The organism is Zestomonas carbonaria, from assembly GCF_904061905.1.
In the GTDB taxonomy this organism is placed as follows: domain Bacteria; phylum Pseudomonadota; class Gammaproteobacteria; order Pseudomonadales; family Pseudomonadaceae; genus Aquipseudomonas; species Aquipseudomonas carbonaria.
The window spans coordinates 1-98,985 of record NZ_CAJFCI010000026.1 but is presented as its reverse complement, the minus strand read 5'-3'; the positions used below and the strand labels follow the sequence as shown (position 1 = coordinate 98,985).

Below are 98,985 nucleotides of genomic sequence, written 5' to 3'. Positions count from 1 at the left end.
GGACGGAAAGCCCGTGCCAGACCGGAAGCCCGCTCCCTCGCCCCAACCCTCTCCCGGAGGGAGAGGGAGCTATTCGCGGCTGGGCTCAAATCATGAGAAGAAGGCCAGCTCCGTCAGCTCCCCTTCTCCCTCCGGAGCGGGGCGCGTAGCCAGGGGCTGGGAGTGAGGGGCGGAGCCGGATACGGACGGAAAGCCCGTGCCAGACCGGAAGCCCGCTCCCCCATCAACGCAACTGCGTAAACGCCAGCTTCACGCCCAACGCCACCAGCACCGCGCCCATCGCCCGGTCGAACCAATGTCCCATGCGCGAGAAACCGGCACGCACGCGGCGCTGGCTGAACAGTAGCGCCACTAGGCAGAACCACAGCGCGGTGGCCACCGCCAGGTACGCGCCGTAGCCGGCCTGCACCCAATGCGGGGTATGCGGGTCGATGACCACGGTGAACAGCGAGAGGAAGAACAGCGTCGCCTTGGGATTCAGCCCGTTGGTGACGAAGCCGGTGACGAAAGCCGCGCGGGCGTTGCGCTCCAGTGCGCCGGACGGCGTTTCCAGGTTGCTCGGCGCGGCGGGACGGGCGCGTAGCGCCTTGATGCCGATGTACAGCAGGTAGGCGGCCGCCAGCCATTTCAGCATGTTGAACAGCAGGATCGACTGCGAAACGATCAGCCCGATGCCGAGCAGCGAATAGGCGACGTGCACGAAGATCCCGGTGCCGACGCCCAGCGCCGTCCAGGTGCCGGCCCGCCGGCCGTTGGCCACGCTCTCGCGCACCACGATGGCGAAGTCCGGGCCGGGACTGGCCACCGCCAGCAGGTGGATCAAGGCAACGGTGAGGAATTCCGCCCAGTTCATAGCACTCTCCAGAATCGTCCGCCGCACACATTACCCCGCCGCCAGGCGCCGCGACAGATACAGTTGTGCGCAATCCCGGACCGCGGACAATGGCACGAAGGAGCCCTGGCCAAACGGCCCGCGTCGGGTATCGTGACAGCCTGCGTGTACACCAGCGAACCGGAAATCCATGCCATGAACACCCGTGCCGTATTCCTCGACCATGCCTCCCTCGACCTCGGCGACCTCGACCTGGGCCCGCTGCGCCAGGTGCTCGGCGAGTTGGTCCTGCACGATGCGACCCAGCCGGAGCAGGTCGCCGAACGCCTGCAAGGCGCCCAGGTGGCGATCAGCAACAAGGTGCCGATCAGCGCCGAAACCCTCGCCGCCTGCCCCGAACTCAAGCTGGTGCTGATCACCGCCACCGGCACCAACAACGTCGACCTCGGCGCCGCCCGCGCCCATGGCGTCGCCGTGTGCAACTGCCAGGGCTACGGCACGCCCTCGGTGGCCCAGCACACCCTGATGCTGCTGCTTGCCCTGGCCACCCGCCTGCCCGACTACCAGGCCGCGGTACGCGCCGGGCGCTGGCAGCAGGCCAGCCAGTTCTGCCTCCTGGACTTCCCCATCGTCGAGCTGGAAGGCAAGACCCTCGGCCTGCTCGGCCACGGAGAGCTGGGTGGCGCCGTCGCCCGCCTGGCCGAGGCGTTCGGCATGCGCGTGCTGACCGGCCAGTTGCCCGGCAGGCCGCTGCGCGCCGACCGGCTGGCCCTGGACGAACTGCTGCCGCAGGTGGACGCGCTGACCCTGCATTGCCCGCTTACCGAGCACACCCGCAACCTGATCGGCGCCGACGAACTACGCCTGATGCGGCCCGGCGCCTTCCTGGTCAACACCGCGCGCGGCGGCCTGGTCAACGAACAGGCCCTGGCCGACGCCCTGCGCAGCGGCCACCTGGGTGGCGCCGCCACCGACGTGCTGACCCAGGAGCCGCCCAGGGATGGCAACCCGCTGCTGGCCGACGACATCCCGCGCCTGATCGTCACCCCGCACAGCGCCTGGGGCAGCCGCGAGGCGCGGCAGCGCATCGTGGTGCAGGTGACCGAGAATGCCGAAGCCTTCTTCGCCGGTGCGCCGCGCCGCCTGGTGAGCTAAGCTGCGCGGCTTTTTCGCCAACGACCTTATTCCCGGTCTTTTCTGGACTCCCGCCTGCGCGGGAGTGACGGGAGCCCTGCCTGTGCGGGACGGCGGGCGGAAGACCGGCCATTCCCCTTGCACGACTTCACCACAAGGAGCCCAGCCACCATGGACCCACGAAGCGAAGTGCTGCTGCGCCAGGCTGAACTGTTCGGCGGCCAGCTCCTGCTCGCCGGCCTGCCGGCCGACGACCTGCTCGGCCAGTTGCCGGAAGCCCGTGGCTGGAGCTGGCATGCCGGCGACCAGGCCCGTCTCGAGGCACGCTTCGCCGGGCGTTGCCGGTTCGGCGTCGCGCCGCCGGAAGAGGCGTTCCGCGCCGCCGTGCTGTTCCTGCCGAAATCCCGCGAACTCACCGGCTACCTGCTGACCGCCCTGGCCGCGCGCCTGCCCGGCGGCGAGCTGTTCCTGGTCGGCGAGAAGCGCGCCGGCATCGAGCGTGCCGCCAAGCAACTGCAACCCTTCGGCCAGCCGCGCAAGCTGGATAGCGCGCGCCATTGCCAGCTCTGGCAGGTGCGCATCGACCAGGCGCCGGCAACGCCGGACCTCGAAGCCCTGGCCCGGACCTACGAACTGCCGCTGGAGGACGGCCCACTACAGGTGGTCAGCCTGCCCGGGGTGTTCGCCCATGGCCGCCTGGACCGTGGCACCGCCCTGCTGCTCGAACACCTGGAGCACCTGCCGGCCGGCCATCTGCTCGACTTCGGCTGCGGCGCCGGGGTGCTCGGCGCAGTGCTCAAGCGTCGCTATCCGGACAGCCAGGTGACCCTGCTGGACGTCGATGCCTTCGCGGTGGCCAGCAGCCGCCTGACCCTCGCCGCCAACGGCCTGGACGCCGAGGTACTGGGCGGCGACGGGATCGCCGCCGCGCCCGGCGGGCTCGCCGCGATCCTCAGCAACCCGCCGTTCCACGAAGGCGTGCACACCCACTACCAGGCCAGCGAAGACCTGCTGCGCCAGGCCGCCAGCCACCTGCGGGCCGGCGGCGAACTGCGCCTGGTGGCCAACAGCTTCCTCAAGTACCCACCGCTGATCGAACAGCACCTCGGCCCCTGCCAGACCCTCGCCGAGGGCAACGGCTTCCGCATCTACCGCGCCCGAAAGGCGTAGCTCCGCTTCAGCCCATCCGGGCTGGAGCCCCCTGCCTGCGTCAACTTGCGTTTGCCCGGCCAGCGCGCACACTCCTTGAAGCTCATGGACAGCGAGAAACCCCGTGAAAACCACCGCCAAAGAGGCTGAACTGACCTTCGCCATGTCGCCGGAAAAGACACCGCCGAAGCTCAAGCGCACGCTGAAGACCCGCCACCTGAACATGATCGCCATCGGCGGCTCGATCGGCACCGGCCTGTTCGTCGCCTCCGGCAGCACCATCGCCACCGCCGGCCCCGGCGGCGCGCTACTGGCCTATGCGCTGATCGGCATGATGGTGTTCTTCCTGATGACCAGCCTCGGCGAGCTGGCCGCGCACATGCCGGACTCCGGCTCGTTCTGCACCTACGGCAGCCGCTTCATCGACGAAGGCTTCGGCTTCGCCATGGGCTGGAACTACTGGTACAACTGGGCGGTGACCATCGCCGCCGAGCTGGTGGCCGCGCAACTGGTGATGAGCTTCTGGTTCCCCGACGTGCCGGGCATCTACTGGAGCTTCGGGTTCCTCTCCCTGATGTTCCTGCTCAACTTCTTCTCGGTGAAAGGATTCGGCGAAAGCGAATTCTGGTTCGCGATGATCAAGGTGATCGCCGTGATCGTGTTCATCGGCCTCGGCCTGGCAAGCATCTTCGGCATCATGACCGGCATCGACTCGCCCGGCTTCAGCAACTTCACCCTCGGCGAGGCGCCCTTCGTCGGCGGCCTCCAGGCGATGATCGGGGTGGCGATGATCGCCGGCTTCTCCTTCCAGGGCACCGAACTGATCGGCATCGCCGCCGGCGAGTCGGAGAACCCGCGCAAATCCATTCCCATCGCCATTCGCCAGGTGTTCTGGCGCATCCTGATGTTCTACATCCTGTCGATCTTCGTGATCGGCATGCTGATCCCCTACACCGATCCCAACCTGCTGAAGACCGGCACCGACGACATCAGTACCTCGCCCTTCACCCTGCTGTTCGAGCGTGCCGGCCTGGCCGCCGCGGCCGGGGTGATGAACGCGGTGATCCTCTCGGCGATCCTCTCGGCCGGCAACTCCGGCATGTACGCCTCGACCCGCATGCTCTACACCATGGCCCTGCAGGGCAAGGCGCCGAAGCTGTTCGCCTACTTGTCTCAAGGTGGCGTGCCTCGCTATGCGCTGTATGCCACCACGGCGGTCGGCGCGCTATGCTTCCTGACCAGCTTCATCGGCGACAAGACGGTCTACACCTGGCTGCTCAACACCTCGGGAATGTGCGGCTTCATCGTCTGGCTGGGCATCGCCATTTCCCACTACCGCTTCCGCAAGGGCTTCATCGCCCAGGGCGGGCGGCTCGACCAGTTGCCCTACCGCGCCATGCTGTTCCCGTTCGGCCCGCTGTTCGCCTTCTGCCTGTGCCTGGCGATCACCCTCGGGCAGAACTACCAGGCGTTCTTCGGCGAGCGCATCGACTGGGCCGGGCTGATCGCCACCTACATCAGCCTGCCGCTGTTCCTGGTCATCTGGTGGAGCTACCGACTGAAGAACGGCACCCGCTTCGTGCGCTACGAGGAGATGAACATCCGCTCGACGCGCGACGATTGAGACTCGGAGTGACGTTCGCCTAACGCCAGCTTTGGTAGGGTGCGCCGCGCGCACCGTTTACCGGGAAATACCTCCGCATCGCACCGGGAACTCCGGGGCTGCCGTCCTGTCGGTGCGCGCGGCGTACCCTACAAGAGCATCGACCGACAGGCATTACCCACCCTTGCCCACCACTCCCACTTTCGGCACAATGCGCCCCGTCCTAGGGGAGTAGTCTCCCACGAGCGCCCTGCTCGTCCGGCGTGCGTCAACACACTTGGTCCGCAGACCATGGCGCTCGCGACCCAAGCCTGCCCAGACAGGCTCGCGGTTTGACAAGACCTATGACACACATGACCTGACCCGGGGTGGGCAGGCATGCGTGTCATACGTGATTGGTCGACCCGCCCCTTAGGAAGTCCTGATGTTGGAATCCCTGCTGGTCCCCACTGGCATCGTCGCCCTCGCCGAGATCGGCGACAAGACGCAGCTCCTCGCCCTGCTCCTCGCCGCCCGCTTCCGCAAACCCTGGCCGATCATCGCCGGAATCGTCGCCGCCACCCTGGCCAACCACTTCGCCGCCGGCGCCGTCGGCACCTGGGTCTCCACCTTCTTCTCCGCCGCGACGCTGAGCTGGATCCTCGCCGCCAGCTTCGCCGCCGTGGCGCTCTGGACGCTGGTCCCGGACAAGATCGACGAAGAAGAGGAAGCCTCGCACTTCAAGCGCTTCGGACCGTTCCTCACCACCCTGATCGCCTTCTTCCTCGCCGAAATGGGCGACAAGACCCAGATCGCCACGGTGATGCTGGCGGCGCAGTACCCGCACTTCCTGATGGTGGTCATCGGCACCACCCTGGGCATGCTGCTGGCCAACGTACCGGTGGTGCTGGCCGGCAACTTCGCCGCCGAACGCCTGCCGCTGGCGCTGATCCGCCGCATCGCCGCCTTCGCCTTCGGTCTCCTGGCGCTGTACGCCGGCTATGAGGCGCTGAAGCTCAGTGGCCTGATCTGACGCCCCTGGCCGGCGTTTCGGCCAATGCCTCCCGGAGGCGCCTTGCTAGAGTGCGATCCACCTGCACCCGGCGGTGCCTTCAGGAGCGAAGCGATGACCTTGGATGACATGAAAAGGCTGGTCCGCCAGCACATCGACCTGAGCTGGAACAAGGGCCGCCTGGCGCTGGCCGAGCAGTTGCACAGCAAGGCCTTCCTGTACAAGAGCTCCTTCGCCGGCAAGCCGCTGGGCAGTGCCGGTTATGTGCAGATGGTGCAGGAAATCCGCCAGGCCATGCCGGGGCTGGAAGTGGTGATAGAGGAATGCCTGGCCGAGGGCAACAAGGTGTTCACCTGGAGCACCCTGATCGGCACCATCGAGAAACCGGCGCTCGGCTACCCGGCCAGCGACAAGGTGGTGAGCATCTCCGCCATGGCCTGCTGGACCCTCAGCAGCAGCGGCGAGATCGAGGAGCTCTGCACCATGTTCGACATGGAAAGTTTCCGCGCCCAGCTCAGCCTGGAGACCCGTCCCTTCGCGGAAATCGCCCTGCCCTGACGCCCCGGTTCGTAGCCCGGATGCAATCCGGGAAGCCTGCCCGCCTCGTCATCCCCGGCCATCCAGATAGCCGTTCGCCCGAAACCACTGGATGCTGCGCCGCAGCGTGGTATCCAGATCGGTTTCAGCGACGAAGCCCAGCTCCTCGTGTGCCTTCTGCCCGTCGAGGAACTGTCCGCCGGCCATCACCGCGATGGCGGTGTCGTCCAGTTTCGGCGGCCTGCCGGTCAGCCGATAGCGCAAGCGGCCCAGCCCGGCGATCAGCTTGGCGACCTCCAGCGGCACCGGCTTCGGCGCGGGGACGCCGAGCCACCCCGCCACCTGACGGGTCAGCTCGCCCATCTCGACGTTGTGGCCGGTGAGCAGGTAGCGCTCGCCGACCCGGCCCTTCTCCAGCGCCAGCAGCAGGCCTCGGCCGGCGTCGGCGGCATCGATCAGGTTGCGCCGGCCCGGCACGTAATGGCTCATCTCGCCGCTGGCGATGGCGGTGATCAGCCGTCCGGTGCTCGGCCCGGCGTCGTATTCGCCGAGACACATGCCGGGAATCCCGATCACCACCGGCAGGCCGCTGCGCGCCTGCTCGCGGGCCTGCTCGTCGAGCGCCCACTTGCACAGCAGGTAGGGGTTCTTCCAGCGCGGCATGCCCTCGTAGAACAGCCCCTCGTGCCCCGGCTGCCCCTGCGGATGGCGCGGCAGGGCGATGGCCGCGCCGACATAGAGGATGCGCGGCACCCGCGCTGCCAGGCAGGCGGCGTAGAAGTGATTGCTGAGGTTCAGCGCGCGGGCCACCTCGTCCTGCCAGCGGCGCGGTCGCGTGGGGTAGTAGCCGGCACAGAAGATGACCCCGTCGAGCCCGCGCAGGGCCTCGGTCAGGGCCGCGTGATCGAGCAGTTCGGCGGAGCGGTATTCCGGCTCCAGGTAGGCCAGCCGCTCGATCCGCGATGAGGGTCGATGGATCGATATCAGTTGGTGACCGGCTGCCCGCACGGCGCGAGCAGCGTGATGGCCGAGCAGGCCGGTGGCTCCGAGGACGGCGATCTTCACTACGGCTCCTTGTCCATGGCCATGAACGGGACTTGCGCCCGTCCACGGCCTTCTGTCGGCGAAAAGGCGCCGCTCAGTCTAGGGGCTGTACTGCGACCTGGCTACCGGCCGCCGGCCTGCTGGTAGAACGGCATGACCTTCGGAATCGCCGCCTGCAGGTTGGACATGCGGGTGCTCGACGACGGGTGGGTGCTGAGGAATTCCGGCGGGGCGCCGCCACCGGCCTGGGCCATCTTTTCCCACAGGCTGATCGCGGCGTTCGGGTTGTAGCCCGCGCGGGCCGCCAGTTCCAGGCCGATCAGGTCGGCCTCGTTCTCGTTGCCACGGCTGTTGGGCAGGGTCATCAGGTATTCCACGCCCATGTTGGCCATCTGCAGGCCGCCCTGCCCGACGCCGAGCGCGGCGCCGACCTGGTTGGCCATCTGCACGCCATAGGCCTTGGACATCGCCTCGCGGCCGTGCTCGCGCAGGGCGTGGGCGATCTCGTGGCCCATCACCGCGGCCAGTTCGTCATCGGTCAGCTTGAGCTGCTCGATCAGGCCGCTGTAGACGATGATCTTGCCGCCAGGTCCGCAGTTGGCATTGAGATCCTTGCTCTTGATCAGGTTGACCTGCCAGTCCCACTGCGCGGCATCGGGGCGGAACACCGGCGCCTGGGCGATCAGCCGCCGCGCGATCGCGTCCACCCGCTTGGCGTTGGCGCTGCTCTTGTCCAGCACGCCCTTGCTCGACGCCTCGGAGAGGGTCTGCTGGTAGGACTGCGCATACATCTGGTTGACCTCCTGGGTCGACAGCATGCTGAACATGTACTGCTTGCGCTCGACGCCGACGGCGCCGCCGCTGGTGGTGTTGACGGCCTGGCATCCTGCGAGCAGCAGGGCCGCCGTCAGGCCACCCAGGCGAAACAACGGGATCATGGTGCCTCTCTCCCTGTGAATGAAAACGACTACCGCCCGGCGACCGGTCCGCACAGGCATTCCTTAGACAAACGGCAGGCTTGTTTTGCACCCACCGGCTCATGATTCTCCCCCCTCGCGCCGATAACGGAAAGAGTCCAACAGCCTGCTCGGGTGCCCGCCCATGAAACTCCGATCCATCCAGCTTTCCGTGGCCCTCCTCGCTGGCGCCAGCGTGCTCGCGGTGGTCGCCGCCCTGGTGCTCTACGCGCTGTTTTCCGGCGCGCGCACCCAGAACCTGGTGCAGGAGCGCACCCAGAACCTGCTCGGCCAGGTGATCGAGGAGCGCCTGGCCTCGCTGGCACGCGCCCAGGTCGGGCAGATCCAGCGCGAACTGGACTACCCGATGACCGTCGCCGCGACCCTGGCACAGACCATTGCGCTGCTCGGCGAGGCCGATGCCAGCGGCGCCGCGCGGCTGGCCGCCACCCGCGAAGAGATCATCAACCTGGCGGAACGGGCCCTGGCCGCCAACCCCAAGCTGCTGGACGTCTACGTGGGCTGGGAAGCCAACGCCTTCGACGACAGCGACGACCTCTACGCCAACCAGCCCGGCCACGACGCCAACGGCCGCTTCATGCCCTGGTGGTACCGCGTCGACGGCCAGCTCAAGATGGAACTGCTCGGCGACACCATCGAAAGCGAGAAACTGCTCCCCACTGGCGTGCGCGAGGGCGAGTACTACCTCTGCCCGCGCCAGCAAAAGCGCAACTGCGTGATCGACCCGGCGCCCTACGAGGTGAACGGCAAGATGACCATGCTCGCTTCGTTCAACGCACCGATCCTGGCCGACGGCCAGTTCAAGGGCGTCGTCGGCGCCGACCTGACCCTGGAGTTCATCCAGCAACTGCTGGTCGACGCCGACCGGCAGCTCTACGACGGCGCCGGCGAGATGGCACTGATTTCCGGCAACGGCCGCCTGGTCGCCTACACCAAGGACGCCGGCAAGCTGGGCGCACCGGCCGGCGAAGTGCTCGACGAGAACGAGGTGAACAACCTGAAGAGCCTGCGTCTCGACGAGGTCACCTACGACATCGACCGCGACCACGGCCACATCGAGCTGTACCTGCCGTTCAGCGTCGCCGGCAGCGACACCCGCTGGACCCTGCTGCTGCAACTGCCCGAGCAGGCGGTGTTCGGCCAGTTGCAGCAGTTGCAGGACGAACTGGCCGGGCAGCGCGACCGGGACATCCTCGGCATGACCCTGGTCGGCCTGCTGGTCGCCGCCCTGGGCCTCGGCGTGGTCTGGCTGGTCGGCCACGGCATCGCTCGGCCGCTCCGCCAGATGGTCGCCATGCTCGACGACATCGTCCAGGGCGAAGGCGACCTGACCCGCCGTCTGCACAGCGACCGCGCCGACGAACTGGGCTCGATCGCCAAGGGCTTCAACGGCTTCCTCGGCCAGTTGCAGAACATGATCGGCCAGGTGGTCGCCTCGGTGCAGAAGGTCAGCGACTCCTCCGCGCATACCGCCGACATCGCCGTGCGCACCAACGAAGGCGTGCAGAGGCAGTTGTCGGAGATCGAACTGGTCGCCACCGCCGTGCAGGAAATGACCGCCACCGCCCAGGACGTGGCGCGCAACGCCGGCATGGCCGCCGAGGCCGCCAGCCACGCCGACCAGGCGGCCAACCACGGCAAGCTCACCGTGCAAGGCACCGCCCAGGCGATCGGCGCGCTGGCCAGCGAGATCGGCCGCGCCGTCGGCGTGGTGCAAACCCTGGCCAAGGACAGCGAGAACATCAACGCCATCCTGATCGCCATCCGCGGCATCGCCGAGCAGACCAACCTGCTGGCTCTCAACGCCGCCATCGAGGCCGCCCGCGCCGGCGAGCAGGGACGCGGCTTCGCGGTGGTCGCCGACGAGGTGCGCAACCTGGCGCAGAAGACCCAGCAGGCCACCGAGGAAATCCAGACCATGATCCAGCAGTTGCAGAACGGCACCCGCGAAGTGGTCAGGGTCATGGAGGACAGCCAGGCGAAGACCGACGACAGCGTGCAGCAGGCCACCGAGGCCGCCCAGGCGCTGGAATCGATCACCCAGGCGGTGTCGGTGATCAACGACATGAACATCCAGATCGCCAGCGCCGCCGAGCAGCAGAGCGCGGTGGCCGAGGACCTCAACCGCAACGTCACCACCATCGGCCAGGTCGCCCACCAGGTGGCCAGCGGTGCCAGCGAGGCCAGTGGCGCCAGCGCCGAACTGACCCGGCTGGCCGAGCAGCAGCGGCAACTGGTCAATCAGTTCAAGGTCTGAACCGGGCGTTGCGTAGGAGCCAGCTCGCTGGCGATCAGCGAGATTTCGAGGGTACGGATCGCCAGCAAGCTGGCTCCTACAGGGAAAGGCCTTCGCGGACCGCTACGCCGGTGTCAGGCACTCCGGCGCATCCAGCTTGGGATCGTTGACCAGGGTGGCCAGCGCCCGCTCGCGCAATGGCGGCTGCGGCCGAGCGAGCAGCGCCAGCAACTCGTCGGCCGGGGTGTCCGCCGCCAGCCAGGCGTCCTGGTCGGCGGCATCGAGGATCAGCGGGCGGCGCTGATTGGCCGCCGCCTGGGTGACCACGGCGACGCTCAGGTAGCAGCGATCGCCGACCGGGTAGGCCTCCCACAACGCGGCGAAGTGCAGCAGCGAAGCATCGCCGGTCATCCAGTACGGCCGCTTGCGCACGGCGCCGCGCCATTCGTAGAAGCCGTTGGCCGGCAGCAGTCCACGACGCAGGCGGAACGCCTCGCGGAACATCGGCTGCCCGGCGAGGGTTTCCGCGCGGGCCTGGGCCGGAGTTTTCGACAGGTCGTTCAGCCAGGCCGGTGTCAGTCCCCAGCGCGCGCGTTCGGCGCACAATGTCCCGTCGACCTGGCGCAGCAGCAGCACCTGGGCTTGCGGCGCGATATTCCAGGACGGCTGCTGGTCGGCGGGAAACCCCGGCAGCGCGGCGAAGGCCGGGGACCAGCGGAACAGGGCGTAGCGTCCACACATGGAGATGAAAAACCTGTTGGGGAAAGGGGTGGCTGCGCGATCGCGAGCGCCGGGGTACTCAGCAGAGCAGCACGCCGGGCCAGCTTTCCGGCTCCTCGCCCGGCAGCGGCTGCGCGGCATTGTACGCGGCGATCAACTGGCGCGCCTGCTCGGCCTGGTGATTTTCCACCAACAGGCCGAGCAGGCCGTGCACCGGCACCTCGCCGATGGCCCCGAGCAGGTGGCCGCCGGTGAGATGCGCCTCGATGCCCTCGCTGGCCAGCATGTTGCGCAGCATTTCGGCTTCGAGCAGGTCCTGCGGATCGTAGATTCGCTGCATCAGTCGTTCTCCGTGCGCACATCCAGGCTCCAGTCCACGCCATCGCTGCGCAGGTCGAAGACGATCGGCCGGCAGCACACCGGACAGTCTTCGATGTACTGCTGGTCGCCGGCCGACAGGTCGAGCGAAGCCTCGACCCACTCGCCACAATATGGACACTGGTAATCCTGCGCTTCCAGCATCGCCATCTCCCGTTGTGACTTTGGCGTATACTCGCCGGTCTATTTTCGACCCCGTTCCACGGGGTTCGCTCCCTTACACGGCATACACGACAAGAGAACATGATGGGCGAATTCGACGCCATCCGACCCTACGCCGACGCCGAAGTCTCGGCTGTCCTCAGACGCCTGGCGGCGGACGAGAGCTTTCTCGATATCCTCACCCGTTTTCGCTACCCGCGCCTGAGCAAACCGTTCTCCAGGCTGCTCAAACCACTTATAGCCCATCGGCTGCGCAGCGAGTTCCGTGGAATCGATTCGGTGGCCAAGCTGCAGGACCGGATCGAGCCCTACGTCGACCGCACCATCGAACGCGCCACCGACGGGGTGACCTATTCCGGCGTCGAGCGGCTGAAGGCCGGCAGCGCCTACCTGTTCCTCGCCAACCACCGCGACATCGTCATGGACCCGGCGTTCGTCAACTACGCGGTCTACCACGCGGGCCTGCCGACGCCACGCATCGCCATCGGCGACAACCTGTTGCAGCGGCCCTTCGTCAGCGACCTGATGCGCCTGAACAAGAGCTTCATCGTGCACCGCTCGCTGAGCAACCGGCGCGAGAAACTGGCCGCCTTCCAGTTGCTGTCGGCCTACATCAACCACTCGATCCGCTCGGACGGCGAGTCGGTGTGGATCGCCCAGGCCGAAGGCCGCGCCAAGGACGGCGACGACCGCACCGACTCGGCGATCCTCAAGATGTTCCACATGAGCCGCAAGGACGAGCCCTTCGCCGAGGTGATCCGCGACCTGCGCCTGACCCCGGTGTCGATCAGCTACGAGTACGACCCCTGCGACCAGGCCAAGGCGCGCGAGCTGTACACCCGCGCCACCACCGGCGGCTACAGCAAGGCGCCGGGCGAGGACGACCAGAGCATCGCCCTCGGCATCACCGGCTACAAGGGCCGGGTGCACGTCAGCTTCTGCCCGCCGCTCACCGAGCCGGCGGAAGACGCCAAGCAACTGGCCCAGGAGATCGACCGGCATATCCTCGGCAGCTACCGGCTGTTCCCGGTCAACTACCTGGCCTATGCGCAGTGGGAAGAACGCGACCCGGCGCTGGCGGTGCCGGACGCCACCGCGCTGTTCTCCGCCGAGGAACTGGCCGGCGCCCGCCGCGAGTGGCAGCGTCGCCTGGACGCCTGCCCGGTCGAGCAGCGGCCCTACCTGATCCTGCAATACGCCAACCCGGTGCGGAACCAGTACCGCCTGAAAACCGGGCTGGAGCTGTAACGAAAAACGGCGACCTCAGGGTCGCCGTTCTTTCATACGAGTTGGGTACTCAACCAGGACACCACCAGCGCCAGCCCCAGGCTGGCGGCGCCGAAGCGGGTGAAGAAACGGTTGATGCGCAGGGTGCGCTCGTCCAGCGGCAGGGCCTCTTCCTCATCCAGTTCAGCCAGTTCGGTCTGGGCGGTCAGTCGCGCCAGGGCGCGACGCTCGCGCGTCCGGGTGGCGACCAGCAACCAGCCGCCGGCGACGGCGAAGAACAGCGCCAGGCCGTTGACCAGTTGGGCGGGATGGGCCTGGAACAGGCCCCAGAGTAGCTGCAGCGACATCATCGAACTCCGCCCGGAGGAGAACGGGGACACCGCGCTACCACACAAGCAAGGAAAGAAAAAACGAAAGGGATATGGCGGCGCAGTCTACCCGACTGGGAGCTCTGGCGCGGTGCTTTCCGACGGAACGCCGGGCCGCTGTCACCGGATTGTCAGAAGCGCCGGGCATCCTCCCTGCCCGTTATCCGAGGAGCCCGCCATGCTGCATGCACACAACCAGGACCCGCTTTACCGGGTCGCCCACAACGATGAACAAACCGCGCTGGTCGATGCCCTGGCGTTCAACGTCCAGGACCGGGGCTGGCTGGTCTACTGCGCGCTCGGCGGCCATCAGCACCACGACTGGCCGGAGGCCGACCCGCACACCGGCCTGGCCCTCCTGCCGATGTACGGCGAAACCTCGTAGGCGGGGCTGATGGGTTGCCACCCATCCTACGGCAGCCCTGTAGGATGGGTGACAACCCATCACACGGACTCGCCCGTCCCGCGCGCCCCTACTCCGCCGTCTCCTGGATCATCCGCACCACCCGCTGCGGAAACGGGATGTCGATCCCGGCCTCCCCCAACGCGTCGCGGGCCTTCTCGTTGAACATGAACACCACGGACCAGTAGTCGGCGCTCTTCACCCAGACGCGCAGGGACATGGTGATGGCGCTGTCGCCCAGGCTGGCGACCACCGCCTCCGGCGCCGGCTCGCGCAGCACCCGTGGGTCCTGGGCCAGGCGCAGCAGCACCTCGCGGGCGCGTTGCAGGTCGGCGTCGTAGTTCACCCCGATGTCGAACACCACCTTGCGGGTGGGCTGGCGGTTGAAGTTGGTGATGATGCCGTTGGACAGGTTGCCGTTGGGCACGATCACCGTCTTGTTGTCGCCGGTGCGCAGCACGGTATGGAAGATCTGGATGCTGTCGACGGTGCCGCTCACCCCCTGCGCCTCGATGAAGTCACCGATGCGGAACGGACGGAACAGCAGGATCAGTACCCCGCCGGCGAAGTTCGCCAGGCTGCCCTGCAGGGCCAGGCCGATGGCCAGGCCGGCGGCACCGATGGCGGCGATGAAGGACGTGGTCTCGATGCCGATCATCGAGGCCACGCTGACCACCAGCAGCACCTTCAGGATGATGTTGGCCAGGCTTGAAACGAAGTTCTGCAAGGCCTGGTCGGCGCTGCGCCGCGCCAGCAGCCTGCTCAGCCGGGCGGTCAGCGAGTTGATCAACCACCAGCCGATCAGCAGGGTGACCAGCGCCAGGGCCACCCTGCTGCCGTATTCCAGGACCATCGGCCACCAGGCCTCCGAGGCCCTGACCAGGCGATCGACTTCCGAACCTACATCCATTGCAACCTCCTTCACGTCGACGGCCGACCACCCGGCCACGAAAAGCGTCGTCCAGGAAGCTGCGACGCCAGCCGGCCGGGAAGGTTCCCCGCGGAGCTGGCGCAATGCGATCAATCGCGGAAGTTGTTGTACTGCAGCGGCATGCCGAAATCCTTGCCGCGCAGGCTGGCGATGGCGTCCTGCAGGTCGTCGCGCTTCTTGCCGGTGATGCGCACCTGCTCGCCCTGGATGGCGGCCTGGACCTTGAGCTTGGTGTCCTTGACGTGGGCGACGATCTTCTTCGCCAGCTCCTTGTCGATCCCTTCGCGGAAATCCACTTCCTGCTTGACCACCTTGCCAGAGGCATAGGAGTCCTTGATCTCCATGCACTGGATGTCGATCTTGCGCTTGATCAGGCAGGAGCGAAGGATATCGAGCATCTGGTCGAGCATGAAATCCGCTTCGGCAGTCAGGGTGACGCTCTTTTCCTTGCTTTCGAAGCTGCATTTGCCGCGCAGGTCGAAGCGGCGCTCCAGTTCCTTCGCCGCGTTATCCAGGGCGTTGGTGAGTTCGTGTTTGTCCAGTTCGGACACCACGTCGAACGAAGGCATGGTGATTCTCCAGATAGACGGCGCGACCGGCATCACGGTCGGAGCGCGCCGAGGCTTGACGATAAAAATGCGCGGTCATTATATAGCCGCACAGCGCATAATCGGCCCGTTTCAGGCTTTTCCCGCTGTGACTGCCGGCATATCCACTCTTCTTGCGAGCCTACTCAATGCCCAACCCCCATCTCAGCATCCTGGTGGTGGACGATGCCAAGTTTTCCAGTGCGATGATCGGCCGCGCGCTCAGCCAGGCCGGATACCAGGACGTGCGTTTCGCCAGCAGCGCCGAGGAAGCGCTCGGGCAACTGGAGCAGCGCCCCGCCAGCGTGCTGCTGGCCGACTGGCTGATGCCGGAGATCGACGGCCTGGAGCTGACCGCCCGGGTGCGCCAGCTCGACGAGATGGCCGACCACTACACCTACGTGATCCTGCTCACCGGCAAGGAAGGCGAGAACGCCCTGAGCGAAGCCTTCGACCGTGGCGTCGACGACTTCATCAGCAAGGCGGTGATGAACGAGCAGTTGCTGCCACGGGTATACGCCGCCGACCGCCTGTGCAACACCTTGCAGCGCCTGCTGAACGAGAACCGCCTGCTGGCCCATAACATCGCCCATCTCGAGGAGCGCAACCTGGTCGACCCGCTGACCGGGCTCGGCAACCCACGCTACCTGCGCCAGAAGCTGGCCGACAGCCTGCGCCAGATCGAGTCGCGCGGCGGTGCCGCCTGCTACCTGCTGATCGGCCTGCAGAACGCCCCGCAACTACGCCAGCGCTTCGGCGCCGCGTTCCACAACGAACTGCTGCACGGCATCGCCCGCCGCCTGCAACAACTGGTGCGACCGCTGGACGTGCTGGTGCGCCTGGACGACGACCACTTCGGCCTGATCACCCTGCTCGACGACCTCCAGGAGTGCTCGCCGAGCAGCTTCCGCCGCCTGCACGAAGGGCTCAACGTCAAGGCGTTCAAGACCAGCGAAGGCTTCATCAACCTGCAGGCCGGCATCGCCCTGGTCGGCCTCGACGCCCAGGCCCTGCCGACCACCCCGGAAACGCTGATGGAACAGGCCTCCGAACTGCTCCTCGAAGCCTACGCCAGCGGCCGGGTAGCGGCCCTGCGCCTGCCACAACGGGTATGACCTGGCACATCCTCGGCGCCGGCAGCCTCGGCGGACTCTGGGCCGCGCGCCTGGCCCGCACCGGGCTGCCGGTCCGGCTGATCCTCCGTGACCGCGCGCGCCTGGCCGGTTACCGGCGGCTCGGCGGCCTGACCCTGGTGGAACCGGAACAGACCAGCCTCTACCCGATCCCGGCGCAGACCCCGGACGACCCGGAACCGATCGACCGCCTGCTGCTCGCCTGCAAGGCCTACGACGCCGAGGAAGCCGTCGCCAGCGTGGCCGCCCGGCTCACCCCGGGCGCGGAGCTGATCCTCCTGCAGAACGGCCTCGGCAGCCAGGACGCGGTTGCCGCGCGGCTGCCACGGGCGCGCTGCATCCTCGCCTCCAGCACCGAAGGCGCGTTTCGCGACGACAACTTCCGCGTGGTATTCGCCGGCCAGGGCTTCACCTGGCTGGGCGATCCGCGCGAGCCAACCGCGCCCGCCTGGCTCGCCGAGCTGCACGCCGCCGGCATCCCCCACCAGTGGACGCCGGACATCCTCGCCCGGCTGTGGCGCAAACTGGCGCTCAACTGTGCGATCAACCCGCTCACCGTGCTGCACACCTGCCGCAATGGCGGCCTCGCCGAACACGCGGCGGAAGTCGCCGGACTGTGTGACGAGCTGGTCGAACTGCTCCGCGCCTGCGGCCAGGACAGCGCCGCCGAGGACCTGCAGGCGGAAGTCGAACGCGTGATCCAGGCCACCGCCGCCAACTATTCCTCGATGTACCAGGATGTCGCCCACGGCCGGCGCACCGAGATCGGCTACCTGCTCGGCCATGCCCTGGCCGAAGCGCAGCGCCACGACCTGTCGCTGCCGCGCCTGGACGAGCTGCACCGGCGCCTGTCGGCACATCTCACCCGGCTTGGATTGCCCACCCGCTAGCGGCGCGCTACCCTGCCGGCACTCCCCGTCAGTCGCGACAGTCCGCCCATGCCCCTGCGCCAGCGCCTCGAAAACCTGCCGGTCGGGCAGAAACTTCTGACCGCCGTGCTGGTACTGCTCGCCACCGTGCTGCTGGTGGCCAACTTCAGCTTCATCAGCGCCGCCTACTGGATTTCCCAGGAAAACATGGCGCCCCAGGCGCTGCAGATCCTCGGCCGGCTGATCGCCAGCCCGTCGCTGAGCAGCACCGCGCTGAGCTCGCCAACCGCCGCCAACGAGTTGCTGCGCCGCCTGGATGGCTATACGCCGCTGCGCGCGGCGGCGATCTACGACAGCCAGGGCGCGCTACTCGCCGAACTGCAGCAAGGCGAGTCCCTGAACCTGCCCAAGCGCGTCGAAAAGGTCGCAACCTGGCGCATCGGCGAGTTCCGCGCCAACCAGTTGATCGAACTGCCCCAGCAAGGCCAGCCCCCCGGTCACCTGCTGCTGGTCGCCTCCAGCGAACTGCCCGGCGCCTTCTACACCGGCACCCTGACCGCCAGCCTGGTGATCCTCGCCCTCAGCGTGCTGCTCTGGCTGCTGGTCGCCCAGCAGATCCGCCGCCTGGTGACCCGGCCGATCCTGCAACTGGAAGCGCTGTCGCGCCAGGTCACCCGCGACGAGGACTATTCGCTGCGCGCCGCACGCGGCAACCACGACGAGATCGGCAACCTGGCCGACGCCTTCAACACCATGCTGACCCGCATCGAAGCGCGCGAACAGCAGCTCAAGCGCGCCCGCGACGAAGCCCAGGCCGCCTTCGACCAGGCCCGCAACCTGGCCGAGGAAACCCGCCACTCCAACCGCAAGCTGGAGCTGGAAGTGCAGGTGCGCAGCAAGATCGAGAAGAAGCTCACCGGCTTCCAGAACTACCTGAACAGCATCATCGACTCCATGCCCTCGGCGCTGATCGCCCTCGACCAGGAGCTCTACGTCACCCAGTGGAACCAGGAGGCCAGCGCCCTCTCCGGCACCGCCCAGGAGGACGCCCTCAACCAGCCGGTGTTCCTCGCCTTCCCCTCGCTGAAGTTCTACCTCACCCAGCTCAAGCGCACCGCCGAGCGACACACGGTGGAGAAGATCGAGCGGGTCACCTGGATCCAGGACGGCGAGCCGCGCCACTACGCGCTGACCTTCTACCCACTGATGGGCGGCACCCTGCAGGGCGTGGTGATCCGCATCGACGACATCACCCAGCGGCTGTCGCTGGAGGAAATGATGGTGCAGTCGGAGAAGATGCTCTCGGTCGGTGGCCTGGCCGCCGGCATGGCCCACGAGATCAACAACCCGCTGGGCGCCATCCTGCACAACGTGCAGAACATCCGCCGGCGCCTGTCGCCCGAGCTGCCGAAGAACATCGAGCAGGCCGAAGCCGCCAACATCGACCTCGGCGCGGTGAACCGCTACCTGGAGAGCCGCGAGGTGCCGCAACTGCTCGACGGCATCCAGCAGGCCGGCTCGCGGGCGGCGAAGATCGTCACCCACATGCTCAGCTTCAGCCGGCGCAGCGACCGCCAACTGGCGCCTTGCGACCTGCCGTCGCTGATCGACCAGGCAGTGGAGATCGCCGGCAACGACTTCGACCTCACCGAAGGCTTCGACTTCAAGGGCCTGACCATCGTCCGCGACTTCGATCCCCGGCTCGGCGCGGTGCCGGCCACCGCCAACGAGCTGGAGCAGGTGCTGCTCAACCTGCTGAAGAACGCCGCCCAGGCCATCCACCTGCGCGAGGACGACCAGCCCGGCCGCATCACCCTGCGTACCCGGCTGAGCCCGCCGTGGGCGGAAATCCAGGTAGAGGACAACGGCATCGGCATGCCCGAGCAGGTGCGCAAGCGCATCTTCGAACCGTTCTTCACCACCAAGGAGATCGGCCAGGGCACGGGGCTGGGCCTGTCGGTGTCCTACTTCATCATCACCAACAACCACAAGGGGCAGATGGAAGTGCAGTCGCAGCTCGGCCAGGGCACCTGCTTCACCCTGCGTCTGCCACTGGCCTCCCCCGGCGAAACCACGAGCCACTGAACATGGGTTATCGACTGAGCAAGATCTACACGAAGACCGGCGACAAGGGCGAGACCGGCCTCGGCGACGGCCGCCGGGTGCCCAAGGACCACCCGCGCGTGGAAGCCATCGGCGAAGTGGACGCGCTGAACAGCCAGCTCGGCCTGCTGCTCGCCCAGCTCGCCGAACAGGAAGCCATGTGGCCGGGCCTGAGCGAACTGATCGAAGTCCTCTCCCCCTGCCAGCACCGCCTGTTCGACCTCGGCGGCGAACTGGCGATGCCGGCCTACCAGGCCCTGGGCGAAGCGGAAGTACAGCGCCTGGAAGCGGCCATCGACCGCTGGAACGAAGAAGTCGGCCCGCTGGAGAACTTCATCCTGCCCGGCGGCTCGACCCTGGTCGCCCAGACCCACATCTGCCGCAGCCAGGCACGCAGCGCCGAACGCCGCTGCCAGGCGCTCAACGCCATGGAACCGCTGGGCGCCGTCTCCCTGGCCTACATCAACCGCCTCTCCGACCTGCTGTTCGTCGCCGCCCGCCTGATCGCCAAGCGCATGCAGATCAACGAAGTGCTCTGGCAGGCCGCACCAAAGCCCTAGGCTGGAGGCTGGAGGCTGGAGGCTGGAGGCTGGAGGCTGGAGGCTGGAGGCTGGAGGCTGGACAGCGTTCTGGCCATGCACCTTCTACGTCAAACCCTTCTTCGCGGCCATGGAACTGGGCGTCCCCGCCGCTCCTACGGTCTCGACCTGTAGGAGCGCACCATGCGCGCGATACCCGGCAACGCAAAAGCATCGCCAGCAAGCTGGCTCCTACAACAGCGAACGAGTAGCCCGGATGCAATCCGGGGAAACCCTCCCGGATTTCATCCGGGCTACGTGGCGGTTTACTGGGTCCCCGCGTTAGTGGCGGCCCACGTAGGGTGCGCCGCACGCACCGATCCGAGTCCAACACCTACGTTTCCGGCGAACCACCCTGCCCGCGCAAGGTAAACGGTGCGCACGGCACACCCTCCAAAAGCCGGATCGCTTTTCCGTCCAGCCCTCCAGCGCTCTTCTCGTCTTTCATGCCGGCCAGAACGCGCGGATACCGGCCACACCCTGTGCGCCAACCCGTCCGGCGCGTTCGGCATCGTCGGGGCCGACGCCGCCGAGCAGGAACACCGGCTGGTTGAAACCGGCGATCAGCTCGCGCGCCGCGTCCCAGCCCAGGGGGCTCGCTTCGGGGTGGGTCCGGGTCGCCTGCACCGGCGACAGGGTGACGAAATCCACGCCCATCCGGTCGGCCAGTTCCAGCTCCTCGGCGCTGTGGCAGGAAGCGGCCAGCCAGCGCTCCTTGGGAAACGGCCGGCCATGGGCCGCATACTTGCGCAACTGTTCGGCGGTCAGGTGCCAGCCGGCGGCGGGAAAGTCGCCCAGCCACTCCAGCGGCCCCTTGAGCATGAGCTGCGCCTTGCCGGCGCACAGTCCCACGGCGTCCACCGCCAGGTCGCGGTATTCCGGGCTGTAGAGGTTCGGCGCGCGCAACTGGACCAGCCGGACACCGGACGCCAGCGCCGCCCGCAGCCCCTTGAGCAGAGCCGCCGGCTCGAGATCGTCAGGCGTGATCAGGTACTGGCGCGGCAACCGCGCGGCATGCACGATCGGCCGGTTGGCCGCCGGGAACTCGTAGTCGCCCAGCTCTCGCGGCGTCACCCAGGCCAGCGGCTGGCCTTCGGCGCCGTGCGGCTCGCCGGCGAACGCCGTGACGTCCCAGACATCCAGCAGGACATGCTTGTCCGGATAGTCGTGGTTCACCTGGATCAACGGGCTGGCCCGCTCGACGCGGATGCCCAGCTCTTCCTCCAGCTCGCGGGCCAGGGCCACCTCGACGGGCTCGCCCTCCTCGACCTTGCCACCGGGAAACTCCCACAGCCCGCCCTGGTGCTTGTCTTCCGGGCGACGGGCCAGCAGGATGCGGCCGGCGGCATCATGGATAACCGCCGCCGCCACATGGATTCGTTTCACGCTTCGCTTTCCTCCTGGGCGGCCTGCAACCAGCGCTGGAACGCCGGCCAATGGTAAATGGTATCGACATAGGCCGCGGCCACCGGCGGCAGGTCGATGCGGTAACTGCGCAGGCGGCTGGCCACCGGCGCATAGAAGGCATCCGCCAGGCTGGCGTGGCCGAACAGGAACGGGCCGTCCTGGCCGAAGCTGGAACGGCACTCGGCCCACAGCATGCAGATGCGCTGAATATCGGTCTTCGCCTCGTCCGGCACCCGTTCCAGCGCCTGGTCGCGCTTGAGGTCCATCGGCAGATGGGTACGCAAGGCGGCGAACCCGCTGTGCATTTCCGCGCAGATCGAGCGCGCCACCGCCCGGGCGTACTCGCCACGGGGCCACAGGTGGGCTTCCGGGAAACGTTCGGCCAGGTACTCGGCGATCGCCAGGGAATCCCAGACCAGCCCCTCCTCGGTCACCAGCAGCGGCACCTTGCCGCTCGGCGAGTATTCGAGGATGCGCAGGCGGGTGTCCGGGCGATTGAGACGGATCAACCGCTCGCGATAGGGCACGCCGGCCAGTTCGAGGGCCAGCGCGCCACGCAACGACCAGGACGAATAGCGTTTATCGCCGATTACCAGTTCCATCGCTCGCTCCTCGCTCGAACCGCGCCTTCGCAGTCATGGACCGCTTCTACGAACGCCGCACCGCCTTTTCCGCGCTCATGGCTCGGGGCTTGCCGTTACGTCCGGTATTCCGCATTGATCTTCACGTAATCATGGGACAGGTCGGTCGTCCAGATCGTTTCGCCGCAGGCGCCACGGCCCAGCTCGATACGGATGCCGATCTCGGCTTCGGCCATCACCCTGGCGCCCTGGTCCTCGGTGTAGCTGGCCGCGCGGCAGCCCTTGCTGGCGATGCACACGTCGCCGAGGAACACGTCGATCTTGCTGACGTCCAGTTGCGCCACACCGGCATAGCCCACGGCGGCGAGGATGCGTCCCCAGTTCGGGTCGGAGGCGAACAGCGCGGTCTTGATCAGCGGCGAATGGGCTACCGCGTAGGCCACGTCGAGGCATTCCTGGTGAGTGGCGCCGCCGTTGACCTGCACGGTGACGAACTTGGTGGCGCCCTCGCCGTCGCGGACGATGGCCTGGGCCAGCTCCATGGAGACTTCCAGCACCGCCTGCTTCAGGGCGGCGAACAGCGCCCCGCTGGCCTGGGCGATTTCCGGCAGCTCGGACTGGCCGGTGGCGATCAGCACGCAACTGTCGTTGGTGGAGGTATCGCCATCGATGGTGATGCGGTTGAAGGACTTGTTCGCCGCGTCGCGCAGCAGGTCCTGCAGCACGCCCTGGGCCACCTTGGCGTCGGTGGCGATGTAGCCGAGCATGGTCGCCATGTTCGGCTTGATCATCCCCGCGCCCTTGCTGATGCCGGTGACGGTGACGGTGACGCCCTCGTGGACGAACTGGCGGCTGGCCCCCTTCGGCAGGGTATCGGTGGTCATGATGCCTTCGGCCGCGGCAGCCCAGTTGTCCGCCTTGAGGTCGGCCAGGGCAGCCGGCAGGGCGGCCTCGATCTTCTCCACCGGCAGCGGCTCGCCGATCACCCCGGTGGAAAACGGCAGCACCGCATTGGCCGGCACGCCGGCCAGCTCGGCCAGCTTGACACAGGTGCGCGTGGCATTGGCCAGGCCCGGCTCGCCGGTGCCGGCGTTGGCGTTGCCGGTGTTGGTCAGCAGGTAGCGGACCGGTCCGAGGAAACGCTGCTTGCAGAGGATCACCGGCGCCGCGCAGAAGGCGTTGAGGGTGAACACCCCGGCCACGCTGGAACCCTCGGCGCAGCGCATCACCACCACATCCTTGCGCCCGGGGCGCTTGATGCCGGCCGAAGCGATGCCGAGTTCGAAACCGGGGACCGGGTGCAGGGTAGGCAGGGGACCAAGACCGACAGCCATGGAGAGCGCTCCTTGTTGGATACAGTTATCGAAGACCGGGAAGACGGTCCGAATCTAGGCAAAAACGCCGCGAGCGGCTAAGCCGGTCGCGGCGTCGATGGTGCAGGCAGCGGAGCCGCAGAACCCTCTCGTGATCTCGCGGGTCGGGACCGCTTTAACGCAGTATGGCCGACGCGCGACGAATCATGAGCAGGTTCTCAGTTCACCTGCCCGTGGCAATGCTTGTACTTCTTGCCGGAACCGCAGGGGCAGGGCTCGTTGCGACCGATCTTCGGCTCCGCGCGCACCGGTGCGGCGGCCACGGCGACATCGCCTTCCTCGGCCGCCTCAGGCTGCGCCAGGGCGGACACCTCGGCATGCTGGAACTGCATGCGCTTGGCCAACTCCTCTGCTTCGCGGCGCAGGCGCGCCTCTTCCTCGGCCGGGTCCTCGCGACGCACCTGGACGTGGGAAAGCACGCGGATGGTGTCGCGCTTGACGGACTCGAGCAGCTCCTGGAACAGGTTGAAGGACTCGCGCTTGTACTCCTGCTTGGGGTTCTTCTGCGCGTAACCGCGCAGGTGGATGCCGTGGCGCAGGTGGTCCATGGTCGACAGGTGGTCCTTCCACAGATCGTCGAGCACGCGCAGCAGGATCTGCTTCTCGAAGGTGCGCAGCGCCTCGGCGCTGGCCAGATCTTCCTTCTCCTGGTAGGCCGCGACTAGGTGCTCGAGGATGCGCGCATGCAGCGGCTCCTCGTGCAGGTGGTCGTCCTCGTCCAGCCACTGCTGGACCGGCAGCTTGATACCGAAGTCGCTGTACAACGTGGCTTCCAGGCCGGCCACGTCCCACTGCTCGGGCAGCGATTGCGGCGGGATGTACTGGTGGAAGGTGCTGTTCAGCACTTCCTCGCGGAACTCGGCGATGGTGTCGCCGATGTCCTGGGCGGCCAGCAGGCTGTTGCGCATGTGGTAGATCACCTTGCGCTGCTCGTTGGCCACGTCGTCGTATTCGAGCAATTGCTTGCGGATGTCGAAGTTGCGGCCTTCGACCTTGCGCTGCGCCTTCTCGATGGCATTGGTCACCATGCGGTGCTCGATGGCCTCGCCCGGCTGCATGCCCAGGGCCTTCATGAAGTTCTTCACCCGGTCGGAGGCGAAGATGCGCATCAGGTTGTCTTCCAGCGACAGGTAGAAGCGGCTGGAACCCGGGTCGCCCTGACGGCCGGCACGGCCGCGCAACTGGTTGTCGATACGGCGGGATTCATGACGCTCGGAAGCGATCACGTGCAGGCCGCCGGCCTCGATCACCTGCTGGTGGCGCTTCTGCCAGTCGGCCTTGATCTGTGCGACCTGCTCGTCGGTGGGATTCTCCAGGGCCGCCACTTCGGCTTCCCAGTTACCGCCCAGCAGGATGTCCGTACCACGGCCGGCCATGTTGGTGGCGATGGTCACCGCGCCCGGACGACCGGCCTGGGCGATGATCTCGGCTTCCTTCTCGTGATACTTGGCGTTGAGCACCTTGTGCTCGATGCCGGCCTCTTCCAACAACTTGGAGACGTACTCGGAGGCTTCGATCGTCGCGGTGCCGACCAGTACCGGACGGCCGTTGGCCTGGCAGTCCTTGATGTCGGCGATGACCGCCTGGTACTTCTCGTCCTGGGTCAGGTACACCAGGTCGTTGAAGTCCTTGCGCGCGACCGGCCGATGGGTGGGGATCACCATCACATCGAGGCCGTAGATCTGGCGGAACTCGAAGGCCTCGGTGTCGGCGGTGCCGGTCATGCCGGAGAGCTTCTTGTACAGGCGGAAGTAGTTCTGGAAGGTGGTCGAGGCCAGGGTCTGGCTCTCGGCCTGGATGTTCACGCCTTCCTTCGCCTCGATGGCCTGGTGCAGGCCCTCGGACAGGCGACGGCCCTGCATGGTGCGGCCGGTGTGCTCGTCGATCAGGATGACCTGGCCGTTCTGCACGATGTATTCGACGTTGCGGTGGAACAGGGTATGCGCGCGCAACGCGGCGTAGACGTGGGTCAGCAGGCTGAGGTTGTGCGCCGAGTAGAGGCTCTCGCCTTCGGCCAGCAGGCCGTTCTGGGCGAGCAGCTCCTCGATGAACTGGTGCCCGGCCTCGTTCAGCTCCACCTGGCGGGTCTTCTCGTCGATGCTGTAGTGGCCTTCCTGGGTCACCTGCCCTTCGACTTCCTCGATGTGCCGCTTGAGGCGCGGGATCAGGCGGTTCATCTCGATGTACAGCTTGGAGCTGTCCTCGGCCTGGCCGGAGATGATCAGCGGGGTACGCGCTTCGTCGATGAGGATCGAGTCCACTTCGTCGACCACGGCGAAGTTCAGCTCGCGCTGGAACTTGTCGTCCAGGCTGAAGGCCATGTTGTCGCGCAGGTAGTCGAAACCGAATTCGTTGTTGGTGCCGTAGGTAATGTCGGCGGCGTAGGCGGCACGCTTCTCTTCCGGCGGCTGGAACGGGCTGACGATGCCGAGCGACAGGCCGAGGAACTCGTACAGCGGGCGCATCCAATTGGCGTCGCGGCGGGCCAGGTAGTCGTTCACCGTGACCACGTGCACGCCCTTGCCGGACAGCGCGTTGAGGTACACCGCCAGGGTCGCCACCAGGGTCTTGCCCTCACCGGTGCGCATTTCGGCGATCTTGCCTTCGTGCAAGGTCATGCCACCGATCAACTGGACATCGAAGTGACGCATGCCCATCACCCGCTTGCCGGCCTCGCGTGCCACGGCGAAGGCTTCCGGCAGGAGTTGATCGAGGGTCTCACCTTTTGCCAGACGCGCCTTGAACTCCTCTGTCTTGGCCCGTAACTGCTCGTCGGACAGGGCCACCATCTGCTCTTCGAGCGCATTCACGGCCTGTACGGCCTTGAGCATGCGTTTGACTTCACGCTCGTTCTTGCTTCCAAAGAGTTTCTTCAACAAAGGCGCAAACATATCGGCAGGGTCTTCCACACTATGGATGGAGGGCGGCCTCGCGAGTCGCCCGCGCAGCCTTATGGGCTGCATGCGAAGCGGGCATTCTACTCGGAATCGATGGAGAGGAAAGTAGCCCCGTTCGCGACTGGTACGCGTTTTCGGGCGACCGGGCGGTCGCCTGGAATGGCTCGGGCGGCCTCAGCAGGCGCACTAAAGCGGGCGCACCGGGCTCGTCCGGCGCCCGGCACAGGACGGCTTTCTGCTAACATCGCACCTCATCCACCGCAGGCACCCACCATGACCTTCCGCCCGTTGCCGGCCCGCTCTCCCGCCGCCCTGTTGCGCGAAGCCAAGCCGCTGCAAGGCCTGATAGACCAGGCCGAACGCCTGGCCCATCTGCAGAACCTGCTGCACAGCCAACTGCAACCAGCGGCCCGCGAGCACTGCCACGTCGCCGCCTGGCGTGACGGCAGCCTGCTGCTGGTGGTCACCGATGGCCACTGGGCCACCCGGCTGCGCTACCAGCAACGCCGCCTGCTGCGCCAGTTGCAGGGCTTCGACGAGTTCGCCGGGCTGACCCGCCTCCTGTTCAAGGTGCAACCACCGCAGACCCAGAGCCAGGGGCGCGGTCGCTGTGCCAGCCTGTCGGCCAACGCCGCCGACAGCATCCGCGCTACCGCCGAACACATCGGCGACCCACGCCTGCGCGCCGCCCTCGAACGCCTGGCCAGCCATGGCGACAAGCCGTAGGAAGGATCGGGCGACGTTCCGTTTCAGCCCGCCAGTCCAAGGCCCTGTTCGGCTCATTGGATTCCCGCGTGCGCGGGAATGACGGGGCCTGAAGCACGCTGGTTGTTCCCCGTCGTCCTCGCGAACGCGGGGACCCAGTAAAAGAAAAAAGGCCACCCGAAGGTGGCCTCAATAAAAAGCAAAAGGGAGAGATTGTCTCGTCGGCCGCGCTTAACCGGCAGCTACCGGACGCATGTAGGAGATGGGAGCGCTCTTCACATCATCGAAGGTCACCACTTCCCACGCATCCTTTTCCGCGATCAGTGCGCGCAACAGACGGTTGTTCAGCGCATGCCCCGACTTGAAGCCGCGGAATTCGCCGATCAGGCTGTTGCCCAGCAGGTAGAGGTCGCCGATGGCGTCGAGGATCTTGTGCTTGACGAACTCGTCCTCGTAACGCAGGCCGTCTTCGTTGAGCACGCTGTCCTCGTCCACCACGATGGCATTTTCCACACTGCCGCCGAGTGCCAGGTTCTGCGAACGCAGGAACTCGATATCGCTCATGAAGCCGAAGGTCCGCGCGCGGCTGACCTCCTTGACGAACGAGGTGCTGGAGAAGTCCACGCTGGCCCGTTGGGTACGCCCACGGAATACCGGATGGTCGAAGTCGATCTCGAAGCTCACCTTGAAGCCGTCGAACGGTACGAAGGTGGCGCGCTTGTCGCCCTCTTCCACCGTCACCTCGCGCTTGATGCGGATGAACTGCTTGGCCTTCTCCTGCTCCTGCAGGCCTGCGGATTGAATCAGGAATACGAAGGGACCGGCGCTGCCATCCATGATCGGCACTTCGGACGCGGAGAGCTCGACGTAGGCGTTATCGATGCCCAGGCCAGCCATGGCCGAAAGCAGGTGCTCCACGGTGTCCACCTTGACATCACCATTGACCAGGGTGGTCGACATGGTGGTTTCCCCGACGTTCTCGGCCCGGGCGCGGATTTCCACGACAGGATCGAGGTCGGTACGACGGAACACGATTCCGGTATCCACCGGGGCCGGCTTCAGGGTCAGGTAAACCTTTTCCCCGGAATGCAAGCCGACGCCCGTGGCCCGGATGATGTTCTTCAGGGTGCGTTGTCTGATCATGGCTTTGGCCGCTATAGCACTAGTTGCGAATTGTTTTCAACAATGGCCGGCGATGATAGCAGAACCGGCCTTTGCTGAAAAACGCCAATCACCTTAATACTCCTGATAAATCAGATTAATCGGCCTGGCGACGCAGGAACGCCGGGATGTCCAGGTAGTCCAGATCATCCTGGGCATTCAGCTTGGCTGCGGCCGAGCCACCATGGCTCTGACGCTGCACGGTCGGGCGATCGTAGTCCTTGTAGTTGACCGACGGTTGTTCCGGACGAGCGGCGGCAGGTGCGCTGATGGTCGCGGCCGGCACGGTGTTGTCGACCACCTTGACCGGCTTCTCGATCTTCGCACCCAGGCCGGTGGCGACCACGGTGACATGCAGTTCGTCGCGCATTTCCGGATCGATCACCGCGCCGACCTTGACGGTGGCGTGCTCGGAGGCGAAGGCCTCGATGATCTCGCCGACCGCGGCGTACTCGCCGAGGGACAGGTCCAGACCGGCTGTGATGTTCACCAGGATACCGCGCGCGCCCTGCAGGTTGACGTCTTCCAGCAGCGGGTTGCGGATCGCCGCCTCGGTGGCCTCGCGGGCACGATTCGGACCGCTGGCGCAGCCGGTACCCATCATCGCCATGCCCATCTCGCCCATCACCGTCTTCACGTCGGCGAAGTCGACGTTCATCAGGCCCGGACGCTGCATGATGTCGGAGATGCCACGCACCGCACCGGCCAGCACGTCGTCGGCCTTGGCGAAGGCGGACAGCAGGCTGGCATCCTTGCCGAGGATGGTCAGCAGCTTCTCGTTGGGGATGGTGATCAGAGAGTCGACGCTCTCGGCCAGCGCACGGATGCCGTCATCGGCGACCTGCATGCGCTTGCGGCCCTCGAACGGGAACGGACGGGTCACCACCGCAACGGTGAGGATACCCATCTCCTTGGCCACTTCGGCGATGATCGGCGCCGCACCGGTGCCGGTGCCGCCGCCCATGCCGGTGGTGATGAACACCATGTCGGCGCCTTGCAGCACCTCGTTGATGCGCTCACGGTCCTCCAGGGCGGCCTGACGGCCGATCTCCGGGTTGGTACCGGCACCCAGGCCCTTGGTCACGCCGCAGCCAAGCTGCAGCACGGTACGCGCGCTGACGTTCTTCAACGCCTGCGCATCGGTGTTGGCGCAGATGAATTCCACGCCTTCGATGTTGTTCTTGATCATGTGGTTGACGGCATTACCGCCGCCGCCGCCCACGCCGATCACCTTGATCACTGCACTTTGCGGGACATTGTCTACGAGCTCGAACATTTTCCCCTCTCCTTTGCTTTCTAGTTGTAACGCCTACTGCGGTGGAACATCAGAAATTGCCCTGGACCCAGCGTTTCAGCCGCTCCAGTACCGGTGTCTTGGGTTCGTCGGCATACAAGCCGCCGGGAGACATGCCGATGCCGTCGGCCTGCTTCTGCAGTCCGTACAGCAACAGGCCCACGCCCGTTGAATAGATGGGATTGCGAACCACGTCGGCCATCCCCTTGACGCCATGCGGCACGCCCAGGCGCACCGGCATGTGGAAGATCTCTTCGGCGAGTTCGACCGCGCCTTCCATTTTCGCGGTGCCGCCGGTGAGGACGATCCCGCCCGGGATCAGGTCCTCGTAACCGCTACGGCGCAACTCGGCCTGGATCAACGTGAACAGTTCGTCGTAGCGCGGCTCGACGACCTCCGCCAGGGCCTGGCGGGACAGCTCGCGCGGCGGCCGCTCACCGACGCTGGGCACCTTGATGGTCTCGCCCGCACCGGCCAGCTTGGCCAGTGCGCAGGCGTAACGGATCTTGATTTCCTCGGCGTACTGGGTCGGCGTGCGCAGCGCCATGGCGATGTCGTTGGTGACCTGGTCGCCGGCGATCGGGATCACTGCGGTGTGGCGGATCGCCCCTTCGGTGAAGATCGCCATGTCGGTGGTGCCGCCGCCGATGTCGACCAGGCACACGCCCAGTTCCTTCTCGTCCTCGGTGAGCACCGAATAGGTCGAGGCCAGTTGCTCGAGGATGATGTCGTCGACTTCCAGGCCACAGCGGCGCACGCACTTCTCGATGTTCTGCGCAGCGTTCACCGCGCAGGTCACCACGTGCACCTTGGCTTCCAGGCGCACGCCGGACATGCCCAGCGGCTCGCGCACGCCTTCCTGGTTATCGATCACGTAGTCCTGCGGCAAGGTGTGCAGCACCCTCTGGTCGGAGGGAATGGCCACCGCCTGGGCGGCGTCCAGCACACGGTCGATGTCGGCGACGCTGACCTCGCGGTCGCGGATGGCGACGATGCCGTGGGAGTTCAGGCTGCGGATATGGCTGCCGGCCACGCCGACGAAGGCCGAGTGGATACGGCACCCGGCCATCATCTGCGCTTCCTCGACGGCGCGCTGGATCGACTGCACGGTCGACTCGATGTTGACCACCACGCCCTTTTTCAGGCCACGCGATGGGTGCGTGCCGATACCGACGATTTCCAACTGACCGTCAGCCGCCACCTCGCCCACCAGCGCCACCACCTTGGAGGTGCCGATATCGAGGCCGACGATCATCTTGCCGCTCTGCACGTTTGCCATTCTGTTGCCTCTCCTAACTCACTGGACGGCGACGGCTTCCGCCGCCGTCGGCGCCACCGGCTCGCGCCACGCCACGGCCAGGCCGTTGGAGTAGCGGAGGTCGATGCGCGCGATATTCGCGATCTGTTCTTTCAGGGTCTTGTCGTACACGGCGATGAAACGGCGCATCTTCTCCACCAGATGGTCGCGGCCGATCGCCAGTTCGATGCTCTGCCCGCTGCTGCTTTCGTTGGCGCTGAGGAACCAACTGCCACGATCGCGCATCTCCAGGCGGGTGATGGCGAACCCCAACGGGCGCAGCATCTGACTGAGCATCTGGTACTGCTGCATCACCTTTTCCTGGGCCCGCTGCGGCCCGACCAACTGCGGCAGGTTCTCGTAGTTGGCCAACTCGCGCGGAGTGAACGCCTGGCCCTGGTTGTTGAGCAGCGCCTCGTCGCCCCAGCGGGCCACCGGCAATTGCTCTTCCAGGCGAATCGACACCTGGTCCGGCCACACCCGGCGCACTTCGGCGCGCGCGATCCAGGGCATGCTCTCCAGCTCCGTGCGCATGCCGTTCAGGTCGACGCTGAGGAAGCGCGCGCCGCCCACGAAGGGAGCCAGACGCTGCTGCACCGCCTGCTGGCTGATGTAGCTGAGCTCGCCACTGACGCTGACCCGGCTGATCGGCTGGTCGGCATAGGGCAGCAGGTACTGCGCGCCCTCGTAGGTCGCGAAGCCCAGCGCACCCAGCAGCGTCGGCCAGAGCAGGTGCTTGAGGAACGCGAAGTTCGGCTTCGGCAGGCGAGCCGCCAGCGGTTCCTTGGCCACCATCCGGCTGGCACCACGCGGCGCCGCCTTTCGCGACGGGGCGCGAAGCGGTGCGGGCTGCTGGTGACGGAGAGTGGCGCCGTGCATGGACTTAACCTCGGCTCTCGACGCTGTCGGCGAGAATCGCCAGGACCAGTTGCTGGAAATCCAGGCCGGCGGCACGGGCGGCCATCGGCACCAGACTGTGATCGGTCATGCCCGGAACGGTATTCACCTCGAGCAGCCAGAAGCGGCCGTCGGCGTCCTGCATCACGTCGGCGCGGGCCCAGCCCTGCACGCCGACCGCCTCGCAGGCGCGCCGGGTCAGCTCCTTGAGTTCCTCTTCCTTGGCGGCATCCAGGCCGCAGGGGATCAGGTACTGGGTGTCATCGGCCAGGTACTTGGCGTCGTAGTCGTAGAAAATGTGCGGCGTCCCCAGGCGGATCGGCGGCAGCACCTCGCCACGCAGCATGGCGATGGTGAACTCCGGGCCGTGGATCCACTGCTCGACCAGCACCTGCGAGTCGTAGCGGGCGGCGTCCTGCCAGGCGGCGATCAATTCGTCGACGCCGTTCACCTTGGCCATGCCGATGCTGGAACCTTCATGGGCCGGTTTGACGATCAGCGGGAAGCCCAGTTCCGTGGCCGCGGCGCGACAGTCGTCGACGCTCGCCAATACCGCATGGCGCGGAGTCGGCAGGCCGAGGCTGTGCCACACCTGCTTGGTGCGCAGCTTGTCCATGGCCAGCGCCGAGGCGAGGATGCCGCTGCCGGTGTAGGGAATCCCCGCGCATTCGAGCAGGCCCTGCATGCTGCCGTCCTCGCCGCCACGGCCGTGCAGGACGATGAAGGCACGATCGATGCGCTCGCTGGCCAGGCGCGACAGGAAGTCATCGCCGACGTCGATGCCGAATGCATCGACTCCGGCGCTCTTCAACGCTTCCAGCACGGCATTGCCGGACTTCAGCGAAACCTCGCGCTCGGCGCTCTTGCCGCCGAGCAGCACGGCGACGCGGCCGAATGCCCGGGGATCGAGAGTGGACTTCAGGCTGCTCATGGGGTCTTCCTCGCGGCCGCCGCGGGCACGGCGCCGGCAAACAATGGGCTTTGCAACAGTTGCGGAGCCACCCCGCCGATATCGCCGGCGCCCTGGCAGAGCAGGATGTCGCCGTCACGCAGCAGCGGCTTGAGTAGCGGTGCCAGTTCGGTGCCGCGCTCGACGTAGATCGGATCGAGCTGGCCGCGCTGGCGGATGCTGTGGCACAACTGGCGGCTGTCGGCGCCGGGAATCGGCTCCTCGCCGGCCGGGTAGACCTCCAGCAACAGCAGTACATTGGCGTCGCCGAGCACCTGCACGAAGTCGTCGTACAGGTCGCGGGTGCGGCTGTAGCGGTGCGGCTGGTAGACCATCACCAGGCGCCGGCCCGGCCATCCGCCGCGCACCGCCTTGATCACCGCGGCGACTTCGCGCGGGTGGTGGCCGTAGTCGTCGACCAGCATCACCTGGCCGCCTTCGACCGGCAGTTCGCCGTACACCTGGAAGCGCCGGCCGACGCCCTGGAAGCCGGACAGGCCCTGGACGATGGACGCGTCCTTGATGCCTTCGTCGGTGGCGATGGCAATGGTCGCCAGGGAGTTCAGCACGTTGTGGATGCCCGGCATGTTGACCGACACGTCGAGCGGCGCGTGGCCGCTGCGCAGCACGGTGAAATGGGTCTGCATGCCTTCCTGGCGGATGTTGATGGCGCGCACGTCGGCATCTTCGCTGAGGCCGTAGGTGACGGTCGGCCGCGCCACCTGCGGAAGGATCTCGCGCACCACCGGGTCGTCCACGCAGAGCACCGCCAGCCCGTAGAACGGCAGGTTGTGGAGGAACTCGACGAAGGTCTTCTTCAGGCGATTGAAGTCGCCCTCGTAGGTGCCCATGTGGTCCATGTCGATGTTGGTGACCACCGCGACCATCGGCTGCAAGTGCAGGAAGCTGGCGTCGCTCTCGTCGGCCTCGGCCACCAGGTAGCGGCTGGTGCCGAGCTGGGCGTTGGTGCCGGCGGCGTTGAGGCGGCCGCCGATCACGAAGGTCGGGTCCAGGCCGCCGGCGGCGAACACCGAGGCGATCAGGCTGGTGGTGGTGGTCTTGCCATGGGTGCCGGCCACCGCGATACCGTGGCGGTAGCGCATCAGCTCAGCAAGCATCTCGGCACGCGGCACCACCGGGATGCGCCGCTCCAGGGCGGTGGCGACTTCCGGGTTGGTGGTATTGATGGCGCTGGAAACCACCAGCACGTCGGCCTGCTCGGCATTCTCCGCGCGGTGGCCGATGAAGATCTGCGCGCCGAAGCTTTCCAGGCGCTCGGTCACCGCCGAGGCCTTGAGGTCGGAGCCGGACACCTGGTAGCCGAGGTTGAGCAGCACCTCGGCGATACCGCACATGCCGGCGCCGCCGATGCCGACGAAGTGGATGCGGCGGATGCGGCGCATTTCCGGCTGCGGCATGGCTTTGCGGCTCTCAACCATGGGCCACCTCCAGGCAGACATCGACCACCGTGCGGGTAGCATCGGGCTTGGCCAGGCGCCGCGCATGGCGGCCCATCTGAATCAGTCGTTCGGGTTGCATCAGAACCTCGGTCAGGTACGCGGCCAGATCGTCGGGATCGGTGGTCGCTTGTGGCAGCAGGAGAGCGGCGCCCTCCTCGGCCAGGTATTTGGCGTTCTGGGTCTGGTGATCGTCGATCGCATGGGGCAGAGGCACCAGGAAGGACGCCAGGCCGGCGGCGGCCAACTCGCTGACGGTCAGCGCGCCGGCACGACAGACCACCAGGTCGGCCCAGGCGTAGGCGCCGGCCATATCCTGGATGAACGGCACCACATGGGCTTTGACGCCGGCATCGGCGTAGCGTTCGACGGTCAGCGCATCGTGTTGCCTGCCGGCCTGGTGCACCACTTCCGGGCGCAGCTCGGCGGCCACTTCGGCCAGCGCCGCCGGCAACAATTTGTTCAGGGGTTCGGCGCCCAGGCTGCCGCCGAGCACCAGCAGGCGCGGACGCCGGCCGGCCAACGGCTCGCGCGGGGTTTCCAGGAACAGCTCCTCGCGCACCGGGTTGCCGGTGGTGCGGCGGCGCTGGCCACCCCGACGGAAGGTATTCGGGAAAGCCTCGCAGACGCGCTTGGCGAACAGCGCCAGGCTGCGGTTGGCGGTACCGGCCACGGCGTTCTGCTCGTGGATGACCAGCGGCACGCCGGCCAGCCTGGCCGCCAGCCCGCCCGGGCCGGTCACGTAGCCGCCCATGCCGAGCACGCAGATCGGCTGCAATTGCTTGACGATCCTACGCGCCTGCAACAGTGCCTTGACCAACTGGAACGGCGCCTTGAGCAGGGCCAGCTTGCCCTTGCCGCGCAGTCCGCTGACCTCGATCAGGTGCAGCGGCAGGCCGGCCTGGGGCACCAGCTCGTTCTCGATGCCGCGCGGCGTGCCCAGCCAGTGGACGCGGTAGCCGCGCGCCTGGAACTCGCGGGCACAGGCCAGCGCCGGGAACACATGCCCCCCGGTGCCGCCGGCCATGATCAGGACATTCGCACTCATCGGCTCAACTCCCGTAACGGCGGTTGGTCTTCGGCGAAGTCCTCTTCGCTGAACTCGGTTTCCTCGTTGCCCAACTGCGTCCGCCGCTCCCATTCGATGCGCAGGAGCAGCCCCAGGCAGATGCAGCAGACCACCAGCGAGCTGCCGCCGTAGCTGAGGAACGGCAGGGTCAGGCCCTTGGTCGGCAGCAGGCCGACGTTCACGCCGATGTTGATCAGGAACTGGCCGATCCACAGGAAAGCCAGCCCGTAGGCGACATAGGCGGAGAAGAACTGCCCGGCCTTCTCCGCCCACAGGCCGATGTACAGGGCACGCACGGTGACGAAAACGAACAGCCCCAGGGTGAGCAGCGCGCCGATCAGGCCAAGCTCCTCGGCGAGCACCGAGAACACGAAGTCGGTGTGCGCTTCCGGCAGGTAGAACTGTTTCTGCACGCTGTTGCCGAGGCCCACGCCGAACCACTCGCCACGGCCGAAGGCGATCAGCGCCTGGGACAACTGGTAGCCGGAACCGAACTGGTCGGCCCAGGGATCGGTGAAGCTGGTCAGGCGCGCCATCCGGTACGGCTGCGCCTGGACCAGGATGAACACCGCAGCGACCGCCAGGGCCACCAGCAAGCCGAAACGGAACAGGCCGACGCCGCCGAGGAACAGCATGGCCGCCGCCGCGCCCATCATCACCACGGTGGCGCCGAAGTCCGGCTCCATCAGCAGCAGGAAGGCCATCGGCATCAGCACGATGAACGGCTTGAAGAAGCCCATCCAGCTCTCGCGCACCTCTTCCTGGCGGCGCACCAGGTAACCCGCGAGGAAGATCACCGCGAACACCTTGGCCAGCTCGGAGGGCTGCACGTTGAACATGCCGAAGCCGATCCAGCGCATCGAACCGTTCACCTCACGGCCGATTCCCGGCACCAGCACCAGCACCAGCAGGGCGAAACCGACGAGCAGCAGCTTCCAGCTCATGTTCTGCCAGAAGGCCATGGGGATCATCAGGGTCAGGCCGCCGGCGACCAGGCCGATGGCCACGTAGATCAGGTGGCGGATCATGTGGTAGAGCGGGTTGCCCGTCTGCGCCGCGGCGACTTCCGAGGACGCCGAGGTGATCATCACCAGGCCCAGGCCGAGCAATGCCAGGCAGCCGGCGAGCATCGGGAAGTCCACGTCGATGCCGCGCCGGCTCAACAGCGGCGAGGGATAGGGACGGAACATGCCGGGCAGCGTAGGCAGCATCAGTCGAGCGCCTCCACCGCTTGGGCGAACAGGCGTCCGCGCTCTTCGAAGTTCTTGAACATGTCCAGGCTGGCACAGGCCGGCGACAGCAGCACCGCATCGCCCGCCCCGGCCAGCTCGGCGGAGCGCGCCACTGCTTCGTCGAGGCTCGACACCCGCACCAGCGGCACGGCATCGCCCAGCGCGGCGGCGATCAGTTCGGCGTCGCGGCCGAGCAGCACCACGGCGCGGCAGTATTTCGCCACCGGCGCGCGCAGGGCGGAGAAGTCCGCGCCCTTGCCGTCGCCGCCGGCGACCAGCACCAGCCTGCCGTCGATGTCGGCGCCCAGGCCCTCGATGGCGGCCAGCGCGGCACCGACGTTGGTGGCCTTGGAATCGTCGTAGTAGTTCACCCCGCGCAACTCGCGCAGCCACTGGCAACGGTGCGGCAAGCCGGCGAAGCCCTTCAGCGCCGCGAGCATCGGCTCGAACGGCAGGCCGACGGCATGACCGAGCGCCAGCGCCGCCAGGGCGTTGGACTGGTTGTGGGCGCCACGAATCTTCAGCTCGGATACCGGCATCAATTTGTCGAACTGGAAGGCCAGGTACTTCACCCCGTCCTCTTCGACTAGGCCGAAGCGCTTGAAGTCGGGCTTGCCCAGGCCGAAGCTCCACATCGGCACGTCGTCGCCGACCAGCGGGCGGGACAGCGCATCGTCGCGGTTCACCACCACCTGGCGGGCACCACGGAAGATCCGGTGCTTGGCCAGGTGATAGGCCGGCAGGCCGCTGTAGCGATCCATGTGGTCTTCGCTGACGTTCAGGCAGGTAGCCACTTCGGCATTCAGTTGCTCGGTGGTTTCCAACTGGAAGCTGGACAGCTCCAGTACGTACAGCTCGACGTCGTCGGCCAGCAGGTCGAGGGCCGGCGTGCCCAGGTTGCCGCCCACCGCCACGCGCTTGCCGGCCGCCCGGGCCATCTCGCCGACCAGGGTGGTGACGGTGCTCTTGGCGTTGGAACCGGTGATCGCCACGATCGGCGCCTTGGCATGGCGGGCGAACAGGTCGATGTCGCCGGACAGCTTCACGCCGCGCCGCGCGGCTTCCTGCAGCGCCGGGGTGGCGACGGCCAGGCCGGGGCTCACGTAGAGCTCCGAGGCGCGGCCGAGGAAGTCCGCATCCAGTTCGCCGCAACGCACTTCCACGCCCGGGTAGTCGCGTTGCAGGGTCGCCAGCTCCGGCGGGTTCGCGCGCGTGTCAGCCACGGCGAAGCGCACGCCCTGACGCGCCAGGAAGCGCACCAGGGACATGCCGCTCTTGCCGAGGCCGACAACGATGCGGAACTGGTCGGAAGCGATCAACGACACTCTCTGTTACCTCAGTTTCAACGTGGCCAGGCCGATCAGCACCAGGATCACGGTGATGATCCAGAAACGCACGATGACGCGCGGCTCGGGCCAGCCTTTCAGTTCGAAGTGGTGGTGGATCGGCGCCATGCGGAACACCCGCTTGCCGGTGAGCTTGAAGGAAGCGACCTGGATCACCACCGACAGGGTTTCCATGACGAACACGCCGCCCATGATCGCCAGCACGATTTCCTGGCGGACGATCACCGCGATGGTGCCCAGCGCGGCGCCCAGCGCCAGCGCACCGACGTCGCCCATGAAGACCTGCGCCGGGTAGGTGTTGAACCACAGGAAGCCCAGGCCCGCGCCGACCAGCGCGGCGCAGAATACGATCAGCTCGCCGGCGCCCGGCACGTACGGGATCAGCAGGTATTCGGCAAACTTCACGTTGCCCGACAGGTAGCAGAAGATGCCCAGTGCGCCGCCGACCATCACCGTGGGCATGATCGCCAGCCCGTCGAGGCCGTCGGTGAGATTCACCGCGTTGCTCGAACCGACGATCACGAAATAGCTGAGCACCACGAAGCCGATGCCGAGCGGGATGCTCACATCCTTGAGCATCGGCACGATCAGGGTGGTCTCCACCGGGCTCTGCGCGGTCATATAAAGGAAGATCGCCGCGCACAGGCCGAACACCGACTGCCAGAAATACTTCCAGCGGCTCGGCAGGCCGCGGGAGTTCTTCTCGATCACCTTGCGATAGTCGTCGACCCAGCCGATGCCGCCGAACAGCAGGGTGACCAGCAGCACCACCCACACGTAGCGGTTGGACAGGTCGGCCCACAGCAGGGTGCTGACACCGATGGCGGACAGGATCAGCGCGCCGCCCATGGTCGGCGTGCCCTTCTTCGACAGGTGCGACTGTGGACCGTCGTCACGCACCGCCTGGCCGATCTGGCGGGTCTGCAGGGTGCGGATCATCCACGGCCCGAGCCACAGCGCCAGCGCCAGGGCGGTGAGCACGCCGAGGATGCCGCGCAGGGTCAGGTACTGGAAGACCGCGAAGCCCTTGTGGAACTGTTGCAGATACTCGGCCAACAGCAGCAGCATTTAGTGAGTCTCCTCGCTGGTACCGCACAACGCCGCGACGACCTTGTCCATCGCCGCGCTGCGCGATCCCTTAATCAGAATGGTGGTGTCGCCCCGCTCGTGGCGGAGTGCTTCGATCAGGCTGGCTTGATCCGGGAAATGGCGGCCATCGGCGCCGAACGCATCGATCGCGTGAGCCGTCAGCGGGCCCACGGCATACAGGCTGTCGACCTTGCCGGCGGCATAGGCGCCGACCTCGCGGTGGCCCTGCTCGGCCCACTCGCCCAGCTCGCCGATATCGCCCAGCACCAGCACGGTGCGCCCGGAAAAGGCGGCGAGTATATCAATGGCCGCACACACGGAAGTCGGGTTGGCGTTGTAGCTGTCGTCGATCACTCGCACGCCGTTCGTCGCCAACTGCGCTACCGCGCGGCCCTTGACCGGCTGCACGGTTTCCAGCCCCTGGACGATGCCGACCAACGGCACGCCGAGGGCATGGGCCGCGGCGGCGGCGGCCAAGGCATTGGCGACGTTGTGGGTGCCAAGCAGGTTGAGCTGGATGCGCGCCTGCCCGGCCGGACCGTTCAGGGTGAAGCCCTGGCAGCCACGGGCATCGCGGCCCAGGTCGCTGGCGTGGAAGTCGGCGGTGCTGTCGGTGAGCGCGAAGCTCAGCACTTGGCGGCCGGCGGCACGCGCCTGCCAGACGGAAAACGCCATGTCGTCGCGATTGAGCACCGCCACGCCATCGGTGGGCAGCCCTTCGAGAATCTCGCCCTTGGCCTCGACGATCTTCTCCGGGCCGCCGAACTCGCCCACGTGTGCGGTACCGGCGTTGTTGATGATCGCCACCTGCGGGCGGGTCAGGCCGACGGTGTAGGCGATCTCGCCGACATGGTTGGCGCCCAGCTCGATCACCGCGCCAACGTGTTGCGGCGCCAGTTCGAGCAGGGTCAACGGCACGCCGAGGTCGTTATTGAGGTTGCCGCGCGTGGCCAGCACCGCGCCGGAAAAACCGGCCTTGAGGATGCTGGCGAGCATTTCCTTGACCGTGGTCTTGCCGCTGGAACCGGTGACGGCGGCCAGCGGCCCCGCGTAGGCGTCGCGGTTCAGGGCACCAAGCTGGCCAAGGGCCTGGCGGGTATCGGCCACCACCAGTTGCGGCAGCGGCGCATCGAGCACCGCACGCTCGACCAGGGCGGCCACCGCACCCTTGGCGGCGACTTCCTGCAGATAGGCGTGGCCGTCGAAGCGCGGGCCGGTCAGGGCGATGAACAGTTGGCCAGGCTGGATGGTCCGGCTGTCGGTACTGACCGCCGAAAAGGTCACGTCGGCACCGTGCAGGGTGCCGTTCAGCGGCGCGGCGATTTCGGAGAGCAGCCATGGCTTAAGCATGTGCCGCCTCCCAGGCCGCCAGGGCCTTCACGGTCTCGTCCAGGTCGGAGAACGGCTGGCGCTGCCCGTTGATCTCCTGGTAGTCCTCGTGCCCCTTGCCGGCCAGCACCACCACGTCCTCCGGCGTTGCCAAAGCGATCAGTTGGGCGATGGCCTGGCCACGTCCGGCCACGAAGGAGACCTTTTCCGGCGCCGCGAAGCCGGCACGGATATCGGCGAATATCTGCTGCGGGTCCTCGCTGCGCGGGTTGTCGTCGGTGACCAGCACGCCGTCGGCCAGCCGCTCGACCACCTCGGCCATCAGCGGACGCTTGCCACGGTCGCGATCGCCGCCACAGCCGAACAGGCACAGCAGGCGGCCACGGGCATGCGGGCGCAGCGCGGTGAGGACTTTCTCCAGGGCATCCGGGGTGTGTGCGTAGTCGACCACCACCAGCGGTTGCGCGCCGCCACCGAAGCGCTGCATGCGCCCGGCCGGCCCTTGCAGGGTCGGCAGCACCTTGAGGATCTCGTCCAGCGGGTAATCCAGGCCGAGCAACGCACCGACCACCGCCAGCAGGTTGCTCAGGTTGAAACGGCCGAGCAGCGAACTGCGCAGGCTGCCCTCGCCACGCGGGGTGATCAGCCGGGCACGCACGCCATCGTCGTCGAACTGCACATCCTGGCAATAGAGGTAGGCGCTGCTGTCTTCCAGGCTGTAGCCGATCAGCCGCGATTCGTGCCTGGCGGCGGCCAGTTGGCGGCCGAACGCGTCGTCCAGATTGAGCACCCGGCAGCGCAAACCGGGGCAGGAAAACAGTTCGGCCTTGGCGGCCGCATAGGCCTCCATGGAACCGTGGTAGTCGAGGTGGTCGCGCGACAGGTTGGTGAACACCGCGACGTCGAAGGCGAGCGCAGCGACCCGTCCCTGGTCGAGACCGTGGGACGAAACCTCCATGGCCACGGCCTTGGCGCCGGCCTTCTTCAGGTTGGCCAGGGTGGCCTGCACGCCGACCGGGTCGGGCGTGGTATGGCGGCCCTGCTCGAGGGCATTGTGGAAGCCGCTGCCGAGCGTGCCGATGATCCCGCAGCGCTCGCCGAGGCTGTCCAGTGCCTGGGCGACCAGTTGGCTGACGCTGGTCTTGCCGTTGGTGCCGGTCACCCCGACCAGGTGCAAGCCGCGGCTCGGCTCGCCATAGAAGCGTCCGGCGATGGTCGACAGTTGCCCGACCAGGCCTTTCAGCGGCACCAGCACGGCATCCTTGGCATCGATCGCCGGGGCACCTTCGGCCTCGTAGGCCACCGCCGCCGCGCCACGGGAAATGGCGTCGGCAATGTGCGCACGGCCATCCTGCTGCCCGCCGGGCACGGCGAGGAACAGGTCGCCAGGGCGCACCTTGCGGCTGTCCAGGCTCAGCTCGCGGATCAGCACGGCGCTTTCCGCCTGGGGCAGCAATTGATTCAGGGGCATGGGCATCAGCGCTGCCCTCCATTGTTCGTGGCGACGGTCGGTTGCGGCGGTTCGGCCGGCAGGTTGTCCGGCGGAACGTTCATCAGGCGCAACGTGCCGGACATCACCTTGCTGAACACCGGCGCCGAGACCAGGCCGCCGAAGTAGCCGGCCTTGCTCGGCTCGTCGATCACCACGACGACGGCGAAACGGGGATTGCTCATCGGCCCGAAGCCGGCGAACAGCGAGCGGTAGGCGTTGGCCGTGTAGCCCTTGGTGCCCACCGAGGCCTTGCGCGCGGTACCGCTCTTGCCGGCCACATGGTAGCCCGGCACCAGCGCGCGGTGAGCACCGCGCGGCGCCTCGATCACCTGTTGCAGCATGCCTTGCATGGTCTTGGCCACCGACTCGGGAATCACCTGGGTGGCTACCGCTTCGCGGTCGGCGCGCACCAGGGTCAGCGGCACCAGGCGACCGTTGTTGGCCAGCGCAGAATAGGCGTGCACCAGTTGCACGGCGGTCACCGACAGGCCGTAGCCATAGGACAGCGTGGCGGTCTCGGCCTTCGGCCACTTGCGGTGGTTGGGCAGGTTGCCGACCCGCTCGCCGGGGAAGCCGAGGCCGGTGTCCTGGCCCAGGCCGACCTGCTGCATCAGGTTGTAGATAGCCTCGCCGCCGATATCGAAGGCGATCTTGCTCATGCCGACGTTGCTGGAGTTGATCAGGATGCCGGTCAGGTCGAGCACCGGCCCGCCGCCGGTGGACACGTCCCTGATGGTGTAGCGACCGATCTGCAACCGTCCCGGATGGACCTCGACGTTGTCGGAGGGCTTCCAGCGCCCGCTCTGCAGCGCCGCGACCATGGACAGCGGCTTGACCGTCGAGCCGGGCTCGAACACGTCGATCATCGCCCGGTTGCGCATCATCGCCGGCTGCATGTTGCGCCGGTTGTTCGGGTTGTAGCTGGGCTGGTTGGCCATGGCCAGCACTTCGCCGGTCTTCACGTCCATGATCACCAGGCTGCCGGCCTTGGCGCCGTTCTCCACCAGGGCGTTGCGCAGTTCGCGATTGGCCAGATACTGCAGACGCAGGTCGATGGACAGCGCCAGGGCCTTGCCGGGCTTGGCGTTCTCCACCACCTGGACGTCCTTGATCAGGCGGCCGCGACGATCCTTGAGCACCTGGCGCTTGCCCGGCACGCCGGCCAGCCAGTTGTCGAAGGACAGCTCGATGCCTTCGCGGCCCCGGTCGTCCACATCGGTGAAACCGACCAGTTGCGCGGTGACTTCTCCGGCAGGATAGAAGCGGCGGAATTCCTCGAGGCCGTACACCCCGGGGATCTTCAGGTCGAGGATCGACTGGCCGCGCTCCGGCGTCAGGCCACGCACCAGATACATGAATTCTCGCCCGGCGTTCTGCTCCAGGCGCTGGGCGAAGGTTTTCGGATCCTGGCCGAGCACGCTGGCCAACTCGCTCCAACGGGCACGCGCGCCCTGCAATTCCTTGCCATTGGCCCAGAGGGTGGTGACCGGCGTACTCACCGCCAGCGGCTCGCCGTTGCGATCGGTGATCAGCCCGCGATGGGCGGGAATCGGCACATGGCGCACGCTGCGTGCATCGCCCTGTTCCTTGAGGAAGGCGCGGTCGATCACCTGCAGGTCGAGGATCCGCCAGGCGATGGCGCCGACCATCAGTGCGAGCAGGGCCAGCACCAGGCGAAAACGCCAGGGATAGCGCGCCCCTTCGAGCCACATCATGGCGCCACCATCCGCACTTCGCCGGGTTCGGGAATGCGCATCTTCAACTGGCCGGTGGCCAGGTTCTCGATGCGGCTGTGCGCGGTCCAGGTGCTCTGCTCGAGCACCAGGCGCCCCCACTCGGCCTGCGCCTTGTCGCGCACACTGAGCTCGGCGTACAGGGAATTGAGCAACTGGCGGTTCCAGTGGGCGCAGTAGGACACCGCGATCGCCGACAGCAGCACGGAAACGAACAAAGCCAGCAGCAACATGCTGCCGGCCGGCAATGGCTTGGCGAATACCCGGCTCATCGCAGTTTCTCCGCGACGCGCATCACCGCGCTGCGCGACCGGGGGTTGGCCCTGACTTCCTCGTCGGAAGCGTATTGCGGCTTGCCCAGCAGCTTCAGGCGCGGCTCGAAGGCCTTGACCGCGACCGGCAGGTGGCGCGGCAGCTTGTCCGGCTCGCCCTTGGCGTGCTTGCGCATGAACTGCTTGACGATGCGGTCTTCCAGCGAGTGGAAGCTGATCACCACCAGCCGACCGCCCACCTCCAGCGCTTCCAGCGCCGCGTCCAGGCCACGCTCGAGATCGCCCAGCTCGTTGTTGATATGGATGCGCAGCCCCTGGAAGGCCCGGGTGGCCGGGTGCTTGTTCTTCTCCCAGGCGGGATTGGCTGCCTTGAGCACTTCGGCCAGATCGGCGGTACGTTCGAAAGGCCGCTCGGCGCGGCGCTGCACCACCGCGCGGGCCATGCGCTTGGCGAAGCGCTCCTCGCCGTAGTCCTTGAATACCCGGGCGATCTCTTCCTCGTCGGCCGACGCCAGCCACTCGGCCGCGCTCTGCCCGACATGCGGGTTCATGCGCATGTCCAGAGGGCCGTCGTTGAGGAAACTGAAGCCGCGCTCGGCGTCGTCCAGTTGCGGCGAGGACACGCCGAGGTCGAGAAGAATGCCGGAAACCTGGCCGACCAGCCCGCGGACAGCAACCTCCTCGCCAAGTTCCGCAAAGCTGCGCTGTACAACGACAAAGCGGCCGTCTTCGGCCGCCAGCTCCAGTCCCGTGGTGATTGCCAGGGGATCTTTGTCGAACCCTATCAGCCGCCCACCGGGCCCGAGCCTCTCCAAGATCAGCCGACTGTGCCCCCCTCTACCGAAGGTACCGTCCAGGTAGCAGCCATCGACGCGCACGGCGAGGGCCTCGACGGCCTCCTCGAGCAGCACGGTGACATGGCGGAACTGGCTGGTAGTGGTCACAGGATCAAATCACGCAGTTCATCCGGCAGACCGCCGGGCTCTTTAATGGCAGCCAGGTCCGCCTCGGCAAGGGCGTTCCAGGCATCTTCATCCCACAGTTGAAACTTGTTGAGCTGACCGACCAGCATCGCGCGCTTGTCCAGCTTGGCGTACTCACGCAGGCGTGGCGGCACCAGGAAGCGACCGCTGCCATCCAGCTCCAGATCGACGGCATTGCCGATCAACAGGCGTTGCAGGCGACGGGTTTCCTCGCGCAGGGACGGCAGTTCACGCAGCTTGGTTTCGATCAGTTCCCATTCGGGCAGCGGGTAGACACACAGGCAGGGGTCGACGGCATCGATGGTGACGATGAGCTGGCCGCCCGAACGCGCGACGATCTCGTCCCGATACCGGCTTGGCATCGCGAGTCGACCCTTGGCGTCGAGTGATATGGCGTTAGCTCCGCGAAACACGGCTGCGTTTCCCCACCTTGATTAGCTTTCCATGCCTTATTGACCCACTTTGTGCCACTTTGTGCCACTTGCGCACACTATAGAAATGCGCAAAGCCCAGCGTCAAGGCGCGTCAGGATGGAAAAATCCTTACAGGACGGAGATTTAGCGAGCTTTCGAACGGAAATGACGAACGGCAGGCGGGATTTTGGAGGGTAAAAAGAAGCCAGTCCGGGGCGTTAAGCCACGAACTTAAAGTAACTTCTCAAGAGTAAGATTTTTTCGGTATTAGAAACGCGGAGGAGAAGCAGAAGAGAAAGAAGGGAGAGTCGATCTGTAAGCCGGGTTCTGTCGAGGACAGTCATTCCTCTACGACGCCCATCACTGAACGCCTCTAGCAACCTACCCGGTTCCAGCGCGGGCCACGCCAATGGAACCCTATTTGGTCTTGCTCCGAGTGGGGTTTACCTAGCCACGGACTGTTACCAGCCGTGCGGTGCGCTCTTACCGCACCTTTTCACCCTTACCGGCGCCGAAGCGCTTAGGCGGTTGTTTTCTGTGGCACTTTCCGTAGGCTCACGCCTCCCAGGCATTACCTGGCACTCCGCCCTATGGAGCCCGGACTTTCCTCCCCCTTCACGAATGAAGGCAGCGACTGTCCGATCGACTCTCCGCTGGCAAGGGTAACGAGGCAAGCTGCAAGCTGCAAGCTGCAAGCTGCAAGCTGGAAGCTGGAAGCTGGAAGCTGGAAGCTGGAAGCTGGAAGCTGGATAGGGTTCTGGTCTGGCCTCTTCGCTGTCAAACCTTTTTTCGCGGCCACGGAACTGGGCGTCCCCGCCGATCCTACGACGAAGTCCGGTTGTAGGAGCGCGCCATGCGCGCGATCACCGGCAACGCCCAAAGCATCGCCAGCAAGCCGGCTCCTCCAACGAACGGACGAGTAGCCCGGATGCAATCCGGGGAAGCCCTCCCGGATTGCATCCGGGCTACGTGGTGGTTTGCTGGGGCCCCGCGTTAGTGGCGGCCCGCGTAGGGGGATGACGGTTCGGCTGGGAGCCCAACACGTAGGGTGCGCCGTGCGCACCGATCCGGGGCCAACATCCATGTTTCCGGCGAAGCACCCTGCCGGCGCCAGGGTAAACGGTGCGCACGGCACACCCTACAAAAGCCGAACCGTCTTTTCGCCCAGTCTTCCAGCCTCCAGCGCTTTTTTTCGGCTCCTGCCCCTCGCCTACGCCTTCCTTTCCAACGCCACCTGATACAGCAGGTTCTTGCGCACCCCGGTGATCTCCGCCGCCAGCGCCGCCGCGCGTTTGAGCGGCAATTCCGCGAGCAACAGGTCGAGCACCCTCAAGGCCTCCGCACTCACCGCCGCCTCGCCCTCCGGCGCCTGCCAGCCGGCCACCAGCAGCACGCACTCGCCGCGCTGCTGGTTGCTGTCCGCCGCCACCCAGGCACGCAGCTCGGCGAGCGGCGCGCCCTTCAAGGTCTCGAAGGTCTTGGTCAGTTCACGCGCCAGCAACACCTGGCGGTCTCCGCCGAATACCGCCTCCATGTCCTCCAGGCAGTCCAGGATCCGGTGCGGCGCCTCATAGAAGATCAGCGTGCGCGGCTCCTCCCTGACCAGTTCCAGGCGCGCACGCCGGCCAACCGCCTTGGCCGGCAGGAAGCCTTCGAAGATGAAGCGGTCGGACGGCAGCCCGGCGGCCGACAGCGCCGCGACCAGCGCGCAGGGCCCCGGCACCGGCACCACCCTGATCCCGGCGGCACGCGCCCGGCGCACCAGATGAAAGCCCGGATCGGAAATCAGCGGCGTGCCCGCATCGGAGATCAGCGCCACGTCGTCGCCGGCCTGCAAGCGAGCGAGGAAGCGCCCGCCTTCGTCGCGCTCGTTGTGTTCGTGGCAGGCAGCCAGTGGCGTCTCGATGCCGAAATGTTGCAACAGGCGCAACGAATGACGAGTGTCCTCGGCGGCGATCAGCGCCACTTCGCGCAGCACCTTGAGCGCCCGCGCCCCGATATCGTCGAGATTGCCGATCGGCGTGGCCACCACGTAGAGCGTGCCAGCCGGGGAATTCGGAGCTTCGGGAAGGGTCACAGCACACACCTCGGTATCGCATGGAACGCGCATTGTAGCCTCATCGCCATCCATCCTCGCTTCCGGGAACGGATTCACGCATCGAGATCGCACCCCCAGTGGGGCTTGGGTACAATTCGCCCTCTTTTGTTCCAGTACGGGAAGGCCTACATGACCGTTTGCCTGCGCCAGCTCTCACTTCTCTGCCTCATTGGCTTCCTGGCGGCCTGCTCCAGCTCGCCCACATCCACCCTGGGCGAACTGCCGCGCACGCCGCAGGCGAGCATCGAGCAGTTGCTGCAACAGGCGGAAAACAGCAAACCCGAGCAGGCCGCCCTGCTGCGCCTGTCCGCCGCCGACCTGGCACTTGGACAGGACGACCAGGGCCGCGCCGCGCGCATCCTCGAACAGGTGCCGCTGGACGACCTCAAGCCGGCGCAGCAGATTTTCGCCAGCACCCTGGCTGCCGAACTGGCCCTGGCCCGCAGCCAGCCCAAGACCGCCCTGCAGGCACTCCAGCATCCGAGCCTGGATCGCCTCGGCGAGCTGCCTGTCGAGCAGCAGACCCGCACTCAACTGGTCCGCGCCCGCGCCCTCCAGGCAGATGGACAGAAACTGGCCGCAGCCCGCGAACGCGTGTTCATCGCCCCGCTGCTCAGCGGCGAAGCGGCCAGCGCCAACCAGGAAGCCATCTGGGCCCTGGTATCGAGCCTGCCCCGAGATCAACTGCAAAGCAGCGGCGGCGGCGACTTCGACGGCTGGCTGGCACTGGTCCGCGCGGTCAACGGCGCCGGCACCGTCCAGCAGCAAAAGGAGGCGATCGAGGCCTGGCAGCAACAGAACCCGCAGCATCCTGCGGCAACGCAACTGCCGGAGCCGCTGCACCAGCTCCTGGCACTGAGCGACCAGCCGCTGGGCAAGATCGCCTTGCTGCTGCCCCAGGAAGGCCAGTTGGCCTCGGTGGCCCGCGCCCTGCGCGACGGCTTCCTCGCCGCCCACTACCAGGCCCGGCAGGCCGGCCAGAATCCCCCGGCCATCGAGCTGTACGACAGCTCCCGACTGGGCTCGCTGGACGACTTCTACCGCCAGGCCCAGGCGGCCGGCGTACAACTGGTGGTCGGCCCCCTGGAGAAGCCGCTGGTCAAGCAGCTTGGCGATCGCGAACAACTGCCCATCACCACCCTCGCCCTCAACTACAGCGACGCCGGCCAGGAAGGACCGCCACAACTGTTCCAGTTCGGCCTGGCCGCCGAAGACGAAGCCCGCGAAGCCGCCCGCCGCGCCTGGGCCGACGGCATGCGGCGAGCCGTGGCCCTGGTGCCGCGCGGCGAGTGGGGCGACCGCGTGCTCGCCGCCTTCCGGCAGAGCTGGGAAGCCGCTGGCGGCTCGCTGATCGCCGCCGAGCACGTCGACCAGCCGGTGCAACTGGCCCAGCAGATCGCCGACCTGTTCCAACTGCGCCAGAGCGAGGCCCGTGCCAAGCGCCTGCAGAGCACCCTGGGCACCCAGCTTGCCGCGCAGCCGGCGCGCCGCCAGGACGTCGACTTCATCTTCCTCGCCGCCACCCCGCAGCAGGCGCAACAGATCAAGCCGACCCTGGCCTTCCAGTACGCCGGCGACGTACCGGTCTACGCCACCTCGCACCTGTATAGCGGCACCAGCAACCAGACCCAGAACCTCGACCTGGAAGGCATCCGCTTCTGCGAAACGCCCTGGCTGCTGAACGCCAACGAACCCTTGCAGCAACAGATCGCCAACCAGTGGCCGCAGGCCGGCGGCAGCCTCGGCCGCCTGTACGCCATGGGCGTCGACGCCTACCGCCTGGCGCCGCGCCTGAGCCAGCTCAAGGCGCTGCCCGGCAGCCAGGTCGACGGCCTCACCGGCAGCCTGAGCCTGAGCCCCGCGCAGCGCGTCCAGCGCCAGTTGCCCTGGGCGGAGTTCCGCGGCGGCCAGGTCCAGAGATTGCCAGACAGCATCTAGGCATGACCGCCAACCAGCAGCGCGGGCGCGAGGCGGAAAACCTCGCCCGCCGCTTCCTCGAGGAACAGGGCCTGCGCCTGCTGGCGCAGAACTGGCTGTGCCGGCGCGGGGAGCTCGATCTGGTCATGCTCGATGGCGATACAGTAGTATTCGTCGAGGTTCGCTACCGGCGTCACGCTGCCTGGGGCGGCGCGCTGGAAAGCGTGGATGCGCGCAAGCAAGCGCGGATCGCCCTGGCGGCGGAATACTTTCTCCAGCAAGAGAAACGCTGGGGCAAGCATCCCTGCCGCTTCGATGTCATAGCTCTGGGCGCGACAAGCGGACCGACCGATCGCCCCGAATGGATCAAGAATGCTTTCGACGCCTGAATCCATGCTCAATCATTCGGGATATCCCGATAGAAAATACCAATCCCACCGCGTCTGGCGACTCCGGCATCATCCGCGCCGAGCGGTTTCCGAATGCGCCCCGGCCGCAGCCACCCATGCACCGGCTCGTCCCTGAAATGCTTTCCGGGCCACCCTTGCAGCCGACACCACTGAAGGTCATTCACCATGGACATGCAATCCCGAATCCGCCGGCACTTCCAGGCCAGCATCGACACCAAGCAGCAAGCCATGGAAGTGCTCGCCCCCTTCGTCGAGCAGGGCAGCCTGGTGATGGTCAATGCATTGCTCAACGAGGGCAAGATTCTGTCCTGCGGCAACGGCGGCTCGGCCGGCGACTCGCAGCACTTTTCCTCCGAGCTGCTCAACCGCTTCGAGCGCGAGCGCCCCAGCCTGCCGGCCATCGCCCTGACCACCGACAGCTCGACCATTACCTCGATCGCCAACGACTACAGCTACAACGAGGTATTCTCCAAGCAGATCCGCGCGCTCGGCCAGCCGGGCGACGTACTGCTGGCGATCTCCACCAGCGGCAATTCCGCCAACGTGATCCAGGCCATCCAGGCCGCCCACGACCGCGAAATGACCGTGGTCGCCCTGACCGGCCGCGACGGCGGCGGCATGGCCTCGCTGCTGCTGCCGGAAGACGTGGAGATCCGCGTTCCGGCCAAGGTCACCGCACGCATCCAGGAGGTGCACCTGCTGGTGATCCATTGCCTATGCGACCTTATCGACAGTCAACTGTTTGGGAGTGAAGAATGACCCGCAGCCTACCGATCCTCGTCGCCTTGACGCTGAGCCTGCTACTGGGCGGATGCGGCAACCGCAGCATCGGCAACAAGATCGATGACCAGTTCCTCGCCCCGGAGGTCAGCTCCAGCATCTCCAAGGCCCACGCCGACCTGACCAGCCCGACCTCGCATATCGTGGTGACCAGCTACAACGGCGTGATCCTGCTGGCCGGCCAGACTCCGCGCGGCGAACTGAAGGAGCGGGCCGAACAGGCCGCCCGCTCGGTGCAGGGAGTGAAGAAGGTGCACAACGAGCTGCAGGTGCTGCAGCCGACCTCCGCGCTGGCGCGCAGCAACGACTCGCTGATCACCGCCAAGATCAAGGCCCAGATGCTGACCGACAGCAATGTGCCGAGCTCGCGAATCAAGGTCGTGACCGAGAACGGCATCGTCTACCTGCTCGGCCTGGTTACCCGCCAGGAGGCCGCGGCCGCCACCAACGTGATCCAGACCGTGTCGGGCGTCCAGAAGATCGTCAAGCTCTTCCAGTACACGAACTGAAAGCCGGATGACCCACAAACAGAAAGGGCGCCTTGGGCGCCCTTTCTGTTTCCTGCTTCGAACCTGCGGCGGTCCTACTTGACCACCTTCAGGCTGGGTCGGCCGCTTGGCCGTGGCGGCTCGCCACCGGACGGTCCGTCGTCGTCCGGCCCGCCTTCATCCTCCTCGTCGAGCACGGGCGGCTCCAGGTCGAAGACCATGCCCTGCCCGTTCTCCCGCGCGTAGATCGCCAGCACGGCGGCCGAGGGAATGTACAACTGGTGGGCGACTCCACCGAAGCGCCCTTCGAAGCTCAGCGCCTCGTTGCCCATTTGCAGGTGGCGCACCGCACTGGGCGACACGTTCAGCACGATCTGCCCGTCCTTGGCGAAGCCCTGGGGCACCTGGACCTGGGCATGCTCGGCATTGACCAGGATATGCGGCGTGCAGTTGTTGTCGACGATCCATTCGTACAGGGCGCGGATCAGATAGGGACGACTGGAGGTCATCGCATCCTCCTTAGCGTTGGCGCATATCGCGCTCGGCGACGGAAAGGCTGGCCTGGAAGCCCTGCCGGGCAAACAGGCGATCCATGTAATCAAGCAGTGGCTTGGCCTGCCGTGGCAGCTCGATGCCGAGTACCGGCAGGCGCCAGAGGATCGGCAACAGGCAACAATCCACCAGGCTCAGCTCCTCGCTGAGGAAAAACGGCTTCTCGGCAAACAGCGGGGAAACCCCGGTCAGGCTCTCGCGCAATTCCTTGCGGGCCTGGGTTCGCTCGGTTTCCTTGCTGCGCGGATCGAGCACCAGATCCACCAGTCGGCACCAGTCGCGCTGGATACGATGGATCAGCAGACGGCTGTTGGCCCGCGCCACCGGATACACCGGCATCAGCGGCGGATGCGGATAGCGCTCGTCGAGATATTCCATCACCACGGTCGACTCGTACAAGGCCAAATCACGATCGACAAGGGTCGGCAGGCTGGCGTACGGGTTCACTTCGGCCAGTTTCGGCGGGCATTGGCCGGGCTCGACATAGATGACTTCGGCGCTGACGCCCTTCTCGGCGAGCACGATACGGACACGATGCGAATAGTGATCGACGGGGTCGGAGTAGCAGGCCAACTTGTTGGTCACCGCCATGGCGATCCTCCTCGCGTATTGCAGTTATCAGAAAGCGGAACAGCGACCTTTAGTGCACGTCCTTCCAGTATTCGCGCTTGAGCAGGTAGGCGAAGACGAAGAAGAAGGCCAGGTACAGCAGCACATAGGTACCGATGCGCTGGCTTTCCAGCTTCACCGGGTTGGCCGAGTAAGCCAGGAAGGTCACCAGGTTCTTGACCGTCTCGTCGAACTGCTCTTCGGTCTGAGTGCCAGTGTTGGGCTCGATGGTCAACTGGTCGCACGCCTCATGGGTGATCGGCGTACCGGTCAGCGGGTCGAACTGCTTCTTGCCATCCTCAACCACCTGCACCTGCTTGCAACCGATGTACTGGCGACCCTGCAGGCCGACCAGCACGTTGGGCATGCCGACGTTCGGGAAGACCTTGTTGTTGGCGCCCAGCGGGCGGCTCGGGTCTTCGTAGAAGGTCCGCAGGTAGGTGTACAGCCAGTCGGTGCCGCGTACGCGGGCGACCAGGGTCAGGTCGGGCGGCGTGGCGCCGAACCAGGCCTTGGCGTGATCCGGCTGCATGCCGATGTTCATGTGGTCGCCGATCTTGGCACCGGTGAAGACCAGATTTTCCATCATGATCTCTTCGGGAATGCCCAGGTCGTTGGCCACGCGCTCGTAGCGCTGGAACTTGGCGGCATGGCAACCCATGCAGTAGTTGACGAAGGTACGCGCGCCGTCTTGCAGCGCGGCCTTGTCGGCCAGGTCGATATCCACCTTGTCCAGCGGATAGTTGCCCGCGGCGCCGAAGGAAAAGGCCGGCAGCAGCGCGAGGATCAATGCAGCGAATTGCTTTTTCATCAGCCTGTCACCCTTTCCGGAACCGGTTTGGTTTTTTCCATCCTGGTGTAGAACGGCATCAGGATGAAGTACGCGAAGTACAGGAAGGTACATACCTGCGACAGCAACGTACGGCCCGGGGTCGGCGACAGGACGCCCAGCACGCCGAGGATGATGAAGGAGATGCAGAAGATCACCAGCCAGATCTTGCTCAGCCAGCCCTTGTAGCGCATCGACTTGACCGGGCTGCGATCCAGCCAGGGCAGGACGAACAGCACGGCGATGGCGGCACCCATGGCGATGACGCCCAGCAGCTTGTCCGGAACCGCGCGGAGGATCGCGTAGAAGGGGGTGAAGTACCACACCGGCGCGATGTGCTCAGGGGTCTTGAACGGGTTGGCCTGTTCGAAGTTCGGCTTCTCGAGGAAGTAGCCGCCCATTTCCGGGAAGAAGAACACCACGGCACAGAAGACGAACAGGAACACCACGACACCGACGATGTCTTTCACGGTGTAGTACGGGTGGAAGGCGATGCCGTCCAGCGGCACACCGTTCTCGTCCTTCTTCTTCTTGATGTCGACGCCGTCCGGGTTGTTCGAACCGACTTCGTGCAGCGCCAGGATGTGCAGCACCACTAGGCCGAGCAGGACGATCGGCAGGGCGATCACGTGCAGGGCGAAGAAGCGGTTCAGGGTGATCCCGGAAATCAGGTAGTCACCGCGGATCCACTGGGTCAGGTCTTCGCCGATCACCGGGATGGCGCCGAACAGCGAGATGATCACCTGGGCGCCCCAGTAGGACATCTGGCCCCAGGGCAGCAGGTAGCCCATGAAGGCTTCGGCCATCAGGCACAGGTAGATCAGCATGCCGAAGATCCACACCAGCTCGCGCGGCTTCTGGTAGGAGCCGTAGAGCAGGCCGCGGAACATGTGCAGGTAGACCACCACGAAGAACGCCGAAGCGCCGGTGGAGTGCAGGTAGCGGATGATCCAGCCGTACTCCACGTCGCGCATGATGTACTCGACGGAAGCGAAGGCTTCCTCGGCGGACGGGGTGAAGCTCATGGTCAGCCAGATGCCGGTGAGGATCTGGTTGACCAGCACCAGCAGCGCCAGGGAGCCGAAGAAGTAGAAGAAGTTGAAGTTCTTCGGTGCGTAGTACTTGGAGAGATGGTCTTCCCACATCTTGGTGGCCGGGAAGCGCGCATCGACCCATTCCATGAATTTGCTCATCAGGCGTTCTCCTGGTCCACACCGATGACGATGACATCATCCGACTCGTAGGAGTACGGCGGCACCGGCAGGTTCAAGGGGGCGGGCTGCGCCTTGTAGACGCGTCCGGCCAAGTCGTAGCGGGAGCCGTGGCAAGGGCAGAAATAGCCACCGACCCAATCCGGACCGAGGTCGGCCGGAGCCACTTCCGGGCGGAAGGACGGCGCGCAACCCAGGTGGGTGCACAGGCCGACCAGCACCAGCAGTTCGGGCTTGATCGAGCGGGTCTTGGGGTCCACGTACGTCGGCTGTACCGACGACTTGGACTCGGGATCGGCCACCTGGCCGGCAATCTTCTCCAGATTGCCGAGGATCTCCTCGGTACGGCGGACGATGAACACCGGCTGACCGCGCCACTCAGCAACCATCTGCTGACCCGCCTCGATCTTGCCGACATTCACTTTCACCGGTGCACCTGCGGCTTTGGCCTTGGCGCTAGGGAACCATGACCCCACGAACGGGACCGCGGCACCCACCGCTCCTGCGGCACCCACTACGGAAGTGGCTGCCACAAGGAAGCGACGCCGGCCTGCATTCACGCCGTCATTGCTCATTCAGTCGTCTCCCATCAGCTTTGTGGCCTGTTGTTCAGGCATCTACTAAGTAAAATTCGAGCCGCAAAAAAATTTGGCAAATGGTAAAGAAAAGCCACATTTCTGACAAGGTAACTAATGGACACAAAAACGCTGGAGGCCTTGTCGGACGCGGGGTGCAAAGGTGCGACAAGTTGTCGCGACAATAATTAAGATAGGCAAAAAAAAGCGCCCGATTTCCTTGGGAAACCGGGCGCTCTTTTTGAATACAGAAACGAATTAACGCTTCGAGTATTGCGGACGCTTACGCGCTTTACGCAGACCAACCTTCTTACGCTCGACTTCGCGGGCGTCGCGGGTCACGTAACCGGCTTTGCGCAGGGCGCTGCGCAGGCCTTCGTCGTAGCTCATCAGGGCACGGGTGATGCCGTGACGGATCGCACCGGCCTGACCGCTGACACCACCACCGCTGACGGTGACGTAGATGTCGAACTTCTCGACGGTCTCGGTCAGTTCGAGCGGCTGACGAACCACCATGCGGGCGGTTTCGCGACCGAAGAAGCTGTCCAGGGTGCGGTTGTTGATCGAGATGTTACCAGTACCCGGACGCAGGAAAACGCGAGCGGTTGCGGTCTTGCGACGGCCAGTGCCGTAATTTTGAGTCGCCGACATAATGAACTATTCCGTCAAATCTTCAGTTCTTGGGGCTGCTGAGCGGTATGCGGATGCACGGCACCCTTGTACACCTTCAGCTTGCGATACATGTCACGACCCAGCGGGTTCTTCGGCAGCATGCCCTTGACCGCGGTTTCGATCACACGCTCAGGCGCCTTGGCGATCAGCTTCTCGAAGTTGATCTCCTTGATGCCACCCGGGAAGCCGGAGTGCGAGTAGTACATCTTGTCGCTGGCTTTGGCGCCGGTCACACGAACCTGTTCGGCGTTGATAACGACGATGTAGTCGCCGGTATCGACGTGCGGAGTGTACTCGGGTTTGTGCTTGCCACGCAGACGGGAGGCGATTTCGGTGGCCAGACGACCCAGAGTCTGACCAGCGGCGTCGACGACATACCAGTCGCGCTTAACGGTTTCCGGTTTAGCAGTAAAAGTTTTCATTCTTTATAGCCTCAGGGGCCGCCCTGAAAATAAGACGGCGGATCTTACTGAAAGGTGCTGGCTTTTACAAGCCAAAAGCGGCCACCACGCGCGTTCATCGGGGCTCGGGTCTTCACGCTCGCAGGGCCTGGGTTCGACGGGCTAGGCATCCCCCGGCGAAAACGGCTGCCGAATTATGCCGATTGCGAGAAAAATTTCAACCTGCTTTCATGATCCCTTTGCCGCAGAAACCGCATGCAGGAGCCGTAGATGGAATACCGTCAGTTGGGCCGCACCGACCTCGAGGCCAGCGCACTCTGCCTGGGCACCATGACCTGGGGCGAGCAGAACAGCCGGGAAGAAGCCTTCGCGCAGATCGACATGGCGCGCGCGGCCGGGGTCAACTTCATCGACACCGCCGAGATGTACCCGGTGCCGCCACGCGCGGAGACCTACAGCCGGACCGAACAGATCATCGGCGACTATTTCCAGGCGCGTGGCAACCGCGCCGACTGGATTCTGGCCAGCAAGGTCGCCGGCCCGGGCAACGGTATCGCCCATATCCGCGGCGGCCAGCTCAGGCATGACCGCCGGAACATCATCTCCGCCCTCGACGCCAGCCTGCAGCGCCTGCGGACCGACTGGATCGATCTCTACCAGTTGCACTGGCCGGAGCGCAGCACCAACTTCTTCGGCCAGCTCGGCTATCGCCACGTGGAGGAAAGCTTCACTCCGCTGACGGAAACCTTGCAGGTACTGGCCGAACAGGTGCAGGCCGGCAAGATCCGCCATATCGGCCTGTCCAACGAAACGCCCTGGGGCGCGATGAAGTTCCTGCAACTCGCCGACGAACTCGGCCTGCCTCGCATGGTGTCGATCCAGAACCCCTACAACCTGCTCAACCGCAGCTTCGAGGTCGGCCTGGCGGAAGTCGCCATTCGCGAGCAGTGCGGCCTGCTGGCCTACTCGCCGCTGGCCTTCGGCATGCTCTCCGGCAAGTACGAGAACGGCGCCCGCCCGGCCAATGCGCGGATCACGCTGTTCAGCCGTTTCAGCCGCTACACCAACCCGCAGGCCCAGGCCGCCTGCTCGCGCTACGTGGCATTGGCCCGCGAACACGGCCTTGACCCGGCACAGATGGCCCTGGCCTTCGTGACGGCGCAACCCTTCGTGACCAGCAACATCCTCGGCGCCACCAGCCTCGAGCAGCTCGAAAGCAACCTGGTGAGCTTCGAGCTGCGTTTGTCCGAAGAAGTGTTGGCCGGGATCGAAGCGATCCACCGCGAGCAGCCGAATCCGGCGCCTTGATGGCTGGAGGCTGGAGGCTGGAGGCTGGAGGCTGGAGGCTGGAGGCTGGAGGCTGGAGGCTGGAGGCTGGAGGCTGGAGGCTGGAGGACAGGATTCCGGCCATACCTCTTCGCTGTCAAACCTTTTTTCGCGGCCATAGGACTGGGCGTCCCCGCCGATCCTACGAACGCGGCCTAGATGCCGACCTGTAGGAGCGCGCCATGCGCGCGATTCGTGGGGACGGAACTGGCACGCACTATTTACTGGATCACTGGATTCCCGCGAACGCGGGAATCCAATGAACACGGCGTCAATAAACAAGTAGAAGCCGCGATCCCCGGCACCGCCCAAGGCATCGCCAGCAAGCTGGCTCCTACAACCGCGAGCGAGTAGCCCGGATGCAATCCGAGAAGTTCATCCGGGCTACAGCCCACCCTCCCCGAATGACACAAGAGCACGGGAACCACCGAACCCGCTGTTCCGTTCAGCCCTCCAGCCTCCAGCGCCCCTAACCGGCTTTCCCCTACAAAGCGCGGGAGATGATCTCCTTCATGATTTCGTTGGTGCCGGCGTAGATGCGCTGCACGCGGGCGTCGGCCCAGGCGCGGGCGATCGGGTATTCCCACATGTAGCCGTAGCCGCCGTGCAACTGCACGCATTCGTCGATCACCTGGCACTGCAGGTCGGTGCTCCAGTACTTGAGCATCGCCGCGGTCGGCACATCCAGCTTGCCTTGCAGGTGCAGCTCCAGGCAGCGGTCGACGAACACCCGGCCGACCTGCACCTGGGTGGCCAGTTCGGCCAGCTTGTGGCGAGTGGTCTGGAACTCGGCGATGGCCTTGCCGAAGGCCTTGCGGTCGCGGGTGTAGTCCAGGGTCCACTGCAGCGCGGCCTCGGCCGAGGCCAGGCCACCGATGGCAACGGTCAGGCGCTCCTGCGGCAGTTCCTGCATCAGGTAGGCGAAGCCCATGCCGGCCTGGCCGAGCAGGTTTTCCTTGGGAATGCGCACGTTCTGGAAGAACAGCTCGGAGGTGTCCTGGGCCTTCATGCCGACCTTCTTCAGGCGCTGGCCCTTGTCGAAGCCCGGCGTGCCGGCCTCCACCAGGAACAGGCTGGTACCCTTGGCGCCGGCCTTGGGATCGGTCTTGGCGACCACGATCACCAGGTCGGCCAGGTAGCCGTTGGTGATGAAGGTCTTCGAGCCGTTGATCACGTATTCGTCGCCGTCCAGCACGGCGGTGGTCTTCACGCCCTGCAGGTCGGAACCGGCGCCCGGCTCGGTCATGGCGATGGCGCTGACGATCTCGCCGCTGACCATCTTCGGCAGGTACTTCTGCTTCAGGTGCTCGCTGCCGTAATGCAGGATGTAGGGCGCGACGATGTCCGAGTGCAGCGAGAAGCCGATGCCGGACAGCCCCAGGCGACTGATCTCCTCGATCACCACGCTGCTGTAGAGGAAGTCCGCGCCCATGCCGCCGTACTCCTCGGGCAGGTGCGAGCAGAGCATCCCGGCCTCGCCGGCCTTGTTCCACAACTGGCGATCGACGTGGCCGTCCTCCTCCCACTGCGCGTGGAAAGGCACGGCTTCCTGTTCGAGGAATTTGCGCACGCTGTCGCGGAAGAGTTCGTGGTCGGAGCTGAATAGCGTTCTTGGAATCATTTTGGCTACCTGAAACACACGGGATGGATGAAGGATTGGACTGTAAGACTGACCATACAGTCTAGAACTGGACACAAGCGCCAAAAAATAAGACGATCCCGCCAGAGCTTGGCCACTTTCCCCTACAAAAAGAACAGTACCCGATCATGCCTTCCCCGAGCACCAAACCGCTGCAACGTGTCTGCATCCTCGCCATCGAGGGCGTGTTCGCCTCCACCCTGATGCAGGCCAAGGATTTCTTCCACATGGCCGCCCTGCGCCATGGCCGCCAGCAAGGCCTGGGGCTCACCTCTTCCTTCGACACCCGCCTGGTCAGCCCCGACGGCAAGCCGGTGCGCAGCTTCAGCGAGGTGGTGCTGCCGGTGGACGGCGCCCTGGAGGATGCCGAGATCATCATCCTGCCGCCCTACTGGGGCGACTTCCAGCAGCTCTGCCGGCGCTACCCGCAGATTCTCGACTGGCTGCGCACCCAGCACGCCAACGGCAGCGTGATCTGCGGCGAGGCCATGGGCGTGTTCTGGATGGCCCAGGCCGGCCTGCTCGACGGCAAGGAGGCAGCCACCTACTGGCGCTTCCATCGCGAGTTCGCCGAGCGCTTCCCCAAGGTACTGCTCAACCAGGAGAAGCACCTGTCCGATGCCGACAACCTGTACTGCGCCAGCGGCAGCACCTCGTCCCGCGACCTGTACATCCACCTGATCGAGCAATTCTGCGGCGCCAGCGTCGCCCAGGCGGTGGCCCGCGACATCTTCTACGAGGTGCGCCGCACCTATACGCCCGGGCGCATCGGCTTCGGCGGGCAGAAACTGCACCAGGACCTGGCCATCCTGCAGATCCAGGAGTGGCTGGAAGAGCATTTCGCCGACAAGTTCCGCTTCGAGGACGTGGCCCGCGACCACGGCATGAGCATCCGCAACTTCATGCGGCGCTTCCAGACCGCCACCGGCGACAAGCCGCTGCACTACCTGCAACGACTGCGCATCGAGACCGCCAAGGGCCTGCTCAGCACCACCCGCAAGAGTATCAAGACCATCAGTTACGAGGTCGGCTACGACGACGCCAGCTTCTTCGCCCGCCTGTTCCGCCAGCACACCGACCTGTCGCCGAACCAGTACCGCCGGCAGTTCCAGCACAAGGGAGAGTGAGCGGCCATCCCTAGGGCCCGCTGCCGTTTCGGCACGCCGCGACGAAACGACAACCGACCCTAGGATAGGTTAGGCGGAGCCGACGAGCAGCCTAAGATCGAGCCTCACAACAAGAACCCGAAGGTCCCTCGTGATGCGTCGCTATCTGCTCGCCCTGCTTGCCGCCGTCAGCCTGAATACCGTGGCCGATGACCACTGGAAACCCTTCCCCTACGACCAGAGCGCCTACGACTACTCCGGCGACAAGTTGCGCGAAGCCTGGCCACGCCTGACCCGCGGCTTCGGCCACGATTACCCGTTCCCGGACACCGACTGGGTGGTGACCACGGCCACCCGCTATCCGAAGGCCCTGGAGCTGACCGTGACCGGCAATACCGGCTTCACCGGCAAGCCCGAGGAGGCCGAGCACTATGCCGAGCAGTTGCAGGGCGTCTGGCGCCTGGTGTTCCGTGGCGACTTCGCCGAGGCGAAGAAACGTGGCCTGGCCCTCGGGGTCGGCGGCCAGGTGCCGGCGATGTTCGCCCAGGTGGTCTACGCCATGTTCCTCGCCCCCGACCAGGCCGAGAAGCACCGCCTGCTCGAGGAAGTCATCAGTTATACCGACCAGGCCGGCGAGCTGATGCAGGCCGACATCGCCGCCCAGTTCGGCCGCGTCTATGCCAAGGCCCGGCTGGCCGAGGAGCTGTCGGTGCCGGTGGTGCTCAAGCGCGGCTACACCAGCCAGATTCCCGCCGAACTGGATGCCCTGCTGGCCAAGCAACCACGCCAGCCGTTCGCCCTGGCGCTGTATGGCGGTTATGAGGCGGGGGTGATCCGCAAGGTCGGCAAACTGGTCGGCAAGATGACCTACGGGGTCAGCGCCGACCAGATGGAACAGTACTTCGCCCGCTCGTTCCGCGCCGCCGACGACCTGCCGATCGGCCACTACGAATACGCCAACGCCCTCGCCTACGTATACGGCGACGACGGGCAGGCGAAGGTCGTCGAGCAGCTACAGCGCGCGGTGGCGATCAAGCCGATCAACGCCATGGAAGCGCTGGAAGTGGCCCATGCGCGGAAGCTGCTGAAACGGCAGGAGCAGGTTGCCCAGCGCTGAGGGGCTGGAGGCTGGAGGCTGGAGGCTGGAGGCTGGAGGCTGGAGGCTGGAGGCTGGAGGCTGGAGGCTGGAGGCTGGAGGCTGGAGGCTGGAGGCTGGAGGCTGGACAGCATTCTGGCCATGCACCCTCTACGTCAAACCTTTTTTCGCGGCCATGGAACTGGGCGTCCCCGCCACTCCTACGGTCTCGACCTGTAGGAGCGCGCCATGCGCGCGATCCTCGGCAACATCAAAGCATCGCCAGCAAGCTGGCTCCTACAACAGCGAACGAGTAGCCCGGATGAAATCCGGGGAAGCCCTCCCGGATTGCATCCGGGCTACATGGCTGGCCATGCGCCTTCTGCGTCAAGCCTTTTTTCGCGGCCATGGACCGCTCCTACGAACACGGCTTCGATGCCGACCTGTAGGAGCGCGCCATGCGCGCGATCACCGGCAACGCCAAAGCATCGCCAGCAAGCTGGCTCCTACAACAGCGAACGAATAGCCCGGATGCAATCCGGGGGGAGGCCCTCCCGGATTGCATCCGGGCTACGTGGCTGGACGAATATCCCCTGGCACCGAAGCCAAACCGTAGGGTGGGCTTTAGCCCACCGGGCAGAGGTCCGGAGACTCCCTGAAGCTCGTATCCGCTCCAAAGTCCGCCCCTCACCCCAGCCCTCTCCCGGAGGGAGAGGGAGCCCTACGGCGCGGGCCCGAACTCTTCGCCCGAACTCTCCCGCAGGATGGGCTTCGTGCTGGGGAGCTTTTTCGTCCAGCCTTAAGCCTCCAGCGCTCTTCTCGGCTTCCCGCCCTTAAGGCTTGTGCGGCCGCGACAGGAATTCGTGGGACTGCATCTCCAGCAACCGGCTCAGGGTGCGCTGGAATTCGAAGGTCAGCCGCCCGCCGGTGTACAGGTCCTTCAGCTCCACTTCGGAGGAGATGATCAGTTTGACGTTGCGGTCGTAGAACTCGTCCACCAGGTTGATGAAGCGCCGCGCCATGTCGTCCTTGGCCACGCCCATCTGCTCGACGTTGGCGAGGATCACCGCGTGGAAGATCTTGCCCAGTTCGATGTAGTCGTTCTGGCTGCGCGGGCCGTCGCACAGCTCGCGGAATTCGAACCAGGCGACGTCCTCGCAGACCCGCACGGCGCGAAGCTCGCGATTCTCGATGATCAGCGGCTCATCTTCGGCGGCGTGGCTGCAGTCCGGCAGCAGGCTGTCGAAGCTCCTGCGCAGGCTTTCCTCTGCCTCGGCGTCGAGCGGCCAGTGGAACAGTTCGGCCTGTTCCAGGGCGCGCAGGCGGTAGTCCACGCCGCTGTCGACGTTGACCACCTCGGTGTGTTCCTTGAGCAGGGCGATCGCCGGCAGGAAGCGGGCGCGTTGCAGGCCGTCCTTGTACAGGCCATCCGGCACGATGTTGGAGGTGGCGACCAGGCTCACGCCGTTCTTGAACAGTTCGTCCAGCAGCGTCGCCAGGATCATCGCGTCGGTGATGTCGGAGACGAAGAACTCGTCGAAGCAGATCACCCGCGCCTCGTCGGCGAAGCGCTTGCCGATGATGGTCAGCGGGTTCTTCTCGCCCTTGAGGGTCTTCATCTCCTCGTGGACGCGCTTCATGAAGCGGTGGAAGTGGGTGCGCATCTTCTGCTTGAAGGGCAGCGCATCGAAAAAGGTATCGACCAGGTAGGTCTTGCCGCGCCCCACCCCGCCCCAGAAGTACAGGCCCTTGACCGGCCCCTGCGGCTTCTTGCTGAACAGCTTGCCGAACAATCCGGCCTTGCCCTGTTCGCTGGCCACCAGATCGTCGTAGAGCCGCTGCAGGTGGCGCACGGCGTTTTCCTGTGCGGCGTCGTGGAAGAAGTCCGGCCGCTTCAGATCGGCCTGATAGCGCTCAAGAGGGGTCATGGTGGGAAATTCGGTAACAAAACGGGGCCGTCACTTTAGCGATGGCCCCGCGGATTGGCAATTGGCGGTTTGGGGAAGAGCGGAGATAGGCAGGCTCGTAGCCCGGATGCAATCCGGGGAAGCTGGCTGAGAAACTTCCCCGGATTGCATCCGGGCTACCAAAAGTGCCGGTTACTCGCTTGGCGCCAGGGCCTCGCGCAGGCGAGCGATGGCCGCCTCGCGCGCGGCGGCATCGGCGAACGCCGGGCTATCGGCCACCGCCTCGCCATCCAGCCAGACGCTGAAGCCTTCGCCCTGCTCGCGCACATCCAGCGCTTCGCCAGACTGCAGGCGCTTGCTGGCCTGGCCGGCCGACTTGCCGTCGGCGAAGCGCTTCGACAGCAGCAGTTGCTCGCCGTCGGCGTCCAGCAGGCGGAAACGGAAGCTACCGTCGTCGTCGCGGAAACTGACGAAACGCGCGCTCCGGGCCGCCTTCTTCTTGCTCCCGCCGGCCACCTGTACCTGCTCGCGGAACGAACGCAGGCCGACCGATTCGCGCAGTTCGGCGAGGAACGGCGTCGCGATCCTGCGCGCCTTGGCGGCACCAGCGAGAAGGATATCCTCCAGGTCGGCAGGCCTGGCGATCAGTGCGTGGTAGCGCTCGCGCGCCTCGCCCAGTTCGCTGTCGAGCAGTTGGAACAGGCGCTGCTTGGCCTCGCCCCAGGCCAGGCCGGCGAGCAGCTCGGCGCGGAATTCGGCGAGCTGCGCGGGAGTGGCGAAAGCCTGGTAGAGGGTGAACAGGTGCGAGCTGTCCGGGTCCTTGGGCTCACCGGGCGCGCGCGAATCGGTGACGATACGGGCGATGGCGTCCTTGAGCTGCTTGGCGCTGCCGAACAGCGGGATGGTGTTGTCGTAGCTCTTGCTCATCTTGCGGCCGTCGAGGCCGGGCAGGGTCGCCACGTCCTCCTCGATCACCGCCTCGGGCAGGGTGAACAGTTCCTTGCCGGCGCCGAACAGGTGGTTGAAGCGCTGACCGATGTCGCGGGCCATTTCCACGTGCTGGATCTGGTCGCGGCCGACCGGCACCTTGTGCGCGTTGAACATCAGGATGTCGGCGGCCATCAGTACCGGGTAGCTGTACAGGCCCATGGTCACCCCGGCGTCGGGGTCTTCGCCGGAGTCGATGTTCTTGTCCACCGAGGCCTTGTAGGCGTGCGCGCGGTTGAGCAGGCCCTTGGCGGTCACGCAGGTGAGCAGCCAGGTCAACTCGGGAATCTCGGGAATGTCCGACTGCCGGTAGAAGGTCGCCTTGTCGGTATCCAGGCCGCAGGCCAGCCAGGTGGCGGCGATTTCCAGGCGCGAGCGCTGGATGCGCACCGGGTCGTCGCACTTGATCAGCGCGTGGTAGTCGGCGAGGAAGTAGAAGGAATCGGCGTTCGGGTCGCGGCTGGCAACGATCGCCGGGCGAATGGCGCCGGCGTAGTTGCCGAGGTGCGGGGTGCCGGTGGTGGTGATGCCGGTGAGGATACGGGTGGTCATGGATTATCGCTTGTCGGACTGCATCGAATCAGAGGCGCGGCAGCACCAGCTCCTTGAGCTCGGTGAGCTTGCCGTGGAAGAAGTGACCGCATTCTGCCACTTTCAGTAGCTCATGGGGACGATCGAGGGCGGCGGACCAGTCGTAGACCGTCTGCGGGTCGATCACTTCGTCCTGCTCCGGTTGGATGACTGTCAGCGGGGTGCGTCGAGGCGGCTGGTTTTCCCCGGTCAGCCGGGATACCGCCGGCGCCACCATGAACAGACGGCTCACCTCGACTCCCCGGCTTTCCAGGCGTCCGCCCAGGCTGGCGGCGACGAAGCCGCCAAAGGAGAAACCGAACAGGGTCAGTGGCAGCCCCGGTCGCTCGGCCAGCAGCCAGCGCGCGGCCGCCTCGGCGTCGTCGACCTCGCCGCTGTTCATATCGTGGCTGCCGGCGCTGGCGCCGACACCCCGATAGTTGAAGCGCAGGGTGGCCAGGCCGGCGTCGCGGGCGGTGCGCTGCAGGGTGGATACCACCTTGTTGAGCATGGTGCCGCCTTGCACCGGATTGGGGTGGCAGATCAGTGCCACGCCACGGGCGTCGGGCACATCGAGGTAGAGAGCTTCGAGCTGCCCGACCGGGCCGTCGAGCAGCAGGGAGGTTTCACGCATCAGCAAAACAGAGACTCCGTGACCCCGGGATGGGTCTGCACGTCTTGGATAAGCACCATACGGCTTGCGTCGCGGTATACAGCGCAGGTTCGAGCCGTTAACGTAAAGCAAAGCCGTTTACAGAGGAAGGACTCGTGGAACAGACGCTCACAGCCTGGTTGCTGCCGACCCTCACCCTGCTCGCTGGCATCGCCATCGGCTTCGTGGTGGCCCGACTGCTGCCCACCGCCGCGCCCAATCGCACCCAGCGCCAGCTGGACGAGCTACAGGAACGCTTCGACACCTATCAGCGCGAAGTGGTGACCCACTTCAACACGACCGCCAACCTGGTGAGGAAGCTGACCCAGAGCTACCAGGACGTGCAGGAGCACCTCTCCGACGGCGCCAGCCGACTGGCTCTCGACGAGCTGACCCGCCAGCGCCTGCTCGCCGCCCTGCACACCGACGAGCAGCCGGCGCCGCGCGAGCGCCTGACCCCGCCGAAGCATCAGGAAGCACCGAAGGACTATGCGCCCAAGGACCCCGACGCCCCCGGTACCCTGGACGTGACCTTCGGCTTGAAGAAGTAGACCTTCCAGCAACAAAAAGCCCCGCCTAGGCGGGGCTTTTTGTTGCTGGCTCCTACAGCGTCCGTGCGGCTTACAGCGCGCCGCGGGCGCGCAGCAGGTCGATCACCTGCTTGACGCCCTCTTCCACCGAAACGCTCTGGGTGTCGATCACCAGGTCGGCATCCAGCGGGATGTCGTAGGGGAAGGACTCGCCCGGGATGTTGTCGCCACCGGCAGCGTACAGGCCCTGCGGGTCGCGCTCGCGGCAGGCCTGCGGGGAAGCCTGCACGTATACGGTGATCAGCCGCTCGGCGCCGATCAGCGCCTTGGCCTGCTCGCGGCCTTCGGCGTCCGGAGCGACGAAGGCGGCCAGCGTCAGCAACCCGGCCTCGTTGAACTGGCGCGCCACGTGGGCGGCACGGCGCCAGTTCTCGGTGCGCCCGGCGCGGTCCTGCGGCAGGCCCTTGTTGAGGTCGTGGCGCAGGTTCTGACCGTCCAGCACGTACACCGCGCGGCCCATGTCGAACAGCTTGCGCTCCACGGCATAGGCCAGGGTGCTCTTGCCGGCGCCGGAGAGGCCCGAGAACAGCACGGTGGCCGGCTGCTGGCCGAAGCGCGCGGCACGCTCCTCGGTGGAGACGTGGGCAAGCCTGCCGTGATGACTGCCGGCCTGGACGGCCGTCGGAGCCGCGATGATCATGCCGGCGCCGACCGTGCCGTTGGTCAGGCGGTCGATGACGATGAAGGCGCCGGTGGTGCGGTTGTGCGCATAGCCATCGAGAGCGATGGGCGCGTCCAGGCTGACCTTGACCTTGGCGATCTCGTTGAGCTGCAGGCTGCTTGCCGCACCCTCCTCCAGGGTGTTGACGTCGACCTTGTGGGCGATGCTCGGGATCGAGCCCGGCACGTAGCTGGTGGCGCGCTTGATGTCGTATTTCTTGCCCGGCAGCATCGGCTCCTCGGCCATCCACACCAGCATGGCCTCGAAGCTGTCGGTGACCAGCGGGCGGTTGTCGCTATGCACCAGCATGTCGCCACGCGACACGTCGATCTCGTCTTCCAGGGTCAGGGTGACCGCCTGGCCCGGACCGGCATGCTCCAGCTCGCCTTCGAAGGTGACGATCGACTTGACCTTGCTGGTCTTGCCGGACGGCAGCGCGACGACCTCGTCGCCCTTGTGCACGATGCCGCTCGCCAGGGTGCCGGCGAAGCCACGGAAGTTCAGGTTCGGCCGGTTGACGTACTGCACCGGGAAACGCATGTCGTTGAGGTTGCGGTCGCCGGCGATCTCCACGGTTTCGAGGATTTCCATCAGCGACTGGCCGTCGTACCAGGGCGAACGCTCGGACTTGTTGACCACGTTGTCGCCCTTGAGCGCCGACATCGGCACGAAGTGCAGCGTGCTCGGCCGCATGCCGATGCGCTCGGCGAAGGCCAGGTAGTCGGCCTTGATCTGCTCGAAGACGGCCTGGTCGAAGTCCTTCAGGTCCATCTTGTTGACCGCCACGACGATGTGCTTGATGCCCAGCAGCGTGGCGATGTAGCTGTGCCGACGGGTCTGGGTCTGCACGCCGTAGCGGGCGTCGATGAGGATGATCGCCAGGTCGCAGGTCGACGCCCCAGTGGCCATGTTGCGGGTGTACTGCTCGTGACCGGGGGTGTCGGCGATGATGAACTTGCGCTTGGCGGTGCTGAAGTAGCGGTACGCCACGTCGATGGTGATGCCCTGCTCGCGCTCGGCCTGCAGGCCGTCGACCAGCAGCGCCAGGTCGACGTCGTCACCGGTGGTGCCGACCTTCTTCGAGTCACGGGTGATGGCTTCGAGGTGATCCTCGTAGATCATCTTCGAATCGTGCAGCAGACGCCCGATCAGGGTGCTCTTGCCGTCATCGACGTTGCCGCAGGTGAGGAAGCGCAACAATTCCTTGCGCTCGTGCTGGGCCAGGTAGGCGAGGATGTCCTGGCTGATTAGGTCGGATTGATGACTCATTCTTCGTTGCTCCAAGCTGCAAGCTTCAAGCGGCAAGCCAAGAGCGCCTGGCTAGCCTGAAATTCTGTTGATCAACCCACTGAGCATTCTGGAAAGCTCGCGGGTTTCCTCTATCCACTGGGTTGCAAGCGGCTCGGGGATATAGCCGATGTCGCAGCCTATGAGCAGTTGCGTTCGCAACTCGGCGCAGGAGCCCTTGGCGATGCGCAGGTAGTGGCACTTTTCCCTACCACTTCCCCGCTCCATGCCCTCGGCGATATTGCTGGGAACGGAGAGTGCCGAACGGCCCACCTGATCCCGGAACCCATAGTCACGGCAATCGCGCAGTCCCTGAAAGACCTGTACAGCCAGGTATCTGGCTCTTTGCCAGACCTCAAGCCTCTCGAAATCCATTTCTCTTCGCTCCAGTCCACTTGAAGCTTGCCGCTTGCAGCTTGTGGCTTAAAAGTACCCCTGCCGCTTCTTCTCCTCCATCGAACCGGCCTGGTCGTGGTCGATGACCCGGCCCTGGCGTTCGGAGGTCTTGGTCAGGAGCATTTCCTGGATGATTTCCGGCAGCGTCGCGGCGCTGGACTCCACCGCGCCGGTCAGCGGGTAGCAGCCGAGGGTGCGGAAACGCACCATCTTCTTCTGGATGCTGGCCTTCTGCTCGGGCGTCAGGTGTTCGAGGATGCGATCGTCGTCGATCATGATCAGAGCGCCGTTCATCTCGATCACTTCGCGCTCGGCGGCGAAGTACAGCGGGACGATCGGGATCTGTTCCAGGTAGATGTATTGCCAGATGTCCAGCTCGGTCCAGTTGGACAGCGGGAAGACGCGGATCGACTCGCCCTTCTTCACCTTGCCGTTATAGATGTTCCAGAGCTCGGGGCGCTGGTTCTTCGGGTCCCAGCGGTGCTTGCTGTCGCGGAACGAATAGACGCGCTCCTTGGCGCGCGACTTCTCCTCGTCGCGGCGCGCACCGCCGAAGGCGGCGTCGAAGCCGTACTTGTCGAGCGCCTGCTTGAGGCCCTCGGTCTTCATGATGTCGGTGTGCTTGGCACTGCCGTGGGTGAAGGGGTTGATGCCCTGGGCCACGCCGTCCGGGTTGACGTGGGTGATCAGGTCCAGGCCCATCTCGGCGACCATCTTGTCGCGGAAACGGTACATTTCCTGGAACTTCCACCGGGTGTCGACGTGCATCACCGGGAACGGCAGCTTGCCGGGGAAGAACGCCTTGCGCGCGAGATGCAGCATGACGGCGGAATCCTTGCCGATGGAGTACAGCATCACCGGGTTGTCGAACTCCGCGGCAACTTCGCGGATGATGTGGATGCTTTCCGCCTCCAACTGTTTCAGGTGCGTCAGTTTATCGAGCATGGCTACTCACGGCTTTCTCTCAGGAGAGCTTGGGGACGGCCAACGGGCCGTGGACGAGGGGCGCACTTTAGCACAGCGCCCATCTTCTATTCAGGCGACGGCTTAGACCTAAACGATCTAGCGATATACCGTTCGGTTTCGGTGTTTCAGACCGGGTTCGGACAGTCTATGAACAGGTGTTCGAGCGCGAAGCGGCGCGCCAGGTACTCGCCCAGCGCCTGTATGCCATAGCGCTCGGTGGCATGATGGCCGGCGGCGATGAAGCTGACGCCGTTCTCGCGTGCGCTGTGGAAAGTCTGCTCGGAAGCCTCGCCGGTCAGGTACAGGTCGACCCCGGCGGCGATGGCGGTGTCGATGTAGCCCTGGCCGCCGCCGGTGCACCAGCCGATCCGGCGAATCATCCCCTCGCCCTCGACCAGCAGCGGCTCGCGGCCGAGCACTTCCTGCACACGGCGGGCGAAATCGCGCGGGCTCATCGGCTCGGCCAGCGCTCCGACCAGGCCGACGGTGCGCGGATTGCCCGGCTCCAGCGGGCCTTCGACGATGATGTCGAGTTGCCGCGCCAGTTGCACGTTGTTGCCCACCTCCGGATGCACGTCGAGCGGCAGGTGGTAGGCCAGCAGGCTGATGTCATTTGCAAGCAGGGTTTTCAGCCGGCGCTGCTTCATGCCGGTGACGCAGGGGTTCTCGCCCTTCCAGAAATAGCCGTGATGGACCAGTACCACGTCGGCCTCGGCTTCCACCGCGGCATCGAGCAGCGCCTGGCTGGCGGTCACCCCGCTGACGATACGGCGCACCTGCGGACGCCCCTCGACCTGCAGGCCGTTGGGGCAGTAATCGTTGATTCGCGCCGCCTCCAGATAGCGGTCGGCTTCCTCCACCAGGGTGGTCAGGGCAATGGCCATGGAATTCCTCTCGACAATGTGGCAGACCGCTGCTTTCTTGACGGGCGGCCAATATAATGGCGCACCTTAAGGGCCGAGCAATGGCCCTGCAACCCTCAGGATTGATCGATGCTCAAGGCATTGCGGTTCCTCGGCTGGCCCCTGCTGGTCGGTATTCTTCTCGCGCTCCTGATTATCCAGCACTATCCGCACTGGGTCGGCCTGCCGCGCCAGGACGTGCACATGCGCCAGGTGCCGCGCTACAACCTGCCGCAGAAGGGCCCGGTGTCCTACGCCGAGGCCGTGAGCAGCGCCGCGCCGGCGGTGGTCAACCTGTACACCACCAAGTTCGTCAACCGCCCGCTGCATCCGCTGTTCGAGGACCCGCAGTTCCGCCGTTTCTTCGGCGACAACCTGCCCCGGCAGCGGCGCATGGAGTCCAGCCTGGGCTCGGCGGTGATCATGAGCCCCGAGGGCTACCTGCTGACCAACAACCACGTGGTGGCCGGCGCCGACCAGATCGTGGTGGCCCTCAAGGATGGCCGCGAGACCCTGGCGCGGCTGATCGGCAGCGACCCGGAAACCGACCTGGCGGTGCTCAAGATCGACCTCAAGGACCTGCCGGCGATCACCCTCGGCCACTCGGACATGGTCAATATCGGCGACGTCTCGCTGGCCATCGGCAACCCGTTCGGGGTCGGCCAGACAGTGACCATGGGCATCATCAGCGCCACTGGCCGCAACCAGTTGGGGCTGAACACCTACGAGGACTTCATCCAGACCGACGCGGCGATCAACCCGGGCAACTCCGGTGGTGCGCTGGTCGACGCCTACGGCAACCTGATCGGTATCAACACCGCGATCCTCTCCAAGTCCAGCGGTTCGCAGGGCATCGGCTTCGCCATCCCGGTCAAGCTGGCCCTGGAGGTGATGCAGGCGATCATCGAACACGGCTCGGTGATCCGTGGCTGGCTGGGCATCGAAGTGCAGCCGCTGACACCCGAACTGGCCGAGTCCTTCGGTCTCGAGGGACGTCCCGGCATCGTCGTCGCCGGCCTCTACCGCGACGGCCCCGCGCAGAAGGCCGGCCTGCAGCCGGGCGACCTGATCCTCAGCATCGATGGCCAGCCGGCCACCGACGGCCGCCGCTCGATGAACCAGGTCGCGCGCACCAAGCCCGGCGAGAAAACCGTCATCGAGGTGATGCGCAACGGCAAGACCCTTGAGCTCATCGCCGAGATCGGCCTGCGCGCGCCTGTCAGCAACGGCGGCGACTCGAAGAACTGATCGTCCTCCCCACCGGTTGCGCGCCCGTTCGCAACCGGTCTTCTCCCTCATGATCGATGCTGGAACGGCAGATTCCACATTTCGTTTTCGCCATATAATGTTATGTTATTACGTCTATTATCGAGATCCCATGACATGACATTGCGCACCCTAACCTCCCTGGCGAGCCTTGGCCTGGGCCTGCTGGGCAAGGCCGCCCTGGCCGCCGGAGCCGTCCAGCTCGATGACATCGCCATCTCCTCCGCCTACCGTGAGGAGCGTGCCGACGGACCGGTGCACGGCTACCGCGCCACCCGCTCGGCCAGCGCGACCCGCACCGACACCCGCCTCGAAGACATTCCCCAGACCATCGCCGTCGTGCCTGCGCAGGTGCTCGACGACCTGGGCAGCACCCGCATCGACCGCGCCCTGGACTTCGCCGGCGGCGTGTCCCGGCAGAACAACTTCGGCGGCCTGACCTTCCTCAACTACAGCGTGCGCGGCTTCACCACCGGCGAGCTGTATCGCAACGGTTTCGCCATCAACCGAGGCAGCTACAGCTCGCCGGACGCTTCCGGCATCGAGCGCATCGAAGTGCTCAAGGGACCGGCCGCCAGCCTGTACGGGCGCGGCGATCCCGGCGGGCTGGTGAACATCGTCAGCAAGAAACCCCAGGCCGAATCCTTCAACCAGTTCAAGGCCAGCGCCGGGCGCTGGGACCGCTACCGCAGCAGCCTCGACGTCAACACCCCGCTGAGCGACGACGGCACGCTGCTGTCGCGGATCAACCTGGCGGTCGAGGACAACCGCAGCTTTCGCGATCACGTCGGCAACGAACGCCAGATCGTCAGCCCGACGCTCAGTTGGCAGATAAATGCCGACACCCACCTGCTGGTCGACAGCGAATTCTCGCGCACCGAGTCGGTATTCGACCGGGGCATCCCGGCAGTGGACGGAAAACTGGGCGCGGTGAAGCGCTCGACCTTCCTCGGCGAGCCCAACGACGGCGAGATCCGCAACGACAACCAACTGTTGCAGGTCAGCCTCGAACACTGGCTCGACGAGGATTGGAAATTGCGCCTGGCCAGCCACTATAGCCAGGGCACGCTGGACGGCGACAGTTCGGAAACCTCGCGGCTGGTCGGCGACACCGTGACGCGCTTCTACCGCCAGCGCAGCTTCGAGTGGAACGACAGCATCACCCAGGCCGAACTGCATGGCAGTTTCACGTTCGCCGGCTGGCAACACCAGACCCTCGCCGGCCTGGAGTACGAGAACTACCGCAACAGCCAGAAATACCCGCAGAGCGCGACCGGCCTCGGCTACGGCCAGAACATCTACCACCCGGTCTATGGCCGGGCGAAGCCGCCGATCATCAACCCCAACGACTTCTTCGAACACACGGAAAGCTACGCCCTCAATCTGCAGGACCAGATCACCTTCACCGACCGGCTCAGCGGCCTGCTAGGCGTGCGCTTCGAGCGTTTCGAACAGACCGCCCAAAACCGTACGACCCGGGTCAGCAACGATCAGGACAAGGAAATCGGCGTCCCGCGCGCCGGCCTGCTCTATCAACTGACGCCGGAGGTCGGGGTATTCGCCAACGCCTCGACGTCGTTCAAACCCAACGGCATCGGCAGCCAGGGGCAGGTGTTCAAACCGGAGAAAGGCATCGGCTATGAAAGCGGTCTCAAACTCGACCTGCTGGATGGCCGCCTGGGTGCGACCATCGCGCTGTTCCACATCGACAAGGAAAACGTCCTCACTGCCGACCCGGACAGCCCAGGCGACAGCATCGCCGCCGGCAAGGCTCGCAGCCAGGGGCTCGACCTGCAGTTCAGCGGCCAGTTGACCGACGCCCTGCGGGTGATCGGCGCCTATGCCTACATCGACGCCGAAGTGACCGAGGACAACAGCATCCCCGAAGGCAGCGACCTGCTCGGCATCGCCCGCCACAGCGCCAGCCTGCTCGGCGTCTACCAGTTCCAGGACGGCATGTTGCGCGGCTCGGATATCGGAGCCGCGCTCAACTACGTCGGCGACCGTTCCGGCCAGACCGGCAGCGACTTCGAACTGCCGGCCTACACCACGCTCGACCTGCTCGCCCACTACCAGGCCACGGACGATCTCAGCCTCGGCCTCAACCTGAACAACGTCTTCGACCGCAAGTACTACGAGCGCTCCTACAACAGCGTCTGGGTGCTGCCCGGCGAACCCCGCAACCTCAGCGTCAGCCTGACGCTGGCCCTTTGACCTTTCAGGAGATTTCCATGCGCATCCCCGCCTACCTGCTGCTCGCCGGCCTGCTGGCCAGTGGCGACGCCCTCGCCCACGGCCTGTGGACCGAGCAACGTCGCGGCAATATCGAGGTGATCTACGGTCACGGCGCCGAGGACGATACCTTCAAGGCCCGGAAGATCAGCGGCGCCTGGGCCTACGACGCGGCCGGGCGAATGATCCCGGTGAGCGTCCAGCGCCTGGACGACCATGCCCGCCTGCAACCGCTGAAGCCACCGGCGGTACTGGCGGTGGCGCTGGACAACGGCGCCTGGTCGCAGACACCGGACAAGAAATGGATCAACCAGGGGCGCTCGCAAGTGCCGGACTCGATCCATTCGCTGCACACCTGGAAGTACAGCCTGGCGATCCACCGCGAAGGCGCCCGCCTGCCCGAGCTGAAGCAACTGAAGATGGTCATCCTGCCGGAACGCGATCCGCTCACCGTCGGCCCGGGCAAGCCGTTGCCGGTACGGGTGCTGGTGGATGGCCAGCCGGTCGCTGGCATCAAGCTGATCGGCGATTACCGGGGCTCGCCGCACCAGATCAGCACCGAGACCGACGCCGAAGGCCGTGCGCAGGTAACAGTGCGCAACGAGGGGCTGAACATCATCGCCGCCGAGTACTACCAGAAGGTGCAGGGCGATGCGGAGATCGACGAGCGCGGGTTGTTCGCGTCGCTGACCTTCCTCGGAGAGCCGCATCACGAGTGATGGCCAGCCCGAATGGCGCTACCGCATGCAACTCGCCTGTCCAAGCACCGCCCCTCACCCCAGCCCTCTCCCGGAGGGAAAGGGCGTTGCCGCGTGCCCGTTCCCGAGCCCGCGGCGACTACAGCCCCTTCAGGGCATCCAGCAGCGCCTGGTTCTGCTCCGGCGTACCGATGCTGATGCGCAGGAACTGGGCGATGCGCGCCTGCTTGAAGTGGCGCACGATCACCCCCTGCTCGCGCAGGCCGGCGGCGAGGCCGGCGGCGTCTTTCTGCGGATGACGGGCGAACACGAAGTTGGCCGCCGAAGGCAGCACCTCGAAGCCCAGCGCCTCGAGCCCGGCGACCACCACCTCGCGGCTGGCGGCGACCTTGGCACAGATCTCTTCGAACCAGGCGCGATCCTCGAACGCCGCCGCCGCGCCGGCGATGGCCATGCGGTCCAGCGGGTAGGAGTTGAAGCTGTTCTTGATCCGCTCCAGCGCCTCTATCAGGTCCGGGTGACCGACCGCGATGCCGACCCGCAGCCCGGCCAGCGACCGCGACTTGGACAGGGTCTGCGCCACCAGCAGGTTCGGGTACTTGTCCACCAGGCTGATCGCGGTCTCGCCGCCGAAGTCGATATAGGCCTCGTCCACCAGCACCACGCTGTCCGGGCTGGACTGAAGCAGGCGCTCGACGGCTTCCAGCGGCAGCAGGCGGCCGGTCGGCGCGTTGGGGTTGGGGAAGACGATGCCGCCGTTCGGCCGCGCATAGTCCTCGACGCGGATCTGGAATGCGTCGTCCAGCGCGATGGCTTCGAAGGGAATGCCATACAGGCCGCAATAGACCGGATAGAAGCTGTAGGTCACGTCCGGGAACAGCAGCGGCCGGCCGTGCTGGAACAGGCCGTGGAAGGCGTGCGCCAGTACCTCGTCGGAGCCGTTGCCGACGAACACTTGCTCCGGCTGCACGCCGTAGTAGTCGGCGACCGCCTGCTTGAGCCGGTCGCCATTCGGGTCCGGGTACAGACGCAGGTTGTCGTTCAGCTCCGCCTGCATGGCCGCCAGCGCCTTGGGCGACGGGCCATAGGGGTTCTCGTTGGTATTCAGCTTGACCAGCTTGGTCAGCTTCGGCTGCTCACCCGGCACGTAGGGCACTAGGTCCTTGACGAAGGGGCTCCAGAACTTGCTCATCTCGCCCTTCTCTCCTCTCAAAAATCGCTGGAGGCCGAAGGCTGAAGGCTGGACGAAAAAGCGAAACCAGATTCGTCCAGCCTTCAGCCTTCAGCGCCTTTAATCGGCTTTTCAGCCCTTGATCCGATACTCGGCACTGCGCGCGTGGGCGGTCAGGGATTCGCCACGGGCCAGCACGCTGGCCACCTTGCCGAGCTCCGAAGCGCCGTCCGCCGAGCAATGGATGATCGACGAGCGCTTCTGGAAGTCGTACACGCCCAGCGGCGAGGAGAAGCGCGCGGTGCCGGAAGTGGGCAGCACGTGGTTGGGGCCGGCGCAGTAGTCGCCCAGCGCTTCGGCGGTGTAGCGGCCCATGAAGATGGCGCCGGCGTGACGGATCTTCGGCAACCACTGCTCGGGGTCGTCCATCGACAACTCCAGGTGTTCCGGGGCGATGCGGTTGGCCACTTCGCAGGCCTGTTCCATCTCGGCGACCTGGATCAGCGCGCCGCGCCCTTCCATCGAAGTGCGGGCGATCCGCTCGCGCTCCAGGGTCGGCAGCAGCTTGGCGATGCTCTCGGCCACCCGGTCGAGGAACGCCGCGTCCGGGCTGACCAGGATGGCCTGGGCGTCCTCGTCGTGCTCGGCCTGGGAGAACAGGTCCATGGCGATCCAGTCCGGGTCGGTCTTGCCATCGCAGACCACGAGGATTTCCGACGGGCCGGCGATCATGTCGATGCCCACCTGGCCGAACACGTGGCGCTTGGCGGTGGCCACGTAGATGTTGCCGGGGCCGACGATCTTGTCCACGCGCGGCACGCTCTCGGTGCCGTAGGCCAGCGCGGCCACGGCCTGGGCGCCGCCGATGGTGAACACCCGGTCGACGCCGGCCACGCAGGCGGCGGCGAGGACGATCTCGTTGATCTCGCCACGCGGGGTCGGCACCACCATGACCACCTCCGGCACGCCGGCGACCTTGGCGGGGATGGCGTTCATCAGTACCGACGACGGATAGGAAGCCTTGCCGCCCGGCACGTAGAGACCGGCACGGTCCAGCGGGGTGACCTGCTGGCCAAGCACGGTGCCGTCAGCCTCGGTGTAGGTCCAGGAGCCCTGTTTCTGCCGCTCGTGGTACTGGCGCACGCGCTCGGCGGCCTTCTCCAGCGCCGCGCGCTGTTCGGCGCTGATGCGGGTCAGCGCCAGTTCCAGGCGCTCGCGCGGCAGGATCAGCTCGGCCATGGTCGTGGCCGTGACGCCATCGAAGCGCTGGGTCAGCTCGACCAGCGCCTCGTCGCCGCGCTCGCGCACCGCCTCGATGATGTCCAGCACGCGCTGGTTGACCGCGTCGTCGGAAACGCTTTCCCAGCTCAGCAGATGGTCCAGATGACGCGCGAAGTCCGGATCGGCGGCATTGAGTCGGCGGATGGCAACGGGAGCGGTCATGATGAGGCCTCGTGTGATAGCTGGTTCTCAGGCGCCGCTAGAGTAGCAAGCCCACCGTGCGGGCACCCGAGAAAGTTGGCTATGACACGGATAGGCTGCCGCGACACGAGGTCGCGGAATCGGATCAGCCCCGGTGTCGGGAATCCACGGCGGCACGCAGCGCTTCGACCAGCGCCTGGATGCGGTCGTGCTGCATCTTCATGGACGCCTTGTTGACGATCAGTCGCGAGCTGATGGTGGCGATCAGTTCCTGCGGCTCCAGGCCGTTGGCGCGCAGGGTGTTGCCGGTGTCGACCACGTCGATGATCTTGTCGGCCAGGCCGACCAGCGGCGCCAGCTCCATGGAGCCGTACAGCTTGATGATATCGACCTGGCGGCCCTGCTCGGCGTAGTAGCGCTTGGCGACGTTGACGAACTTGGTGGCCACGCGCAGGCGCCCTTTCGGCTCCGGCGCGCCGACCTTGCCGGCGGTCATCAGCTTGCAGTTGGCGATCCGCAGGTCGAGCGGTTCGTAGAGCTGGCCGCCGTATTCCATCAGCACGTCCTTGCCGGCCACGCCGAGGTCGGCGGCGCCGTGCTCGACGTAGGTCGGCACGTCGGTGGCACGGACGATCAGCAGGCGCACATCCTCCTGGCTGGTGGGGATGATCAGCTTGCGGCTCTTGTCCGGATTCTCGGTCGGCACGATGCCGGCCTCGGCCAGCAGCGGCAGGGTATCGTCGAGGATGCGGCCCTTGGATAACGCGATGGTCAACATGCGGCGAGTCGTCCGGTCAGGCGGGAACGCGGCGGATTTTCGCGCCGAGAAGCTGCAGTTTTTCCTCGATGCACTCGTAGCCACGGTCGATGTGGTAGATGCGGTCGATCAGGGTATCGCCCTCGGCCATCAGCGCGGCGATCACCAGGCTGGCGGAAGCACGCAGGTCGGTGGCCATCACCGGTGCGCCCTTGAGCGTCGGGACGCCGGTCACGATGGCGGTATTGCCCTCGACGAGGATCTGCGCGCCCATGCGGGTCATTTCGTAGACGTGCATGAAGCGGTTCTCGAACACCGTCTCGATCACCGTGCCGGTGCCTTCGGCCACCGCGTTGAGGGCGATGAACTGCGCCTGCATGTCGGTGGGGAACGCCGGATACGGCGCGGTACGCAGGTTGACGGCCTTCGGCCGCTTGCCGTGCATGTCCAGTTCGATCCAGTCCTCGCCGCTGGTGATCTCGGCGCCGGCTTCCTGCAACTTGGCCAGAACGGCTTCGAGGATGGTCGGATCGGTATCCTTGAGCTTGACCCGTCCGCCGGTGGCCGCAGCGGCGACCAGGTAGGTGCCGGTCTCGATGCGGTCGGGCATCACGCTGTGGCGGGCGCCGTGCAGACGCTCGACGCCGTCGATGATGATGGTGTCGGTGCCGGCACCCTGGATCTTCGCGCCCATGGCGATCAGGCAGTTGGCCAGGTCGACCACTTCCGGCTCGCGCGCGGCGTTCTCCAGCACGGAGCGACCGTTGGCCAGGGTGGCCGCCATCATGATGTTCTCGGTGCCGGTCACGCTGACCGTATCGAAGAAGAAGTGCGCACCACGCAGGCCGCCTTCCGGCGCCTTGGCCTTGATATAGCCGCCTTCCACTTCGATCTGCGCGCCCATGGCTTCCAGGCCGCGAATGTGCAGGTCGACCGGGCGCGAACCGATAGCGCAGCCGCCGGGCAGGGCCACTTCGGCCTCGCCGAAGTGGGCGACCATCGGGCCGAGCACCAGGATCGAGGCGCGCATGGTCTTCACCAGTTCGTAGGGCGCGACCAGGGTCTTGATGGTGCTGGCGTCCACTTCGACGCTGAGTTTCTCGTCGATCACCGGTTCGACGCCCATGCGGCCGAACAGCTCGATCATGGTGGTGATGTCGTGCAGATGCGGCAGGTTGCAGACGGTGACCGGCTCGTCGGCCAGCAGGGTGGCGGCAAGGATCGGCAGGGCCGAGTTCTTCGCGCCGGAGATGCGGATTTCGCCGTTCAGGCGCACGCCGCCGGTAATGATCAGTTTGTCCATAAGGAGTCTCGTCGCCCGCAGGCTCAGGTGCGCTCGGCCCAGGCGGCGCGGCTGAAGAATTTCATGGTCACGGCGTGGATGCTGCCGTCGGCGATCCAGGGGTTCAGGAAGGCATAGACCTGTTGCTGGCGTTTGACCGGGCTCAGGGCGGCCAGTTCATCGCTGATCAGGTTGAGCTGGAAGTTGCAGCCCTCGCCCTCTACTTCGACCAGGGTGTTGGCCAGTTTTTCCTCGAGGAAATTTTTCACTTCTACGGCCTGCATATCGAACCTCGATCAGCGCGCTTGTGGTCCACGGCGGAGCCGGACTTTGTGGGCCGGCCATCATACAAAAAAGCCCTCCGCCTGCGAACCCCACGCACGGGGGCGCTGACGGAGGGCGCGGTACCGGGCCCGCGGCGAAGACCTGCGGGCCGGCCCGGGATCAGGTGCTCAGTCCCGCAGCGGCAGCAGTTCGGTCAGCCCGGAAACCTGGGCGATCTGCCGCATTTCCACGGGCAGGCCGCGAATGGCCAGGCTCTTGCCGGCCTGGCGCGCATCGCGCATGAAGGCCAGCAGCAGCGACAGGCCGACGCTGCTGGAATGCTCGACCGCACCGCAGTCGAGCACCAGCTCGGCCGCCTGCGCCTCGCGGATCAGGCGACCGCCCTCCTCGCGCAGCGCCGGTCCGGTGCTGTAGTCGAGTACCCCGGCCAGGCGCAGCTCGCCGTCCACCTGGCGAATGCTGGTATCAGTCATTGCCGGCGGCCTTCTGACCTTCCGCAGTGTTCTTGGCCTCGGCCACCACCTTCGCCCAACCGTCGATGGTCCTGTCCAGGTTGTTGCCGTTCTTCTGCATGGTGTCGGCGAACTGGTCGCGGAACAACTTGCCGATGTTGATGCCGTTGATGATCACGTTGCGCAGCATCCACTGGCCATCGATCTGCACCATGGTGTAGGTCACCGGGTAGATGGCGCCGTTGTTCCCGCGCACCTCCATGTTGACGCTGGCACGGTCCGGATCGGCCTGCTTGGCCTTGCTGGGCAGCACGCGGATGTCCTGGTTGTCGTACTCGAGCAGGGCGTTGCCGTAGAACTCGATGAGGCTGCGCTTGAAGTTCTCCTGGAAGCGGGTCATCTGCTCCGGAGTGGCGTTGCGCGAGTACTTGACGGTCATGATGCTCTTGGAGATGCCGTCGGCGTCCACCACCGGGCCGATGATCTTGTTCAGCGAGGTGTAGAAATCGCCGGGGCTGGTGCGATAGTGCTCCTTGTTGGCCTTCAGGTCGGCCAGCAACTGGTCGGTGGTCTGCTGCACCACCTGCTGCGGAGACGGAGCGGCCAGGGCGATCAGGGGAAGCGCGGCGAGCAGTGCCAGCAGGCCGCGGCGCAAAGCGATGGTCATCAGTCTGGTCCTCAGTTGGATTCTCTATTCACCGAATTCATCAGGAATTTCCCGATCAGGTCTTCCAGCACCAGCGCCGACTGGGTGTCGTGGATGGTGCTGCCATCCTTCAGGAGCGCGTCGTCGCCGCCGACGCTGAGACCGATGTACTTCTCGCCCAGCAGGCCGGCGGTGAGGATCGAGGCGGTGGAGTCGGCCGGCAGGTTGTCGACGCTGCTGTCGAGCTCCATGGTCACCCGCCCGGTGTAGCTGTCGCGGTCGAGATCGATGGCGGTGACCTTGCCGATGGTCACACCGGCCATGGTCACCTTAGCTCTGACAGTCAAACCGGCGATATTGTCGAAATTGGCGTACAGCTTGTAGGTGTCCTTGGTGGCGTCCACGGTCAGCCCGCTGACCCGCAGCGCCAGCAGCAGCAACGCCAGCAGTCCGGCCAGCAGGAACAGGCCGACACCGATTTCCAGGGTGCGGATTCGCATCAGTAATCTCCAAACATCAAGGCGGTCAGGATGAAGTCCAGGCCCAGCACGGCCAGCGAGGCATAGACCACGGTTCTTGTCGTTGCACGGCTGATCCCTTCCGAGGTCGGTTCGCAGTCATAACCCTGGAACACGGCGATCCAGGTCACCACCCAGGCGAACACCAGGCTCTTGATCACGCCATTGAGCACGTCGTCGTAGAAGGACACGCTGTTCTGCATGTTGGCCCAGTACGAGCCCTCGTACACCCCCAGCCAGTCGATCGCCACCATGGCGCCGCCCCAGATGCCGACCACGCAGAAGATCAGGGTCAGCAACGGCAGGGAGATGAAGCCCGCCCACAGGCGCGGGGCGATGATGTACTTGAGCGGGTCGACGCCGATCATCGACAGGCTGGACAGTTGCTCGGTGGACTTCATGTTACCGATCTCGGCGGTCAGCGCCGAGCCGGCGCGCCCGGCGAACAGCAACGCGGTGACCACCGGCCCCAGTTCGCGCAGCAGGGTCAGGGCGACCATCTGCCCCACGGCCTGCTCGGAACCGTAGTCCTTGAGGATGTTGTAGCCCTGCAGGGCGAGCACCATGCCGATGAAGATGCCGGAGACCACGATGATCACCAGTGACAGCACGCCGACCGCGTAGAGCTGCTTGAGCAGCAGTTGCAGGCCGCCACCCAGGCTGCCGCGGCCGAACAGCGCGCGCATCAGGAAGATGGTCGACTTGCCCAGCGAAGCGACCACGTCGATGCCGGAGCCGCCGAGCAGGCGGATTCGCTCGAGGATGGATTTCTTGCGCATCAGCGCGCCCCCAGGAGATCGTCGCGGTAGTCCGGCGCCGGATAGTGGAACGGCACCGGACCATCCGCCAGGCCCTTCATGAACTGGCGGATGCGCGGGTTATCGGAGTTCATCAGCTCGTCCGGCGTGCCCTGGCCGAGCACCTGCGAATCGCCGACTACATATAAGTAGTCGGCGATGCTGGCGGTCTCCACCAGGTCGTGGGAGACCACGATGCTGGTGATGCCGAGCGCGTCGTTGAGCAGGCGGATCAGGCGCACCAGCACGCCCATGGCGATCGGGTCCTGGCCGACGAAAGGCTCGTCGTACATGAGGATCTGCGGATCGAGCGCGATCGCCCGGGCCAGCGCGACCCGGCGCTTCATGCCGCCGGACAGCTCGTCCGGCATCAGTTCGATGGCACCGCGCAGGCCGACCGCTTCCAGCTTCAGCAACACGATGTCACGAATCATTTCTTCCGGCAGCTTGGTATGCACCCGCAGCGGGAAGGCGACGTTCTCGAAAACATCCAGATCGGTGAACAGCGCGCCGCTCTGGAACAGCACGCCCATCTGCTTGCGCATGTCGAACAGCGCACTGCGCGACAGCGTCGGCAGGTTCTGGCCATTGACCCAGATCTCGCCCTTGGCCGGGCGCAACTGGGCGCCGATCAGACGCAGAAGAGTAGTCTTGCCGCACCCGGAAGGCCCCATGATACCGGTGACCTTGCCGCGCGGAATGCGAATGTCGACGTTATTGAAGATGCTGCGCGTACCGCGATAGAAGGAAACACCCTTCAGCTCCACGGCATAGGCGTTATCGGCGCTCATCAGGACTCCTTGCGATGCAGCCTTCCCATACAGACGCCCACGGCCACCCGGAGGGCACCCTGGGGTCCATAATGGTCCGAAAGAGCCGCGCACTATAGCATCGTGCCAGACGACGCCCAAGCGCACCGGCCGACGACGACAGGCTCCAGGTGAGCGATCCCGCCTTTGTCGGTATAATCTTGGGCTTTTCACCCGCCGAGCCTGCCGTACCCATGACCCGAGCCAGCGAACTCATCCAATCCGCACAACGCACCCTGCGCCTGGAAATAGAGGCGGTGCAGGATCTGTTGCCACGTATCGGCGACACTTTCGTGCGCGCCTGCGAGCTGATCCTGGCCTGCAAGGGGCGCGTGGTGGTGGTCGGCATGGGCAAGTCCGGGCATATCGGCAAGAAGATCGCCGCGACCCTGGCCAGCACCGGCACCGCCGCCTTCTTCGTCCACCCGGCCGAAGCCAGCCACGGCGACATGGGCATGATCACCCGCGACGACGTGGTGCTGGCACTGTCGAACTCCGGCTCGACCGCCGAGATCGTCACCCTGCTGCCGCTGATCAAGCGCCTCGGCATCACCCTGATCAGCATGACCGGCAATCCCGAGTCGCCGCTGGCCAAGGCCGCCGAGGCCAACCTCGATGCCGCAGTGGCCCAGGAAGCCTGCCCGCTCAACCTGGCGCCGACCACCTCCACCACCGCCGCCCTGGTGCTCGGCGACGCCCTGGCCGTCGCCCTGATGGAGGCCCGTGGCTTCACCGCCGAACAGTTCGCCTTCTCGCACCCCGGTGGCGCCCTCGGCCGCCGCCTGCTGCTCAAGGTCGAGGATGTCATGCACGCCGGCGAGCAACTGCCCCGCGTACCGCGCGGCATCGCCCTCAAGGACGCCCTGCTGGAGATGACCCGCAAGGGCCTGGGCATGACCGCGGTGCTCGAGACGGACGGCCGCCTGGCCGGGATCTTCACCGACGGCGACCTCCGTCGCGCGCTGGACCGGGGCATCGACATCCGCAACGTCGACATCGACACGGTGATGACCCCGCACGGCAAGACCGCCCGCGCCGAAATGCTCGCCGCCGAGGCGCTGAAGATCATGGAAGACCACAAGATCAACGCCCTGGTGGTGGTCGACGGCGACGACCGCCCGGTCGGCGCCTTCAACCTGGGCGACCTGCTGCGCGCCGGAGTGATGTGATGAGCGAAGACCTGCTGCAACGCGCCAAGGCCGTGAAACTGGCGGTGTTCGATGTCGACGGCGTGCTCACCGACGGCAAGCTGTACTTCCTGCCCGACGGCAGCGAGTTCAAGACCTTCAACACCCTCGACGGCCACGGCATCAAGATGCTGATCCAGTCGGGCGTGCTGACCGCGATCATCACCGGGCGCAACTCGCCGGTGGTCGAGCGACGCGCCAGGAATCTCGGCATCCAGCACCTGTTCCAGAGCCGCGAGGACAAACTGGAAGCGCTCGACGAGCTGCTCGCCCAACTGGGCCTGGAGCGCCACCAGGTCGCCTACCTGGGCGACGACCTGCCAGACCTGCCGGCGATCCGCCGGGTCGGCCTGGGCATGGCGGTCGCCAGCGCCGACCCGTTCGTTCGCGAGCATGCCCACGGCGTCACCCGGGCACGCGGCGGCGAAGGCGCGGCCCGCGAATTCTGTGAACTGATCCTGCGTGCCCAGGGTCATTTGCAGGCCGCCCAGTCCGCCTATCTCTGAGACCCCGAGCATGCTGCGCAAACTGCTGCTGACCCTCTCCTTCGTCGCCGGCGCCCTGCTGCTGGCCGCCCTCGGCTACTGGAACATCGCCCCGGAAAGCGACCAGGCGCCGCTCGCCGAGACCGAGAACGCCGTCGACTTCTACGTGAGCAACGCCCGCACCGTGCAATACCAGCCCGACGGGAAACTGCAGTACGAGATGACCGGCGCCAAGGCCGAGCACTTCAAGTCCAGCGAGGTCACCCTGGTGACCGATCCCGACCTGCACCTCTATCGCGGCACCGAATACCCCTGGCACGTGCGCAGCAAGCAGGCCGAAGTCTCGCCGGACGGCCAGCGGGTCGAACTGATCGACGACGTGCGCATCGCCCGTACCGACGCGAAGAATCGCCCGACCGTGATCACCTCCAGCCGCATGACCGTCTTCCCCGAGGAAGAATATGCGCAGACCGAGCAAGCCGTTAGAATCGAGGCCGCCAACGGGGTGACCACCGCCAACGGAATGAAAGCGTATTTGAAAGACAGCCGGATACACCTGCTGTCCACCGTAAGAGGCCAGCATGAGGTTCGCTAAAAACTTCACCTTCAGGGCACTCCCCCTGCTCGTCGGCCTGGGCGCCGCCCTCGCCGGCAGTGCCGCATGGGCCCTGCCGACCGACCGCGACCAGCCGATCCGGGTCCAGGCCGACAGCGCCGAGCTCGACGACAGGCAAGGCGTCGCCGTCTACCGCGGCGACGTGGTGATCACCCAGGGCAGCATGAAGATCACCGGCGACACGGTGACCATCACCCAGAACGCCCAGGGCGACATCGAAGTCTTCACCTCGGTGGGCAAACCCGCCTACTACGAGCAGAAGCCGGCAGTCGACAAGGAAATCGTCCAGGCCTACGGCCTGACCATCCAGTACTTCGCCGCCAAGGATCGCATCGTGCTGATCGACCAGGCCAAGGTGGTCCAGGAAGGCAACACCTTCGAAGGCGAGAAGATCGTCTATGACACCCAGCGCCAGATCGTCAACGCCGGCCGCGCCACGGGCACCAACGTGACCACGCCGCGCCCGCGCATCGACATGGTGATCCAGCCCAAGAAGAAACCCGCCGACCAGCAGGCACCCCAATAATGGCCATCCTGAAAGCCCAGCACCTGGCGAAAAGCTACAAAGGCCGCCAGGTCGTGCGCGACGTCAGCCTGTCCATCGAAAGCGGACAGATCGTCGGCCTGCTCGGCCCCAACGGCGCCGGCAAGACCACCTGCTTCTACATGATCGTCGGCCTGGTGCGCGCCGACCAGGGCCGCGTGCTGATCGACCAGCAGGACGTCACCCACCAGCCCATGCACGGCCGCGCCCGCGCCGGCATCGGCTACCTGCCGCAGGAAGCCTCGATCTTCCGCAAGCTGTCGGTCGCCGACAACATCATGGCGATCCTCGAGACCCGCAAGGAACTCGACCGGGCCGGACGGCGCAAGGAGCTGGAAAGCCTGCTGCAGGAATTCCACATCAGCCACATCCGCGACAACCTCGGCATGAGCCTGTCCGGCGGCGAACGGCGCCGCGTGGAGATCGCCCGCGCGCTGGCCACCGCGCCGAAGTTCATCCTCCTCGACGAACCCTTCGCCGGCGTCGACCCCATTTCGGTGGGCGACATCAAGCAGATCATCCACCACCTCAAGGCCAAGGGTATCGGCGTACTGATCACCGATCACAACGTGCGCGAGACCCTGGACATCTGCGAGACCGCCTACATCGTCAACGACGGCCAACTGATCGCAGAGGGCGACGCCGAGACCATCCTCGCCAACCAACTGGTGAAAGAGGTCTACCTGGGTCACGAGTTCCGCTTGTAGCACTCGACGATTTGTAACAAACGGCTTGCAGCGGCTGGAAAAAACCCTCAAGGTCGGGCATATAATTTGCTTAACGAGGCGTCTCCAGCGCCTGTTCCAAATCTCGCGCAGCAAGGCCAGGCGAAAGCGTTCCCACGCCGCATGGCCGACGCTCGGCGGATCCGGAACGGGCCCCAAGCGCCCTGATGATTGTGGATGGCGCCCATGCGCCGGCGAACAAGGTCTTAGCCCCCTGCCATGAAACCATCGCTAGTCCTCAAGATGGGCCAGCAACTGACGATGACACCGCAGTTGCAACAGGCCATCCGTCTTCTCCAACTGTCGACCCTGGACCTGCAGCAGGAAATCCAGGAGGCCCTGGAATCGAACCCGATGCTCGAACGCCAGGAAGACGGCGACGACTTCGACAACTCCGATCCGATGGCCGACGCCGCCGACAACCCCACGGCCAGCAGCGAAGCGAGCGACAGCTTCTCGGAAAGCACCTACCAGGACAGCCTGGGCAGCGCCGAGCCCCTCGACGAGGGCGACTGGAACGAACGGATTCCCAACGAGCTGCCGGTCGATACCGCCTGGGAAGACGTCTACCAGACCAGCGCCAGCAGCCTGCCCAGCAACGATGACGACGAGTGGGACTTCACCACCCGCACCTCCGTCGGCGAGAGCCTGCAAAGCCATCTGCTATGGCAGCTCAACCTGGTGCCGATGTCCGACAAGGACCGCCTGATCGCCGTCACCCTGATCGACTGCATCAATGACCAGGGCTACCTGGAAGAGCCCCTCGACGAACTGCTCGCCGCCTTCGACCCGGAACTGGATGTCGAGCTGGACGAGATCGAAGCGGTACTGCACCGCATCCAGCAGTTCGAACCGGCCGGCGTCGCCGCCCGCGACCTCAGCGAGTGCCTGCTCCTGCAACTGCGCCAGCTACCGGCGAACACGCCCTGGCTGGCGGAAGCCAAGCGCCTGGCCAGCGACTACCTCGACCTGCTCGGCAGCCGCGACTACAACCAGTTGCTGCGTCGCATGCGCCTCAAGGAAGACGAGCTGCGCCAGGTCATCGAGCTGATCCAGAGCCTCAACCCGCGCCCCGGCTCGCAGATCGAGTCGAGCGAGCCGGAATACGTGGTGCCCGACGTGATCGTGCGCAAGCACAACGATCGCTGGCTGGTGGAGCTGAACCAGGAAGCCATCCCGCGCCTGCGGGTCAATCCGCAGTACGCCGGTTTCGTGCGCCGCGCCGACAGCAGCGCCGACAACACCTTCATGCGCAACCAGTTGCAGGAAGCGCGCTGGTTCATCAAGAGCCTGCAGAGCCGCAACGAAACATTGATGAAGGTCGCCAGCCAGATCGTCGAGCACCAGCGCGGTTTCCTCGACTACGGCGAGGAGGCGATGAAGCCGCTGGTCCTGCACGACATCGCCGAAGCGGTAGGCATGCACGAGTCGACCATTTCCCGCGTCACCACGCAGAAATACATGCACACCCCGCGCGGCATCTACGAGCTGAAGTACTTCTTCTCCAGCCACGTCAGTACCTCCGAAGGCGGCGAATGTTCGTCCACGGCGATCCGCGCGATCATCAAGAAACTGGTCGCCGCCGAAAATGCGAAAAAGCCGTTGAGCGACAGCAAGATCGCTGGTTTACTGGAGGCACAGGGCATCCAAGTGGCCCGTCGCACAGTCGCCAAATACCGTGAATCCCTCGGCATCGCGCCTTCCAGCGAACGCAAGCGGCTGATGTGACGGAAAACATTGACCCACGCCAAAGTGTTCCGGTGACAGGCCCGTTAGCCTGTTCTTACACACGGCAAGTAAGGAGAAGCGGTATGCAAGTCAACATCAGTGGACATCAGCTCGATGTGACCGACGCCCTGCGCGACTACGTGGTCGAAAAACTCGGCCGACTGGAGCGCCACTTCGACAAGATCACCAACGTACAGGTGATCATGGAGGTCGAAAAACTCAAACAGAAGATCGAAGCCACCATGCATATCGCCGGTGGCGAAGTCCAGGCCAACGCCGAGCACGAAGACATGTACGCGGCAATCGACCTGCTCACCGACAAGCTCGACCGCCAACTCATCAAGCATAAGGAGAAGCAGCTCGGTCGCCTGCAGGGCGCCACGGCTCGCTAACCCCTCCCTTCACATGACCAGACTCGAAAACATCCTGACCCCCGGCCGTTCCCTGGTGAACGTGCCGGGCGGCAGCAAGAAGCGTGTACTCGAACAAATCGCCAACCTGATCGGGCGAGACCTGCCCGACCTCGACAGCCAGGACATCTTCGAAAGCCTGATCGCCCGCGAGAAGCTTGGCTCGACCGGCTTCGGCAACGGCATCGCCATCCCCCACTGCCGCCTGCCCGGCTGCATCGAGCCGATCAGCGCGCTGCTGCGCCTGGACGCCGCGGTGGACTTCGACGCCATCGACGGCGCACCGGTCGACCTGCTGTTCGTCCTGCTGGTGCCGGAAGCCGCCACCGACGCGCACCTCGAACTGCTCCGCCAGATCGCCAGCATGCTCGACCGCGCCGACGTGCGCGAACGCTTGCGCCAGGCCAACAGCAGCGAGCAACTCTACAAGGTCGTGGTCGACGTACAGAACCAGAACGCCGCCTGAGGAGTCCTCCGATGCGCCTGATCATCGTCAGCGGCCGCTCCGGCTCCGGCAAGAGCACCGCCCTCGATGTCCTGGAGGACAACGGCTTCTATTGCATCGACAACCTCCCGGCCGGCCTGCTGCCGGAACTGGCCGAGCGCGCCCTGCTGCATACCGAACTGCTCGAACCGCTGGTGGCCGTGTCCATCGACGCGCGCAACCTGCCCAGCCAGCTCAAGCGTTTCCCCGAACTGCTCGACGAGGTGCGCGCCCGGCACATCAACTGCGACGTGCTGTACCTCGACGCCGACGAGGAAACCCTGCTCAAGCGTTTCTCCGAAACACGCCGGCGCCATCCGCTGACCAACGAGACCCGTCCGCTGGCCGAAGCCATCCAGGACGAATCGACCCTGCTCGGGCCGATTGCCGATCTCGCCGACCTGAAGATCGACACCACCCATCTCAACCTCTACCAGTTGCGCGACACCATCAAGCTGCGCCTGCTCAACAAGCCCGAACCGGGGACCGCCTTCCTGGTCGAATCCTTCGGCTTCAAGCGCGGCATGCCCGTGGATGCCGATCTGGTGTTCGATGTACGCTGCCTGCCCAACCCCTACTGGAAGCCGGAACTGCGCGACCATTCGGGACTGGAGCAACCGGTGATCGACTACCTGGCCGCACAACCGGACGTCGAGGAGATGTACCAGGACATCCTCTCCTACCTGCATAAATGGCTACCGCGTTTCGCCGCCAGCAACCGCGCCTATGTGACGATCGCCATCGGCTGCACCGGCGGCCACCACCGCTCGGTCTACCTGGCCGAGCGCATCGGCCAGGCCCTCAAACTGCTTCTGAAGAACGTTCAGGTTCGCCACCGCGACCTCAGCTAAGGACCCACCGCGATGCCTGCCTGTGAAATCACCATCATCAACAAGCTCGGCCTGCATGCCCGGGCGGCCGCCAAGTTCGTCGGCGTCGCCGGGCGCTACCCCTGCCAGGTGCGCGTCGGCCGCAGCCCGGACAGCTACGTCGACGGCAAGAGCATCATGGCGGTGATGATGCTGGCCGCCGGCAAGGGCACCGACATCCACCTGCACACCGAAGGCGAACAGGAAGACGAAGCGCTCACCGCCCTGGTCGACCTGATCAACAACCGCTTCGACGAAGGTGAATAGGCTGAAGGCTGCGGGCTCCCCCCACAGCCTTCCAGCGCTCGGCCTTTCTGTAGGAGCGCGCCATGCGCGCGATTCGCGGCAATGCTATTTACTGGGAATCCAACGTAGGGTGCGCCGTGCGCATCGATCCGGGACCAACACCTATGTTTCCGGCGAAGCCCCCTCCTGCCAGCTCCAGGTAAACGGTGCGCACAGCGCACCCTACAAAAGCACATCGCTTTCTCGTCCAGCCTAAAGCTTTCCAGCGCTCTTATCGACTTTACCCCAACCCCGTATCCAGCCCCATCATCAGGCAGAAGCCGGCCAGCAGGCCGAGGCTGGCGACCATCGCGTGGGCGTTGCGCTGTGACTGCGGGATGATCTCGTGGATCACCGCGAACAGCATGGCGCCCGCCGCAAAGGCCAGTCCCCATGGCAGGAGCACGGTCGATACCCCGACCATCCAGGCGCAGATCACCGCGAACAGCGGCTCCACCAGCCCGGACGCGGCGCCGATCGCCACCGCCTTGAAGCGCCCCATCCCGGCACTCAGCAGCACCAGGGCGACGATCATGCCTTCCGGCACATCCTGCAGGGCGATGCCCAGCGCCAGGCGCTCCGAACCGCTGAGCGAAGCCCCTGTCGCCACGCCGACCGCCATGCCTTCCGGCACGTTGTGCAGGACGATGGCGACCACGAACAGGAGCACCCGCGCCATCCGCTCGTCATTGGGCGATACGCAGCCAGGCGACTGGACGGGCAGCCAGCGACCGCAGGCGAACAGGACGCCAGCGCCGAGCATCAGGCCGCCGGCCACCAGCAGGCTCGCCTGCCAGGGGGCATAGCCCTGTCCACGCGCACTCTCCAGCCCCGGCAGCAGCAGGGAGAACATCGTGGCGGCGAGCATCACCCCGCCGCCGAAGCCCAGCATCATGGCTTCGGTGCGCTGCGTGACGGAACGGATGAAGAGCACCGGCAGGGCTCCCAGCGCCGTGCCGAGCGCACACAGGAGCCCGCCTTGCAGCGCCTGCCAGATCACCGGATCGGCGCTCTGGGCATGGAACTCCACGATACGTTCGAACAACAGCACGGCGCCGAAGGCGAGCACCAGCAACCCGATGGCCTGGCGCAACAGGCGGATAGGAGGGGAATCGAAGGCCAACATGGGTTTCCTTTCGTCGATCGATTCGCGCGATGCGCGCCAGGGCCTGTTCACTCAAGCCTGCCCGAGAGCCTGTCGGTAGCGGAGCGCCACCTCGCTCCAGTCGATCACGTTGTAGAACGCACCGATGTATTCCGGCCGGCGGTTCTGGTAGCGCAGGTAGTAGGCGTGCTCCCAGACGTCCAGGCCCAGGATCGGCGTATTGCCCTGCATCAGCGGGCTGTCCTGGTTGCCGCTGCTTTCCACCACCAGCTTGCCCTGCGGGGTGACGCTGAGCCAGGCCCAGCCACTGCCGAAGCGGGTCAGCGCGGCCTGGGTGAAGGCTTCCTTGAAAGCCGCGAAACCGCCCAGTTCACGCGTGATCGCCTCGGCCAGCTCACCTTGCGGCTCACCGCCGCCGCTGGGCGACATCACCGTCCAGAACAGCGAATGGTTGGCATGCCCACCACCGTTGTTGATCACTGCGGTGCGCTTCTGCTCGGGCACTTCGTCGAGACGGCGCAACACCTCTTCCACCGGCAGCTCGCCCAGCGGATGGCCTTCCAGTGCCGCGTTGAGATTGTTGACGTAGGTCTGGTGATGCTTGCTGTGGTGGATTTCCATGGTCTGCGCATCGATGTGGGGCTCGAGCGCATCGTAGGCATAGGGCAACGCAGGCAATTGGTAGCTCATCGGTTCCGTCCTTCAATGGTAGTAGCGCAGCGCCGGCCGGGTATCCGCCAGCCGCCGTGGGGCGAGTGTCGCGAGCAAGGCTTCGGTGCGCGGGTAGGTGCCGTGCTCGGAAATGAAGCCGAGCAGCGCGGCATAGGTGTGGCGGCTATGCCGGCAGGCGGCTTCGCGCAGACCTTCGTCCAGGCGCAGGTCGGCCATGCTGCGCAGCAGGCGCTCGTGGCAGGCGCAGAGGTATTCCGCGCTCTCCTCCGGCTGGCCGAGACACAGGTGCAGGTCGGCCAGGTTGTGGTAGGAGACCACCAGCGCCGCCACCGCCTCGTCGGCGTTCGGCCAGCGATCGAACAGCGTCTGCGCCCAGGCCAGCGCCTGCAGGTACAGCTCGCGGGCCTCGACCCAGTCGCCGATCTGGAAGTGGCGGTTGCCCGTGCCGATCATGTCTTTCCAGTGCTCCATGAACGTACCTCCTCGCCCTGCGGGCGTCATGCGGGCCGGGAACGTCCCGGCCCGCCTCATGGGGATGTCAAAGGCCGCCGGCGGTGAGCTTCTCCGGATCGAGCAGACGCTCGAGCTGAGCTCGATCCAGATCGGTGTGCTCCAGCGCCACGTCGATGATCGGCCGTCCCTCGCGATAAGCCTGCTTGGCGATTTCCGCCGCCTTCAGGTAGCCGATCACCGGGTTCAGCGCGGTGACTAGGATCGGGTTGCGGCCCAGCGCCTCGCGCAGCTTGGAGTCGTTGACCTTGAAGGTGGCGATGGCGCGGTCGGCAAGCAGGCGGCTGGTGTTGCTCAGCAACTGGATGCTGCCCAGCAGGTTGTGCGCCAGCACCGGCAACATCACGTTCAGCTCGAAGTTGCCGGACTGCCCGGCGATGGCGATGGTGGCGTCGTTGCCGATCACCTGGGCGGCGGCCATGGCGGTGGCCTCGGGGATCACCGGGTTGACCTTGCCGGGCATGATCGACGAGCCGGGCTGCAACGCTTCCAGCTCGATCTCGGCGAGCCCCGCCAGAGGGCCGGAGTTCATCCAGCGCAGGTCGTTGGCGATCTTCATCAGCGATACCGCAGTGGTCTTCAAGAGACCGGACAGCGCCACGGCGGTGTCCTGCGAGCCGATCAGGGCGAAGAAGTTCTTGCCGGGCGTGAAGGTCTGCCCGGTCAGCGCATTGAGTTCCAGGCAGAAGCGTTCGGCGAAGCGTGGATGGGCGTTGACCCCGGTGCCCACCGCCGTACCGCCCTGGGCCAGGCTGCGCAGGCTGGGCAGCAGCGCCTGCAGGAGGCCGATGTTGGCCTGGATCTGCTCCGCCCAGCCATCCAGCACCTGGCTCATGCGCACCGGCATGGCGTCCATCAGGTGGGTGCGGCCGGTCTTCACGTAGGGCTGCACAGCCAGGGATTTCTCGCACAGGGTGTGCAACAGGTGGCCCAGCGCCGGCAGCAGTTGTTCGCTGACTTCCAGGGCGGCGCTGACGTGGATGGTAGTGGGGATGATGTCGTTGCTGCTCTGCCCGCAGTTGACGTGGTCGTTCGGGCTGACCTTCTCTCCGAGCAGATCGCTGGCCAGGGTGGCGATCACCTCGTTGGCGTTCATGTTGGTGCTGGTGCCGGAACCGGTCTGGAATACGTCCACCGGGAAATGCCGGATGAAGTCGCCCTCCAGCAATTGCTGGCAGGCACCGACGATGGCGTCGCCGATGGCCGGGCTGAGCTGTTCCAGGTCGACGTTGGCGCGCGCCGCGGCCGCCTTGGCGAGCAGCAGCGACCGGATGAACGGCGCCGGCATGCGCAGGCCGCTGACCGGGAAGTTGTCCACCGCGCGCTGCGTCTGCGCGCCGTACAGGGCGTCGGCCGGTACGGCCAGTTCACCCATGCTGTCGCGCTCGATACGGGTCTCAGTCATGTCGTTTTCCTTCCAGTTCCAGGTAAGGGAGAGAGGGGATCAGTTCGGTCAGCGCCAGTTGCCGGCCGAGCAGGCTCAATCGGTATCGCTGGGCCTCGCCACGAGCCAGGCGTTCCAGGTCGCGCAGCGGGCGATAGGCGTGGTCGAGGCACAGGCAGCGCCAGTGCCAGGGCAGGCTGTAGTCGTGGGCGGTATCCAGCAGCAGGCGGAAGGCGGCTTCGGCGGCACGCCAGGGGGAAATCCGGCCGAGCCCCACCATCACCTGGGTTTCCGCCATGAATTGGTCGATCAGTTGCGGATCGTCGGCGGCCAGGGCACAGCGGATCTTGGTCTTCAGCCAGTGCCAGTTGTCGAGGGATACGGTCTGGCGCCAGGGAGTCTTCATGAATGCGACTTCGCTATTGATAATCAATATCAACAGATACTAATTATCAAACCCATGACAAGCAACCGCAGGGACCATGAAAAAAGGGGCTGCCGGACAAGCCGGGCAGCCCCTCATGGAAGTGCCGGGGGAGGTCAGCGGGCGGGCAGGAGATTCAGTTCGTCCGCCTCGTCGATGGACTTGCGCTCCTCGCGCAGCCATTCACGCAACTGCTGCGCATCGGCGCCGGCAACCCGCGCCACGTCCTCGCGCAACCAGGCGACATCCTCACGCAGCAACTCGGTCCGCTCGCGAACCAGGCGCCTAACGATCTTCGGGCTCACCGCCTGCATCGGCTCGATGGCGAAGCGCTCGCGGAACAGTTGCTCCTCGTTCAGCACTTCGTCCTCGATCTCCGCCAGTTGCTCGTCGAGTACATGGATGAAGTGGCGAAGTTTTTCTTCCGGCAGGTCGGCGAGGTGGCCGGGCCGGATCTGCTCAAGTTCGAGCTGCAACTCCAGCAGTTCGAGCAGGTTGCCGTGTTCGTAGGCTTGGTTGACCCGCTGCATCAGCGCGGTCTTGCGCTCGCGCTCGGCATCGTCCTGCTCGCGGTCCGGGTGCAGCGGGCCGGCCAGCTTGCGATAGACCTCGCGCACGGTGCGGCTGGCCTGGCGAGAGCGCTCCTCGGCGCGAACGTCGCGCGGGCGCCCGGACTCCGGTCCGTCAGCTTCGGGCGCCTCCTCGTCCAGCCCCATCTCGGCACGCAACAGGCTGGCCGTCTCGCGCTCCAGGGTGGCGAAATCGATCTCGCTGTGACGATCGAACAGCGACTTCAGCGCCTCGTCGTCATCGCTGCCCAGCAGTCGCGGCACCAGTTCGACGATCACCTCGTCGAGCGTGGCCCGTTCGTCGTCGGCCAGCTCGACCTGCTCAGCGGCCCGGTCGAGCAGTTCGACCAGTTCGACGTTGAGCGCGGCTTCCTCATCCAGCAGCGGCAAGAACTCTTCGCCCCAACGCTGTTCGTAATCGACCACCACGACCTGCCAGGCCTCCAGCAGCTCGCGCTTCTGCTCGATCTTCTCGACCAGCGCGTTGAACTTGCGCTGGCTGCCGGTGATCGGCTTGCCGACCGCCGGCACGGCCCGCAGCGCCGGCCTCTTCTTCGCCATGCTCAGCTCCCCGCCACGGTCATCCGCTCGATCAGCACCGAGCCGGTATGAACGTTGCCGCGCCGCTCGAGATCGCTGCCGATCGCGACGATCTGCCGGAACATGTCGCGCAGGTTGCCGGCGATGGTGACTTCCTGTACCGGGAACTGGATCTCTCCGTTCTCCACCCAATAGCCGGCCGCGCCGCGCGAGTAGTCGCCGGTGACTAGGTTGAGCCCCTGCCCCATCAGTTCGGTGACCAGCAGGCCACGCCCCATGCGCTTGAGCAGCGCGGCCTGGTCCTCGTCGCCATGGCTGACGAACAGGTTGTGCACGCCGCCGGCGTTGGCAGTGCTGGGCAGCCCCAGCTTGCGCCCGGAGTAGGTGCCGAGCAGGTAGGAGGCGAGCACGCCGTCCTCGACGAAGTGCTTGGCGTAGGTGGCCAGGCCGTCTCCGTCGAAGCTGGCGCTGGCCAGGGCGCGCGGGATGTGCGGGCGCTCGTCGATGGACAGCCAGGTCGGGAACAGGGTCTGCCCCAGGCTGCCTTCGAGGAAGGAGGAATGGCGGTACAGGTTGCCGCCGGAGATCGCCGCCAGGAAGTGGCTGAACAGACCGCCGGCCAGCTCGGCGCTGAACAGCACCGGTACTTCGCAGGTCGGCACCGGCCGCGCGCCGAGGCGCCGCACGGTGCGCTCGGCGGCGCGCCGGCCGATGCTCGCCGGGTCGGCCAGCTCTTCGCCGATGCGGTTGACGTCGTACCAGTAGTCGCGCTGCATCTGCGCCTCGTTGCCGGCGATCATCACGCAGCTCAGGCTGTGCCGGGTGCTGGCATAGCCGCCGACGAAACCATGGCTGTTGCCGTACACGCGGCAGCCGCGATAGGTGTTCAGCGAGGTGCCGTCGGCCTTGCTGATCCGCTTGTCGGCGGCGAAGGCCGCGGCCTCGCATTCCAGGGCCAGCTCGATGGCCCGTTCGGGAGCGATGTCCCAGGGATGGTAGAGATCGAGGTCCGGCAGTTCGCGGGCCATCAGCTCGGCGTCGGCGAGCCCCGCGCATTCGTCCTCGGAAGTGTGCCTGGCGATCGCCAGTGCGGCGGCGACGGTTTCGCGGATCGCGTCGGCGCCGGTCGCCGAAGTGCTCGCCGAGCCCTTGCGCTGTCCCACGTAGAGGGTGATGCCGAAGCCCTGGTCGCGGTTGAACTCGACCGTCTCCACCTCGCCCTCGCGCACCGTGGTGGACAGCCCCTGGTCCACCGAGACCGACACCTCGCAGGCACTGGCGCCCTGGCGGCGGGCCTCGGCGACGATCTGCTCGACCTGCTCCTGCAGTTGCGGCAGCACCTGCGGGCCGACACCTTCGATTGCACTCATACTGCACTCCACTTCGCGTATCCGTTTTCAGCCGAGACCACCGGTCCCGGACTGGTTATCATGGCGGCGTTTCCCTTTGGACCCACCCCATGTCTGACTATTCCGACGACGCCTTCTCCGGAGAGAAGAGCAAATCCCAGGTCAAGCGCGAGCTGCATGCCCTGCAGGAACTCGGTGAGCGCCTGACCACCCTCAAGCCCGACCTCATCGCCAGGCTGCCGCTGACCGAGGCGCTGCAACGCGCCCTGGCCGAAGCGCCGAAGCACACCGCCCACGCCGCGCGCAAACGGCACATCCAGTTCATCGGCAAGCTGATGCGCGACCAGGACATCGAGGCGATCCTCGCCCTGGTCGACCAGCTTGACAGCTCCACCCGCGAGTACAACGAGCGCTTCCATGCCCTCGAACGCTGGCGCGACCGGCTGGTGGCCGGTGGCGACGAGGCGTTGGAGCAGTTCGTCGCCGATTACCCGGAGACCGACCGCCAGCACCTGCGCGGCCTGATCCGCCATGCCCAGCACGAGGCGGCGCGGAACAAACCGCCGAGCGCCGCGCGCAAGATCTTCAAGTACATCCGCGAACTGGACGAAACCAAACGCGGCCTGAAATAACCGCAACCGTAGGATGGGTGAAACCCATCAATTGGCTACAAGCTTCAAGCTGCAAGCATCAAGAGAAAAGCCACTTGCAGCTTGCCGCTCGGAGGCACTGGCGCTCACGCGCCGGTGCCGCCGACCGTGATCGCATCGATCTTCAGAGTCGGCTGGCCGACGCCCACCGGTACCGACTGGCCGTCCTTGCCGCAGGTACCGACGCCGCTGTCCAGGGCTAGGTCGTTGCCGACCATGGACACCCGGCTCATCGCCTCCGGGCCGTTGCCGATCAGCGTGGCGCCCTTGACCGGCGCGGTGATCCTGCCGTCCTCGATCAGGTAGGCCTCGCTGGTGGAGAACACGAACTTGCCGCTGGTGATGTCCACCTGGCCGCCGCCGAGGTTGGCGCAGTAGATGCCCTTCTTCACCGAACGGATGATCTCTTCCGGGTCGCTTTCGCCGGCCAGCATGTAGGTGTTGGTCATGCGCGGCATCGGCAGGTGCGCGTAGGACTCGCGGCGGCCGTTGCCGGTGCGCGCCACGCCCATCAGGCGGGCGTTCAGCTTGTCCTGCATGTAGCCCTTGAGCACGCCGTTCTCGATCAGCGTGGTGCACTGGGTCGGCGTGCCTTCGTCATCGACGCTCAGCGAACCACGGCGGTCGGCCAGGGTGCCGTCGTCGACGATGGTGCACAGGCTCGATGCCACCTTCTCGCCGATACGGCCGCTGTAGGCCGAGCTGCCCTTGCGGTTGAAATCGCCTTCCAGGCCGTGGCCGACCGCCTCGTGGAGCAGCACACCGGACCAGCCGGCGCCCATCACCACCGGCAGGGTGCCGGCCGGTGCGGGCACCGCTTCCAGGTTGACCAGTGCCTGGCGCAGCGCCTCGCGGGCGTAGCCCATGGCGCGGTCTTCACTCAGGAAATAGCGATAGTCGGTACGTCCGCCACCACCCTGGCCACCGCGCTCGCGGCGGCCGTTCTGTTCGACGATGACGCTGACGTTGAAGCGCACCAGCGGACGGATGTCGGCCGCCAGGCCGCCGTCGCTGGCCGCCACCAGGATGTGTTCCCAACCGCCGGCGAGGCTGACGGTGACCTGCTTGATGCGCGGGTCCAGCGCACGGGTGGCGGCATCGACGCGCTTGAGCAGCTCGACCTTCTCGGCGCGACTGAGCACTTCCAGCGGATTGCCGGCGATGTACAGCGGCGACGCCTCGGCGCGCGTGAAGGCCTGCACGCGGCCCTGCTGGCCGGAACGGGCGATCGAGCGGGCGGCGTGGGCGGCGGCGGTCAGCGCCTCGCCGTTGATCGCGTTGCTGTAGGCGAAGCCGGTCTTCTCGCCGGACTGGGCACGCACGCCGACGCCCTGGTCGAGGTGGAAACTGCCGTCCTTGACGATGCCGTCCTCCAGCACCCAGGTCTCCGAGACGTGGCGCTGGAAATACAGGTCGGCGGCATCGATGCCCGGACCGGCCAGTTCGCCGAGCAACGCAGGCAGCGCCTCGACGCTCAATTCACCGGGGGCCAGCAACTGCTCGCTGACGGATAACAACAGATCGCTCATAACTACTCCACACCTGGCAGCCGAGGTTCGGCTGCGGAGAAAAATCGTCGGTGGCCGGCCACCGGCATGCGTTGGCGGATCGCCGTCTGCTCGGCGGCATCGCGTTCGGCCAGCAGCATCGCTTCGCCACGGTCCCGCTCGGCGAGAACCTTGCCCCACGGGTCGACGATCATCGAATGACCGTGGGTTTCGCGCGGTCCGGGATGCATCCCGCCCTGCCCCGCCGCCAGCACATAGCACTGGGTCTCGATGGCCCGCGCGCGCACCAGCACCTCCCAATGCGCCGCGCCGGTCACCGCGGTGAACGCCGAGGGCGCGCTGATCAGTTCGGCACCGGCCTCGCGCAGCGCGCTGTACAGCTCGGGGAAGCGCAGGTCGTAGCAGACGCTGAGGCCCAGCCGGCCAACCGGAGTGTCCGCCACCACCACTCGCGTCCCGAAAGCATAATCGTCCGACTCACGGTAGCGGCCCCGGTTGTCGGCAACATCGACATCGAACAGATGAAGCTTGTCGTAGCGAGCCACCCGCTCGCCGTCCTCATCGACCAGCAGCGAGCAGGCATGCGCCTTGGCTTGCGGCTGGCCATCCGGCGGCAGCGGAATGGTGCCGGCGACTACCCATAACCTGAGGTCGCGCGCCGCCTGTTTCAACCAGGGCAGGATCGGCCCCTCGCCTTCCGCCTCGGCACGACCGAGCGCGGCAAGGTCACGGCGCCCCATGGCTGCGAAGTTTTCCGGCAGCACCACGAGGCGCGCGCCAGCGGCCGCCGCCTGTTCGAGCAGGCGACGGGCGGCAGCGAGATTGGCCAGGACATCGTCCTGGCTGACCATCTGGATCACTGCAAGTGACATGAAACGCTCCGCGGTGGTTCTGCGGCCATGCTACCGCAAGCGCCACGCCTGCGCTCGCGGGGAGAGTGGCGGCAGGTTTCGGGGAAAAGCCGGGCTGGAGGCTGGAGGCTGGAGGCTGGAGGCTGGAGGCTGGAGGCTGGAGGCTGGAGGCTGGAGGCTGGAGGCTGGAGGCTGGAGGCTGGAGGCTGGA

98 protein-coding genes, 1 other RNA gene, 1 pseudogene and 1 riboswitch are annotated in these 98,985 nt (G+C 65.9%); of the genes and pseudogenes, 35 read left to right on the top strand and 65 right to left on the bottom strand.

Annotated features, from left to right (window positions below; genetic code table 11):
• Positions 1 to 223: 223 nt before the first annotated feature.
• Entirely contained in the window at positions 224 to 853 is a 630-nt protein-coding gene (locus PSEWESI4_RS05740; RefSeq protein WP_187670227.1) for a LysE family transporter, read from the bottom strand.
• Positions 854 to 1,027: 174 nt separating this feature from the next.
• Here PSEWESI4_RS05740 and PSEWESI4_RS05735 point away from each other — a divergent pair, with 174 nt between their 5' ends.
• The 5 genes from PSEWESI4_RS05735 to PSEWESI4_RS05715 all read left to right on the top strand — a co-directional run bounded on the left by PSEWESI4_RS05735 (position 1,028) and on the right by PSEWESI4_RS05715 (position 6,267).
• Complete coding sequence (locus PSEWESI4_RS05735; RefSeq protein ID WP_187670226.1) at positions 1,028 to 1,987, top strand: 2-hydroxyacid dehydrogenase; 960 nt, start codon at positions 1,028 to 1,030, stop codon at positions 1,985 to 1,987.
• Positions 1,988 to 2,137: 150 nt separating this feature from the next.
• A complete protein-coding gene (locus tag PSEWESI4_RS05730) occupies positions 2,138 to 3,136 on the top strand; it encodes a methyltransferase (protein ID WP_187670225.1) in 999 nt (332 codons plus the stop codon).
• A 142-nt stretch (positions 3,137 to 3,278) separates the two neighbouring features.
• On the top strand, positions 3,279 to 4,739 hold the full coding sequence (locus tag PSEWESI4_RS05725) for an amino acid permease (protein WP_187670232.1): 1,461 nt from the start codon (positions 3,279 to 3,281) through the stop codon (positions 4,737 to 4,739).
• Positions 4,740 to 4,932: 193 nt separating this feature from the next.
• A riboswitch (yybP-ykoY riboswitch) is annotated at positions 4,933 to 5,052 on the top strand.
• A gap of 90 nt (positions 5,053 to 5,142) precedes the next feature.
• Positions 5,143 to 5,730 carry a TMEM165/GDT1 family protein gene (locus PSEWESI4_RS05720; protein WP_456243204.1) on the top strand — a complete coding sequence of 196 codons (588 nt, stop codon included), beginning with the start codon at positions 5,143 to 5,145 and terminating at the stop codon, positions 5,728 to 5,730.
• A gap of 93 nt (positions 5,731 to 5,823) precedes the next feature.
• Positions 5,824 to 6,267 carry a ketosteroid isomerase-related protein gene (locus PSEWESI4_RS05715; RefSeq protein ID WP_187670224.1) on the top strand — a complete coding sequence of 148 codons (444 nt, stop codon included), beginning with the start codon at positions 5,824 to 5,826 and terminating at the stop codon, positions 6,265 to 6,267.
• Between the two features lie 48 nt (positions 6,268 to 6,315).
• Here PSEWESI4_RS05715 and PSEWESI4_RS05710 read toward each other — a convergent pair whose 3' ends face one another.
• On the bottom strand, positions 6,316 to 7,311 hold the full coding sequence (locus PSEWESI4_RS05710; protein WP_187670223.1) for an NAD-dependent epimerase/dehydratase family protein: 996 nt from the start codon (positions 7,309 to 7,311) through the stop codon (positions 6,316 to 6,318).
• Between the two features lie 101 nt (positions 7,312 to 7,412).
• Positions 7,413 to 8,228 carry a M48 family metallopeptidase gene (locus tag PSEWESI4_RS05705; protein ID WP_187670222.1) on the bottom strand — a complete coding sequence of 272 codons (816 nt, stop codon included), beginning with the start codon at positions 8,226 to 8,228 and terminating at the stop codon, positions 7,413 to 7,415.
• Between the two features lie 163 nt (positions 8,229 to 8,391).
• Between PSEWESI4_RS05705 and PSEWESI4_RS05700 the strand changes: the two genes are divergently transcribed.
• Positions 8,392 to 10,524 (top strand): methyl-accepting chemotaxis protein, encoded by a 2,133-nt coding sequence (locus PSEWESI4_RS05700; RefSeq protein ID WP_187670221.1) that lies wholly within the window; start codon positions 8,392 to 8,394, stop codon positions 10,522 to 10,524.
• 102 nt (positions 10,525 to 10,626) lie between these two features.
• Here the strand turns inward: PSEWESI4_RS05700 and PSEWESI4_RS05695 are convergent, their stop codons facing one another.
• From PSEWESI4_RS05695 to PSEWESI4_RS05685, 3 genes are read right to left on the bottom strand one after another with little or no spacing between them, the layout of a single operon-like run.
• Positions 10,627 to 11,244, bottom strand: coding sequence for an SOS response-associated peptidase (locus PSEWESI4_RS05695; protein ID WP_187670220.1), 618 nt, complete (start codon positions 11,242 to 11,244; stop codon positions 10,627 to 10,629).
• A 58-nt stretch (positions 11,245 to 11,302) separates the two neighbouring features.
• A complete protein-coding gene (locus PSEWESI4_RS05690; RefSeq protein WP_187670219.1) occupies positions 11,303 to 11,563 on the bottom strand; it encodes a putative signal transducing protein in 261 nt (86 codons plus the stop codon).
• The gene (locus tag PSEWESI4_RS05685; protein ID WP_187670218.1) at positions 11,563 to 11,745 is read right to left on the bottom strand and encodes a CPXCG motif-containing cysteine-rich protein; all 183 of its coding nucleotides are present in this window, start codon (positions 11,743 to 11,745) and stop codon (positions 11,563 to 11,565) included. Before PSEWESI4_RS05685 ends, PSEWESI4_RS05690 begins: the two co-directional genes overlap by 1 nt.
• A 99-nt stretch (positions 11,746 to 11,844) precedes the next feature.
• On the opposite strand from PSEWESI4_RS05685, the gene PSEWESI4_RS05680 reads away from it, so the two are divergent.
• Entirely contained in the window at positions 11,845 to 13,011 is a 1,167-nt protein-coding gene (locus tag PSEWESI4_RS05680; protein ID WP_187670217.1) for a 1-acyl-sn-glycerol-3-phosphate acyltransferase, read from the top strand.
• A 32-nt stretch (positions 13,012 to 13,043) separates the two neighbouring features.
• Here PSEWESI4_RS05680 and PSEWESI4_RS05675 read toward each other — a convergent pair whose 3' ends face one another.
• A complete protein-coding gene (locus tag PSEWESI4_RS05675) occupies positions 13,044 to 13,337 on the bottom strand; it encodes a hypothetical protein (protein WP_187670216.1) in 294 nt (97 codons plus the stop codon).
• 199 nt (positions 13,338 to 13,536) lie between these two features.
• Between PSEWESI4_RS05675 and PSEWESI4_RS05670 the strand changes: the two genes are divergently transcribed.
• On the top strand, positions 13,537 to 13,743 hold the full coding sequence (locus PSEWESI4_RS05670) for a hypothetical protein (RefSeq protein WP_187670215.1): 207 nt from the start codon (positions 13,537 to 13,539) through the stop codon (positions 13,741 to 13,743).
• An 88-nt stretch (positions 13,744 to 13,831) separates the two neighbouring features.
• Here PSEWESI4_RS05670 and PSEWESI4_RS05665 read toward each other — a convergent pair whose 3' ends face one another.
• Both PSEWESI4_RS05665 and PSEWESI4_RS05660 read right to left on the bottom strand, forming a co-directional pair.
• On the bottom strand, positions 13,832 to 14,671 hold the full coding sequence (locus PSEWESI4_RS05665) for a mechanosensitive ion channel family protein (protein WP_187670214.1): 840 nt from the start codon (positions 14,669 to 14,671) through the stop codon (positions 13,832 to 13,834).
• Positions 14,672 to 14,781: 110 nt separating this feature from the next.
• A complete protein-coding gene (locus tag PSEWESI4_RS05660) occupies positions 14,782 to 15,261 on the bottom strand; it encodes a YajQ family cyclic di-GMP-binding protein (RefSeq protein ID WP_187670213.1) in 480 nt (159 codons plus the stop codon).
• A 164-nt stretch (positions 15,262 to 15,425) separates the two neighbouring features.
• On the opposite strand from PSEWESI4_RS05660, the pseudogene PSEWESI4_RS05655 reads away from it, so the two are divergent.
• The 4 genes and pseudogenes from PSEWESI4_RS05655 to PSEWESI4_RS05640 all read left to right on the top strand — a co-directional run.
• A pseudogene (locus PSEWESI4_RS05655) lies at positions 15,426 to 16,394 on the top strand (response regulator); the annotation flags it as partial.
• Positions 16,391 to 17,302: a putative 2-dehydropantoate 2-reductase gene (locus PSEWESI4_RS05650; RefSeq protein WP_187670211.1), complete on the top strand. Its 912-nt coding sequence runs from the start codon at positions 16,391 to 16,393 to the stop codon at positions 17,300 to 17,302. The pseudogene PSEWESI4_RS05655 and the gene PSEWESI4_RS05650, both read left to right, overlap by 4 nt.
• 48 nt (positions 17,303 to 17,350) lie before the next feature.
• A complete protein-coding gene (locus PSEWESI4_RS05645) occupies positions 17,351 to 19,366 on the top strand; it encodes an ATP-binding protein (RefSeq protein WP_187670210.1) in 2,016 nt (671 codons plus the stop codon).
• A 2-nt stretch (positions 19,367 to 19,368) separates the two neighbouring features.
• Complete coding sequence (locus PSEWESI4_RS05640) at positions 19,369 to 19,944, top strand: cob(I)yrinic acid a,c-diamide adenosyltransferase (protein WP_187670209.1); 576 nt, start codon at positions 19,369 to 19,371, stop codon at positions 19,942 to 19,944.
• A gap of 462 nt (positions 19,945 to 20,406) precedes the next feature.
• Here PSEWESI4_RS05640 and PSEWESI4_RS05635 read toward each other — a convergent pair whose 3' ends face one another.
• From PSEWESI4_RS05635 to secA, 4 genes are all read right to left on the bottom strand, one after another.
• Complete coding sequence (locus PSEWESI4_RS05635; RefSeq protein ID WP_187670208.1) at positions 20,407 to 21,348, bottom strand: Nudix family hydrolase; 942 nt, start codon at positions 21,346 to 21,348, stop codon at positions 20,407 to 20,409.
• Positions 21,345 to 21,971: a glutathione S-transferase family protein gene (locus tag PSEWESI4_RS05630; RefSeq protein WP_187670207.1), complete on the bottom strand. Its 627-nt coding sequence runs from the start codon at positions 21,969 to 21,971 to the stop codon at positions 21,345 to 21,347. The genes PSEWESI4_RS05635 and PSEWESI4_RS05630 overlap by 4 nt, the downstream gene beginning before the upstream one ends.
• A gap of 95 nt (positions 21,972 to 22,066) precedes the next feature.
• Positions 22,067 to 23,284: a bifunctional glutamate N-acetyltransferase/amino-acid acetyltransferase ArgJ gene (gene argJ / locus PSEWESI4_RS05625; RefSeq protein ID WP_187670206.1), complete on the bottom strand. Its 1,218-nt coding sequence runs from the start codon at positions 23,282 to 23,284 to the stop codon at positions 22,067 to 22,069.
• A 197-nt stretch (positions 23,285 to 23,481) separates the two neighbouring features.
• Positions 23,482 to 26,214: a preprotein translocase subunit SecA gene (secA, locus tag PSEWESI4_RS05620; RefSeq protein ID WP_187670205.1), complete on the bottom strand. Its 2,733-nt coding sequence runs from the start codon at positions 26,212 to 26,214 to the stop codon at positions 23,482 to 23,484.
• Between the two features lie 279 nt (positions 26,215 to 26,493).
• On the opposite strand from secA, the gene PSEWESI4_RS05615 reads away from it, so the two are divergent.
• Positions 26,494 to 26,946, top strand: coding sequence for a DciA family protein (locus PSEWESI4_RS05615; RefSeq protein ID WP_187670204.1), 453 nt, complete (start codon positions 26,494 to 26,496; stop codon positions 26,944 to 26,946).
• 210 nt (positions 26,947 to 27,156) lie between these two features.
• Here the strand turns inward: PSEWESI4_RS05615 and lpxC are convergent, their stop codons facing one another.
• The 18 genes from lpxC to rsmI form a co-directional block, all read right to left on the bottom strand.
• Entirely contained in the window at positions 27,157 to 28,068 is a 912-nt protein-coding gene (lpxC, locus tag PSEWESI4_RS05610; RefSeq protein WP_187670203.1) for a UDP-3-O-acyl-N-acetylglucosamine deacetylase, read from the bottom strand.
• A gap of 115 nt (positions 28,069 to 28,183) precedes the next feature.
• On the bottom strand, positions 28,184 to 29,362 hold the full coding sequence (gene ftsZ, locus PSEWESI4_RS05605) for a cell division protein FtsZ (protein ID WP_187670202.1): 1,179 nt from the start codon (positions 29,360 to 29,362) through the stop codon (positions 28,184 to 28,186).
• Between the two features lie 49 nt (positions 29,363 to 29,411).
• Positions 29,412 to 30,659, bottom strand: a complete 1,248-nt coding sequence (ftsA, locus tag PSEWESI4_RS05600; protein WP_187670201.1) for a cell division protein FtsA — start codon at positions 30,657 to 30,659, stop codon at positions 29,412 to 29,414.
• An 18-nt stretch (positions 30,660 to 30,677) separates the two neighbouring features.
• Complete coding sequence (locus tag PSEWESI4_RS05595; protein ID WP_187670200.1) at positions 30,678 to 31,556, bottom strand: cell division protein FtsQ/DivIB; 879 nt, start codon at positions 31,554 to 31,556, stop codon at positions 30,678 to 30,680.
• 4 nt (positions 31,557 to 31,560) lie between these two features.
• Positions 31,561 to 32,505 carry a D-alanine--D-alanine ligase gene (locus PSEWESI4_RS05590; protein ID WP_187670199.1) on the bottom strand — a complete coding sequence of 315 codons (945 nt, stop codon included), beginning with the start codon at positions 32,503 to 32,505 and terminating at the stop codon, positions 31,561 to 31,563.
• Complete coding sequence (murC, locus tag PSEWESI4_RS05585; RefSeq protein ID WP_187670198.1) at positions 32,502 to 33,962, bottom strand: UDP-N-acetylmuramate--L-alanine ligase; 1,461 nt, start codon at positions 33,960 to 33,962, stop codon at positions 32,502 to 32,504. Before murC ends, PSEWESI4_RS05590 begins: the two co-directional genes overlap by 4 nt.
• A complete protein-coding gene (gene murG, locus PSEWESI4_RS05580; protein WP_187670197.1) occupies positions 33,955 to 35,028 on the bottom strand; it encodes an undecaprenyldiphospho-muramoylpentapeptide beta-N-acetylglucosaminyltransferase in 1,074 nt (357 codons plus the stop codon). Before murG ends, murC begins: the two co-directional genes overlap by 8 nt.
• The gene (gene ftsW / locus PSEWESI4_RS05575; protein WP_408004277.1) at positions 35,025 to 36,260 is read right to left on the bottom strand and encodes a putative lipid II flippase FtsW; all 1,236 of its coding nucleotides are present in this window, start codon (positions 36,258 to 36,260) and stop codon (positions 35,025 to 35,027) included. The genes murG and ftsW overlap by 4 nt, the downstream gene beginning before the upstream one ends.
• The gene (gene murD, locus PSEWESI4_RS05570) at positions 36,260 to 37,606 is read right to left on the bottom strand and encodes a UDP-N-acetylmuramoyl-L-alanine--D-glutamate ligase (protein ID WP_187670196.1); all 1,347 of its coding nucleotides are present in this window, start codon (positions 37,604 to 37,606) and stop codon (positions 36,260 to 36,262) included. Before murD ends, ftsW begins: the two co-directional genes overlap by 1 nt.
• Positions 37,607 to 37,612: 6 nt before the next feature.
• Positions 37,613 to 38,695 (bottom strand): phospho-N-acetylmuramoyl-pentapeptide-transferase, encoded by a 1,083-nt coding sequence (gene mraY / locus PSEWESI4_RS05565; protein WP_187670195.1) that lies wholly within the window; start codon positions 38,693 to 38,695, stop codon positions 37,613 to 37,615.
• Positions 38,696 to 40,066 carry a UDP-N-acetylmuramoyl-tripeptide--D-alanyl-D-alanine ligase gene (locus PSEWESI4_RS05560; protein ID WP_187670194.1) on the bottom strand — a complete coding sequence of 457 codons (1,371 nt, stop codon included), beginning with the start codon at positions 40,064 to 40,066 and terminating at the stop codon, positions 38,696 to 38,698.
• Complete coding sequence (locus PSEWESI4_RS05555) at positions 40,059 to 41,522, bottom strand: UDP-N-acetylmuramoyl-L-alanyl-D-glutamate--2,6-diaminopimelate ligase (protein WP_187670193.1); 1,464 nt, start codon at positions 41,520 to 41,522, stop codon at positions 40,059 to 40,061. The genes PSEWESI4_RS05560 and PSEWESI4_RS05555 overlap by 8 nt, the downstream gene beginning before the upstream one ends.
• Positions 41,522 to 43,252 (bottom strand): peptidoglycan D,D-transpeptidase FtsI family protein, encoded by a 1,731-nt coding sequence (locus PSEWESI4_RS05550; protein ID WP_187670192.1) that lies wholly within the window; start codon positions 43,250 to 43,252, stop codon positions 41,522 to 41,524. The genes PSEWESI4_RS05555 and PSEWESI4_RS05550 overlap by 1 nt, the downstream gene beginning before the upstream one ends.
• A complete protein-coding gene (gene ftsL, locus PSEWESI4_RS05545; RefSeq protein ID WP_187670191.1) occupies positions 43,249 to 43,542 on the bottom strand; it encodes a cell division protein FtsL in 294 nt (97 codons plus the stop codon). The genes PSEWESI4_RS05550 and ftsL overlap by 4 nt, the downstream gene beginning before the upstream one ends.
• The gene (gene rsmH, locus PSEWESI4_RS05540) at positions 43,539 to 44,486 is read right to left on the bottom strand and encodes a 16S rRNA (cytosine(1402)-N(4))-methyltransferase RsmH (RefSeq protein ID WP_187670190.1); all 948 of its coding nucleotides are present in this window, start codon (positions 44,484 to 44,486) and stop codon (positions 43,539 to 43,541) included. Before rsmH ends, ftsL begins: the two co-directional genes overlap by 4 nt.
• Positions 44,483 to 44,938 (bottom strand): division/cell wall cluster transcriptional repressor MraZ, encoded by a 456-nt coding sequence (gene mraZ, locus PSEWESI4_RS05535; RefSeq protein WP_187670189.1) that lies wholly within the window; start codon positions 44,936 to 44,938, stop codon positions 44,483 to 44,485. Before mraZ ends, rsmH begins: the two co-directional genes overlap by 4 nt.
• A 300-nt stretch (positions 44,939 to 45,238) precedes the next feature.
• Positions 45,239 to 45,588, bottom strand: an RNA gene (gene rnpB / locus PSEWESI4_RS05530) — RNase P RNA component class A.
• 560 nt (positions 45,589 to 46,148) lie between these two features.
• A complete protein-coding gene (gene rsmI / locus PSEWESI4_RS05525) occupies positions 46,149 to 47,048 on the bottom strand; it encodes a 16S rRNA (cytidine(1402)-2'-O)-methyltransferase (protein WP_235978878.1) in 900 nt (299 codons plus the stop codon).
• A gap of 117 nt (positions 47,049 to 47,165) precedes the next feature.
• On the opposite strand from rsmI, the gene PSEWESI4_RS05520 reads away from it, so the two are divergent.
• The 4 genes from PSEWESI4_RS05520 to PSEWESI4_RS05505 all read left to right on the top strand — a co-directional run bounded on the left by PSEWESI4_RS05520 (position 47,166) and on the right by PSEWESI4_RS05505 (position 50,652).
• Positions 47,166 to 48,974: a penicillin-binding protein activator gene (locus PSEWESI4_RS05520; RefSeq protein ID WP_187670187.1), complete on the top strand. Its 1,809-nt coding sequence runs from the start codon at positions 47,166 to 47,168 to the stop codon at positions 48,972 to 48,974.
• Between the two features lie 2 nt (positions 48,975 to 48,976).
• Entirely contained in the window at positions 48,977 to 49,342 is a 366-nt protein-coding gene (locus PSEWESI4_RS05515; RefSeq protein ID WP_187670186.1) for a YraN family protein, read from the top strand.
• A gap of 186 nt (positions 49,343 to 49,528) precedes the next feature.
• Complete coding sequence (locus PSEWESI4_RS05510; RefSeq protein WP_187670185.1) at positions 49,529 to 50,122, top strand: phosphoheptose isomerase; 594 nt, start codon at positions 49,529 to 49,531, stop codon at positions 50,120 to 50,122.
• On the top strand, positions 50,119 to 50,652 hold the full coding sequence (locus PSEWESI4_RS05505) for a BON domain-containing protein (protein WP_187670184.1): 534 nt from the start codon (positions 50,119 to 50,121) through the stop codon (positions 50,650 to 50,652). The genes PSEWESI4_RS05510 and PSEWESI4_RS05505 overlap by 4 nt, the downstream gene beginning before the upstream one ends.
• Before the next feature lie 74 nt (positions 50,653 to 50,726).
• Here the strand turns inward: PSEWESI4_RS05505 and PSEWESI4_RS05500 are convergent, their stop codons facing one another.
• From PSEWESI4_RS05500 to rplM, 7 genes are all read right to left on the bottom strand, one after another.
• Positions 50,727 to 51,140, bottom strand: coding sequence for a ClpXP protease specificity-enhancing factor (locus PSEWESI4_RS05500; RefSeq protein WP_187670183.1), 414 nt, complete (start codon positions 51,138 to 51,140; stop codon positions 50,727 to 50,729).
• Between the two features lie 10 nt (positions 51,141 to 51,150).
• Positions 51,151 to 51,774: a glutathione S-transferase N-terminal domain-containing protein gene (locus tag PSEWESI4_RS05495; protein WP_187670182.1), complete on the bottom strand. Its 624-nt coding sequence runs from the start codon at positions 51,772 to 51,774 to the stop codon at positions 51,151 to 51,153.
• A gap of 49 nt (positions 51,775 to 51,823) precedes the next feature.
• Positions 51,824 to 52,603: a cytochrome c1 gene (locus PSEWESI4_RS05490; RefSeq protein WP_187670181.1), complete on the bottom strand. Its 780-nt coding sequence runs from the start codon at positions 52,601 to 52,603 to the stop codon at positions 51,824 to 51,826.
• On the bottom strand, positions 52,603 to 53,814 hold the full coding sequence (locus tag PSEWESI4_RS05485) for a cytochrome b (protein ID WP_187670180.1): 1,212 nt from the start codon (positions 53,812 to 53,814) through the stop codon (positions 52,603 to 52,605). Before PSEWESI4_RS05485 ends, PSEWESI4_RS05490 begins: the two co-directional genes overlap by 1 nt.
• On the bottom strand, positions 53,814 to 54,407 hold the full coding sequence (petA, locus tag PSEWESI4_RS05480) for a ubiquinol-cytochrome c reductase iron-sulfur subunit (protein ID WP_187670179.1): 594 nt from the start codon (positions 54,405 to 54,407) through the stop codon (positions 53,814 to 53,816). The genes PSEWESI4_RS05485 and petA overlap by 1 nt, the downstream gene beginning before the upstream one ends.
• A gap of 258 nt (positions 54,408 to 54,665) precedes the next feature.
• The gene (rpsI, locus tag PSEWESI4_RS05475) at positions 54,666 to 55,058 is read right to left on the bottom strand and encodes a 30S ribosomal protein S9 (RefSeq protein WP_187670178.1); all 393 of its coding nucleotides are present in this window, start codon (positions 55,056 to 55,058) and stop codon (positions 54,666 to 54,668) included.
• 14 nt (positions 55,059 to 55,072) lie between these two features.
• Positions 55,073 to 55,501, bottom strand: a complete 429-nt coding sequence (gene rplM / locus PSEWESI4_RS05470) for a 50S ribosomal protein L13 (protein ID WP_187670177.1) — start codon at positions 55,499 to 55,501, stop codon at positions 55,073 to 55,075.
• A 249-nt stretch (positions 55,502 to 55,750) separates the two neighbouring features.
• On the opposite strand from rplM, the gene PSEWESI4_RS05465 reads away from it, so the two are divergent.
• Positions 55,751 to 56,788, top strand: a complete 1,038-nt coding sequence (locus PSEWESI4_RS05465) for an NADP(H)-dependent aldo-keto reductase (RefSeq protein WP_187670176.1) — start codon at positions 55,751 to 55,753, stop codon at positions 56,786 to 56,788.
• Between the two features lie 502 nt (positions 56,789 to 57,290).
• Here the strand turns inward: PSEWESI4_RS05465 and PSEWESI4_RS05460 are convergent.
• Positions 57,291 to 58,427 carry an acyl-CoA dehydrogenase family protein gene (locus PSEWESI4_RS05460; RefSeq protein WP_187670175.1) on the bottom strand — a complete coding sequence of 379 codons (1,137 nt, stop codon included), beginning with the start codon at positions 58,425 to 58,427 and terminating at the stop codon, positions 57,291 to 57,293.
• A gap of 146 nt (positions 58,428 to 58,573) precedes the next feature.
• Here PSEWESI4_RS05460 and PSEWESI4_RS05455 point away from each other — a divergent pair, with 146 nt between their 5' ends.
• Both PSEWESI4_RS05455 and PSEWESI4_RS05450 read left to right on the top strand, forming a co-directional pair.
• Complete coding sequence (locus tag PSEWESI4_RS05455) at positions 58,574 to 59,572, top strand: GlxA family transcriptional regulator (RefSeq protein ID WP_456243203.1); 999 nt, start codon at positions 58,574 to 58,576, stop codon at positions 59,570 to 59,572.
• A gap of 133 nt (positions 59,573 to 59,705) precedes the next feature.
• Complete coding sequence (locus PSEWESI4_RS05450) at positions 59,706 to 60,668, top strand: hypothetical protein (RefSeq protein WP_187670174.1); 963 nt, start codon at positions 59,706 to 59,708, stop codon at positions 60,666 to 60,668.
• Positions 60,669 to 61,459: 791 nt separating this feature from the next.
• Here PSEWESI4_RS05450 and zapE read toward each other — a convergent pair.
• From zapE to PSEWESI4_RS05435, 3 genes are all read right to left on the bottom strand, one after another.
• Positions 61,460 to 62,554: a cell division protein ZapE gene (zapE, locus tag PSEWESI4_RS05445; RefSeq protein WP_187670173.1), complete on the bottom strand. Its 1,095-nt coding sequence runs from the start codon at positions 62,552 to 62,554 to the stop codon at positions 61,460 to 61,462.
• Positions 62,555 to 62,725: 171 nt separating this feature from the next.
• Positions 62,726 to 64,072: a tryptophan--tRNA ligase gene (locus PSEWESI4_RS05440; protein ID WP_187670172.1), complete on the bottom strand. Its 1,347-nt coding sequence runs from the start codon at positions 64,070 to 64,072 to the stop codon at positions 62,726 to 62,728.
• A gap of 28 nt (positions 64,073 to 64,100) precedes the next feature.
• Positions 64,101 to 64,724, bottom strand: a complete 624-nt coding sequence (locus PSEWESI4_RS05435) for an alpha/beta hydrolase (RefSeq protein ID WP_187670228.1) — start codon at positions 64,722 to 64,724, stop codon at positions 64,101 to 64,103.
• Between the two features lie 134 nt (positions 64,725 to 64,858).
• On the opposite strand from PSEWESI4_RS05435, the gene PSEWESI4_RS05430 reads away from it, so the two are divergent.
• The gene (locus PSEWESI4_RS05430; RefSeq protein ID WP_187670171.1) at positions 64,859 to 65,293 is read left to right on the top strand and encodes a YhcB family protein; all 435 of its coding nucleotides are present in this window, start codon (positions 64,859 to 64,861) and stop codon (positions 65,291 to 65,293) included.
• A 70-nt stretch (positions 65,294 to 65,363) separates the two neighbouring features.
• Here the strand turns inward: PSEWESI4_RS05430 and cysN are convergent, their stop codons facing one another.
• From cysN to PSEWESI4_RS05410, 4 genes are all read right to left on the bottom strand, one after another.
• Positions 65,364 to 67,262, bottom strand: coding sequence for a sulfate adenylyltransferase subunit CysN (gene cysN, locus PSEWESI4_RS05425; protein WP_187670170.1), 1,899 nt, complete (start codon positions 67,260 to 67,262; stop codon positions 65,364 to 65,366).
• 51 nt (positions 67,263 to 67,313) lie between these two features.
• The gene (locus PSEWESI4_RS05420; protein ID WP_187670169.1) at positions 67,314 to 67,655 is read right to left on the bottom strand and encodes a four helix bundle protein; all 342 of its coding nucleotides are present in this window, start codon (positions 67,653 to 67,655) and stop codon (positions 67,314 to 67,316) included.
• 48 nt (positions 67,656 to 67,703) lie between these two features.
• Positions 67,704 to 68,621, bottom strand: a complete 918-nt coding sequence (gene cysD / locus PSEWESI4_RS05415) for a sulfate adenylyltransferase subunit CysD (protein WP_187670168.1) — start codon at positions 68,619 to 68,621, stop codon at positions 67,704 to 67,706.
• A 146-nt stretch (positions 68,622 to 68,767) separates the two neighbouring features.
• Positions 68,768 to 69,526 carry a Nif3-like dinuclear metal center hexameric protein gene (locus PSEWESI4_RS05410; protein ID WP_187670167.1) on the bottom strand — a complete coding sequence of 253 codons (759 nt, stop codon included), beginning with the start codon at positions 69,524 to 69,526 and terminating at the stop codon, positions 68,768 to 68,770.
• Positions 69,527 to 69,634: 108 nt separating this feature from the next.
• Between PSEWESI4_RS05410 and algW the strand changes: the two genes are divergently transcribed.
• From algW to PSEWESI4_RS05395, 3 genes are all read left to right on the top strand, one after another.
• Positions 69,635 to 70,792 carry a Do family serine endopeptidase AlgW gene (gene algW / locus PSEWESI4_RS05405; protein ID WP_187670166.1) on the top strand — a complete coding sequence of 386 codons (1,158 nt, stop codon included), beginning with the start codon at positions 69,635 to 69,637 and terminating at the stop codon, positions 70,790 to 70,792.
• Between the two features lie 135 nt (positions 70,793 to 70,927).
• A complete protein-coding gene (locus PSEWESI4_RS05400; protein ID WP_187670165.1) occupies positions 70,928 to 73,024 on the top strand; it encodes a TonB-dependent siderophore receptor in 2,097 nt (698 codons plus the stop codon).
• A gap of 17 nt (positions 73,025 to 73,041) precedes the next feature.
• The gene (locus PSEWESI4_RS05395) at positions 73,042 to 73,761 is read left to right on the top strand and encodes a DUF4198 domain-containing protein (RefSeq protein ID WP_187670164.1); all 720 of its coding nucleotides are present in this window, start codon (positions 73,042 to 73,044) and stop codon (positions 73,759 to 73,761) included.
• Between the two features lie 118 nt (positions 73,762 to 73,879).
• Here the strand turns inward: PSEWESI4_RS05395 and hisC are convergent, their stop codons facing one another.
• The 10 genes from hisC to PSEWESI4_RS05345 form a co-directional block, all read right to left on the bottom strand.
• Positions 73,880 to 74,932 (bottom strand): histidinol-phosphate transaminase, encoded by a 1,053-nt coding sequence (hisC, locus tag PSEWESI4_RS05390; RefSeq protein WP_187670163.1) that lies wholly within the window; start codon positions 74,930 to 74,932, stop codon positions 73,880 to 73,882.
• Positions 74,933 to 75,043: 111 nt separating this feature from the next.
• Entirely contained in the window at positions 75,044 to 76,354 is a 1,311-nt protein-coding gene (gene hisD / locus PSEWESI4_RS05385; RefSeq protein WP_187670162.1) for a histidinol dehydrogenase, read from the bottom strand.
• A gap of 124 nt (positions 76,355 to 76,478) precedes the next feature.
• Positions 76,479 to 77,111 carry an ATP phosphoribosyltransferase gene (gene hisG / locus PSEWESI4_RS05380; protein WP_187670161.1) on the bottom strand — a complete coding sequence of 211 codons (633 nt, stop codon included), beginning with the start codon at positions 77,109 to 77,111 and terminating at the stop codon, positions 76,479 to 76,481.
• A gap of 16 nt (positions 77,112 to 77,127) precedes the next feature.
• On the bottom strand, positions 77,128 to 78,393 hold the full coding sequence (murA, locus tag PSEWESI4_RS05375; protein ID WP_187670160.1) for a UDP-N-acetylglucosamine 1-carboxyvinyltransferase: 1,266 nt from the start codon (positions 78,391 to 78,393) through the stop codon (positions 77,128 to 77,130).
• A gap of 23 nt (positions 78,394 to 78,416) precedes the next feature.
• Positions 78,417 to 78,656, bottom strand: coding sequence for a BolA family protein (locus PSEWESI4_RS05370; RefSeq protein ID WP_187670159.1), 240 nt, complete (start codon positions 78,654 to 78,656; stop codon positions 78,417 to 78,419).
• 168 nt (positions 78,657 to 78,824) lie between these two features.
• The gene (locus tag PSEWESI4_RS05365; protein WP_187670158.1) at positions 78,825 to 79,130 is read right to left on the bottom strand and encodes an STAS domain-containing protein; all 306 of its coding nucleotides are present in this window, start codon (positions 79,128 to 79,130) and stop codon (positions 78,825 to 78,827) included.
• Positions 79,123 to 79,776 (bottom strand): MlaC/ttg2D family ABC transporter substrate-binding protein, encoded by a 654-nt coding sequence (locus PSEWESI4_RS05360; RefSeq protein ID WP_187670157.1) that lies wholly within the window; start codon positions 79,774 to 79,776, stop codon positions 79,123 to 79,125. Before PSEWESI4_RS05360 ends, PSEWESI4_RS05365 begins: the two co-directional genes overlap by 8 nt.
• Positions 79,777 to 79,787: 11 nt before the next feature.
• Complete coding sequence (gene mlaD / locus PSEWESI4_RS05355) at positions 79,788 to 80,255, bottom strand: outer membrane lipid asymmetry maintenance protein MlaD (RefSeq protein ID WP_187670156.1); 468 nt, start codon at positions 80,253 to 80,255, stop codon at positions 79,788 to 79,790.
• Entirely contained in the window at positions 80,255 to 81,052 is a 798-nt protein-coding gene (gene mlaE / locus PSEWESI4_RS05350; RefSeq protein ID WP_187670155.1) for a lipid asymmetry maintenance ABC transporter permease subunit MlaE, read from the bottom strand. Before mlaE ends, mlaD begins: the two co-directional genes overlap by 1 nt.
• The gene (locus PSEWESI4_RS05345; RefSeq protein WP_187670154.1) at positions 81,052 to 81,861 is read right to left on the bottom strand and encodes an ATP-binding cassette domain-containing protein; all 810 of its coding nucleotides are present in this window, start codon (positions 81,859 to 81,861) and stop codon (positions 81,052 to 81,054) included. The genes mlaE and PSEWESI4_RS05345 overlap by 1 nt, the downstream gene beginning before the upstream one ends.
• Before the next feature lie 212 nt (positions 81,862 to 82,073).
• Here PSEWESI4_RS05345 and PSEWESI4_RS05340 point away from each other — a divergent pair, with 212 nt between their 5' ends.
• From PSEWESI4_RS05340 to PSEWESI4_RS05295, 10 genes are all read left to right on the top strand, one after another.
• The gene (locus tag PSEWESI4_RS05340; protein ID WP_187670153.1) at positions 82,074 to 83,048 is read left to right on the top strand and encodes a KpsF/GutQ family sugar-phosphate isomerase; all 975 of its coding nucleotides are present in this window, start codon (positions 82,074 to 82,076) and stop codon (positions 83,046 to 83,048) included.
• Positions 83,048 to 83,572, top strand: coding sequence for a KdsC family phosphatase (locus PSEWESI4_RS05335; RefSeq protein WP_187670152.1), 525 nt, complete (start codon positions 83,048 to 83,050; stop codon positions 83,570 to 83,572). The genes PSEWESI4_RS05340 and PSEWESI4_RS05335 overlap by 1 nt, the downstream gene beginning before the upstream one ends.
• A gap of 10 nt (positions 83,573 to 83,582) precedes the next feature.
• Complete coding sequence (gene lptC / locus PSEWESI4_RS05330) at positions 83,583 to 84,146, top strand: LPS export ABC transporter periplasmic protein LptC (protein WP_187670151.1); 564 nt, start codon at positions 83,583 to 83,585, stop codon at positions 84,144 to 84,146.
• Positions 84,133 to 84,693: a lipopolysaccharide transport periplasmic protein LptA gene (gene lptA, locus PSEWESI4_RS05325; RefSeq protein WP_187670150.1), complete on the top strand. Its 561-nt coding sequence runs from the start codon at positions 84,133 to 84,135 to the stop codon at positions 84,691 to 84,693. Before lptC ends, lptA begins: the two co-directional genes overlap by 14 nt.
• Positions 84,693 to 85,418, top strand: a complete 726-nt coding sequence (gene lptB / locus PSEWESI4_RS05320) for an LPS export ABC transporter ATP-binding protein (protein WP_187670149.1) — start codon at positions 84,693 to 84,695, stop codon at positions 85,416 to 85,418. The genes lptA and lptB overlap by 1 nt, the downstream gene beginning before the upstream one ends.
• A gap of 237 nt (positions 85,419 to 85,655) precedes the next feature.
• Positions 85,656 to 87,164 (top strand): RNA polymerase factor sigma-54, encoded by a 1,509-nt coding sequence (locus PSEWESI4_RS05315; RefSeq protein ID WP_187670148.1) that lies wholly within the window; start codon positions 85,656 to 85,658, stop codon positions 87,162 to 87,164.
• A gap of 83 nt (positions 87,165 to 87,247) precedes the next feature.
• Positions 87,248 to 87,556 carry a ribosome hibernation-promoting factor, HPF/YfiA family gene (gene hpf, locus PSEWESI4_RS05310; RefSeq protein WP_187670147.1) on the top strand — a complete coding sequence of 103 codons (309 nt, stop codon included), beginning with the start codon at positions 87,248 to 87,250 and terminating at the stop codon, positions 87,554 to 87,556.
• Positions 87,557 to 87,569: 13 nt separating this feature from the next.
• A complete protein-coding gene (gene ptsN / locus PSEWESI4_RS05305; protein ID WP_187670146.1) occupies positions 87,570 to 88,040 on the top strand; it encodes a PTS IIA-like nitrogen regulatory protein PtsN in 471 nt (156 codons plus the stop codon).
• A gap of 11 nt (positions 88,041 to 88,051) precedes the next feature.
• On the top strand, positions 88,052 to 88,909 hold the full coding sequence (rapZ, locus tag PSEWESI4_RS05300; RefSeq protein WP_187670145.1) for an RNase adapter RapZ: 858 nt from the start codon (positions 88,052 to 88,054) through the stop codon (positions 88,907 to 88,909).
• A gap of 12 nt (positions 88,910 to 88,921) precedes the next feature.
• Positions 88,922 to 89,194, top strand: coding sequence for an HPr family phosphocarrier protein (locus tag PSEWESI4_RS05295; protein ID WP_187670144.1), 273 nt, complete (start codon positions 88,922 to 88,924; stop codon positions 89,192 to 89,194).
• A 259-nt stretch (positions 89,195 to 89,453) separates the two neighbouring features.
• Here PSEWESI4_RS05295 and PSEWESI4_RS05290 read toward each other — a convergent pair whose 3' ends face one another.
• From PSEWESI4_RS05290 to pmbA, 7 genes are all read right to left on the bottom strand, one after another.
• Positions 89,454 to 90,338, bottom strand: a complete 885-nt coding sequence (locus tag PSEWESI4_RS05290; RefSeq protein WP_187670143.1) for a ZIP family metal transporter — start codon at positions 90,336 to 90,338, stop codon at positions 89,454 to 89,456.
• Between the two features lie 51 nt (positions 90,339 to 90,389).
• A complete protein-coding gene (locus tag PSEWESI4_RS05285) occupies positions 90,390 to 91,007 on the bottom strand; it encodes a superoxide dismutase (protein ID WP_187670142.1) in 618 nt (205 codons plus the stop codon).
• 12 nt (positions 91,008 to 91,019) lie between these two features.
• Positions 91,020 to 91,460 (bottom strand): tetratricopeptide repeat protein, encoded by a 441-nt coding sequence (locus PSEWESI4_RS05280; protein WP_187670141.1) that lies wholly within the window; start codon positions 91,458 to 91,460, stop codon positions 91,020 to 91,022.
• A gap of 67 nt (positions 91,461 to 91,527) precedes the next feature.
• Positions 91,528 to 92,904, bottom strand: a complete 1,377-nt coding sequence (locus PSEWESI4_RS05275; protein WP_187670140.1) for a class II fumarate hydratase — start codon at positions 92,902 to 92,904, stop codon at positions 91,528 to 91,530.
• On the bottom strand, positions 92,897 to 93,289 hold the full coding sequence (locus tag PSEWESI4_RS05270; RefSeq protein WP_187670139.1) for a FagA protein: 393 nt from the start codon (positions 93,287 to 93,289) through the stop codon (positions 92,897 to 92,899). Before PSEWESI4_RS05270 ends, PSEWESI4_RS05275 begins: the two co-directional genes overlap by 8 nt.
• A gap of 134 nt (positions 93,290 to 93,423) precedes the next feature.
• Positions 93,424 to 94,437, bottom strand: a complete 1,014-nt coding sequence (locus PSEWESI4_RS05265; RefSeq protein ID WP_187670138.1) for a hypothetical protein — start codon at positions 94,435 to 94,437, stop codon at positions 93,424 to 93,426.
• 2 nt (positions 94,438 to 94,439) lie between these two features.
• A complete protein-coding gene (gene pmbA, locus PSEWESI4_RS05260; protein WP_187670137.1) occupies positions 94,440 to 95,786 on the bottom strand; it encodes a metalloprotease PmbA in 1,347 nt (448 codons plus the stop codon).
• 89 nt (positions 95,787 to 95,875) lie between these two features.
• On the opposite strand from pmbA, the gene yjgA reads away from it, so the two are divergent.
• The gene (yjgA, locus tag PSEWESI4_RS05255) at positions 95,876 to 96,397 is read left to right on the top strand and encodes a ribosome biogenesis factor YjgA (RefSeq protein WP_187670136.1); all 522 of its coding nucleotides are present in this window, start codon (positions 95,876 to 95,878) and stop codon (positions 96,395 to 96,397) included.
• A 104-nt stretch (positions 96,398 to 96,501) separates the two neighbouring features.
• On the opposite strand, the gene tldD is transcribed toward yjgA, so the two are convergent.
• Complete coding sequence (gene tldD / locus PSEWESI4_RS05250) at positions 96,502 to 97,944, bottom strand: metalloprotease TldD (protein ID WP_187670135.1); 1,443 nt, start codon at positions 97,942 to 97,944, stop codon at positions 96,502 to 96,504.
• A 2-nt stretch (positions 97,945 to 97,946) separates the two neighbouring features.
• Positions 97,947 to 98,795, bottom strand: a complete 849-nt coding sequence (locus PSEWESI4_RS05245; protein WP_187670134.1) for a carbon-nitrogen hydrolase family protein — start codon at positions 98,793 to 98,795, stop codon at positions 97,947 to 97,949.
• Positions 98,796 to 98,985: the final 190 nt, after the last annotated feature.

What these genes read in the sequence shown, in the direction of transcription:
- PSEWESI4_RS05700 (WP_187670221.1), top strand. Translation starts at nt 8,392, where the DNA reads ATGAAACTCCGATCCATCCAGCTTTCCGTGGCCCTCCTCGCTGGCGCC.
- lptC (WP_187670151.1), top strand. Translation starts at nt 83,583, where the DNA reads ATGCTGCGCAAACTGCTGCTGACCCTCTCCTTCGTCGCCGGCGCCCTG.
- PSEWESI4_RS05440 (WP_187670172.1), bottom strand. Translation starts at nt 64,072, where the DNA reads ATGACCACCCGTATCCTCACCGGCATCACCACCACCGGCACCCCGCAC.
- PSEWESI4_RS05685 (WP_187670218.1), bottom strand. Translation starts at nt 11,745, where the DNA reads ATGCTGGAAGCGCAGGATTACCAGTGTCCATATTGTGGCGAGTGGGTC.
- algW (WP_187670166.1), top strand. Translation starts at nt 69,635, where the DNA reads ATGCTCAAGGCATTGCGGTTCCTCGGCTGGCCCCTGCTGGTCGGTATT.
- PSEWESI4_RS05265 (WP_187670138.1), bottom strand. Translation starts at nt 94,437, where the DNA reads ATGGCGAAGAAGAGGCCGGCGCTGCGGGCCGTGCCGGCGGTCGGCAAG.
- PSEWESI4_RS05735 (WP_187670226.1), top strand. Translation starts at nt 1,028, where the DNA reads ATGAACACCCGTGCCGTATTCCTCGACCATGCCTCCCTCGACCTCGGC.
- PSEWESI4_RS05275 (WP_187670140.1), bottom strand. Translation starts at nt 92,904, where the DNA reads ATGACTGAGACCCGTATCGAGCGCGACAGCATGGGTGAACTGGCCGTA.
- hisG (WP_187670161.1), bottom strand. Translation starts at nt 77,111, where the DNA reads ATGTTGACCATCGCGTTATCCAAGGGCCGCATCCTCGACGATACCCTG.
- PSEWESI4_RS05500 (WP_187670183.1), bottom strand. Translation starts at nt 51,140, where the DNA reads ATGACCTCCAGTCGTCCCTATCTGATCCGCGCCCTGTACGAATGGATC.
- hpf (WP_187670147.1), top strand. Translation starts at nt 87,248, where the DNA reads ATGCAAGTCAACATCAGTGGACATCAGCTCGATGTGACCGACGCCCTG.
- lptA (WP_187670150.1), top strand. Translation starts at nt 84,133, where the DNA reads ATGAGGTTCGCTAAAAACTTCACCTTCAGGGCACTCCCCCTGCTCGTC.
- PSEWESI4_RS05365 (WP_187670158.1), bottom strand. Translation starts at nt 79,130, where the DNA reads ATGACTGATACCAGCATTCGCCAGGTGGACGGCGAGCTGCGCCTGGCC.
- ftsA (WP_187670201.1), bottom strand. Translation starts at nt 30,659, where the DNA reads ATGGCAAACGTGCAGAGCGGCAAGATGATCGTCGGCCTCGATATCGGC.
- PSEWESI4_RS05705 (WP_187670222.1), bottom strand. Translation starts at nt 8,228, where the DNA reads ATGATCCCGTTGTTTCGCCTGGGTGGCCTGACGGCGGCCCTGCTGCTC.
- PSEWESI4_RS05615 (WP_187670204.1), top strand. Translation starts at nt 26,494, where the DNA reads ATGACCTTCCGCCCGTTGCCGGCCCGCTCTCCCGCCGCCCTGTTGCGC.
- PSEWESI4_RS05485 (WP_187670180.1), bottom strand. Translation starts at nt 53,814, where the DNA reads ATGAGCAAATTCATGGAATGGGTCGATGCGCGCTTCCCGGCCACCAAG.
- PSEWESI4_RS05245 (WP_187670134.1), bottom strand. Translation starts at nt 98,795, where the DNA reads ATGTCACTTGCAGTGATCCAGATGGTCAGCCAGGACGATGTCCTGGCC.
- PSEWESI4_RS05640 (WP_187670209.1), top strand. Translation starts at nt 19,369, where the DNA reads ATGGGTTATCGACTGAGCAAGATCTACACGAAGACCGGCGACAAGGGC.
- PSEWESI4_RS05560 (WP_187670194.1), bottom strand. Translation starts at nt 40,066, where the DNA reads ATGCTTAAGCCATGGCTGCTCTCCGAAATCGCCGCGCCGCTGAACGGC.
- PSEWESI4_RS05495 (WP_187670182.1), bottom strand. Translation starts at nt 51,774, where the DNA reads ATGGCGGTGACCAACAAGTTGGCCTGCTACTCCGACCCCGTCGATCAC.
- petA (WP_187670179.1), bottom strand. Translation starts at nt 54,407, where the DNA reads ATGAGCAATGACGGCGTGAATGCAGGCCGGCGTCGCTTCCTTGTGGCA.
- ftsL (WP_187670191.1), bottom strand. Translation starts at nt 43,542, where the DNA reads ATGAGCCGGGTATTCGCCAAGCCATTGCCGGCCGGCAGCATGTTGCTG.
- PSEWESI4_RS05410 (WP_187670167.1), bottom strand. Translation starts at nt 69,526, where the DNA reads ATGGCCATTGCCCTGACCACCCTGGTGGAGGAAGCCGACCGCTATCTG.
- PSEWESI4_RS05680 (WP_187670217.1), top strand. Translation starts at nt 11,845, where the DNA reads ATGATGGGCGAATTCGACGCCATCCGACCCTACGCCGACGCCGAAGTC.
- PSEWESI4_RS05460 (WP_187670175.1), bottom strand. Translation starts at nt 58,427, where the DNA reads ATGATTCCAAGAACGCTATTCAGCTCCGACCACGAACTCTTCCGCGAC.
- PSEWESI4_RS05295 (WP_187670144.1), top strand. Translation starts at nt 88,922, where the DNA reads ATGCCTGCCTGTGAAATCACCATCATCAACAAGCTCGGCCTGCATGCC.
- hisD (WP_187670162.1), bottom strand. Translation starts at nt 76,354, where the DNA reads ATGACCGCTCCCGTTGCCATCCGCCGACTCAATGCCGCCGATCCGGAC.
- rapZ (WP_187670145.1), top strand. Translation starts at nt 88,052, where the DNA reads ATGCGCCTGATCATCGTCAGCGGCCGCTCCGGCTCCGGCAAGAGCACC.
- PSEWESI4_RS05420 (WP_187670169.1), bottom strand. Translation starts at nt 67,655, where the DNA reads ATGGATTTCGAGAGGCTTGAGGTCTGGCAAAGAGCCAGATACCTGGCT.
- cysN (WP_187670170.1), bottom strand. Translation starts at nt 67,262, where the DNA reads ATGAGTCATCAATCCGACCTAATCAGCCAGGACATCCTCGCCTACCTG.
- PSEWESI4_RS05595 (WP_187670200.1), bottom strand. Translation starts at nt 31,556, where the DNA reads ATGCACGGCGCCACTCTCCGTCACCAGCAGCCCGCACCGCTTCGCGCC.
- PSEWESI4_RS05290 (WP_187670143.1), bottom strand. Translation starts at nt 90,338, where the DNA reads ATGTTGGCCTTCGATTCCCCTCCTATCCGCCTGTTGCGCCAGGCCATC.
- PSEWESI4_RS05400 (WP_187670165.1), top strand. Translation starts at nt 70,928, where the DNA reads ATGACATTGCGCACCCTAACCTCCCTGGCGAGCCTTGGCCTGGGCCTG.
- mlaD (WP_187670156.1), bottom strand. Translation starts at nt 80,255, where the DNA reads ATGCGAATCCGCACCCTGGAAATCGGTGTCGGCCTGTTCCTGCTGGCC.
- PSEWESI4_RS05555 (WP_187670193.1), bottom strand. Translation starts at nt 41,522, where the DNA reads ATGCCCATGCCCCTGAATCAATTGCTGCCCCAGGCGGAAAGCGCCGTG.
- rplM (WP_187670177.1), bottom strand. Translation starts at nt 55,501, where the DNA reads ATGAAAACTTTTACTGCTAAACCGGAAACCGTTAAGCGCGACTGGTAT.
- PSEWESI4_RS05590 (WP_187670199.1), bottom strand. Translation starts at nt 32,505, where the DNA reads ATGAGCAGCCTGAAGTCCACTCTCGATCCCCGGGCATTCGGCCGCGTC.
- PSEWESI4_RS05720 (WP_456243204.1), top strand. Translation starts at nt 5,143, where the DNA reads ATGTTGGAATCCCTGCTGGTCCCCACTGGCATCGTCGCCCTCGCCGAG.
- ftsZ (WP_187670202.1), bottom strand. Translation starts at nt 29,362, where the DNA reads ATGTTCGAGCTCGTAGACAATGTCCCGCAAAGTGCAGTGATCAAGGTG.
- PSEWESI4_RS05465 (WP_187670176.1), top strand. Translation starts at nt 55,751, where the DNA reads ATGGAATACCGTCAGTTGGGCCGCACCGACCTCGAGGCCAGCGCACTC.
- PSEWESI4_RS05650 (WP_187670211.1), top strand. Translation starts at nt 16,391, where the DNA reads ATGACCTGGCACATCCTCGGCGCCGGCAGCCTCGGCGGACTCTGGGCC.
- PSEWESI4_RS05630 (WP_187670207.1), bottom strand. Translation starts at nt 21,971, where the DNA reads ATGGAACTGGTAATCGGCGATAAACGCTATTCGTCCTGGTCGTTGCGT.
- mraY (WP_187670195.1), bottom strand. Translation starts at nt 38,695, where the DNA reads ATGCTGCTGCTGTTGGCCGAGTATCTGCAACAGTTCCACAAGGGCTTC.
- PSEWESI4_RS05360 (WP_187670157.1), bottom strand. Translation starts at nt 79,776, where the DNA reads ATGACCATCGCTTTGCGCCGCGGCCTGCTGGCACTGCTCGCCGCGCTT.
- PSEWESI4_RS05690 (WP_187670219.1), bottom strand. Translation starts at nt 11,563, where the DNA reads ATGCAGCGAATCTACGATCCGCAGGACCTGCTCGAAGCCGAAATGCTG.
- cysD (WP_187670168.1), bottom strand. Translation starts at nt 68,621, where the DNA reads ATGCTCGATAAACTGACGCACCTGAAACAGTTGGAGGCGGAAAGCATC.
- ptsN (WP_187670146.1), top strand. Translation starts at nt 87,570, where the DNA reads ATGACCAGACTCGAAAACATCCTGACCCCCGGCCGTTCCCTGGTGAAC.
- PSEWESI4_RS05505 (WP_187670184.1), top strand. Translation starts at nt 50,119, where the DNA reads ATGACCCGCAGCCTACCGATCCTCGTCGCCTTGACGCTGAGCCTGCTA.
- PSEWESI4_RS05645 (WP_187670210.1), top strand. Translation starts at nt 17,351, where the DNA reads ATGCCCCTGCGCCAGCGCCTCGAAAACCTGCCGGTCGGGCAGAAACTT.
- PSEWESI4_RS05455 (WP_456243203.1), top strand. Translation starts at nt 58,574, where the DNA reads ATGCCTTCCCCGAGCACCAAACCGCTGCAACGTGTCTGCATCCTCGCC.
- mlaE (WP_187670155.1), bottom strand. Translation starts at nt 81,052, where the DNA reads ATGCGCAAGAAATCCATCCTCGAGCGAATCCGCCTGCTCGGCGGCTCC.
- PSEWESI4_RS05550 (WP_187670192.1), bottom strand. Translation starts at nt 43,252, where the DNA reads ATGATGTGGCTCGAAGGGGCGCGCTATCCCTGGCGTTTTCGCCTGGTG.
- PSEWESI4_RS05520 (WP_187670187.1), top strand. Translation starts at nt 47,166, where the DNA reads ATGACCGTTTGCCTGCGCCAGCTCTCACTTCTCTGCCTCATTGGCTTC.
- PSEWESI4_RS05370 (WP_187670159.1), bottom strand. Translation starts at nt 78,656, where the DNA reads ATGCAGGCCGTAGAAGTGAAAAATTTCCTCGAGGAAAAACTGGCCAAC.
- rsmI (WP_235978878.1), bottom strand. Translation starts at nt 47,048, where the DNA reads ATGCGCGTTCCATGCGATACCGAGGTGTGTGCTGTGACCCTTCCCGAA.
- PSEWESI4_RS05665 (WP_187670214.1), bottom strand. Translation starts at nt 14,671, where the DNA reads ATGGATGTAGGTTCGGAAGTCGATCGCCTGGTCAGGGCCTCGGAGGCC.
- PSEWESI4_RS05340 (WP_187670153.1), top strand. Translation starts at nt 82,074, where the DNA reads ATGACCCGAGCCAGCGAACTCATCCAATCCGCACAACGCACCCTGCGC.
- ftsW (WP_408004277.1), bottom strand. Translation starts at nt 36,260, where the DNA reads ATGCTGCCTACGCTGCCCGGCATGTTCCGTCCCTATCCCTCGCCGCTG.
- PSEWESI4_RS05670 (WP_187670215.1), top strand. Translation starts at nt 13,537, where the DNA reads ATGCTGCATGCACACAACCAGGACCCGCTTTACCGGGTCGCCCACAAC.
- PSEWESI4_RS05695 (WP_187670220.1), bottom strand. Translation starts at nt 11,244, where the DNA reads ATGTGTGGACGCTACGCCCTGTTCCGCTGGTCCCCGGCCTTCGCCGCG.
- PSEWESI4_RS05280 (WP_187670141.1), bottom strand. Translation starts at nt 91,460, where the DNA reads ATGGAGCACTGGAAAGACATGATCGGCACGGGCAACCGCCACTTCCAG.
- murG (WP_187670197.1), bottom strand. Translation starts at nt 35,028, where the DNA reads ATGAGTGCGAATGTCCTGATCATGGCCGGCGGCACCGGGGGGCATGTG.
- zapE (WP_187670173.1), bottom strand. Translation starts at nt 62,554, where the DNA reads ATGACCCCTCTTGAGCGCTATCAGGCCGATCTGAAGCGGCCGGACTTC.
- PSEWESI4_RS05740 (WP_187670227.1), bottom strand. Translation starts at nt 853, where the DNA reads ATGAACTGGGCGGAATTCCTCACCGTTGCCTTGATCCACCTGCTGGCG.
- yjgA (WP_187670136.1), top strand. Translation starts at nt 95,876, where the DNA reads ATGTCTGACTATTCCGACGACGCCTTCTCCGGAGAGAAGAGCAAATCC.
- PSEWESI4_RS05490 (WP_187670181.1), bottom strand. Translation starts at nt 52,603, where the DNA reads ATGAAAAAGCAATTCGCTGCATTGATCCTCGCGCTGCTGCCGGCCTTT.
- PSEWESI4_RS05450 (WP_187670174.1), top strand. Translation starts at nt 59,706, where the DNA reads ATGCGTCGCTATCTGCTCGCCCTGCTTGCCGCCGTCAGCCTGAATACC.
- PSEWESI4_RS05730 (WP_187670225.1), top strand. Translation starts at nt 2,138, where the DNA reads ATGGACCCACGAAGCGAAGTGCTGCTGCGCCAGGCTGAACTGTTCGGC.
- PSEWESI4_RS05335 (WP_187670152.1), top strand. Translation starts at nt 83,048, where the DNA reads ATGAGCGAAGACCTGCTGCAACGCGCCAAGGCCGTGAAACTGGCGGTG.
- PSEWESI4_RS05345 (WP_187670154.1), bottom strand. Translation starts at nt 81,861, where the DNA reads ATGAGCGCCGATAACGCCTATGCCGTGGAGCTGAAGGGTGTTTCCTTC.
- PSEWESI4_RS05270 (WP_187670139.1), bottom strand. Translation starts at nt 93,289, where the DNA reads ATGAAGACTCCCTGGCGCCAGACCGTATCCCTCGACAACTGGCACTGG.
- PSEWESI4_RS05515 (WP_187670186.1), top strand. Translation starts at nt 48,977, where the DNA reads ATGACCGCCAACCAGCAGCGCGGGCGCGAGGCGGAAAACCTCGCCCGC.
- hisC (WP_187670163.1), bottom strand. Translation starts at nt 74,932, where the DNA reads ATGAGCAAGTTCTGGAGCCCCTTCGTCAAGGACCTAGTGCCCTACGTG.
- PSEWESI4_RS05395 (WP_187670164.1), top strand. Translation starts at nt 73,042, where the DNA reads ATGCGCATCCCCGCCTACCTGCTGCTCGCCGGCCTGCTGGCCAGTGGC.
- lpxC (WP_187670203.1), bottom strand. Translation starts at nt 28,068, where the DNA reads ATGATCAGACAACGCACCCTGAAGAACATCATCCGGGCCACGGGCGTC.
- PSEWESI4_RS05285 (WP_187670142.1), bottom strand. Translation starts at nt 91,007, where the DNA reads ATGAGCTACCAATTGCCTGCGTTGCCCTATGCCTACGATGCGCTCGAG.
- PSEWESI4_RS05510 (WP_187670185.1), top strand. Translation starts at nt 49,529, where the DNA reads ATGGACATGCAATCCCGAATCCGCCGGCACTTCCAGGCCAGCATCGAC.
- PSEWESI4_RS05660 (WP_187670213.1), bottom strand. Translation starts at nt 15,261, where the DNA reads ATGCCTTCGTTCGACGTGGTGTCCGAACTGGACAAACACGAACTCACC.
- rpsI (WP_187670178.1), bottom strand. Translation starts at nt 55,058, where the DNA reads ATGTCGGCGACTCAAAATTACGGCACTGGCCGTCGCAAGACCGCAACC.
- PSEWESI4_RS05715 (WP_187670224.1), top strand. Translation starts at nt 5,824, where the DNA reads ATGACCTTGGATGACATGAAAAGGCTGGTCCGCCAGCACATCGACCTG.
- murA (WP_187670160.1), bottom strand. Translation starts at nt 78,393, where the DNA reads ATGGACAAACTGATCATTACCGGCGGCGTGCGCCTGAACGGCGAAATC.
- PSEWESI4_RS05725 (WP_187670232.1), top strand. Translation starts at nt 3,279, where the DNA reads ATGTCGCCGGAAAAGACACCGCCGAAGCTCAAGCGCACGCTGAAGACC.
- pmbA (WP_187670137.1), bottom strand. Translation starts at nt 95,786, where the DNA reads ATGAGTGCAATCGAAGGTGTCGGCCCGCAGGTGCTGCCGCAACTGCAG.
- murC (WP_187670198.1), bottom strand. Translation starts at nt 33,962, where the DNA reads ATGGTTGAGAGCCGCAAAGCCATGCCGCAGCCGGAAATGCGCCGCATC.
- PSEWESI4_RS05315 (WP_187670148.1), top strand. Translation starts at nt 85,656, where the DNA reads ATGAAACCATCGCTAGTCCTCAAGATGGGCCAGCAACTGACGATGACA.
- secA (WP_187670205.1), bottom strand. Translation starts at nt 26,214, where the DNA reads ATGTTTGCGCCTTTGTTGAAGAAACTCTTTGGAAGCAAGAACGAGCGT.
- lptB (WP_187670149.1), top strand. Translation starts at nt 84,693, where the DNA reads ATGGCCATCCTGAAAGCCCAGCACCTGGCGAAAAGCTACAAAGGCCGC.
- tldD (WP_187670135.1), bottom strand. Translation starts at nt 97,944, where the DNA reads ATGAGCGATCTGTTGTTATCCGTCAGCGAGCAGTTGCTGGCCCCCGGT.
- PSEWESI4_RS05435 (WP_187670228.1), bottom strand. Translation starts at nt 64,724, where the DNA reads ATGCGTGAAACCTCCCTGCTGCTCGACGGCCCGGTCGGGCAGCTCGAA.
- PSEWESI4_RS05675 (WP_187670216.1), bottom strand. Translation starts at nt 13,337, where the DNA reads ATGTCGCTGCAGCTACTCTGGGGCCTGTTCCAGGCCCATCCCGCCCAA.
- argJ (WP_187670206.1), bottom strand. Translation starts at nt 23,284, where the DNA reads ATGGCTGTCGGTCTTGGTCCCCTGCCTACCCTGCACCCGGTCCCCGGT.